The 111,421-nt window shown below is 65.2% G+C and carries 109 protein-coding genes, 1 tRNA gene and 3 pseudogenes (2 of these 113 only partly in view); 51 read left to right on the top strand and 62 right to left on the bottom strand.

All coding sequences use genetic code 11. The features are described 5' to 3' along the window. The 3 genes from V5279_RS10980 to V5279_RS10990 form a co-directional block, all read left to right on the top strand. A protein-coding gene (locus V5279_RS10980) for an NUDIX domain-containing protein (RefSeq protein ID WP_338697217.1) crosses the window boundary here: on the top strand, positions 1-402 show its 3' portion. 87 nt of this gene lie to the left of the window's left edge; 402 of the gene's 489 nt are visible here — the last part of the coding sequence; its start codon lies off the left edge, out of view; it ends in the stop codon at positions 400-402. Positions 403-441: 39 nt separating this feature from the next. Further along, positions 442-954 (top strand): N-acetyltransferase, encoded by a 513-nt coding sequence (locus V5279_RS10985; protein ID WP_338697219.1) that lies wholly within the window; start codon positions 442-444, stop codon positions 952-954. A 113-nt stretch (positions 955-1,067) separates the two neighbouring features. Beyond that, positions 1,068-1,385, top strand: a complete 318-nt coding sequence (locus V5279_RS10990) for an EthD family reductase (RefSeq protein WP_029083699.1) — start codon at positions 1,068-1,070, stop codon at positions 1,383-1,385. A 59-nt stretch (positions 1,386-1,444) separates the two neighbouring features. On the opposite strand, the gene V5279_RS10995 is transcribed toward V5279_RS10990, so the two are convergent. From V5279_RS10995 to V5279_RS11020, 6 genes are all read right to left on the bottom strand, one after another. Continuing rightward, the gene (locus V5279_RS10995) at positions 1,445-3,817 is read right to left on the bottom strand and encodes a TonB-dependent receptor (RefSeq protein ID WP_338697223.1); all 2,373 of its coding nucleotides are present in this window, start codon (positions 3,815-3,817) and stop codon (positions 1,445-1,447) included. A gap of 111 nt (positions 3,818-3,928) precedes the next feature. Continuing rightward, positions 3,929-4,351, bottom strand: a complete 423-nt coding sequence (locus V5279_RS11000; RefSeq protein ID WP_338697225.1) for a DUF2946 family protein — start codon at positions 4,349-4,351, stop codon at positions 3,929-3,931. A 160-nt stretch (positions 4,352-4,511) separates the two neighbouring features. Further along, positions 4,512-6,575, bottom strand: coding sequence for a hypothetical protein (locus V5279_RS11005; protein ID WP_338697226.1), 2,064 nt, complete (start codon positions 6,573-6,575; stop codon positions 4,512-4,514). 145 nt (positions 6,576-6,720) lie between these two features. Beyond that, positions 6,721-9,522, bottom strand: a complete 2,802-nt coding sequence (locus tag V5279_RS11010; protein WP_166307351.1) for a DUF4159 domain-containing protein — start codon at positions 9,520-9,522, stop codon at positions 6,721-6,723. Next, positions 9,522-10,463, bottom strand: coding sequence for a DUF58 domain-containing protein (locus V5279_RS11015; RefSeq protein WP_338697227.1), 942 nt, complete (start codon positions 10,461-10,463; stop codon positions 9,522-9,524). Before V5279_RS11015 ends, V5279_RS11010 begins: the two co-directional genes overlap by 1 nt. Next, positions 10,463-11,467 carry an AAA family ATPase gene (locus tag V5279_RS11020; protein ID WP_166298731.1) on the bottom strand — a complete coding sequence of 335 codons (1,005 nt, stop codon included), beginning with the start codon at positions 11,465-11,467 and terminating at the stop codon, positions 10,463-10,465. The genes V5279_RS11015 and V5279_RS11020 overlap by 1 nt, the downstream gene beginning before the upstream one ends. 239 nt (positions 11,468-11,706) lie before the next feature. Between V5279_RS11020 and V5279_RS11025 the strand changes: the two genes are divergently transcribed. Genes V5279_RS11025 through V5279_RS11045 form a run of 5 tightly spaced genes read left to right on the top strand, consistent with a single transcriptional unit; the run spans position 11,707 to position 15,290 of the window. Then, positions 11,707-12,348 (top strand): DUF1285 domain-containing protein, encoded by a 642-nt coding sequence (locus tag V5279_RS11025; RefSeq protein WP_338697229.1) that lies wholly within the window; start codon positions 11,707-11,709, stop codon positions 12,346-12,348. Between the two features lie 32 nt (positions 12,349-12,380). After that, positions 12,381-13,016 carry a CoA pyrophosphatase gene (locus V5279_RS11030; RefSeq protein ID WP_371261233.1) on the top strand — a complete coding sequence of 212 codons (636 nt, stop codon included), beginning with the start codon at positions 12,381-12,383 and terminating at the stop codon, positions 13,014-13,016. Next, positions 13,013-13,276 (top strand): DUF6111 family protein, encoded by a 264-nt coding sequence (locus tag V5279_RS11035; RefSeq protein WP_338697231.1) that lies wholly within the window; start codon positions 13,013-13,015, stop codon positions 13,274-13,276. The genes V5279_RS11030 and V5279_RS11035 overlap by 4 nt, the downstream gene beginning before the upstream one ends. Beyond that, entirely contained in the window at positions 13,273-14,529 is a 1,257-nt protein-coding gene (locus tag V5279_RS11040) for a CCA tRNA nucleotidyltransferase (RefSeq protein ID WP_338697233.1), read from the top strand. The genes V5279_RS11035 and V5279_RS11040 overlap by 4 nt, the downstream gene beginning before the upstream one ends. After that, a complete protein-coding gene (locus tag V5279_RS11045; protein WP_338697235.1) occupies positions 14,526-15,290 on the top strand; it encodes a sulfite exporter TauE/SafE family protein in 765 nt (254 codons plus the stop codon). Before V5279_RS11040 ends, V5279_RS11045 begins: the two co-directional genes overlap by 4 nt. 71 nt (positions 15,291-15,361) lie before the next feature. On the opposite strand, the gene V5279_RS11050 is transcribed toward V5279_RS11045, so the two are convergent. From V5279_RS11050 to V5279_RS11075, 6 genes are all read right to left on the bottom strand, one after another. Then, positions 15,362-15,604 (bottom strand): DUF2158 domain-containing protein, encoded by a 243-nt coding sequence (locus V5279_RS11050; protein WP_414645916.1) that lies wholly within the window; start codon positions 15,602-15,604, stop codon positions 15,362-15,364. A gap of 142 nt (positions 15,605-15,746) precedes the next feature. Then, positions 15,747-16,484 carry an HAD family hydrolase gene (locus tag V5279_RS11055; protein WP_338697239.1) on the bottom strand — a complete coding sequence of 246 codons (738 nt, stop codon included), beginning with the start codon at positions 16,482-16,484 and terminating at the stop codon, positions 15,747-15,749. Then, positions 16,475-17,371 (bottom strand): oxygen-dependent coproporphyrinogen oxidase, encoded by an 897-nt coding sequence (hemF, locus tag V5279_RS11060; RefSeq protein ID WP_338697241.1) that lies wholly within the window; start codon positions 17,369-17,371, stop codon positions 16,475-16,477. The genes V5279_RS11055 and hemF overlap by 10 nt, the downstream gene beginning before the upstream one ends. A gap of 2 nt (positions 17,372-17,373) precedes the next feature. Continuing rightward, positions 17,374-17,739 (bottom strand): 6-pyruvoyl trahydropterin synthase family protein, encoded by a 366-nt coding sequence (locus tag V5279_RS11065; RefSeq protein WP_166216830.1) that lies wholly within the window; start codon positions 17,737-17,739, stop codon positions 17,374-17,376. A gap of 31 nt (positions 17,740-17,770) precedes the next feature. Further along, entirely contained in the window at positions 17,771-18,403 is a 633-nt protein-coding gene (gene queE / locus V5279_RS11070) for a 7-carboxy-7-deazaguanine synthase (protein ID WP_338697247.1), read from the bottom strand. A 10-nt stretch (positions 18,404-18,413) separates the two neighbouring features. Beyond that, on the bottom strand, positions 18,414-18,884 hold the full coding sequence (locus V5279_RS11075; protein WP_338697249.1) for a tRNA (cytidine(34)-2'-O)-methyltransferase: 471 nt from the start codon (positions 18,882-18,884) through the stop codon (positions 18,414-18,416). Positions 18,885-19,161: 277 nt separating this feature from the next. Between V5279_RS11075 and petA the strand changes: the two genes are divergently transcribed. From petA to V5279_RS11090, 3 genes are all read left to right on the top strand, one after another. Continuing rightward, positions 19,162-19,692 carry a ubiquinol-cytochrome c reductase iron-sulfur subunit gene (petA, locus tag V5279_RS11080; RefSeq protein WP_029083716.1) on the top strand — a complete coding sequence of 177 codons (531 nt, stop codon included), beginning with the start codon at positions 19,162-19,164 and terminating at the stop codon, positions 19,690-19,692. A 72-nt stretch (positions 19,693-19,764) separates the two neighbouring features. Beyond that, complete coding sequence (locus tag V5279_RS11085; protein ID WP_338697251.1) at positions 19,765-21,837, top strand: cytochrome c1; 2,073 nt, start codon at positions 19,765-19,767, stop codon at positions 21,835-21,837. A gap of 180 nt (positions 21,838-22,017) precedes the next feature. After that, on the top strand, positions 22,018-22,692 hold the full coding sequence (locus tag V5279_RS11090) for a dienelactone hydrolase family protein (RefSeq protein WP_166298722.1): 675 nt from the start codon (positions 22,018-22,020) through the stop codon (positions 22,690-22,692). A 170-nt stretch (positions 22,693-22,862) separates the two neighbouring features. Here the strand turns inward: V5279_RS11090 and V5279_RS11095 are convergent, their stop codons facing one another. Next, positions 22,863-23,861, bottom strand: a complete 999-nt coding sequence (locus V5279_RS11095) for a VOC family protein (RefSeq protein WP_338697254.1) — start codon at positions 23,859-23,861, stop codon at positions 22,863-22,865. Positions 23,862-24,201: 340 nt separating this feature from the next. On the opposite strand from V5279_RS11095, the gene V5279_RS11100 reads away from it, so the two are divergent. Both V5279_RS11100 and V5279_RS11105 read left to right on the top strand, forming a co-directional pair. Continuing rightward, the gene (locus V5279_RS11100; RefSeq protein WP_338697256.1) at positions 24,202-26,367 is read left to right on the top strand and encodes an anthranilate synthase component I; all 2,166 of its coding nucleotides are present in this window, start codon (positions 24,202-24,204) and stop codon (positions 26,365-26,367) included. A 14-nt stretch (positions 26,368-26,381) separates the two neighbouring features. Beyond that, positions 26,382-26,921 (top strand): adenine phosphoribosyltransferase, encoded by a 540-nt coding sequence (locus V5279_RS11105; protein ID WP_029083721.1) that lies wholly within the window; start codon positions 26,382-26,384, stop codon positions 26,919-26,921. A 147-nt stretch (positions 26,922-27,068) separates the two neighbouring features. On the opposite strand, the gene V5279_RS11110 is transcribed toward V5279_RS11105, so the two are convergent. The 8 genes from V5279_RS11110 to V5279_RS11145 form a co-directional block, all read right to left on the bottom strand. Then, complete coding sequence (locus V5279_RS11110; RefSeq protein WP_338697258.1) at positions 27,069-27,737, bottom strand: hypothetical protein; 669 nt, start codon at positions 27,735-27,737, stop codon at positions 27,069-27,071. Positions 27,738-27,887: 150 nt separating this feature from the next. Then, positions 27,888-28,631 carry a hypothetical protein gene (locus tag V5279_RS11115; RefSeq protein ID WP_029083723.1) on the bottom strand — a complete coding sequence of 248 codons (744 nt, stop codon included), beginning with the start codon at positions 28,629-28,631 and terminating at the stop codon, positions 27,888-27,890. A gap of 225 nt (positions 28,632-28,856) precedes the next feature. Then, positions 28,857-30,101 carry a M48 family metallopeptidase gene (locus tag V5279_RS11120; RefSeq protein WP_338697261.1) on the bottom strand — a complete coding sequence of 415 codons (1,245 nt, stop codon included), beginning with the start codon at positions 30,099-30,101 and terminating at the stop codon, positions 28,857-28,859. Positions 30,102-30,129: 28 nt separating this feature from the next. Further along, the gene (locus tag V5279_RS11125) at positions 30,130-30,690 is read right to left on the bottom strand and encodes a LemA family protein (RefSeq protein ID WP_166214396.1); all 561 of its coding nucleotides are present in this window, start codon (positions 30,688-30,690) and stop codon (positions 30,130-30,132) included. Between the two features lie 251 nt (positions 30,691-30,941). Further along, positions 30,942-31,952 carry a small ribosomal subunit Rsm22 family protein gene (locus V5279_RS11130; RefSeq protein ID WP_338697265.1) on the bottom strand — a complete coding sequence of 337 codons (1,011 nt, stop codon included), beginning with the start codon at positions 31,950-31,952 and terminating at the stop codon, positions 30,942-30,944. 122 nt (positions 31,953-32,074) lie between these two features. Further along, a complete protein-coding gene (gene smc / locus V5279_RS11135) occupies positions 32,075-35,539 on the bottom strand; it encodes a chromosome segregation protein SMC (protein ID WP_338697267.1) in 3,465 nt (1,154 codons plus the stop codon). A 334-nt stretch (positions 35,540-35,873) separates the two neighbouring features. Then, positions 35,874-36,530, bottom strand: a complete 657-nt coding sequence (locus V5279_RS11140) for a DsbA family protein (RefSeq protein ID WP_166298714.1) — start codon at positions 36,528-36,530, stop codon at positions 35,874-35,876. Between the two features lie 121 nt (positions 36,531-36,651). Further along, positions 36,652-37,131 carry a DUF721 domain-containing protein gene (locus V5279_RS11145; RefSeq protein ID WP_338701120.1) on the bottom strand — a complete coding sequence of 160 codons (480 nt, stop codon included), beginning with the start codon at positions 37,129-37,131 and terminating at the stop codon, positions 36,652-36,654. Between the two features lie 142 nt (positions 37,132-37,273). Here V5279_RS11145 and mutY point away from each other — a divergent pair, with 142 nt between their 5' ends. Further along, positions 37,274-38,365 (top strand): A/G-specific adenine glycosylase, encoded by a 1,092-nt coding sequence (gene mutY / locus V5279_RS11150; RefSeq protein WP_338697270.1) that lies wholly within the window; start codon positions 37,274-37,276, stop codon positions 38,363-38,365. A 70-nt stretch (positions 38,366-38,435) separates the two neighbouring features. Beyond that, a complete protein-coding gene (locus tag V5279_RS11155) occupies positions 38,436-38,855 on the top strand; it encodes a PaaI family thioesterase (RefSeq protein ID WP_166298710.1) in 420 nt (139 codons plus the stop codon). A 142-nt stretch (positions 38,856-38,997) separates the two neighbouring features. On the opposite strand, the gene V5279_RS11160 is transcribed toward V5279_RS11155, so the two are convergent. Next, positions 38,998-40,263 carry a flavin-dependent oxidoreductase gene (locus V5279_RS11160; protein WP_338697273.1) on the bottom strand — a complete coding sequence of 422 codons (1,266 nt, stop codon included), beginning with the start codon at positions 40,261-40,263 and terminating at the stop codon, positions 38,998-39,000. Between the two features lie 167 nt (positions 40,264-40,430). Between V5279_RS11160 and V5279_RS11165 the strand changes: the two genes are divergently transcribed. Next, positions 40,431-41,051, top strand: a complete 621-nt coding sequence (locus V5279_RS11165) for a glutathione S-transferase family protein (protein WP_338697275.1) — start codon at positions 40,431-40,433, stop codon at positions 41,049-41,051. Positions 41,052-41,111: 60 nt separating this feature from the next. Here V5279_RS11165 and V5279_RS11170 read toward each other — a convergent pair whose 3' ends face one another. Further along, a complete protein-coding gene (locus V5279_RS11170; protein WP_166307345.1) occupies positions 41,112-42,029 on the bottom strand; it encodes a LysR family transcriptional regulator in 918 nt (305 codons plus the stop codon). A gap of 149 nt (positions 42,030-42,178) precedes the next feature. Between V5279_RS11170 and V5279_RS11175 the strand changes: the two genes are divergently transcribed. Next, the gene (locus V5279_RS11175; RefSeq protein ID WP_338697277.1) at positions 42,179-42,601 is read left to right on the top strand and encodes a nuclear transport factor 2 family protein; all 423 of its coding nucleotides are present in this window, start codon (positions 42,179-42,181) and stop codon (positions 42,599-42,601) included. 166 nt (positions 42,602-42,767) lie between these two features. Here V5279_RS11175 and V5279_RS11180 read toward each other — a convergent pair whose 3' ends face one another. From V5279_RS11180 to V5279_RS11190, 3 genes are all read right to left on the bottom strand, one after another. Beyond that, complete coding sequence (locus V5279_RS11180) at positions 42,768-43,448, bottom strand: glutathione S-transferase family protein (RefSeq protein ID WP_338697279.1); 681 nt, start codon at positions 43,446-43,448, stop codon at positions 42,768-42,770. A 127-nt stretch (positions 43,449-43,575) separates the two neighbouring features. Beyond that, positions 43,576-43,902, bottom strand: a complete 327-nt coding sequence (locus V5279_RS11185) for a hypothetical protein (RefSeq protein WP_166298706.1) — start codon at positions 43,900-43,902, stop codon at positions 43,576-43,578. 367 nt (positions 43,903-44,269) lie between these two features. After that, entirely contained in the window at positions 44,270-45,403 is a 1,134-nt protein-coding gene (locus V5279_RS11190) for a site-specific DNA-methyltransferase (RefSeq protein WP_338697282.1), read from the bottom strand. Positions 45,404-45,782: 379 nt separating this feature from the next. Between V5279_RS11190 and ypfJ the strand changes: the two genes are divergently transcribed. Further along, the gene (ypfJ, locus tag V5279_RS11195) at positions 45,783-46,715 is read left to right on the top strand and encodes a KPN_02809 family neutral zinc metallopeptidase (protein ID WP_166298704.1); all 933 of its coding nucleotides are present in this window, start codon (positions 45,783-45,785) and stop codon (positions 46,713-46,715) included. 142 nt (positions 46,716-46,857) lie between these two features. Continuing rightward, positions 46,858-47,421 carry a molybdenum cofactor biosynthesis protein B gene (moaB, locus tag V5279_RS11200; protein ID WP_338697283.1) on the top strand — a complete coding sequence of 188 codons (564 nt, stop codon included), beginning with the start codon at positions 46,858-46,860 and terminating at the stop codon, positions 47,419-47,421. A gap of 107 nt (positions 47,422-47,528) precedes the next feature. Here the strand turns inward: moaB and V5279_RS11205 are convergent, their stop codons facing one another. Both V5279_RS11205 and V5279_RS11210 read right to left on the bottom strand, forming a co-directional pair. Further along, the gene (locus V5279_RS11205) at positions 47,529-48,470 is read right to left on the bottom strand and encodes a helix-turn-helix domain-containing GNAT family N-acetyltransferase (RefSeq protein ID WP_338697284.1); all 942 of its coding nucleotides are present in this window, start codon (positions 48,468-48,470) and stop codon (positions 47,529-47,531) included. 93 nt (positions 48,471-48,563) lie between these two features. Continuing rightward, a complete protein-coding gene (locus V5279_RS11210; protein WP_338697285.1) occupies positions 48,564-49,133 on the bottom strand; it encodes a glycosyl transferase in 570 nt (189 codons plus the stop codon). A 163-nt stretch (positions 49,134-49,296) separates the two neighbouring features. Here V5279_RS11210 and V5279_RS11215 point away from each other — a divergent pair, with 163 nt between their 5' ends. From V5279_RS11215 to V5279_RS11235, 5 genes are all read left to right on the top strand, one after another. Then, positions 49,297-50,463 carry a PA0069 family radical SAM protein gene (locus tag V5279_RS11215; protein WP_338697286.1) on the top strand — a complete coding sequence of 389 codons (1,167 nt, stop codon included), beginning with the start codon at positions 49,297-49,299 and terminating at the stop codon, positions 50,461-50,463. 123 nt (positions 50,464-50,586) lie between these two features. After that, on the top strand, positions 50,587-51,033 hold the full coding sequence (locus V5279_RS11220) for a VOC family protein (protein ID WP_338697287.1): 447 nt from the start codon (positions 50,587-50,589) through the stop codon (positions 51,031-51,033). 78 nt (positions 51,034-51,111) lie between these two features. Continuing rightward, positions 51,112-51,867 (top strand): ribonuclease HII, encoded by a 756-nt coding sequence (locus tag V5279_RS11225; RefSeq protein WP_338697289.1) that lies wholly within the window; start codon positions 51,112-51,114, stop codon positions 51,865-51,867. Positions 51,868-52,123: 256 nt separating this feature from the next. Continuing rightward, positions 52,124-53,626 carry a glycosyltransferase family 39 protein gene (locus tag V5279_RS11230; RefSeq protein ID WP_338697291.1) on the top strand — a complete coding sequence of 501 codons (1,503 nt, stop codon included), beginning with the start codon at positions 52,124-52,126 and terminating at the stop codon, positions 53,624-53,626. 302 nt (positions 53,627-53,928) lie between these two features. Further along, complete coding sequence (locus V5279_RS11235) at positions 53,929-54,894, top strand: IS110 family transposase (RefSeq protein ID WP_338692355.1); 966 nt, start codon at positions 53,929-53,931, stop codon at positions 54,892-54,894. Between the two features lie 237 nt (positions 54,895-55,131). Here the strand turns inward: V5279_RS11235 and V5279_RS11240 are convergent. After that, positions 55,132-55,958 (bottom strand): annotated as a pseudogene (locus tag V5279_RS11240) (uracil-DNA glycosylase). Positions 55,959-56,151: 193 nt separating this feature from the next. On the opposite strand from V5279_RS11240, the gene V5279_RS11245 reads away from it, so the two are divergent. From V5279_RS11245 to V5279_RS11270, 6 genes are all read left to right on the top strand, one after another. Continuing rightward, the gene (locus V5279_RS11245; protein WP_338697293.1) at positions 56,152-57,810 is read left to right on the top strand and encodes an electron transfer flavoprotein-ubiquinone oxidoreductase; all 1,659 of its coding nucleotides are present in this window, start codon (positions 56,152-56,154) and stop codon (positions 57,808-57,810) included. A gap of 432 nt (positions 57,811-58,242) precedes the next feature. Then, positions 58,243-60,030 carry a tetratricopeptide repeat protein gene (locus V5279_RS11250; RefSeq protein ID WP_338697295.1) on the top strand — a complete coding sequence of 596 codons (1,788 nt, stop codon included), beginning with the start codon at positions 58,243-58,245 and terminating at the stop codon, positions 60,028-60,030. 277 nt (positions 60,031-60,307) lie between these two features. After that, a complete protein-coding gene (locus tag V5279_RS11255) occupies positions 60,308-61,192 on the top strand; it encodes a 4-(cytidine 5'-diphospho)-2-C-methyl-D-erythritol kinase (RefSeq protein ID WP_338697296.1) in 885 nt (294 codons plus the stop codon). Positions 61,193-62,281: 1,089 nt separating this feature from the next. Then, positions 62,282-63,208, top strand: coding sequence for an SMP-30/gluconolactonase/LRE family protein (locus V5279_RS11260; protein WP_338697297.1), 927 nt, complete (start codon positions 62,282-62,284; stop codon positions 63,206-63,208). A 142-nt stretch (positions 63,209-63,350) separates the two neighbouring features. Continuing rightward, positions 63,351-63,944 (top strand): GNAT family protein, encoded by a 594-nt coding sequence (locus V5279_RS11265; protein WP_338697298.1) that lies wholly within the window; start codon positions 63,351-63,353, stop codon positions 63,942-63,944. Between the two features lie 28 nt (positions 63,945-63,972). Continuing rightward, the gene (locus tag V5279_RS11270) at positions 63,973-65,616 is read left to right on the top strand and encodes a GMC family oxidoreductase (protein WP_338697299.1); all 1,644 of its coding nucleotides are present in this window, start codon (positions 63,973-63,975) and stop codon (positions 65,614-65,616) included. A 170-nt stretch (positions 65,617-65,786) separates the two neighbouring features. Here the strand turns inward: V5279_RS11270 and V5279_RS11275 are convergent, their stop codons facing one another. From V5279_RS11275 to V5279_RS11285, 3 genes are all read right to left on the bottom strand, one after another. Next, positions 65,787-67,289, bottom strand: a complete 1,503-nt coding sequence (locus V5279_RS11275) for an NAD(P)/FAD-dependent oxidoreductase (RefSeq protein WP_338697300.1) — start codon at positions 67,287-67,289, stop codon at positions 65,787-65,789. Positions 67,290-67,367: 78 nt separating this feature from the next. Next, positions 67,368-68,210, bottom strand: a complete 843-nt coding sequence (locus tag V5279_RS11280) for an AAA family ATPase (RefSeq protein WP_029084031.1) — start codon at positions 68,208-68,210, stop codon at positions 67,368-67,370. 105 nt (positions 68,211-68,315) lie between these two features. Beyond that, on the bottom strand, positions 68,316-68,561 hold the full coding sequence (locus V5279_RS11285) for a GlsB/YeaQ/YmgE family stress response membrane protein (protein ID WP_338697301.1): 246 nt from the start codon (positions 68,559-68,561) through the stop codon (positions 68,316-68,318). A gap of 288 nt (positions 68,562-68,849) precedes the next feature. Here V5279_RS11285 and V5279_RS11290 point away from each other — a divergent pair, with 288 nt between their 5' ends. From V5279_RS11290 to sseA, 3 genes are all read left to right on the top strand, one after another. Continuing rightward, positions 68,850-70,025 carry a VWA domain-containing protein gene (locus tag V5279_RS11290; protein WP_338697303.1) on the top strand — a complete coding sequence of 392 codons (1,176 nt, stop codon included), beginning with the start codon at positions 68,850-68,852 and terminating at the stop codon, positions 70,023-70,025. Positions 70,026-70,079: 54 nt separating this feature from the next. Then, positions 70,080-70,493, top strand: coding sequence for a rhodanese-like domain-containing protein (locus V5279_RS11295; protein WP_016847778.1), 414 nt, complete (start codon positions 70,080-70,082; stop codon positions 70,491-70,493). Positions 70,494-70,621: 128 nt separating this feature from the next. Beyond that, positions 70,622-71,479: a 3-mercaptopyruvate sulfurtransferase gene (gene sseA / locus V5279_RS11300; RefSeq protein WP_338697313.1), complete on the top strand. Its 858-nt coding sequence runs from the start codon at positions 70,622-70,624 to the stop codon at positions 71,477-71,479. Positions 71,480-71,489: 10 nt separating this feature from the next. On the opposite strand, the gene V5279_RS11305 is transcribed toward sseA, so the two are convergent. Continuing rightward, complete coding sequence (locus V5279_RS11305; RefSeq protein WP_166298688.1) at positions 71,490-72,308, bottom strand: hypothetical protein; 819 nt, start codon at positions 72,306-72,308, stop codon at positions 71,490-71,492. Positions 72,309-72,641: 333 nt separating this feature from the next. On the opposite strand from V5279_RS11305, the gene V5279_RS11310 reads away from it, so the two are divergent. Then, positions 72,642-73,904: a L,D-transpeptidase family protein gene (locus tag V5279_RS11310; RefSeq protein ID WP_338697315.1), complete on the top strand. Its 1,263-nt coding sequence runs from the start codon at positions 72,642-72,644 to the stop codon at positions 73,902-73,904. A gap of 72 nt (positions 73,905-73,976) precedes the next feature. On the opposite strand, the gene V5279_RS11315 is transcribed toward V5279_RS11310, so the two are convergent. Together V5279_RS11315 and V5279_RS11320 are read right to left on the bottom strand one after the other, a co-directional pair. Further along, a complete protein-coding gene (locus V5279_RS11315) occupies positions 73,977-74,939 on the bottom strand; it encodes a D-2-hydroxyacid dehydrogenase family protein (protein ID WP_338697317.1) in 963 nt (320 codons plus the stop codon). Between the two features lie 117 nt (positions 74,940-75,056). Beyond that, the gene (locus V5279_RS11320; RefSeq protein WP_338697319.1) at positions 75,057-75,308 is read right to left on the bottom strand and encodes a hypothetical protein; all 252 of its coding nucleotides are present in this window, start codon (positions 75,306-75,308) and stop codon (positions 75,057-75,059) included. A 273-nt stretch (positions 75,309-75,581) separates the two neighbouring features. On the opposite strand from V5279_RS11320, the gene ettA reads away from it, so the two are divergent. Both ettA and V5279_RS11330 read left to right on the top strand, forming a co-directional pair. After that, the gene (gene ettA / locus V5279_RS11325) at positions 75,582-77,231 is read left to right on the top strand and encodes an energy-dependent translational throttle protein EttA (protein ID WP_166214427.1); all 1,650 of its coding nucleotides are present in this window, start codon (positions 75,582-75,584) and stop codon (positions 77,229-77,231) included. A 165-nt stretch (positions 77,232-77,396) separates the two neighbouring features. Next, on the top strand, positions 77,397-77,981 hold the full coding sequence (locus tag V5279_RS11330; RefSeq protein ID WP_166298683.1) for a TIGR00645 family protein: 585 nt from the start codon (positions 77,397-77,399) through the stop codon (positions 77,979-77,981). A 17-nt stretch (positions 77,982-77,998) separates the two neighbouring features. Here the strand turns inward: V5279_RS11330 and V5279_RS11335 are convergent, their stop codons facing one another. Next, positions 77,999-79,090 carry a toll/interleukin-1 receptor domain-containing protein gene (locus tag V5279_RS11335; RefSeq protein WP_338697323.1) on the bottom strand — a complete coding sequence of 364 codons (1,092 nt, stop codon included), beginning with the start codon at positions 79,088-79,090 and terminating at the stop codon, positions 77,999-78,001. Positions 79,091-79,173: 83 nt separating this feature from the next. Between V5279_RS11335 and V5279_RS11340 the strand changes: the two are divergent. Then, a pseudogene (locus V5279_RS11340) lies at positions 79,174-80,407 on the top strand (lytic murein transglycosylase). Between the two features lie 156 nt (positions 80,408-80,563). Here the strand turns inward: V5279_RS11340 and V5279_RS11345 are convergent. Both V5279_RS11345 and V5279_RS11350 read right to left on the bottom strand, forming a co-directional pair. Then, on the bottom strand, positions 80,564-80,848 hold the full coding sequence (locus V5279_RS11345) for a hypothetical protein (RefSeq protein WP_029084043.1): 285 nt from the start codon (positions 80,846-80,848) through the stop codon (positions 80,564-80,566). A gap of 237 nt (positions 80,849-81,085) precedes the next feature. Next, positions 81,086-81,409: a hypothetical protein gene (locus tag V5279_RS11350; RefSeq protein ID WP_166298681.1), complete on the bottom strand. Its 324-nt coding sequence runs from the start codon at positions 81,407-81,409 to the stop codon at positions 81,086-81,088. A gap of 351 nt (positions 81,410-81,760) precedes the next feature. Here V5279_RS11350 and V5279_RS11355 point away from each other — a divergent pair, with 351 nt between their 5' ends. Both V5279_RS11355 and bfr read left to right on the top strand, forming a co-directional pair. After that, positions 81,761-82,036 (top strand): (2Fe-2S)-binding protein, encoded by a 276-nt coding sequence (locus tag V5279_RS11355; RefSeq protein WP_029084045.1) that lies wholly within the window; start codon positions 81,761-81,763, stop codon positions 82,034-82,036. A 190-nt stretch (positions 82,037-82,226) separates the two neighbouring features. Next, on the top strand, positions 82,227-82,715 hold the full coding sequence (gene bfr / locus V5279_RS11360) for a bacterioferritin (RefSeq protein ID WP_029084046.1): 489 nt from the start codon (positions 82,227-82,229) through the stop codon (positions 82,713-82,715). 97 nt (positions 82,716-82,812) lie between these two features. Here the strand turns inward: bfr and V5279_RS11365 are convergent, their stop codons facing one another. The 5 genes from V5279_RS11365 to V5279_RS11385 form a co-directional block, all read right to left on the bottom strand. After that, on the bottom strand, positions 82,813-83,238 hold the full coding sequence (locus tag V5279_RS11365) for a hypothetical protein (RefSeq protein ID WP_224741401.1): 426 nt from the start codon (positions 83,236-83,238) through the stop codon (positions 82,813-82,815). Between the two features lie 168 nt (positions 83,239-83,406). Next, a complete protein-coding gene (locus tag V5279_RS11370; protein WP_338697327.1) occupies positions 83,407-83,760 on the bottom strand; it encodes a hypothetical protein in 354 nt (117 codons plus the stop codon). Between the two features lie 153 nt (positions 83,761-83,913). Then, positions 83,914-84,261 carry an MmcQ/YjbR family DNA-binding protein gene (locus V5279_RS11375; protein WP_166298679.1) on the bottom strand — a complete coding sequence of 116 codons (348 nt, stop codon included), beginning with the start codon at positions 84,259-84,261 and terminating at the stop codon, positions 83,914-83,916. A gap of 16 nt (positions 84,262-84,277) precedes the next feature. Beyond that, positions 84,278-85,282 (bottom strand): alpha/beta fold hydrolase, encoded by a 1,005-nt coding sequence (locus V5279_RS11380; RefSeq protein WP_414645917.1) that lies wholly within the window; start codon positions 85,280-85,282, stop codon positions 84,278-84,280. A gap of 170 nt (positions 85,283-85,452) precedes the next feature. Then, a complete protein-coding gene (locus tag V5279_RS11385; RefSeq protein WP_175619353.1) occupies positions 85,453-85,854 on the bottom strand; it encodes a nuclear transport factor 2 family protein in 402 nt (133 codons plus the stop codon). Positions 85,855-85,993: 139 nt separating this feature from the next. On the opposite strand from V5279_RS11385, the gene V5279_RS11390 reads away from it, so the two are divergent. Continuing rightward, positions 85,994-86,695 (top strand): metalloregulator ArsR/SmtB family transcription factor, encoded by a 702-nt coding sequence (locus tag V5279_RS11390; protein WP_338697331.1) that lies wholly within the window; start codon positions 85,994-85,996, stop codon positions 86,693-86,695. A 14-nt stretch (positions 86,696-86,709) separates the two neighbouring features. Here V5279_RS11390 and V5279_RS11395 read toward each other — a convergent pair whose 3' ends face one another. Then, positions 86,710-86,955 carry a DUF2188 domain-containing protein gene (locus tag V5279_RS11395; protein ID WP_029084053.1) on the bottom strand — a complete coding sequence of 82 codons (246 nt, stop codon included), beginning with the start codon at positions 86,953-86,955 and terminating at the stop codon, positions 86,710-86,712. A 120-nt stretch (positions 86,956-87,075) separates the two neighbouring features. Between V5279_RS11395 and V5279_RS11400 the strand changes: the two genes are divergently transcribed. From V5279_RS11400 to V5279_RS11410, 3 genes are all read left to right on the top strand, one after another. Beyond that, positions 87,076-87,342 (top strand): DUF2277 domain-containing protein, encoded by a 267-nt coding sequence (locus V5279_RS11400; RefSeq protein WP_166298675.1) that lies wholly within the window; start codon positions 87,076-87,078, stop codon positions 87,340-87,342. Between the two features lie 88 nt (positions 87,343-87,430). Continuing rightward, positions 87,431-87,658, top strand: a complete 228-nt coding sequence (locus V5279_RS11405) for a hypothetical protein (protein WP_338697334.1) — start codon at positions 87,431-87,433, stop codon at positions 87,656-87,658. A 76-nt stretch (positions 87,659-87,734) separates the two neighbouring features. Then, positions 87,735-88,148 (top strand): hypothetical protein, encoded by a 414-nt coding sequence (locus V5279_RS11410; RefSeq protein ID WP_338697336.1) that lies wholly within the window; start codon positions 87,735-87,737, stop codon positions 88,146-88,148. 15 nt (positions 88,149-88,163) lie between these two features. Here the strand turns inward: V5279_RS11410 and V5279_RS11415 are convergent, their stop codons facing one another. Next, a complete protein-coding gene (locus V5279_RS11415; RefSeq protein ID WP_338697338.1) occupies positions 88,164-88,691 on the bottom strand; it encodes a collagen-like protein in 528 nt (175 codons plus the stop codon). A gap of 129 nt (positions 88,692-88,820) precedes the next feature. On the opposite strand from V5279_RS11415, the gene V5279_RS11420 reads away from it, so the two are divergent. After that, on the top strand, positions 88,821-89,804 hold the full coding sequence (locus V5279_RS11420; RefSeq protein WP_338697340.1) for a hypothetical protein: 984 nt from the start codon (positions 88,821-88,823) through the stop codon (positions 89,802-89,804). 7 nt (positions 89,805-89,811) lie between these two features. On the opposite strand, the gene V5279_RS11425 is transcribed toward V5279_RS11420, so the two are convergent. Next, on the bottom strand, positions 89,812-90,072 hold the full coding sequence (locus V5279_RS11425) for a helix-turn-helix domain-containing protein (RefSeq protein WP_166298672.1): 261 nt from the start codon (positions 90,070-90,072) through the stop codon (positions 89,812-89,814). A 169-nt stretch (positions 90,073-90,241) separates the two neighbouring features. After that, complete coding sequence (locus tag V5279_RS11430) at positions 90,242-91,009, bottom strand: 3-oxoacyl-ACP reductase FabG (RefSeq protein ID WP_338697342.1); 768 nt, start codon at positions 91,007-91,009, stop codon at positions 90,242-90,244. A 126-nt stretch (positions 91,010-91,135) separates the two neighbouring features. On the opposite strand from V5279_RS11430, the gene V5279_RS11435 reads away from it, so the two are divergent. Then, complete coding sequence (locus tag V5279_RS11435) at positions 91,136-91,609, top strand: hypothetical protein (RefSeq protein WP_338697344.1); 474 nt, start codon at positions 91,136-91,138, stop codon at positions 91,607-91,609. A gap of 15 nt (positions 91,610-91,624) precedes the next feature. Here the strand turns inward: V5279_RS11435 and V5279_RS11440 are convergent, their stop codons facing one another. Together V5279_RS11440 and V5279_RS11445 are read right to left on the bottom strand one after the other, a co-directional pair. Then, positions 91,625-92,317, bottom strand: a complete 693-nt coding sequence (locus V5279_RS11440) for a glutathione S-transferase family protein (protein ID WP_338697346.1) — start codon at positions 92,315-92,317, stop codon at positions 91,625-91,627. Positions 92,318-92,467: 150 nt separating this feature from the next. Beyond that, the gene (locus V5279_RS11445) at positions 92,468-92,716 is read right to left on the bottom strand and encodes a hypothetical protein (protein ID WP_166298668.1); all 249 of its coding nucleotides are present in this window, start codon (positions 92,714-92,716) and stop codon (positions 92,468-92,470) included. Between the two features lie 275 nt (positions 92,717-92,991). Between V5279_RS11445 and V5279_RS11450 the strand changes: the two genes are divergently transcribed. Continuing rightward, entirely contained in the window at positions 92,992-93,432 is a 441-nt protein-coding gene (locus tag V5279_RS11450; RefSeq protein ID WP_338697348.1) for a hypothetical protein, read from the top strand. Between the two features lie 53 nt (positions 93,433-93,485). On the opposite strand, the gene V5279_RS11455 is transcribed toward V5279_RS11450, so the two are convergent. The 4 genes from V5279_RS11455 to V5279_RS11470 are packed head-to-tail and all read right to left on the bottom strand — an operon-like array spanning position 93,486 to position 96,983. Continuing rightward, positions 93,486-94,067: an NUDIX domain-containing protein gene (locus V5279_RS11455; RefSeq protein ID WP_338697350.1), complete on the bottom strand. Its 582-nt coding sequence runs from the start codon at positions 94,065-94,067 to the stop codon at positions 93,486-93,488. A 19-nt stretch (positions 94,068-94,086) separates the two neighbouring features. Beyond that, positions 94,087-94,524 (bottom strand): GNAT family acetyltransferase, encoded by a 438-nt coding sequence (locus V5279_RS11460; RefSeq protein WP_338697352.1) that lies wholly within the window; start codon positions 94,522-94,524, stop codon positions 94,087-94,089. A gap of 14 nt (positions 94,525-94,538) precedes the next feature. Continuing rightward, positions 94,539-95,966, bottom strand: coding sequence for an FAD-binding oxidoreductase (locus tag V5279_RS11465; protein WP_338697354.1), 1,428 nt, complete (start codon positions 95,964-95,966; stop codon positions 94,539-94,541). 30 nt (positions 95,967-95,996) lie between these two features. Continuing rightward, positions 95,997-96,983 carry an L-threonylcarbamoyladenylate synthase gene (locus V5279_RS11470; protein WP_338697356.1) on the bottom strand — a complete coding sequence of 329 codons (987 nt, stop codon included), beginning with the start codon at positions 96,981-96,983 and terminating at the stop codon, positions 95,997-95,999. A 79-nt stretch (positions 96,984-97,062) separates the two neighbouring features. Between V5279_RS11470 and V5279_RS11475 the strand changes: the two genes are divergently transcribed. Beyond that, positions 97,063-97,139, top strand: a tRNA-Pro gene (locus tag V5279_RS11475). A gap of 396 nt (positions 97,140-97,535) precedes the next feature. Here V5279_RS11475 and V5279_RS11480 read toward each other — a convergent pair. Further along, positions 97,536-97,697: a hypothetical protein gene (locus V5279_RS11480; RefSeq protein WP_338701126.1), complete on the bottom strand. Its 162-nt coding sequence runs from the start codon at positions 97,695-97,697 to the stop codon at positions 97,536-97,538. On the opposite strand from V5279_RS11480, the gene V5279_RS11485 reads away from it, so the two are divergent. Both V5279_RS11485 and V5279_RS11490 read left to right on the top strand, forming a co-directional pair. Then, the gene (locus V5279_RS11485; RefSeq protein ID WP_338697358.1) at positions 97,621-97,881 is read left to right on the top strand and encodes a BA14K family protein; all 261 of its coding nucleotides are present in this window, start codon (positions 97,621-97,623) and stop codon (positions 97,879-97,881) included. The two genes, V5279_RS11480 and V5279_RS11485, sit on opposite strands and share 77 nt — an antisense overlap. A gap of 290 nt (positions 97,882-98,171) precedes the next feature. Beyond that, positions 98,172-100,433 carry a calcium-binding protein gene (locus V5279_RS11490; protein WP_338697360.1) on the top strand — a complete coding sequence of 754 codons (2,262 nt, stop codon included), beginning with the start codon at positions 98,172-98,174 and terminating at the stop codon, positions 100,431-100,433. A gap of 26 nt (positions 100,434-100,459) precedes the next feature. On the opposite strand, the gene V5279_RS11495 is transcribed toward V5279_RS11490, so the two are convergent. Next, entirely contained in the window at positions 100,460-101,899 is a 1,440-nt protein-coding gene (locus V5279_RS11495; protein WP_029081491.1) for a helix-turn-helix domain-containing protein, read from the bottom strand. 140 nt (positions 101,900-102,039) lie between these two features. Here V5279_RS11495 and V5279_RS11500 point away from each other — a divergent pair, with 140 nt between their 5' ends. Together V5279_RS11500 and V5279_RS11505 are read left to right on the top strand one after the other, a co-directional pair. After that, positions 102,040-103,677: an isocitrate lyase gene (locus V5279_RS11500; RefSeq protein ID WP_338697363.1), complete on the top strand. Its 1,638-nt coding sequence runs from the start codon at positions 102,040-102,042 to the stop codon at positions 103,675-103,677. A gap of 211 nt (positions 103,678-103,888) precedes the next feature. Then, positions 103,889-104,416, top strand: a complete 528-nt coding sequence (locus V5279_RS11505) for a DUF4269 domain-containing protein (RefSeq protein ID WP_338697365.1) — start codon at positions 103,889-103,891, stop codon at positions 104,414-104,416. Between the two features lie 7 nt (positions 104,417-104,423). Here V5279_RS11505 and V5279_RS11510 read toward each other — a convergent pair whose 3' ends face one another. The 7 genes and pseudogenes from V5279_RS11510 to V5279_RS11540 all read right to left on the bottom strand — a co-directional run. Further along, complete coding sequence (locus V5279_RS11510) at positions 104,424-105,623, bottom strand: PepSY-associated TM helix domain-containing protein (RefSeq protein ID WP_338697367.1); 1,200 nt, start codon at positions 105,621-105,623, stop codon at positions 104,424-104,426. Continuing rightward, positions 105,623-107,937: pseudogene (locus V5279_RS11515) on the bottom strand (TonB-dependent siderophore receptor). The gene V5279_RS11510 and the pseudogene V5279_RS11515 overlap by 1 nt, the downstream one beginning before the upstream one ends. Before the next feature lie 269 nt (positions 107,938-108,206). Beyond that, positions 108,207-108,440 carry a hypothetical protein gene (locus V5279_RS11520; RefSeq protein ID WP_338697369.1) on the bottom strand — a complete coding sequence of 78 codons (234 nt, stop codon included), beginning with the start codon at positions 108,438-108,440 and terminating at the stop codon, positions 108,207-108,209. A gap of 211 nt (positions 108,441-108,651) precedes the next feature. Further along, a complete protein-coding gene (locus tag V5279_RS11525) occupies positions 108,652-109,578 on the bottom strand; it encodes an acyl-CoA thioesterase (protein WP_338697371.1) in 927 nt (308 codons plus the stop codon). 12 nt (positions 109,579-109,590) lie between these two features. Continuing rightward, on the bottom strand, positions 109,591-110,706 hold the full coding sequence (locus V5279_RS11530) for a hypothetical protein (protein WP_338697373.1): 1,116 nt from the start codon (positions 110,704-110,706) through the stop codon (positions 109,591-109,593). Between the two features lie 57 nt (positions 110,707-110,763). Beyond that, a complete protein-coding gene (locus V5279_RS11535; protein WP_338697375.1) occupies positions 110,764-111,180 on the bottom strand; it encodes a hypothetical protein in 417 nt (138 codons plus the stop codon). Continuing rightward, positions 111,138-111,421 carry the 3' portion of an ABC transporter substrate-binding protein gene (locus V5279_RS11540; protein ID WP_338697377.1) on the bottom strand. It continues 565 nt past the right edge of the window, so the window shows 284 of its 849 coding nt (coding positions 566-849); the start codon falls outside the window, past its right edge; the stop codon is at positions 111,138-111,140. The genes V5279_RS11535 and V5279_RS11540 overlap by 43 nt, the downstream gene beginning before the upstream one ends.

Raw genomic sequence — 111,421 nt, forward strand, 5'->3', positions numbered from 1 at the left:
ACGCTCGGCGTCCGCGCCGTCGTGCTCAATGCCGACAACAAGGTGTTCCTGGTCAAGCACAGCTACGTCCATGGTTGGTATCTGCCGGGCGGCGGGGTCGAGGTCGGCGAGAGCTTTCTCGAGGCGCTGCGGCGCGAGCTGGAGGAGGAGGGCCGGATCGAGCTCGCGGGCGAGCCGGTGCTGCACGGCATCTTCCACAACAGCCACGTCTCGCCGCGCGATCATGTCGCGGTCTATGTGGTGAGGAACTACCGCCAGGACCGGCTGCCGGAGCCGAATCGCGAGATCGTCGCCTGCGGCTTCTTCGATCCGGCTGATCTGCCCGAGGAGGCTACCCCCGGGACGCGGCTGCGCATCGCGGAGGTGCTCGACGGCAAGCCGCCGACGGCCACATGGCGGTGATGGACCGCGCCCGCGCCAGATGCTATCCCGCGCCCCACAATGACTGAACTGTCCCTGACCATCCTGCCCGAGACCCCGAAAGACGCCCAGGCGATCGAGCGCCTGCACGAGCGCACCTTCGGGCCCGGCCGCTTCGTGCTCAGCGCCTACCGGCTGCGCGAGCATGTCGATCATCTGCTCGACGTCTCCTTCACGGCGCGGATCGGCACGCTGCTGGTCGGTTCGGTGCGCCAGTTACCGGTCACTATCGGCGATACCCCGGCCCTGATGCTCGGGCCGTTGACCGTCGAGCCGCCGTTCCGCAGCCGCGGCGTCGGCCGCGCGCTGCTCGAGCGTGCGATCAACGATGCTCGCGCCAAGGGCCACCGGCTCATCGTGCTGGTCGGTGACGAACCGTACTACGCGCGCGTCGGCTTCAAGCCGGTCCCGAAGGGTCGGATGACGATGCCCGGACCGGTCGACTACAGTCGCGTGCTTGTCATGGAACTGGTCGAAGGCGCGTTCGAGGGCGTGTCGGGGCCGATCCAGCCGGATTGGAGCAAGGCGATCTGACATTCCCGCGAGCAACGCCGGAACGGTTGCGCACCTTCGGAAACTGAAGCACAGTTGAGCCAAGCGCCGGGACAAGACCGGCGCATGTCATATCAACAGGGAGAGTGCGCGCGATGATCAAGGTCAGTGTGATGTATCCGAACAATCCAGGCGCGCGCTTTGATCACGATTACTATCGCGACAAGCACATGCCGCTGGTGAAGGCGCGGCTGGGCGACGCCTGCAAATATTACACCGTCGACAAGGGCCTCGCCGGCGGCGCACCGGGGACGCCGGCAACCTATGTCGGGATGTGCCACATCTTCTGCGACTCGGTTGAGGCCTTCGCGGCCGGCATGGGGAAGCACGCTCAGGAGATCATGGGCGACATTCCGAATTACACCGATCTGCAGCCGGTGATCCAGATCAGCGAAGTCGTCGTCGGCCACTGACGACGCGGGTTCTCGAGGCATGATCCCTCTGCCGCGTGCGGCAGAGGGATACGCTTGTCTCAGAACTTCAAATTGGCGAACGCCCGCACACCGATGCCCGGCATCAGCACCTCGTCCTTGGTGTAGGAGACGGAGTTGCGGATGTTCTGGTTGAGCAGATTGTTGCCGACCAGACCAAGCGTCATCTCGCGCGCGCCGATCCATGATTGCGTGAGCTTGGTGTTGTAGGTGATCTCCGCGTTCAAGAGATTGTAGCCCGCAGTCGGGGTCTCGCCGACCACAGCGATGTCGTTCTGCGCGAAGGCGTGCACCAGATTGATGCGGGTGAACCAGTTGCTGTCGCGCCAGTACACGCCGCCGCCGAGCCGCACCGGCGGAATCCGCGGCACGTTGGTGCCGTCGGTGAAGGTGGCGCGCACCACATCGAACTGGTCCTCGATACCCCAGATGCCGCCGTTGAGCGGGCCGATGTCGAGCTGGCTCTGGAACTCGGCGCCGCGGAAGGTGGCGTCGCGCTGCGCGTATCTCGCCTGGTTCAGCTCAAGCTGGTCCGGATTGGCTATGTCCACGCAAGCCGCACTGTCGCACGTGTTGCCAGTCAATTGGCGGTAGATAAAGCCGTTGAACTTCGTGTAGTAGCCGGTGAGTTCGAATCGCAACGGCCCCGTTGCCCGCCTTAATCCCACCTCGATCGATTTTGCCGTCTCGATGCCGAGATTGGGATTGCCGATGTCGAAGGTGGCGGTCGCATCATGGGCGCCGCGCGAAAACAGCTCTGCCGGTTTCGGCGCGCGTTCGACGTATTGACCGGTAATGCTCGCAACCAGATCCCACGGCAGGTTCTGGATCAGGCCAATGCTCGCACTTTTCGGCGTGAAGTGCAGATTGCGCGGCGTGGCGGGACCAATACTGGCAGGGTTGATGTTGACGTCGAACACGTCAGGTATGAATGCCGGCGTTGTCCCGGAGAGGTTGATGTGTTCGATGCGTCCGGCGATCTGCGCCTTGGTGGTCTCGCTGAATTTCAGCTCGTTGAAGACGTAACCGGCGACCCTGTTGTTGTTGTTAGGGTCCCACAATCCGTTGAGCGGGCTGCCTGGATCGTCCGGACTTGGGGCCGTCAATTCCTGATGGCCGGCCTGCAGCCCGAACGCCGTCGTCACGGCCGCGAAGCGCGCGTTGAACGGCATCATTTGCACTTCGAGCCGGGCTTCCTGCTCCTTGTTGGTAAAAGTCTGCCGCACGCCGTCGCTTGAGAGATCAACCGGATCGGCAAGACCGATTTCGTTGTGGCGATAGTCGGTCGCGCCGACCCAGAACCGCACCGCGTCGATCGCCGCAGCATCGGGCCGGTACTCGCCCTTGACGGCGATCTTGGTCTGGTGCGCGTCGATCCGGGTCTGATGATCGGCACCGTCGATGCCGGGAATATGATAGAGCGAGTCGTTCTGGGTGATCGACGCGCCGATATAGCCGCCCTGGAAGAAATACGAGCCGCCGACCGAGGCGCCGTCCGACTGCGTCGCGGAGTTCGGCTGGCGGCTGCCCACCGGCCGCGTCTGGTCGAACAGATAAGGATAGCTCGGGATGCTGTAGTCGCTGGTGGTGCGGCCATAGACGTCGGCATGCACGGCGACATTGTTGCCGCCGGCGTCCAGCAGCATGCCGCCCTCGACGCCGCGATTGACCGAACTGACCGATGTGCGGGTCTCGACGTTGAGGCAGCCCGGCGAACCGGCATCGGCCAGCGGCGCCTTCACCGGCAAACCGTAGGTCTGGAACGGCGCTGCCGCGCAGGTCGGCATCGCGTCGGGAATTCGATTGTTGCTGGCGCTGACGACGCCACCGATCGAGGTCGAGCCGTAGCGCAGCGCGGCAGGTCCCCGCACCACCTCGATCTGGTTGGTCGAAAGCGGATCGATCGGCACGAAATGATCCTCGCCGAGATCCGACACGCCGCCGCCGCCGAGACCGTTCTCGACGATGCCGACGCGGTTGACGTCGAGGCCGCGGATGATCGGCCGGCTCGATGCGCCGGGCGCGAAGCTCGAACCGGTGATGCCGGGCTTCGAGAACAAGAGATCGCCAAGCGTGGCGCCGCCGGAGCGCCGCAGCTCCTCGTTCGGTATCACGGTGACGGTCGCGAACTGGTCGGTGACGACGGGCAGCACGCCTTGCTGCAGTGCCGGCGCCGCGGGCGCCGGCTGCACTGCTGTGGCGCGTTCGCGGTTCCGGCTCGGCGCAGCCCGGACAACGTGTGTCGGGGTGCGTGCTGGCGCTGTGCGGTGCCGCTGGATCGGGCTTGGTGCCGTCACGGTGATGTCAGGGAGTTGCGTCGGCGTGTCATCGGCGAGCGCGCCGCTATTCATTGCGCCCAGCAACAGCCAGCTCGCGCCCCCGATGTGGAGTGCTCGTTTCTTCTGAAGTGTCATTGTCCCGATCCAGCCCCGTCGAAAATGACGGATCGATTCCGATTTGCCCCGCTGGCGCAGCCGCAAATGTGACGCGGCTGTCCGCTCAGGGCGTGCGGCAATCAGTCGATGTCAGGACAGGGGAGGTGCGCGGGAGTGAAACGCGGCAGGCGCCGACTTCAGATGGACGAATTCGGCGTTGGTGGTGCGGAACAGAAGCTCGACGGCTTCCGGCAGCAACAGCACCGGCGGGGCCGTGAACAGCATGCTGCTCGCGAGCGAGATGACGGCGCAGATCGCGCAATTATCGGCCGGATGCCGGTCGTTGTCGTGCCTGGCGGGCGGCTCGGTCCCGGTCACCTGGACCGCGAGGTCCGGGGTTGCGGAGGTCCCGATATAGGCGAGATCGACCAGCGACAGGCCGGTCTGGGACGCGGGCGCGGCTTGCGCGGCCGCTATCGGATGGAAGTGCCCGAACGACAGCACGAACTGGACGGCGAGCGCGAACAGCGCCAGCCGCGAGCCAGTCTTGATGTGTCTCCGGAACCACTTCATGCGATAACGCCCACCCCATCGGGAGCGCGCCATCACCCCAGCGGCCCGATGTTACATTATAACATCGGACGGCAATCGCGGTGTCAACCACAGTTGGGGCGAACTGTGTCGATCCGTTGCCGGTGTGTGTTTGAAGCAACGGAGCGCCGAGCCACCAGGCTCAGCGTCCCTCGCGCAGCCAGGTTGCCGCGAATGCGCCGAGCAGCAGCAGCAGGCCGACCAGGCCGGCGAACATCGGCAGCACGCCGACGCCCTTCACGACGCTGGCGTCGCGCATCTTGACGCCGAGCCAGCCGTCGCCGCGGAAGATCGAGGAGGCGCGTATCGGCACGATGCGCGGCATGTCGAGGCTCGATCCGTCGACGATGCGCCGCGCGTCGCCGCCGGTTGCCTGCGCCAGCGGCTTCAGCGTGTCGGTGGTCGAGGTGACCTCCGAGAATTCCTTCGGATTGGTCGGGCCGACATTGATCAGCGCCTTCAGCGTGCCGTCGGTGGCCTGCCACAGGCCGAGCTCGCTCGCGGGCAGCGTGGCGCGCCACTCGCCGGGATCGCCGGCGGCGAGCGTCAGTTCGCGCGTGGTGCCGCTCGGCGACGTCACGGTAACAGGCGCGACGGTATCGGCCATGGTCTGCCGCACCACGATCAGGTCCTTGCCCTGCACCTGCATGCGCAGCGCCTCTTCGTCGAGGTCGGGCTGCTTCATCAGCCAGTGCGACACCCGCCGCAACAAATCGAGATGCGGGCCGCCGCCTTCATAGCCGCGCGCCCAGAGCCAGATGTGGTCGGAGAGCAAGAGCGCGACGCGGCCTTCGCCGAAGCGCGACAGCAGCAGCAGCGGCTTGCCGTCGGCGCCGGTCATGACCGGCGGGTTGATCGCGTTGCGGGTATCGACGGTGCGGAAGAACCGGCTCCAATGCGGCGGCTCGGCATTCGAGCCCTCCAGTCCGCGCGTCACCGGGTGGCGCTTCCCGGCGTCGCTCAAATGCGCGTAGAACGGCTTCTCGGTGACGCCGACCGGCTCGGCCGGCAGCACCGAATCCAGCGGCGTGCGCCAGATGCTGGTGGTCGAGGCGTAGTCGGGACCGGCGGAGACCAGCACCGCGCCGCCGGAGCGGACGTAGCGCGCAATGTTGTCGAAATAGGCGATCGGCAGCACGCCCTGGCGGGCGTAGCGATCGAAGATGATCAGCTGGAATTCGTTGATCTTCTGCTGGAACAGCTCGCGGGTCGGAAACGCGATCAACGACAGCTCGTTGATCGGCGTGCCGTCCTGCTTCTCCGGCGGACGCAGGATGGTGAAGTGCACCAGATCGACGCTGGGGTCTGACTTCAACAGGTTGCGCCAGGTGCGCTCGCCGGCATGCGGCTCGCCCGACACCAGCAGCACGCGCAGCTTGTCGCGCACGCCGTCGATCGCGACCACGGCGCGGTTGTTGACCGGGGTCAGCTCGTTCTCGAGCGGCGAGGCCTCGATCTCGACGATGTTGGGCCCGGCATGCTTGATGTCGATGTCGACGCTGGAGGTCTGGCCGCTGCTCAGCATGCGCTCGTTGATCACCTCGCCGTCGCGGCGGATCGTGACCTTGGCGCGCTCGCCGGTGACGCCCTGGTCGTCGAGCCGGTAGGTGATGGTCTGGGTCTGGCCGACAATGCCGAAGCGCGGCGCGGCGGTGATCGCGATGCGGCGGTCGCGCTCGTCCTTGCGGCCGGTGATCAACGCATGCAGCGGCGCCTGGAAGCCGAGCGCCTGGGCGTTGGCGGGAATGTCGTGCACCCGGCCGTCGGTGATCATGAACGCGCCGGCGACGCGCTCGACCGGAACGTCCGACAGTGCCGATGTCAGCGCGCCGAACAGCTTTGTGCCGTCGGTTTCGCCGTCGGCCTGGCCGGCCTCGACGACGCGGACCTCGAGGCCCTTGACCTGCTTCAAGCTGTCGACCAGCGCCTGCCGCGCCTTGTCGGTCTCCTGGTTGCGCGTGCCAAAGTTCTGGCTCGGGCTCTTGTCGACCACGACGGCGGCGACCGAGGACAACGGCTCGCGGTCCTCGCGGGTGAAGGAGGGGTTGGCCAGCGCGAGCAGGATCAGCGCCAGCGCGGCGACGCGCACCGCGGCGCCGCGCGCGCGCGACAGCAACAACAGCGCGGCGATGACGACGATCGCGCCGAGCCCGATCCACAGCACGAGCGAAGGAACCAGCGGTGTGAACGCGATACCGTAGTTCATGGTGCAGACCTATCCGTGTCGTCATACCCGGCCTTGTGCCGGGCATCCACGTCTTTGGTGCCGGGCGTCAAGACGTGGATGGCCGGGCCAAGCCCGGCCATGACGGAGAGAATGGGCGCAACACTGGCGGACGCCATATTCATGCTCATTGTCCCAGCCGCTCGATCAAAGCAGGCGCGTGCACCTGGTCGGCCTTGTAGTTGCCGGTCAGGGTGTACATCACGATGTTGACGCCGGCGCGGAAGGCGAATTCGCGCTGCCGCGGCTCGCCGGGTGTCAGCGGCAGCATTGGCTGGCCGTCGGGGCGGATCGCCCAGGCGCCGGCAAGGTCGTTCGACGTGATGATGATCGGCGAGACGCCGTCGCCGCCGCGCGCCGGGCGCTGTGCGGTCTCCTCGTCGTCCTCGCGCGGCAACGTCTCGACCCAGGTCTGGCCGGAGTTGAAGCGGCCGGGGAAGTCGCGCAGCAGATAGAACGTCTTGGTCAGCACGTGCTCGCGCGGCACCGGCTCGAGCTCGGGCACGTCGAGGGTCGACAGCAATTCGCGCAGCGTCTGCATGCCCGGCGTCTGCGAGGCGCCATTGTCGCCCGGCGGCGCCTCGACGGCGTCGCGGGTGTCGAAAATCACGGTGCCGCCCTGCTTCATGTAGGCGTCGATCTTGTTGATGGCGTCCTGCGGCGGCTTCGGCGCGCCCGGCACGATCGGCCAGTAGATCAGCGGGAAGAACGCCAGCTCGTCGCGCGCAGGGTCGATGCCGACGGGATCGCCGGCTTCGAGCGCAGTGCGCTGCCCGAGGAACAGCGTCAGACCGGACATCCCGGCCTTGACGATGGAATCGACGTCGGCATTGCCGGTGACGACATAGGCCAGCCGCGTCTGCGACACCGACTTGATGGCGAAATCGTCGTTGCTTTCGGCGCGTGTCGATGACGGCGCGAACGTCAGGAGGATGAAGGCGAAGGCGAGCACGGCCGGCGCAGCGCGCCGCCGGATCAGCGCGGCGAGGCCGCCACCGAGCATCGCGACCACGATCGCATCGAGCAGGAACAGCGCCAGCGCCGTCGACAGCATGATGCCGCGCAGGTCACGCGGTTCGGTGTTGGTGAAGCTCGCATGCTTGGCGCGCAGGCCGGAAGTGTCGAGCGGCGCGATGCGGTCGGCGGAGGCAAGCGTGTTGACCGCGATCGGGCTCTCGGCGGTGCCGTAGAACCCGGGCGGATGATCCGCGGTGCCGCGGTCGCGATAGTCCGCCGACATCGGCTTGGCGGTCGCAGGCGGCGGGCCGAAGGCGCCGAAGCCGTCGAGCGTGCGCAGCGGCGCGACCGTCTCGGCGTTGGGATCGCTGGCAACGCCGGGGCCGGGCTTCGAGGTGTAGCCGGACATGTCGATCAGCCGGCGCAGCATCTCGACGAAGGTGCCGGACATCGGCAGGTCCGACCAGCGCATGTCGGCGCCGACATGGAACAGGCTGACCACGCCCTTGCCGCGATGCTCGCCGGTGACGAGCGGGGTGCCGTCTTCAAGAGATGCCCAGCTCTTGGTCGCGAGCACGGCGTCGGGCTCGGCCAGCACCTGGCGGCTGACGGTGATGTCCTTTGGCACGGTGAGGCTTGCGAACGGACCGTCGGCGGCGAACGAGGCCATGTGCTGCGGCTTCTCCCAGGTCAGGCTGCCGCCGAGCGTGCGGCCGCCGCGGCGCAGCTTGACCGGAACGAGGTCGTCGTCGGCCTGCGCGAGGCGCGGGCCGGCGAAGCGCACCAGCACGCCACCCTGCTCGATCCAGGCGTTGAGCCGATCGCGGATCTCCGGCGACAGCGTGCCGACATCGGCCATCACGATCATCGGCAGCCGCTGGTCGAGAAATTGCCCGATCACCTGCTGCGGCGCGCCGCGATCGCCGAGCCGGACATCGGCGAACGGCGACAGCGCGCGGGACAGATAGAAGGTCGATGCCAAGAGCGGCTGCGCGGTGTCGTTGCTCGCACCCGAGACCACACCGATGGCGCGGCGGCGCCAGCGCCGGTCGAGCAGTTGCACGGCGCCGGCCGAATGCTCGCCGGAGATTTCGAGCCGCGAGATGTCGTTGCGCAGTTCGACCGGAAGATCGAAGGCGGCTTCGGTCTCGCGCTCCTGCGGGCCGAACGTGTAGCGGGCCTCGCCGATCGGCGAGCCCTTGGCATCGACCGCGCGCACCGTGCCGGCCGCGAGGCCGCTTTCGGTGCGCAACACTTTCACGGTCATCTTGGCGGCGGCGTTCTCGGCCGCGACCAGCGCCTGCGCGGACTGCGCGCCGCCCGAATAGATCGTCAGATTGCGGCTCTCGATCACCTTGCCGAGACCTTCGGTGAACTCGCTGCCGCGGCCGGTGTCGACGCCGTCGGACAGCCAGGCGATGTCGCAGTCGCCGGTCGATTTGAGGAAACGTCCAAGCGAGGTCAGGGTTTCAACGCGATCGATCGAGTAGGGTTTTGGCGCGAGCTGGCGCAACGCGACGCGCGCGGTGCCGGCCGGCATCAGCGTGATGTCACGCGTGGGCTCGGACAGCGGCACCAGCGCGACGCCGCGGCGGTCGCTGTCGGCATCGGCGATCAATTCGTCCGCGGCCTTGACCCGCGCATCCCAGCTCGAGGCCGCGCTCCAGCCGTCGTCGAGCAGGATCACCAGCGGGAATTTGCCCGCGGCGACGCCGGTCTGCGGATTCCAGATCGGGCCGGCGGCGGCAAGGATGACGAGCGCGGCGGCAGCGAGCCGCAGCAGCGTCAGCCACCACGGCGTGCGCGCCGGCGTCTCTTCCTTGGGCGCAATGTCGAACAACAACCGCGTCGGCGGGAATTCGATGCGCCGCGGCCGCGGCGGCATCACGCGCAACAGCCACCACAGCACCGGCAGGCTGACCAGCCCCAGCAGCAGCAGCGGTTCGGCAAAGGAGAGCGGGAGGCCTGCGATCATGCGCTGCGTCCCGCCTTGACTGTTGAGCGGCCGCCGCCCTTGCTCACCATCATGCCGGCATGCAGGTACAGCAGCAGCTCGGCCGCGGAGCGGCTGGTGGTGTGGGTCGAGAACAGCCAGTCGAGCCGGTTGGTCTCGGCGCGGATCTGGTCGCGATGCAACGCGACGCGGGCGACGTAATCGGTGGCCCAGCTTTCGGCGCGGCCGGCGGTGATGACGCTGCCGGCCTCCGGCTCGACGAACTCGACGCGGCCGGAATAGGGGAAAGTCTCCTCGGCCGGATCGACGACCTGGATCATGGTGCCGTGCGCGCCCGACGAGGCGAGCCCGGCCAGCATGGTCGTGATCTCGGCCATTGGCGACCAGAAGTCCGACAGCACCACGATCTCGGCGAGCGACGACGGCACGAAGGAGGGCGGCAGGCTGGCGCGCGTCGCCTCGTCATGCAGCATCGCCTGCGCCATCTTGTCGATCACGGCGCGGCTGCCGGTCGGGTTCATCAGGCCGGGAACGCCGACGCGCTCGCCGCCGGCAACCAGCAGCTCGGCCAGCGCAAAGGCAACGATCAGTCCGCGCTCGAGCTTAGAGTCGCGCGCCTCGCGTGAGGCAAAGGCCATCGACGGCGAGCGATCGGGCCATATCCACACGGTGTGCGCGGCCTCCCACTCCTGCTCGCGGACATAGAGATGGTCGTCGCGTCCCGAGCGGCGCCAGTCGACGCGCTGCGACGGTTCGCCCGACACGAAGCGGCGATATTGCCAGAAGCTCTCGCCGGTGCCGGCGCGACGGCGACCATGCATGCCATGGATGACGTTGGCAGCGATTCGGCGAGCCTCAAGCATCAGGCGCGGCAGCGATGCGGCGAGCGTTCGGCTTTCGCCATCTGCACGTCGAACCGCAAGGAGCTCCTCGTTCTGGTGCCTGTTGTCAGCCGCCATCAACCGATCCGGGTTTTCAGTTGCTTGATCACGTCGGGAATGGTGCGGCCCTCGGCGCGTGCCGAGAAGGTCAGCGCCATGCGGTGCTTGAGCACGGGCTCGGCGAGATCGAGCACGTCGTCGATCGACGGCGCCAGCCTTCCGTCGAGCAGCGCGCGGGCGCGGACCGCGAGCATCAGCGACTGGCTGGCGCGGGGACCCGGTCCCCAGGCGATCAGCTTGCCGGCCTCGCCACCCTCGGGGCCGGGACGCGCGGCGCGCACCAGCGTCAGGATCGCCTCGACCACGGAATCGCCGACCGGCAGCCGCCGCACCAGCCGTTGCGCGGTGATCAGCGTCTCTGCGTCCATCGACGCCTTGGCAAGCGTCTCTTCGGCACCGGTGGTTTCGAACAGGATGCGCCGCTCGGCGTCGCGATCGGGATAGTCGACGTCGATTTCCATCAGGAAGCGGTCGAGCTGCGCCTCGGGCAGCGGGTAGGTGCCTTCCTGCTCGAGCGGGTTCTGCGTCGCGAGCACGTGGAACGGCTTCGGCAGGTCATGCCGCGCGCCGGCAATGGTGATGTGCTGCTCCTGCATGGCTTGCAGCAGCGCCGACTGGGTGCGCGGGCTGGCGCGGTTGATCTCGTCGGCCATCAAGAGCTGCGCGAACACCGGACCCGAGATGAAGCGGAACGAGCGCTTGCCGGCCGAGCTCTCGTCGAGCACTTCGGCGCCGAGAATGTCCGACGGCATCAGATCGGGTGTGAACTGGATGCGCTTGGCGTCGAGCCCGAGCGTGACGCCGAGCGTTTCGACCAGCTTGGTCTTGGCGAGGCCGGGCACGCCGATCAACAGCGCGTGGCCGCCGGACAGGATCGTCACCAAAGTGTTTTCGATCACCTGGTCCTGGCCGAAAATGACAGTGGAGACCGCTTCCTTGGCGGCCTTGATCTGGCCCACGACCTGCTCGGCCGAGCGGACGATCACATCCTCCATTTTCTCGACGCTGTCTGCACCAGCCATTCGGTCCGCTCCTTCTCGACGATCCCGGTGATTCCCGCGTCGTCATCTGTCGTCAGCTCTTGGCCCTCATGCTAAACCTGCGCGAAAGCCATGTATTCGTTGAATTAAACTATCCCCACCTTATCGGTATTTCAGGGTATGAACGGCATCACGATGTGGCGAGAAAGACACCCCGACCACATCTCAGGATACGTGCACCAAATGTGCCAGATTGAGGGTCGGAAGCTTTAAGGTAAACAATGGCGAAGCAAGGGCAGAGCGAATCCGGCAGTGAAACTACGGGCCTAGGGAGCAAGGGCCTCGAAGGGCTGACCACCGCCGCCAATCGAGCTGCGACATCAGGGCCGGCCGGACGCAAGGGCCTGCCGCCGGTTCACCTCTGGAATCCGCCATTCTGCGGCGATCTCGACATGCGAATCGCGCCCGACGGCACCTGGTTCTACATGGGAACACCGATCGGGCGTCCCGCGCTGGTGCGGCTGTTCTCCACCATCCTGAAGCGCGAGGACGGCAAGCACTTTCTCGTGACACCGGTGGAGAAGGTCGGCATTCGCGTCGATGACGCGCCGTTCCTTGCCGTGGAAATGCAGACCGACGAAGACGCGCGCGGCCGCTTGCTCAGGTTCCGCACCAATGTCGACGATTGGGTCGATTGCGAGAAGGGCCACGGTCTCAGATTCGAGGCCGCCGAGGACGGCGGATTGACGCCCTATCTGCATGTCCGCGCCGACCTGTGGGCCAAGGTCACCCGCGCGCTCTACTACGATCTGGTTGACATGGGCGAGGCGCGGATGGTCGATGGTCAGGAGATGTTCGGCATCGAGTCCGGCGGCGAGTTCTTCGCGATGGCCGACGCCAGCCAGGTGAGGGACGCACTTTGAACGAGCCGTTGCTGAAGGTGAGGCCGGCGACGATCAGTTCGACGGAATTCTTCGCGCGGGCCCGCACGCGGCTCGATTTCGAAGTGCCGCCAGGGCTGGTCGATCCGCATATCATTCCGCGCACCGGAGACTCCGGCAACGATCGCATGCTGGAGATCGTGGCGCAGGAGCAGCCGGTGCGGCCGGCCGCGGTGCTGATCCCGGTGGTCGATCATCCCGAGCCGACCGTGCTCTTGACGCAGCGTTCGCCCAATCTGTCGAGCCACGCCGGTCAGATCTCGTTCCCCGGCGGCAAGATCGACGCCACCGATGCCTCGCCGCTCGATGCCGCATTGCGCGAGGCCTGCGAAGAAGTCGGGCTGAAGCGGGAATTCATCGACCCGGTCGGCTATCTCGACCTCTATGGCACCGCATTCGGCTTCCGTATCCTGCCGACGGTCGCCAAGGTGAAGCCGGGATTCACACTTGAGATCAATGAAGCCGAGGTCGTCGATGCGTTCGAAGTGCCGCTCGCTTTCCTGATGAATCCCGAGAATCATCAGATCCACGTCAAGGAATTCCGCGGCATCGACCGGCACTATTATGCGATGCCGTTCGCCGAGCGCTACATCTGGGGCGCGACCGCGGGCATCCTGCGTGTGCTGTATGAGCGGATCTATCTGTCATGATCCGCACGGTGTTGACCGAGATCGGAATCTTTCTTGTTCCTTTCGCGGTCTATGCCATCTTCCTCATCGCGACGCGGTCCGGCGTGACGCTGCCGGCGTCATGGCCGCTCGACATGCTCGCGAAGCTGACGCTGGTGGCGCTGGTGCTGGTCATCGTGAGCTTCGTGCTGCTCGCCGAACTGACCGGCGCGCCGCCGAACTCGACCTACGTTCCCGCCCATATCGAGGACGGCAGGCTGGTGCCGGGAGTTGAGAGATGAGCGAGGTGCGCCTGTTGTCCGACGCGCCATGGCTCACTGAGGGGCCAGCGGCACGGGTGCTCGGCCTGCTCAATGCCGATGGCGAGGAAGCGCGGGCGATCGGCGGCGCGGTGCGCAACGCGCTGATGAAAATTCCGCTCGCCGACATCGACATCGCGACGACGGCATTGCCGGACGAGGTGGTACGGCGCGCCAGGCGCGCGGGCATCAAGAGCGTGCCGACCGGCATCGAACACGGCACCGTAACCCTGGTCGTCGACAGCCAGCCCATCGAGGTGACGACGCTGCGCGAGGACACCGAGACCTATGGCCGCAAGGCCAAGGTCGCGTTCGGGCGCGACTGGGTGCGCGACGCCGAGCGGCGCGACTTCACCATCAACGGCCTGTCGGTCGATGCCGACGGCATCGTGCATGATCACGTCGGCGGCCTCGCCGATATCGCGGCGCGGCGGGTGCGCTTCATCGGCGATCCGGCGCAGCGGATTGCCGAGGATTATTTGCGCATCCTGCGCTTCTTCCGTTTCCACGCCGCCTACGCCGCAGGCGAGGTCGATCGCGCCGGCTATCTCGCTTGCATCTCCGGACGCGCCGGACTTGCCGGCCTGTCGGCCGAGCGGATCCGCATGGAGATGCTTAAACTCGTGGTCGCGAACGGCGCCGCGGGCGCGGTGGTCGCGATGGGGGAGGGCGGACTGCTGCTGCCGTTGTTCGGCGGCGTCGCCTATACCGGACCGTTCGCGGCGATGATCGAGATCGAGAGGCTGATGGAGCTTAAGGCGAGCGCGACGCGCCGGCTCGCCGCGTTGACGGTTGCCGTGACCGAGGATGCGCGGCGCATCGCGAGCCGGCTGCGGCTCTCCAATGCCGAGGCCAAGGCGCTCGACTCGATGGGCCATCGCTGGTGGCGCTTGCCCGGCATGGACGAGGCTCGTGCCAAGCGCAGGCTCTACCGGCTCGATGAGGAGCCCTATCGCGACCGGCTGCTGCTGGCCTGGGCGCGAACCGGCGCGAACCGTGATGTCGATCAGTGGCGCGCACTCGCCACGCTGCCGCAACGCTGGCGCGCGCCTCACTTTCCCTTGAGGGCGTCGGATTTCATCGCGCGCGGGATTGCCGAGGGACCGGCGTTGGGGCATGTCCTGACCCTGGCCGAGGATGCTTGGCTTGCCGCGGATTTTCCGCTCGATCCGCAGGTGTTGTCTGGCATCGCCGACCAGACCGTTTCCCGTTTCACCCGCGACCATCGGCTGTGAGTTTTCTCTCCGGCTTCTCCGACATCTCGCTCCTTCAAATTTGTCTCGTCGTCGGCGTTGCCCTGTTTGCGTCCGTGATCGGCGGCCTTGCCGGCTATGGCACCGGCGCCTTGATGCCGCTGGTGCTGGTGCCGATGGTCGGCGCCGAGCCGGTCGTGCCGATCATCGCGATCTCGTCGATCTTCACCAATTCCAGCCGCTTCATCGCCTTTGTCAGGTTTGCCGACCGCCGCAAGGCGATCATCGTGATCGCGGCGGCGCTGCTCTCCACCGCGCTCGGCGCCTACGGCTACACGCGGCTGACCAGCGCCGGCGCCTCGCTGGTGATCGGAAGCATGCTGATCCTGAGCGTGCCGCTCAGGCGGCTGTTGCGCAAGCGCAGCGTCAGGATCGGTGAACGCGGGCTCGCGGCAGGCGCTGTCGGCTATGGCGTGCTGGTCGGCGGCACCGCGGGCTCCGGCGTCATCCTGCTCTCGCTGTTGATGGCGGCGGGGCTCGAAGGCGCTGCGGTGGTCGCAACCGATGCGGTGATTTCGCTCACGAGTGCCGCGGTCAAGATTTCGGTGTTCGGTCTCGCCGGGGTCATCACCGCGCAGGTGCTGGCCCTTGCGCTCTTGATCGGCCCGATCGCCATTCCCGGCGCGTTCCTGGCCAAGGCCTTTGTCGAGCGGATGCCGGTGCATATCCACACCGCGATCCTCGATGCCGCCGTGATCGTCGGCGGCGCGGTCATGATCGTCACCGCGTTGCGCGCATTCTGACGGGACGCGGAGGCGATGCTGCCGGCGACTCGCCGGGCAGCATCGCCTGAGAAAACTTATGCAGCCTCTTCTTACGCAGCCGTGCGCTTCTTGCGGCTGCCGTGCTCCTTGTCGTCGTCCTCTTCTTCTTCCTCGTCATCCTCTTCTTCGTCGTCGTCTTCCTCGTCATCTTCCGGATCGATTTCGGTCGATTCGAGCGCGACGAGCGGCAAGGTTTCGCGAAACAAATCGCCGTCCGTGCCCATCCACAGGCACTCGACCTTGTCCTCGTCGACTTCAACGACCGTGATCGGATGGCCGCCGGATTTCAGCATGACGACATCGCCTGGCTTCAGTTCCATGATTCTCCCTCCGCGCTTGATGACGCGGACGGCAGGCTAGCGACCTGTGATGACAGTCAAATCACGGCCGACGCTCGGTGCTGTGGATTTGCTGTGAAAACAGCCGTTGCGGCTATTAGCGCGCTGCAGGAATCAGTTCGGTCAGCGAACGGATGATGCGGTCGGGCTTGATTGTCGATCCCGGCGGCAGTCCGACACCATGCACGTCCATCCAGATCGCATAGATGCCAAGCCGCTGTGGCGCCACGACTTCCCACTCGAGATTGTCGCCGATCATCCAGGTGTCAGGTGCGCTGACGCCGAGCGCTTCCATCGCGTGCAGATAGGCGCGCTCCTCTGGTTTGCCGAAGCCGTGCTCGCCCTCGATCTGGATGTGATCGAAGCGATGGCCCAGCGCGAAGCGCTCGACCTTGGCGCGTTGCATCTCGGCGGCGCCGTTGGTGACCAGCGCGAGCTTGATGCCGAGCGCCTTGAACGCATCGATCGCCTCATGCGCGCCGGGGAAGACGAACATCTCCTCTTCGCGATAGGCGGTGAAACGATCTGCGATGCGGTCCGCGAGATCGTCCGGCAGCGCGCGGTGGCCGGCCGCCGCGAGCGCCGCGAAGCCGCCCTTCACGGTCAGCCGCCGCGCCTCGCCGAGCTTGATCCGCCAGATCGGCTCGGCGGTCGACCAGAATTGCCGTGCATAGGCCAACAGCGCGGTCGCGACCATGTCCGAGGGCAGGGGAGCCAGCTCCTCGGCGAATTCGGCGGTGATCGTGTTCCAGGCGATCTCGGGGCGGCCATAGGCCGACAGGATGGTGTCATCCATGTCGATCAGCATTGCACGCGGCAGTTTGGTCACGGCCATTTCACCTCCGGCGGCAGCGACGACAGGATCGAATCCACATTGCCGCCGGTCTTCAGGCCGAAGATGGTGCCGCGATCGTAGAGCAGGTTGAACTCGACATAGCGTCCGCGGCGGATCAGCTGCTCATCGCGATCCTCGGCGCTCCAGGCGGCCGCGAAATTACGCCGCACCAGGTCGGGATAGATTTTCAGGAAGCTGCGCCCGACGTCCTGGGTGAAGGCGAGGTCGGCATCCCAGTCGCCGCTGTCGTGCCAGTCGTAGAAGATGCCGCCGATGCCGCGGGCTTCCTTGCGGTGTGGCAGATAGAAATAGTCGTCGCACCATTTCTTGTACTTGTCGTAGTCGGCGACGCCGTTCGGCCCGCTGCACGCCTCTTTCATCGCGGTATGGAAGGCGACCGTGTCGGGGTCCTCCTGGGTGCGCCGCCGGTTCAGCACCGGCGTCAAATCGGCGCCGCCGCCGAACCAGGCCTTGGTGGTGACGACGAAGCGGGTGTTCATATGCACCGCGGGCACGTTCGGATTGCGCAAATGTGCGATCAGCGAAATGCCCGAAGCCCAAAACCTGGGATCATCGGCGGCACCGGGAATCTGCGCGCGGAATTCGGGGGCGAACTCACCATGCACGGTCGAGCAGTGCACGCCGACCTTCTCGAACAGTCGGCCCTTCATGATCGACATCACGCCTCCGCCGCCGGGATTGCCGGTGTGGTCGGTGCGGTCCCAGGGGGTGCGCACGAACCGGCCGGCGTCGCCGGGATAGAGCGCTGCGGGGGCATCGTCCTCGAGCGTCTCGAAGGACGCGCAGATGTCGTTGCGCAGCGCCTCGAACCAGCCGCGCGCACGCGCCTTGCGATCCTCGATGATGGCGGGGTCTGTGGGCAGCATGACTATCCCTGCGGTCCGAAATAGGTGCAGCTCTCGTTGCAGCTGTCGCGATGGACGGCGACGCGCGTCAGCTTGCCGGTGTGTTGCAGCCGCTCCCAGATGAAGCGCGAGAGATTCTCCAGCGTCGGCACGCCGATGGCCTCGATCTTGTTCAGGAACTTGTGGTCGAGCGTTTTCTGCACCTCGGCCATGGCGCGCTCCAGCAGGCCGAGATCGATCACCATCCCGGTTTTCGGGTCGGGCGTGCCGCGCACCGTGACTTCGGCGCGGAAGGAGTGACCGTGAATCTCCTCGCTGTTTACACCAAACGTCGTTCCGGAAAGCGCATGCGCAGCCTCGAACCGAAACGCTTTCGTCAATTCCCACATCTCGTTCAACAATCCAGTTCTGCCAGAGTAGTTATCTGATACCGAGCGTCTTGTGCGTCTGCACGCTGAGGCGCCATTGCGGGTGCTTCAGGCAGTAGTCGATCGCCCGCTCGGTATTCGCGATCACGTCGGGGCCGTCCATCGGCTGCAGCGAGAAGCGCTCGAAGGCGAGCCCGGCAAAATCCTCCGGTGCGTTCTCCACCTGCGGATAGACCAGCTTGAGCTCGTGCCCCCTGCGCACCACGAGCTCGGCCGCGGCCTTCGGGCTGACGCAGATCCAGTCGAGCCCGTCGGGCGGGGCGATGGTGCCGTTGGTCTCGATCGCGATCGCAAAGCCGTGCCCGTGCAGGGCCTCGATCAGGGCGGTGTCGACCTGCAGCAGCGGCTCGCCGCCGGTCAGCACCACGTAGCGGTCGGCCGCGCCGGCGGTCCATTGCGCGGCGATGGCGCCGGCGAGCTCGGCCGCGTCGGCATAGCGGCCGCCGAGCGTGCCGTCGGTACCGACGAAATCGGTGTCGCAGAATTGGCAGACGGCGCCGGCGCGGTCCTGTTCGCGGCCGCTCCAGAGGTTGCAGCCGGCGAAGCGGCAGAACACGGAGGCGCGGCCTGCATGGGCGCCTTCGCCCTGCAGGGTGAGAAATATCTCCTTGACCGCGTAGCTCACCAAAAATCCCTTAAGTTACCGAACCGGCAGTGACAAAACCGGTCTGCCGCAGCGCCTCGCCGAGGGCCATGGCCGCCGTGACGGCCACATTGAGCGAGCGCAGGGTCGGCTTGATCGGAATCACCAGCCGCGCGTCCGCGGCGGCCACCACCGCGTCGGTCACCCCCGCCGTCTCGCGCCCGAACAGCAGGACATCGGAGGCCGTATACTCGAAATCAATATAGGATTTCGCTGCCCTGGTCGTGAACAGGACCAGCCGGCAGGCGGCCTCGGCCCGCCATTCCTCGAATTTCGACCATGAGTCGTGACGCTTCAACCGCACATGGTCGAGATAGTCCATACCCGCCCGGCGGAAATTCCGGTCCGAGGCGTCGAATCCCGCCGGTTCGATGATATGGGCTGCCACGTCCAGGCAGGCGCAGAGGCGCAGAATCGTTCCCGTGTTCTGGGGAATGTCGGGCTGGAACAGCGCGATCTGCATGGTGCTGACGACCTGTGAAAACCGGATGAAATTGTCTCAATAAAACATCGCCCGGCGCGGATTTCGTGCATTGCACGTTTGCGAGCCGATAGCGGGCTTGCGCTCGTCCGGCAAGGGTGCCAATAGAACGATTCTGGACTGCTGTTCCGCCATTTGGGGTGGGGAATAGCGGTTTTCTGCCGCCGCGGGGGCCGCGGGCGCCGGCAGCCTTTCTCGGGACGCGTTCCGCGTCTTTGGGGCGGTTCCACCGGCTGCAGAAAAGAAAGGGCTAGGAATCGTGACGACAGCGTCTTCGGCGGACCATCCGACACGCCGTGATTTTCTCTTCGTTGCAACCGGAGCTGCCGCCGTGGTCGGCGCAGCCGCCACCGTGTGGCCGATGGTTGCCCAGATGAACCCGGATGCCGCGACGATCGCGGCCGGCGCGCCGATCCAGGTCGACCTGGCGCCGATCGCCGAGGGCCAGGACATCAAGGTGTTCTGGCGCGGCAAGCCGATCTACATCAGCCACCGCACCAAGAAGCAGATTCAGGAGGCCCAGAGCGTGCCGCTCTCGAGCCTGCCCGATCCGCAGCCCGACTCGGCCCGCGTCAAGGCTGGCCACGACCAGTGGCTGGTTGTGATCGGCATCTGCACCCATCTCGGCTGTATCCCGATCGCCCATGAGGGCAATTACGATGGCTTCTTCTGCCCCTGCCACGGCTCGCAGTACGACTCCTCCGGTCGTATCCGTCAGGGGCCGGCGCCCGCCAACCTGGCGGTGCCGCCCTACGCCTTCCTTTCCGACACCAAAATCCAGATCGGCTAAGTCCCGGACCCTCCGGGACTTCGGCTTCCCCTTGGACCCATCGCGTCGTTTTTCTTCTTCAGGATCGCATCAATGAGCGGACCATCTGATTTTCAACCGAGCAACCCCGCCTTGAAGTGGATCGAACGGCGCCTTCCGATCTTCGGCCTGGTCCACTCTTCCTTCGTGGCCTACCCGACGCCGCGCAACCTGAACTACTGGTGGACCTTCGGCGCCATCCTTTCGCTGATGCTGGGTCTGCAGATCCTGACCGGCGTGATCCTGGCGATGCACTACACGCCGCACGCCGACCTCGCCTTCAAATCGGTTGAACTGATCGTCCGCGACGTCAACTACGGCTGGCTGCTGCGCAACATGCATGCCTGCGGCGCGTCGATGTTCTTCTTCGCGGTCTACATCCACATGTTCCGCGGTCTCTATTACGGGTCGTACAAGGAGCCGCGCGAGGTGCTGTGGATCCTCGGCGTCATCATCTACCTCTTGATGATGGCGACCGGCTTCATGGGCTACGTGCTGCCGTGGGGCCAGATGAGCTTCTGGGGCGCCACCGTCATCACCAATTTGTTCTCGGCCGTGCCCTATTTCGGCGAGAGCATCGTGACCCTGCTGTGGGGCGGCTATTCGGTCGGCAACCCGACGCTGAACCGCTTCTTCTCGCTGCACTATCTGCTGCCGTTCGTGATCGCCGGCGTGGTCGTGCTGCACGTCTGGGCGTTGCACGTCGCGGGCCAGAACAACCCGGCCGGCGTCGAGGCCAAGACCGAGAAGGACACCGTCCCGTTCACGCCCTATGCGACGATCAAGGACGCGTTCGGCGTGTCCTGCTTCCTGATCTTCTTCGCCTGGTTCATCTTCTACATGCCGAACTATCTCGGCGACGCCGACAACTACATTCCGGCGAACCCCGGCGTGACCCCGGCGCACATCGTGCCTGAATGGTACTACCTGCCGTTCTACGCGATCCTGCGTTCGATCCCGAACAAGCTCGCCGGCGTGGTGGCAATGTTCGGTGCGATCGTCATCCTGGCGTTCCTGCCCTGGCTCGACAACGCGCGGACCCGTTCGTCGAAGTATCGTCCGCTGGCCAAGCAGTTCTTCTGGATCTTCGTGGTGGTCTGCATCCTGCTCGGCTATCTCGGTTCGCAGCCGCCGGAAGGCATCTATGTGATCGCCGGCCGCATCCTGACGGTTTGCTACTTCGCCTACTTCCTGATCGTGCTGCCGCTGCTCTCCCGCATCGAGACGCCGCGTCCGGTGCCGAACTCGATCGCCGACGACGTGCTGGCAAAGAGCAAGGGCAGGGTCGTGACCGCAGCCTCCGTGATGCTCGCGCTGGTGGTGGCTGGCGGCCTGTTCGCCGGCAGCACCCAGAACGCCAGGGCCGAGGAGGGTGGCAATGCGCCGCCGGCACAGAGCTGGTCGTTCTCCGGCCCTTTCGGCAAGTATGACCGCGGCTCGCTGCAGCGTGGCCTCAAGGTCTACAAGGAAGTCTGCTCGGCCTGCCACGGCCTGTCCTATGTCGCGTTCCGCAACCTCGCCGATGCCGGCGGCCCCGGCTATTCGGTGGCGCAGGCGGCGGCGTTCGCGTCGGAGTACAAGATCAAGGACGGCCCGAACGATCAGGGCGAGATGTTCGAACGTCCGGGCCGCCCGGCGGATTACTTCCCGTCGCCGTTCCCGAACGAGCAGGCCGCTCGCGTGGCCAATGGCGGCGCGGCGCCGCCCGATCTCTCGCTGATCACCAAGGCGCGGTCCTACAAGCGCGGCTTCCCGCAGTTCGTGATCGACTTCTTCAGCCAGTACCAGGAGCAGGGCCCCGACTACGTCGATGCCATCCTGCAGGGCTTCGAGGACAAGGCCCCGGCCGGCGTCACGATCCCGGAAGGCTCGTACTACAACAAGTATTTCCCGGGCCACTCGATCAAGATGCCGAAGCCGCTGTCCGACGGTCAGGTGACCTTCGATGACGGTTCGCCGGCGACGGTGAAGCAGTATGCGCACGACGTCACCACGTTCCTGATGTGGGCCGCCGAGCCGCACATGGAGGAGCGCAAGCGGATCGGCATGCAGGTGTTCTTCTTCCTGATCGTGTTCGCGATCCTGATGTACTTCACCAAGCGCAAGGTCTGGGCCGACGCCCACTGATCGCGGCTACGGCAGCGAGTTTGAAGAAGCCCCTTCGGGGGCTTTTTTGTTGTGCGGGACGCACGCGGCGCCAATGCGCGGAGATGACGAGTGCGCGAGCCCGCCGCAGGGCGATTGCGTCCGTCACCGAGTGCGGACAAGATGCCGGTCAATCAGCCGGCAAACATTGCGGAGGAACTCATGGGTACCAGCGTCAGCTTCAAGCGTCCGGACGGCAAGGAAGCGTCGGGCTATCTCGCCAATGCCGCGCGCGGCAACGCGCCGGGCGTCGTCGTGATCCAGGAATGGTGGGGCCTTCAGGACCAGATCAAGGGCATGTGCGACCGCTTCGCGCTGGCCGGCTTCGATGCGCTGGCGCCCGATCTCTACAAGGGCAAGGTGGTGCCGTATCACGACACCGACGCGGCCGGCAAAGAGATGAACTCGCTCGACTTCATGGATGCCACCACGCAGACCGTGCGCGGCGCCGCGCAATACCTTGCCAAGAGCGGCACCAAGGTCGGCCTGACCGGCTTCTGCCTCGGCGGCGCGGTGACCATCATCGGCGCCACCAAGATCCCGGAGCTGACGGCCGGTGTGGTGTTCTACGGCATTCCGCCGGAGCAGGCGGCCAAGCCGGCGGACGTCAAGATTCCGCTGCAGGGGCACTTTGCGACCAAGGACGACTGGTGCACGCCGGCGCTGGTCGATGGTTTTGAGAAAGCGATGAAGGCCGCCGGCAAATCGCTGGAGCTGTTCCGCTATGACGCCGAGCACGGTTTCGGCAACGAGCAGCGTTTGTCGGTGCACGACCGGCAGTGTGCAGAACTGGCCTGGGGCCGGGCGACGGAGTTTTTCAGGAAGCATTTGGGGTAAGAGGCTGCCTGCCGCGGCCACCGCTGTCGTCCCGGCGAAGGCCGGGACCCATACGCCGCGGCCGAGGGAAGAGGTACGCTGGCGGACATCTCACCAGACAACTGCATTCTGTGGTTATGGGTCCCGGCCCCCGTGCGCAATTGCGCACTAGGCCGGGACGACGGCGAGCCTTAACTCTCCGCCTTCACTCCGTCCCACCACGGGCAGGTCCCCGACATCAGCTTGAAATTGCCTTCCAGCACCTGCACCGGTGCGCGCTTGCCCTCGGCGGCGGCGCGCATGCGCATCTCGCGCGCAACGGCGCGGTCCTCGGCTGACAGCCAGACGCGCTCGTGGCCCCACAAGCTCGGACCATCAACCATCTCGAACGGCGTCCAGTTTGCTGGGTCGATCTCGCGGCCGCCCCAGCCGCACTCGACCATGAAGGCCGACGGCGACTTGGCGTAGAACGACGTCATCAAATCGTTGGTGTGACGGCCGAGCGTGACGTTGACGCGGTCTTCCTTCATCGCGACGTCGTAGGCCTGGCCGACATCGTCGAGCGAGAACAGCTCGACCATCAGATGGTGCATGCCGTTCGTCCCGGTCTCGATCAGCGCGAGCGAGTGGTGGCGAGCATTGACGTGGAAGAAATACGCGCGGAACGGTTTTTCGATGTAGTCGCTCAGGGCGAAGCCGAGCACGTCGACATAGAAGCTCATGACCGGCGCGATGTTCTCGACGGTCAGCACCGCGTGGCCGAGGCCGAGCGCGCCGGTGCGGAAGCCGGAGATCGAGCGCCCCGGCTTGAACGGCGTGTCGTCGATCTCCGGGCCGTGGAACGCTTCGAGCCGGTTGCCGGCCGGGTCCTGGAACGAGATCAGGCCGCGCACCCGCCTGGCATCGGCGAGCGCCTGCGGCTCGGCGGTCACGGCAACGCCGGCATGCTCGAGCCGCGCCGCCAGCGCGTCGAGCGTTGCGGCGTCCGCCACCTCCCAGCCGAAGAACCTGGTGCCTTCGCCCTGCGCGCGGTCGATCACAATGCGTTGCTTGCGGTCGTCCATCCGGAACGCGAGCAGCGAATTGCCGCGCTCGATTGCCTGCAGCCCGACCAGGCCGGTGCCGAATTGCCGCCAGTCGTCGAGCGCGTTGGAGCCGAAGCCGGCATATCCGAGACCCAAAATCGCCATCTGCGCCTCCGCCATCTGTCTGTTTTTTGGGCGGCCGATCGGCCGCCATTTCCACAAATCCTACGCGGATTCCCCGCCGTGCGAACTGGAAAAAGGCCGTCCCGCCTTGGGGCAGGGGCAGGAGCAAGGGGACCGGCCATCCCTTGACACGGCCCGCGCCGGGTGGTGTGTAACGGCCATGCGCACCGTTGCCAGCCCATCCCGTCGTTGGTGGCCCACCTTCTCATAGGTGGCCGGTGCGATTTCATTTCCAAAAGTCGTCGAAGGTCGCCATCGCAGTGCGACGGCCCTTCGTTTGTCCTGTGTGGCGCTCTCTTCCCAAGTCTCGTAAGAGGATCACATGAACAGGACAGTCTTCTCCCTGCCGGCCAAGAGCGAATACCTGACCAATGGCGGCCTTGCCGTCGCACGCGTGGTCGAGCAGTTCACCGGCGGCGCCAACCGTCTCGACGATCTGATCGCGCTGTTGGACCGCCGCCGCGGCGTGGTGCTGTCCTCGGGCACAACCGTGCCGGGCCGCTACGAGAGCTTTGACCTCGGCTTCGCCGACCCGCCGCTGGTGCTGGAAACGTCGGGCACCGATTTCTCATTGCAGGCGCTGAACCCGCGCGGTCAGGTCTTGATCGCCTTCCTCGGCGACGTGCTGCGCGAGCCCTGCGTCGTGATCTCCGAGCGCAGCGCGACGAAGCTCGCCGGCCATATCATCCGCGGCGCCGCGCCGGTCGAGGAAGACCAGCGCACCCGCCGCGCCAGCGTGATGTCGCTGGTGCGCGACATGGTGGCGGCGTTCACCTCCAATGCCGATCCGCTGCTCGGTCTGTTCGGCGCCTTCGCCTACGACCTCGTGTTCCAGATCGAGGACATCGTGCAGAAGCGCACCCGCGAAGCCGACCAGCGCGACATCGTGCTCTACGTGCCGGACCGGCTGCTGGCCTACGACCGCGCCACCGGCCGCGGCGTGGCGCTGAATTACGAATTCTCTTGGAAGGGCAAATCCACCGCCGGCCAGTCGCACGAGACCGCGCCGAGCCTTTACGCCAAGGCCGGGCGGCAGGGCTTTGCCGATCACGCCCCGGGCGAATACCAGGCCACGGTCGAAGTCGCGCGTGCTGCGTTCGCCCGCGGTGACCTGTTCGAGGCGGTGCCCGGGCAATTGTTCGCCGAGCCCTGCGAGCGTTCGCCGGCGGAGGTGTTCCAGCGGCTCTGCCGCATCAACCCGTCGCCCTATGGCGCGCTGATGAATCTCGGCGACGGCGAATTCCTGGTCTCCGCCTCGCCCGAGATGTTCGTGCGCTCCGACGGCCGCCGGGTCGAGACCTGCCCGATCTCGGGTACCATCGCGCGCGGCTCGGACTCGATCGGCGATGCCGAGCAGATCCGCAAGCTCCTGAACTCGGAGAAGGACGAGTTCGAGCTCAACATGTGCACCGACGTCGACCGCAACGACAAGGCGCGCGTCTGCGTGCCCGGCACCATCAAGGTGCTGGCGCGGCGTCAGATCGAGACCTACTCAAAGCTGTTCCACACCGTCGATCACGTCGAGGGCATGCTGCGGCCTGGCTTTGACTCGCTCGACGCCTTCCTGACCCACGCCTGGGCCGTCACGGTGACCGGCGCGCCGAAATTGTGGGCGATGCAGTTCGTCGAGGACCACGAGCGCTCGCCGCGGCGCTGGTATGCCGGCGCGATCGGCTGCGTCAATTTCGACGGCAGCATCAACACCGGGCTGACGATCCGCACCATCCGCATGAAGGATGGTCTCGCCGAGGTGCGGGTCGGTGCGACCTGCCTGTTCGACTCGGACCCGGCCGCCGAGGACCGCGAGTGCCAGGTCAAGGCGGCGGCGCTGTTCCAGGCGCTGCGCGGCGATCCGCCGAAGCCGCTGTCCGACTTCGCGCCTGATGCCACCGGCTCCGGCAAGAACGTGCTGCTGATCGATCACGACGACAGCTTCGTGCACATGCTGGCCGATTATTTCCGCCAGGTCGGCGCCAACGTCACCGTGGTCAGGCACATCCATGCCCAGGACATGCTGAAGCAGCGGGGCTGGGACCTGCTGGTGCTGTCGCCCGGGCCGGGTCGCCCTGAGGATTTCGGCATCGCGAAAACCATCGACACTGCGCTCGAGAAGAAGCTGCCGATCTTCGGCGTCTGCCTCGGCGTGCAGGCGATCGGCGAATATTTCGGCGGCCAGCTCGGTCAGCTCGGTCAGCCTGCGCACGGCCGTCCCTCGCGCGTCCAGGTGCGCGGCGGCCGGCTGATGCACAACCTGCCCAATGAGATCGTGATCGGCCGCTATCACTCGCTCTATGTCGAGCGCGACAGCGTGCCCGAGGTGCTGGCGGTGACCGCGACCACCGAGGACGGCGTCGCGATGGTGATCGAGCACAAGACCCTGCCGGTCGGCGGCGTGCAATTCCATCCGGAGTCGCTGATGTCGCTCGGCAATGAGGTGGGCCTGCGCATCGTCGAGAATGCATTCCGGCTTAATCCGCCGGCCAAATGAGGATTGCGAGACCAATGACCTTCGACCACGACATCAAGGCGACCGTTCGCAACATCCCGGACTACCCGAAGAAGGGCATCCTGTTTCACGACATCACGACGCTGCTCGCGGATGCCCGTGCCTTCCGCCGGGCGGTCGATGAACTGGTGCATCCCTGGGCGGGGGCGAAGGTCGACAAGGTCGCAGGCATCGAGGCCCGCGGCTTCATCCTCGGCGGCGCGGTGGCGCACCAGCTCTCGGCCGGCTTCGTGCCGATCCGCAAGAAGGGCAAGCTGCCGCACACCACGGTGCGGATCGCCTATTCGCTGGAATACGGCATCGACGAGATGGAGATGCATGCCGACGCCGTGCTGCCCGGCGAGCGCGTGATCCTGGTCGACGATCTGATCGCGACCGGCGGCACCGCGGAGGGCGCGGTGAAGCTGCTGCGCCAGATCGGCGCCAATGTGGTCGCCGCCTGCTTCATCATCGACCTGCCCGATCTCGGCGGCGCCGCAAAACTGCGCGCGATGGACGTCCCGGTGCGCACGCTGATGGCGTTCGAGGGGCATTAAGAGTCACCTCGCCCCGCTCTTCGCGGGGAGAGGTCGGCGCGAAGCGCCGGGTGAGGGGAGTCTCCGCGCACTCCAATCCCGATTGAATTTGCGGAGAAAGCCCCTCACCCCAACCCTCTCCCCGTAAGAACGGGGAGAGGGGGGCAGCTACATCCGCTGCAGCAGCATGCTCAGTTCGAGATCGCGGAAGGTGGTGTAGTTCTTCCGGATCCACTGATGCAGCTCGGTCGATGAGTCCCTCTCCTGGCGCAGATAGCCGGTGAAAGAGAAATTCAGCCGGTCGATATAGGTCTTCAGGAACACCGGCAGCGCACGGAAGCGCAGCACCCGGCTGGCGGTCATCACAGGCGGCAGCTCGCCACGCACCACGAACTCATTGTCGATGACGACGAGCCCGTTCGGCGGGATCTGGCCCTGGAGCATCTGGTAGCCGCGCACCGAGGCGCGGTCGGTATCCGCCACGTAGAGGATGACGGGCGCGACGCGGCGGCGCAGCGCCTCCTTCATCAGCCCGATCTGGTCGGCCATTTTGAAGAATTCGTCGAAGGCGTGGTAGCCGAGGTCGATCACCTTGGCGATGCCGTCATTGACGATGACGCGGTCCATCAGCTGCATCTTGCCGTAGGTGTCGATCACGTCGGCGGTTTCCGTGATCCGCGGCAGATAATCGAGCAGTGACGGCTCCTTCAGATTGATGTCGAAGCAGACCACGTCGCCGTTCTTGAGCAGCAGGAATTCGCCGAGCAGCCGTGCGATCAGCGTCTTGCCGACCTGCGGGCGGGGCGAGCAGATGATGTAAACGGGCGTGGACGACATCGCCCGCTATATCAGGCCAAATTTTCGCCTAATCCAGCCCCATCGCCGCCCCCAGGCGCGATTTTTTCGCTGCCGGGCGCGACTTTTTTCGCTGCCCCGGGCGCGATCTTTCGCTGCCCCTGGCGCGACCTTTCGCTGCCTTGGACGCGACTATTTTTCGCCCTTGCCCGACTTGGCGCCGACCAGGTCGGTCAGCTTGATCCGGTCGAACTCGCTCCAGACATTGGCCAGCCAATGCCGGACATAGCCGCGCAGCACGAAGGAGTAGTTCGCGGCGTCGTCGTTGATGCCCTTGTTGGCGACGAATTTCAGGAACGGAACCGAGGAGACCTCGACCTGCTCATAGGCCATTTCGTTGAGCTTCGGGATGGTGAGGTCGACGGCATCCTTGATGCGGTGGAAGTAGGAATTGTAGGTCGCCTGGTCCCACTGGAAGAACTGGGTGTCGTTGATGAAGTTCTTCACCAGGAAATATTTCGCGCCGCTCATGAAGTTGGCGGTCTCGGCGATCTCGTCCAGCGAGGCGATCGAGGGGCCGAGGATATGGAACACGGCGAAGGTGATCTGGCCGGAGCGCGCCGCGTCGAGGAAGCCGATGTCGCGCAGCGAGGCCAGCGCGGGCGACAGCAGGCCGGCGCGGACGTCGATCACGGTGACCGAGGAACCGGCGTTGAGCGTATCGAAGATCTTCATCTGGTCCGCGGTCGTCGTCATGTCGACGATCTCGGTGATGTCGGGGTGGAAGCGCTTCAGCGTGCCGCGCGGCGACTCGGTGTCGAACGCCCGGGTCTGCACATTGTTGGCGCTGAAATAGTCCAGGAGCGTCCGCGAGACGGTGGTCTTGCCGACCCCGCCCTTGTCGGCGCCCACCACGATCACAACCGGCTTTGCCATGGAAATCCCTTGAAGCGCGCTCCCGACCGCGATGGCGATCGGCAAGTCCCCACACTGCTTTGGGCGCGAACATGGCAGAAACGAGGGAGAATTCAATTCCTTAAGGTGCCCGCGACCGGTTTGGTGGGGATTTCCTTAATGGACTGAGTAAGCTAGGGGCATGATCCGGAAAAGTGCGAAGCGGTTTTCCGAAGAGATCATGCCCAAATCAAAGAGCTGGCGGGATCAGCGGTGACGGCCCCAAGGTCCCTGAAGAGGTCCCTGGAGCGGGCCCAGCGGTCCCTGTGCGGGGCTGGTGCCCGGCAGCGCCGGCGGGTTGTTCGCCGGTGCAGGCGGCGTATCACCCCACGGGCCGTGGGTGACCGGCGGCGGCTGGTCGCCCGCCAGAGGCGCCTCATCCTGCGTCTCCGTCTGGTCCGATGTCTCGTCCGGCAGCGCCAGCGGTCCGGGGTCGTGGCCGCCGGCATATTTCACCAGCGCATCGACCCGGGACTTCACCGACGGGTGGGTGGCGAACAGGTCGGCAAAGCCCTCGCGCGGATTGTCGATGCAGAGCTCCATCACCGCCGAGGTGGCATCCGGCAGCTCGCCGCGGTTCTCGATCTTGCGCAGCGCGGTGATCATCGCATCGGGATTCTTGGTCAGCTCGACCGATCCGGCATCGGCCAAGAATTCGCGCGAGCGCGACAGCGCGAGCTTGACCACCTGCGACAGCAGCCAGGCCAGCACGATCAGCGCGACCGCAATGATGATCACGACGATCGCGCCGCCGCCCGAGCCCTTGCTGTCGCGGTCCGAGGAGGATGACGAAGATCGAGAGGATGACGAGGACGACCAGCCGCCTCCGCCGCCGCTCGAGTTCCACGACAGGTTCGTGAACAGGCGGAAGAACAGCTCGCCGAAGAAGCCGACCGCGCCGGCGATGATCACGGCGACCACCATCAGCTGCACGTCGCCGTTCTTGATATGGGTGAGCTCGTGGCCGAGCACGGCCTCGATCTCCTGGTCATCAAGCGCGTTCAGCAGACCCGTGGTGACGGTGATGGCGTATTGGCGCGGGTTCAATCCGGTCGCAAACGCATTCAGCGCCGGGCTGTCCATCACCTTCAGCTTCGGCATCGGGATGCCGCGCGAGATGCAGAGATTTTCCAAGAGATTGTAGAGCCGCGGCTGTTGCTGCCGCGTGACGCTTTCGCCGCCGGTGACGGCGTCGATCATCTTCTGGTGGAAGAAATAGGCGATCACGATCCAGGCCACTGCAGCGATCGTCGCCCATGGGAAGGCGGAGACGAGATCGCGCGAGGCGTGGGTCAGGTAATAGTCGACCGAGCGGCCGCTATCGATCATCACTTCCGCAACCAGCGCGCCGGCATAGACCAGCACGTAGATCAGCAGGAACAGCCCGCCAAGCAGCAGCATCGAACGAAACTTGTTCGATGCGATGTGCGTGTAGAGACCGTAGGCGGCCATGAGGGCTCTCGCCGGCGCTCGTCGCGCCTCAGAACTTCACGCTCGGTGCCGCCTCGACCTCCGTGCGGCTCGCGCCGAGGTCGAAGAAATCCTTGCGGGTGAAGCCGAACATGCCGGCGAACAAGGCGGCCGGCATCTGCTGGATGCCGGTGTTGTATTCCTGGACCGCGTTGTTGAAGAAGCGGCGGCTGGCGGCGATCTTGTTCTCGAGATCGGAAAGCTCGGAGGCGAGCTGCTGGAAATTGGCGTTGGCCTTGAGGTCCGGATAGGCCTCCGACAGCGCGATCAGCCGGCCGAGCGCGCCGGAAAGCTGGTTCTCGGCCGCCGACACCTGGGACGGTCCCTGCGCCGACATCGCCGAATTGCGCGCCTTGATGACGTCATCGAGCGTGCCGCGCTCGTGGGAGGCGTAGCCCTTCACGGTCTCGACCAGGTTCGGGATCAGGTCGTGGCGCTGCTTGAGCTGCACGTCGATGTCGGCAAAGGCCTGGCCGACCCGCTGGCTGAGCGCAACGAGGCGGTTGTAGGCGCCGAATGCAAACAGCACGAGAAGAACGATGACGCCGATAACGATCCAGCTGGTCGACATGACGAGGCGGCTCCTGATGGGACGAAACGGCGGCACCGTAGCCCAAGATCGGGGCGCAGGGCAGCCCGCCGCGGAAAGGTGGGCAAGCGTTGGTCGGTGGCGGACGCGAATTGGTTCAACATCGTCCCGTTAGTTCGACGCCGTCGTCCCGGCCTAGTGCGCAATTGCGCACGGGAGCCGGGACCCATACGCCGCGGCCCGCGCAAGGGGCACAAGCGGCGTCGGCTTCGCTTTACAACTGAGATCGGTGGTTATGAGTCCCGGCTTTCGCCGGGACGACGTGGGCTGTTGGTGACGACGCCATCGCCCCAGCGCCAGCGCCTGGCGCGGGCGTAATCGGCCTTGGCGCGGCGGGGGACTTTTGCGACCACGACGCCATCGGGCGTGCAGAGCTTGGCCGCAATCTCGACCTTGCCGACGTCAGGCTGCGCCAGCACACGGGGCGGGCGCGCCGCCAGCGGCGTGCGGCTCAGTGCGACATAGGCGAAGCGCTCATCCTCGAACGGCAACTCGGCGCCCTTGACCTGCTTGTGCGCGCGCGAGCGCTGCAGGCGCTGCGAGAAGTGGCACCAGTCCGGCGCCACTAGCGGGCAGCCGCCGTCATGCGGGCAGGGGGCCGCGACATGGGCACCAGCTGCGATCAGTCGTGCGCGCAGTGCGATGATCCGCGCGTAGCCCGCGGGCGTGCCGGGCTCGACGACCAGCAGCGTATCCCTGGTCTTGGCCCACATTGCATCGGTGAGCGCGGCGCGCTCGGTCTCGCCGATCTCATTGATCACGTAGCTTGCGATCACGAGGTCGGCTGTATCGGCATGTGTGACGTAGGTGCGCGCCTGTCCAAGCTCGTATCTGACGCCGCGCAGCCGGCTGCTCTTGCGCGTGAGGTCCAGTGCCAGTGTACGCAGGGCTTCATTGGCATCCAGCAGGGTGAAATCCTGGAGCGACGGGAAAGCCTCCGCCGCGGCCCAGCTTGCCGTACCCGGCCCGGCGCCGACATCGAGCAGGCTTGTGGGCGCGAAGTCCGGTCGGATCTCGGTCAGCGCGTTGAGGCTCGCGACCACGGCCGCATAGGTCGCCGGCATCCGCGCCAGCGCGTAGGCCAGCGCATCGGTCTCGGATCGGATTGTGCCGCCGGAGCCGCCGCCGGCGCGATAGGTCTCGGAGATTGCCGCGGCGCGGCCGGCCGCCTCGTTGCGCGACAGGCCTTCGAGTTTGGCGTTGAGTGCCGTTCTGAGCTCGGCGGGGAGGTCGTGCGAGGTCATCGTCTGCCGTCATCCTGAGGTGCGAGCGTTTGCGAGCCTCGAAGGATGACGATCGCATATTGTGGCCCATCCTTCGAGACGCCGCGCGAACGCGCGGCTCCTCAGGATGACGCCAAGATACCCTACGCCACGTTCTGGTCGAGAATATCCACCGCGCCCTGCAGGTCGACCGAGACCAGCTGCGAGACGCCGCGCTCGGCCATGGTGACGCCGAACAGCCGGTTCATCCGCGCCATCGTGATCGGGTTGTGCGTGATGATGATGAAGCGCGTCTCGGTCGAAGCGGTCATCTCGTTCAGCAGGGTGCAGAACCGTTCGACGTTGTGGTCGTCGAGCGGCGCGTCGACTTCGTCCAGCACGCAGATCGGCGACGGGTTGGTGAGGAATACAGCGAAGATCAGCGCGAGCGCCGTCAGCGCCTGCTCGCCGCCCGACAGCAGCGACAGCGTCTGCGGCTTCTTGCCGGGCGGCTTGGCGATGATCTCGAGACCGGCTTCGAGCGGATCGTCGCTCTCGATCAGATGCAGCGCCGCCTCGCCGCCGCCGAACAGCTCGGTGAACAGCCGCTTGAAGTGAGCGTTGACGGTCTCGAACGAGGTCAGCAGGCGCTCGCGGGCTTCGCGGTTGAGGCTCTGGATGCCCTGCCGCAGCCGCTTGATCGCCTCGACCAGGTCGTCGCGCTCGGTGGTCAGCGCGGTGTGCTGGGTCTCGACTTCCTTCAGCTCTTCCTCGGCGCGCAAATTGACGGCGCCGAGCCGCTCGCGGTCGCGGCGCAGCTTTTCGAGCTCCTCCTCGACCTGGGCGACCGGCGGCAGCTCCGCGCCGGGCTCGATCTCGGCCATGCCGACGACCGCGCTCGGCTCGACCTCGAGCATGTCGTGGATCTCGCGCTCGATGTCGGCGAGGCGGCGGCGGGTGCCTTCCATGCGCTCTTCGGCGCGCGCGGTGGCTTCACGGGATGACGACAGCGCTTCGAGCGAGGCCTTGGCGAGGCGATCGGTTTCCGCCATCGCGGCCTCCGCGGTCGCCAGCGCATCGGCGGCGATCCGGCGGTCACCCTCGGCGTGCTCGATCTCCGTGATCAGCGCGCTGCGCTTCTCGGCGAAGACTTCCGGCGCGTTGGCCAGTTCCTCACGCTCGATCGACACTTCGGCGATGCGCGCCTCGATGGTCTCGACCTGCGAAGAGGCGCTGGTCTTGCGGTTCTGCCACTCGTTGCGCTCGGCAAGGATCGCCTGCACGCGGCGGTCGGCGAGCTCGGCCTCACGGGCGAGCGCCTGCGCCTCGGCGCGAACCTGTGCAGCGGCACGGCGCTGATTGTCGATCTCGGAACGAACCGCAGCGAGCTGGGCCTCGGTCTCGACGCCCGGCGGAAGTTCGGCGAGCGCAGCAGCAGCGCTCTCATGCGCGGCTTCGGCCTCAGCGCGGTCGGCGGCGACGCGGCTGTGCGCCTCGGTCAGCGCCGATTTGCGGGCGGCATGGCGGTTGATCTCGCGCTCGGTCGCGGCATGGCGTTCGCGCGCGGCATCAGTCTCGCGGCGGGCGGCACGCACGGCTTCACGGGAGGCACCCTCGGCGGCGGACGCCGACCGCAGTTCCTCTTCGGCAGTCTCCAGCGCCTGGCGCTTGGCGGCGGCATCGATGCGGGCCTGTTCCAGCTCGTGCTCGATATCGACCAAGCGGGCGCGTTCGGCGAGACGGCGCGCCGCGCCGGTCGGGGCATGCGCGTCGGCGACGAAGCCGTCCCAGCGCCAGACGTCGCCTTCGAGCGACACCAGCCGCTGGCCGGTCTTGAGCTGCGACACCAGTGCGGCGCCGCGGTCCTTCGCCACCACGCCGATCTGGGCGAGACGGCGCGCCAGTTCCGGCGGCGCCTGCACGTGATCGGCCAGCCGCTCGACGCCGTCGGGCAGGGCAGGGTCGCCGGCGGCTTCACCGACATTGGTCCAGCGCATCGGCGCGGACGAATCCACGGGCGCGTCGAGGTCGTCGCCAAGCACGGCGCCGATCGCCTTCTCATAGCCCTTGGCGACCGTGATGCCGTCGATGATCGGCGGCCACAGATTCTTGGTCTCGCTGGTGACGAGCTTGGAGATGGTGCGGGCTTCGGTCTCAAGCCGCTGCACGCGCTTCTCGGCCTCGGCAAGCGGATTGCGGGAGGCTTCCAGCGTTTGCCGCGCGGCAGCGTGATGCGCCTCGCTGGATTGCACGGCGGCCTCGGATTCGGCGAGCGTCTGCTGCGCCATCTCCATGGCGGCGGTGAGCGCGTCGATATCGCCGAGATTGCCGGTCTCCTGCGCGAGCTTGGTTTCCTCGGCCTGAACGTTGGCGATTTCCTGATCGAGCCGCGCCAGCCGGTCGCGATGCGTGCGCACGCCGGCCTCGAGCTGGTTGCGCTTCGCGGTCAGGTCCGCGAGCTGCGTGGTCAGCTCGGAGAACTGGCGCTCGGTCGCGGCCAGGATCTCCTCGGCCTCGGAGACGCGCTCGTCGACGCCAGAGCGCTTCTCGACCCGCGACTTGATCTCTTCCTTCAGCTCGGCGTCTTCGGTGTCGAGCCGCTGCAGCGCGACGTCGGCATCCGAGGTCTGCTGCTGCTCGCGCGCGATGTCCTGGGCGAACTGGGTGAGGCGGCGATCGAGCTCGCCGACGCGCTCCTTGGCGCGCTGCTCCTCGCGGTCGAGCATCTCGCGCGCATTGGTCAGGCGCTGCAGGCCGGCGGCGGCGCGAGCCTCGGCATCGCGCAGCGCCGGCAATTCGGCGGCGCGGATCGCCTGGATGCGGGCGGATTCGGCCTGCTCGCGGGTGCGCTCGGCCATCTCGCGCACGGACAGATCATGGTTATGCGCGGCGTCGTTGACGTCGGCATTGGCCTCGATCCAGCGCAGATGGAACAGCATGGCCTCGGACTTGCGCACCTTGGCCGCGACCTCGCGGTAGCGGATCGCCTGGCGCGCCTGCTTCTTCAGGCCTTCCATCTGGCCGCTGAGCTGGCCGATCACGTCCTCGACGCGGGTGAGGTTGGTTTCGGCCGCCTTGAGCCGCAGTTCCGCCTCGTGACGGCGGGCATGCAGGCCGGCAACGCCCGCGGCGTCTTCCAGCACGCGGCGGCGCTGCTCGGGCTTGGCCTGGATGATCTCGCCGATCTTGCCCTGGTGGACCAGCGCCGGCGAACGCGCGCCGGTGGCGGCGTCGGCGAACAGGATCTGCACGTCGCGGGCACGCACGTCGCGGCCGTTGATGCGGTAGACCGAGCCGGCCTCGCGCTCGATGCGGCGGGAGATTTCGAGCAGCTGGCTGTCGTTCACCGCGGCCGGCGCCGAGCGATCGGAATTGTCGATCGTCATCACGACTTCGGCGTGATTGCGCGCCGGACGGTTGCCGGAACCGGCGAAGATCACCGCATCCATGTCGGCCGCGCGCAGCGACTTGTGCGAGGTCTCGCCCATCGCCCAGCGCAGCGCTTCGACGAGATTGGATTTGCCGCAGCCGTTCGGTCCGACGACGCCGGTCAGGCCCGGCTCGATCATGAAATCGGTGGGTTCAACGAACGACTTGAAACCGTGCAGGCGGAGGCGCGTGAGCTTCATGTACACAAATCTCGTTTGGCCGGGCGCGAATCTCCCTGCCGTGACAGTACCATGGAAGGCAATGTCGTGTTTGGGGCGAATAGCTGCGTGCAGCTCTCATGAGCGGCGACAATGGCGATGCCCGCGCGTCAGGGCAACCGCTTGACCTAGCTTTTCCCAAGGGATTTGCAGGGTTTTATGACCTCTGCATGTCCTGGAAGATTCGCATCACGCGAATCAGGTTTTCAACAAGCAAATATTGCGACGGCTGCGCGCCGTGATCGCAAATCATCCACAATTATCGTGCCCGGCGCGTGATGCGGGCACGAACGACGTCAGGTTTGTCGACTCGCGATCAGCTCTTCAGCAGCGGATCGATGCGCTTGCTGAACTCCTCGAACGAGGTCTCGCCCTTCACCATCTCGCCATTGACGAAGAAGGTCGGCGTCGAGTTCACCTTCAGCACTTCGTTGGCGTATTTCTGGTCGGCGGCGATCTTGTCGAGCAGCTTCTGATCCTTCAGGCAGTCCTCGACCTGCTGCTGGCTGAGGCCGGCCTGCTTGCCGATCCGCGTCAGCGTCTCGGTGGTGTTCTTGACCACCCAGTCGTTCTGTTGGCGGAACAGCAGGTCGATCACGGCGAAGAACTTCGGCGCGTCATCCTTGGCGATGCAGCGCGCCAGCATCGAGCCGGCGGCGGCCTTGATGTCGAGCGGGAATTCGCGGAACACGTAGCGGACTTTGCCGGAGTCGATGTAGGTCGACTTGATCTTCGGGAACACGGTCTCGTTGAAATTGGCGCAATGCGGGCAGGTCATCGAGGCGTATTCGACGATCGTGACCTTGGCGTCCTGCGGGCCCAGCCCCATGTCCGGCAGCGACTGCGGCTTGGCGACCTCGGCAGCGGACTGCGCGAACGCCTCCGTGATCAGGCGCAGCGGCGACAGGCCGGCGAGGGCGGCGAGCCCGGTCAGCGAGAGAGCGGTGGTGAAAGCGCGGCGCGTGATGATCAAGGTCAGCTCCCGGATTGGCGCATTCACGCCAGCATGAAGGGGTCCCGAAAAGAAGCCTTCGCTAGCTTGAAACGACCATTGTGGCAATGCCGGGGTCTCGCGGCCGACCCCGCGAAAAGCGTCAATTTCGCTTGATCGTGGCACCCAGCCGGGCCAGCGCCGCGCGCAGATCATCGTCCTCGACGGCGGCGAGGTTTGCCGCCTCTCGGGCCACGGTTTTGGGGTCGGGCGGGCGCAGCCGCGCCGGGCGGCTGCGACGCGAGAGGGGCGCCTGCCGGATGGTCAGGCGGCCGACCGCATGCCAGCCGAAGAAGCGGTTCACCCGTTCCAGGATGACATCGGAGGAATGCTGGATCTCCAGCGCCATCGGCCCTTCGACCCGCAGCACCAGCGTCGCCGGCTCCTGCGGCTGCCCCTCCACCGGCCGCGGCCACTGCATCTTCAGCGGCTCGCAATAGGCCGCGATCCGCTCGCCCGCGATTTCGGTCCAGCGCGTCACCAGTTCGCGCGCGGCGAAGCCCTGCTTGGCATAGGCGTCGTTGAAGACGTCGCTGAGCAGGATCGACAGGGGTTTTGCGCTGATCGGACCGGGTTTTGCCATGGGAGGGGTTATAGCAGTGGAGCCGATGCGGCTGAAACCGTGTTCATCATTATGGCGGCGTTTCCGTCCCGGAGGAAGAAAGACGTGGATGCCCGGGTCAAGCCCGGGCATGACTTGGAGATATCTGTCTTAAAGTAACGCCATGAGCTCTCGCGCGGCCGCCAAGACCAAATTGACCGACCAGCAGGCCGACCGCCCGGCACGGCTGCTGGCCTGGTATGACCGGCATCGCCGCAAGCTGCCGTGGCGCGCGGCGGCAGGGGAGCAGGCTGATCCATACCGTGTGTGGCTGTCGGAGATCATGCTGCAGCAGACCACGGTGCGGGCGGTCGGACCTTATTTCGAAAAGTTCCTGTCGCGCTGGCCTGATGTGACGGCGCTCGGCCGCGCCTCGCTCGACGACGTCCTGAGGATGTGGGCCGGGCTCGGCTATTATTCGCGCGCGCGCAACCTGCATGCCTGCGCGGTCGCGGTGCTCAATGACCATGGTGGGGTGTTTCCGGACACCGAGGACGGCCTGCGCGCGCTGCCCGGCGTCGGGCCCTACACCGCCGCGGCGATCGCCGCGATCGCGTTCGACCGCCGCACCATGCCGGTGGACGGCAATATCGAGCGGGTGGTGTCGCGGCTCTACGCCGTCGAGGCGGCGCTGCCGCAGGCCAAGCCGCTGATCCAGCAAATGGCCGCGACGTTGCTCGGCCCGTCTCGCGCCGGCGACAGCGCGCAGGCCCTGATGGACCTCGGTGCCACGATCTGTACGCCGAAGAAGCCGGCCTGTGCGCTGTGTCCCCTGAACGACGATTGCGCGGCCCGCGTCCGCGGCGACCAGGAAAGCTTCCCGCGCAAGGCGCCGAAGAAGAGCGGCACCTTGCGCCGCGGCGCCGCCTTCGTGGTGACGCGGGGCGGCGAACTCCTGGTGCGCTCGCGCCCGGAGAAGGGCCTGCTCGGCGGCATGACCGAAGTGCCGGGGTCGCAATGGCTTGCCGGGCAGGAGGATGCGGCCGCGCTCACGCAGGCGCCGGAACTCAAGGGCGTCACGCGCTGGCACCGCAAGGCCGGTGTCGTCACCCACGTCTTCACGCACTTTCCGCTCGAGCTCGTGGTCTATACCGCCAGCGTTCCGCCGCGGACCCGCGCGCCGGAGGGCATGCGCTGGGTGCCGGTCGCGACCCTGGATGGCGAGGCGTTCCCCAATGTGATGCGCAAGGTCATCACGCACGGGCTGGATCTCTAGAAGATGACGGCCTGCTGACACCATGCTGGCAGCAGGGCTTCGCTATCACCTCCGGCACACGGAGGCCGCCATGATCGCAACCGCACTCGACCGCATCCCGATGCCGCCAGTCGCAAAGCTGCTGGGGTGGCGCGTGGTTGACGCGCGTCCGCAGGAGGGCTGGATCAGGATCGTGTTCGACGGCAAGCAGGAGTTCTGCAATCCGGCCGGCTTCATCCAGGGCGGTATGCTCTCGGCGATGCTCGACGACACGATGGGACCTGCGGTGTTCGTGATGACCGAGGGCAGGCTGTTCACCACCACCATCACGATGAATGTGAATTTCCTGGCGCCCGCAAAGCCCGGGCCGATCACCGGCGAGGCCACCGTGACGCAGCTCGGCAAAACCATCGCCTTCGTCGAGGGCCGGCTGACTGCCGCCGACGGCACGCTGCTCGCTACGGCGACGAGCAGCATCCGCCTGGTGGAGGCGGCGCGGGCGCTGCGGTAGCGCCGCGCGCACCACTGTTGGAGCCGTCACCCTGAGGTGCGAGCAGAGCGAGCCTCGAAGGGTCGACGGCCACTGGCGTTCCGCGCTCTCCAGCGACAACGGCAAAGCCGTTGCGCGGGCATGACGGGGATAGGCCTCGCGTTCAGCCCGTCCGCTGCACGATCGGCAGCTTGGCGTTCAGCCCTTCGACCTGGAAGCCGGCGACGCGCTTGTAGTTGGCGGCGATGTCTTCCAGCTCCTGCTGCGACAGCACGTCGGTGACGACCTTGAAGCCATCGGGCGCGCGCTCCTCGACCAGCTGCATCACCTGCTCCGGCCCGTTGCGGCGGTTCAGCATTACGAGATCCGTTGTCGCCGGCCGCCGCTCGGCCTCATAGGCACTGAGCGCAGCCTGCGTCGCGCCATGCGCCAAAATCTCGCGCGTCAGCACGCGCGCATCCAAAATCGCCTGCGACGCGCCATTGGAGCCGATCGGGTACATCGGATGCGCGGCGTCGCCCATCAGCGTGACGCGGCCGAAGGTCCATTGCGCGATCGGATCGCGGTCGACCAGCGGATATTCATAGGCGTGCGGGCAGTTGCGGATCAGGCCCGGCACGTCGAGCCAGTCGAAATTCCAGCTCTCGAACCACGGCAGGAACTCATCGAGCTTGGCGGTGCGGTTATAATCCTCGCGGCGCCACTGATAGGTCGGCGGCATGTGCCGCTCGGCGACCCAGTTGATGTCGAACTTGCCGTCGGCGCCGGCCTGCTTCGAGATCGGGTAGCAGACGAATTTCAGGATCTCGTGGCCGGCCATGATCATGGTACGGCCGGTCAGGAAAGCGTCGCCGCGGGTGATGCCGCGCCACAGGATGCGGCCGTTCCAGATCGGCGGTCCTTCCTGCGGATAGAGCTTTTCGCGCACCGCCGAATGGATGCCGTCGGCGGCGATCAGCACCGCGCCGTCGAAGCTGCCGGCGGGCTTGCCGGTGGCGCGGTCGATGAAATCGGCGCGCACGCCATCCGCGGTCTCGGTCCAGCCGGTGAGGTGATGGCTGGTCAGGATGTTTTCACGTCCCAGCCGTTCGGTCGCGGCGTCGAGCAGCAACTGTTGCAGCCGGCCGCGATGGATCGAGAATTGCGGCCATTTGTAGCCGGCCTCGAGCCCGCGCGGCTCGCTCCAGATCGGCTTGCCGTGCTTGGAGAAATAGGCGAGCTCGCGGGTCCGCACCGCCGATGCGTCGAGCACGTCGTGCAGGCCGAGCTCGATCAATTCGCGCACCGCATGCGGCAGCACGTTGATGCCGACGCCGAGCGGCCGCAGTTCGGGCACGCTCTCGAACACGCGACAGGGAACGCCGATCTGGTGCAGGCTGAGCGCCAAGGTCAGCCCGCCAATTCCGCCACCTGCAATGAGGACAGTCATGAAAATCCCCTCTCGATCGGCATGGTCATCGCACGGCGGCCCCGCTGCGGGCAAGCTCCGCGGTACCGCGGGGTGGACGGCAGGGGGAGGTGCCGCTAACGTCCGCCGCATCTGATAAAAAGGGCCGGGTTCAGAGCGAACCGACAAGGCCCGGAGAGGACATCGACATGCTCAAGCTCTATTTCGCGCCCGGCACCTGCGCGCTCGCCTCCCACATCGCCCTGGCCGAGGCCGGCGCGCCCTACACGACCGAGAAGCTCGACTTCAAGATCAACCAGCAGAACAGCCCGGAGTATCTCAAGATCAATCCGAAGGGCCGGGTGCCGACGCTCGTCACCGAGCGCGGCGTGTTGACCGAGACGCCGGCGATGCTCGCCTACATCGCGCAGACTTATCCGCAGGCGAAGCTCGCGCCGCTCGACGACGCCTTCGAGTTCGCGAAGCTGCAGTCCTTCAATTCCTATCTCTGCTCGACGGTGCATATCTGCCACGCCCACAAGATGCGCGGTGCGCGCTGGGCGACGCAGGAGACTTCGTTCACCGACATGAAGGCGATGATCCCGAAGACCATGGGCGCCTGCTTCAATTTGATCGAGCGCGACATGCTGAAGGGCCCGTGGGTGATGGGCGAGAACTACAGTGTCGGCGACGCCTATCTCTACACGCTGACCCTCTGGCTCGATGGCGACGGCGTCGACATCGCGACCCTGCCCAAGGTGAAGGCGCATCGCGCCGCAATGGAGAGCCGCCCGGCGGTGCAGAAGGTGCTCGCCGAGCAGAAGGCATAGGGCCAAAAATTCGGTGTCGTCCCGGCTTCCGCCGGGACGACGCGGGGAAACAGCGGGCGCTTACCCCGCCCTCCCTTTCTCCAACTCCCGTCCCGTCTCCAGCATCAGCCTCCGCAGCCACAGCGAGCCCGGGTCCATTTGGGCCCGCGTCGGATAGAACATGTGCTGCTCGTCGATCCCGGGATCGAGCGGCGGCGTCACCGTCACCAGCGACAATTGTTTCGACAGCGCGGCGATCAGCCGGCGCGGAACGAAGGCGACGAGGTCGGTGCGCGCGGTGACGTGCAGCGCCTCGATATAGCCCGGCACCACCAGTGCGATCCGCCGCTCGATGCCCTTGGCGCGCAGCCAGGTGTCGATCAGATCCTCATTCTGGCCGCGGATGATCACGGCGACATGCCGCGCGGCGAGAAACGTCTCGCGCTTATTCAATTTGGTGCCGGCGGGATGGCCGCGCCGCACCGCGAGCGCATCGCTGTCGGTGTAGAGCCGCTGGCGGTGAAAGCCTTTGAAGGCGTCGCCGATCGAGATCACGAGATCGATGGTGCGGGCGAACTCCGGCGTGAAGATCGCAGGTCCCCGCCACGGCACCACATCGATCGTGACGTTCGGCGCCAGCCGGGTCACCTTCTCCATCAGCGGCGGCATCAAGAGCTCGACCGCGAGGTCGGGCATCATCAGGCGGAAATGCCGTTCGCTGCGCGCCGCGTCGAAATCGTCGGAGACGAACAGCGTGCGCACCTGGTCGAGCGCCTGTGCCAGCGGCGAACGCAGCGCCTGCGCCCGCGGCGTGAGCTCCATCCGCGCGCCGTTGCGCACCAGGAGCGGATCGCCGATCAGGTCGCGCAGCCGCTGCAGCGCGTGGCTGGTCGCCGGCTGCGACAAATTGAGCCGCATCGCTGCACGGCTGACATTGGCTTCGCGCAGCAGCGCGTCGAGCGCGACCAGGAGATTGAGGTCCAGCGAATTCAAATTCATCAGGTGAATATACATCATAGCAGCTATCGATTGGAAGAATGCGCGCCGGTGCCGCAGGATGGAAAGCAAGCGTTTTCGAGCGAAGTGGGTACCGGTTCGCGTGAAGAAAACGCGTCAAATCAGAGCAACCCATCGCAAGGAGACGCGCCATGAGCGCAGCCGACAACAAGAAACTGGTGCAGGAGATGTTCGTGATCGCGGGCAGTCCAGATCCGGCGGTGCGCGAGAATTCGCTGTTCATGGCGACGCTCGCCGACGACGCGATCTGGACCGTGACCGGGCAATATTCCTGGTCGCGCACCTTCACCGGCAAGCCATCGATCATGAATGACCTGCACGGCCATGTCCGCTCGAAACTGGTCGAGCGCGGCCGCACCGTCGCCCATCGCATCATCGCCGACGGCGACATCGTCGTGGTCGAGGCCAAGGGCAACAACCTCACCAAGCAAGGGCAGCGCTACGACAATGACTATTGCCTGGTGTTCCGCTTCGACGACGGCCGCATCAAGGAGATCCGGGAGTATTGCGACTCGGTTCTGACCGAGAAGGCGCTCGGCGCGTTTCCGACATAGAGCGTTTTCGAGCGAAGTGGACGCCGGTTCGCGTGAAGAAAACGCGTCAAAACAAAAAGCTGGAGCTTCGGTTCTGATTCAATCAGAACCGAAGCTACAGCCACGGGCGGCATAAACGAGAACGGCGCCCGCGAGGGCGCCGTTCTGTTGTCGATGGCCGGTCGGCTCACGCCACCTTGGTCGTCATGTGCTTGAACATGTTGCGGCGGGCCTCGTCGTCCATCTCGGCCTTGAAGGTGAATTTGTCCTTCAGCGCGATCGCCCGGGCGGCGGCGGGACGCGCCGAGATCTCGTCGACCAGGCGCTTCACATGCGGGTACCGTGCATAGGCGTCGTCGCCGAGCTTGAACGGCACCATCCGCGCCCAGCCCCACAGCGCCATGTCGACGATCGAGTAGCTGTCGCCGGCCATGTAGCGGCGGCCTGCGAGATGGCCGTCGAGGATCTTGTAGTGGCGATCGGTCTCGTACTGGTAGCGGTTATGGGCGTAGTCGTGGTTCTGGTCCTTCGGCGCAAAATGCTTGAAGTGCACGGCCTGTCCCGAATACGGCCCGACACCGGTTGCGATGAACATCAGCCAGGACAGCAATTCGGCGCGGTTGGTCGGCAGGAATTTGCCGGTCTTCTCGGCGAGGTAGAGCAGGATGGCATTGGAATCGAACACCGTCGTGCCGTTGTCGTCGATCGCCGGCACCTTGGCGTTCGGGTTGATCTTCAGATAGTCCGGCGTGAACTGGTCGCCCTTGCGGGTGTCGACCGCGATCGGCTCGAACGGCAGTCCGGACTCCTCGAGAAAGAGCGCGACCTTGGTCGGGTTTGGCGAGCCGTTGAAATAGAATTTGAGCATGAAAGGGGTCTCCTTTGGGGTGTGACCGGCGCGCGGCCTGCGAGGGCCGCGGACGGCCCCTCATGCGCAAATTTCACCGCGCTTCGCAACCGACGAGTTTGTGAGGCAGCTGCGCGCGGCGCGCCGGTCAGCCGAACCAGCAGAAGCCGACGATGCCCGCTGCGACCAGGGCTGCGCCCGCGATCTCCAGCACGACGGCGGAGCGCATCGCGGCGTGCAGGTGAGAGAGCTGGGTCGCGCGCTCGGAGCCGCGAGCATGGCCGTGGACGATGATCTCCTGGTTGAACTCGCCATGCGCCTCGAGCCCGAGCGTCAGTCCGACCGAGACCAGCAGGATGCCGAAAATGATCAGGCCGAAAAATCCGAGCAGGCCGATCAGCAGCATCGGAAACATGCCGAGCAGGAAGACCGGCAGCAGCGGCACCAGCAGCAATGTCTCGGATTGTCTTCGCATCGGACGACCAATCGAAACGGCAAGTGACTCACACAAATGTAGGCCCGCCACTGCGGCGTCACAAGGTGGCCGCGTTCAAGACGACGTCATCTTTCTCCACTCGTCATTCCGGGGCGCCGCAACGCGGCGAGCCCAGAATCCATCAGGCCGCCGCTGATGCGGCCCGATGGATTCCGGGCTCTCGCTTCGCGAGCCCCGGAATGACGAAGGAGATAGGAACCGTAGGATGGGTGGAGCGACGCGATACCCATCATTCGTGCCGCGGATCCGAGGTGATGGGTTTCGCTTCCGCCTTCGCTCTTCGAGCTACGGCGGACAAGTCACTCTACGCATCCTACGACGCCGCAATCGCGGAAGGATCGCGCGCTCAGCCCGCCACCATCCCGGAGCGGATCTCGGCGCGCAGCTCGTCGATCAGCCGCAGCCCAGTCTTGGTCTCGACGTGCCAGAAGGTCCAGCCGTTGCAGGCGCCGGAGCCCTGCGCCACCGCGCCGATGCGGTGGATCGAGCCGACCTTGTCGCCGAGCATGATGGCGCCGTCGGCGCGCACCAGGGCGCCGTGGCGCTTCTTGGCATCGACGAGCCTGGCACCGGGCACGATCATGCCGCGCTCGATCAGTTCGGAGAACGCGACGCGGGGCGCCTCGCGCGCGGTCATGAACGGCGCCAGCGTTGCTTCCGGCAGCGGTTCGATCGCGGCGATGCGCGCTTCGGCCGCGGCCGCATAGGTCTTGTCGCGCTCGAAGCCGATATAGCTGCGGCCGAGCCGCTTGGCGACGGCGCCGGTGGTGCCGGTGCCGTTGAACGGATCGATCACGAGATCGCCAGGCTTCGACGACGACAGCAGCACGCGGGCGAGCAGCTGCTCGGGCTTCTGCGTCGGGTGAACCTTCTTGCCGTCATCGCCCTTGAGGCGCTCCTCGCCGGTGCACAGCGGGATCAGCCAGTCGGAGCGCGCCTGCACGTCCTCGTTGGACGCCTTCAGCGCTTCATAGTTGAAGGTGTAGCCCTTGGCCTTCTCGTCGCGCGCGGCCCAGATCATGGTCTCGTGCGCATTGGTGAAGCGGCGGCCGCGGAAGTTCGGCATCGGATTCGACTTGCGCCACACGATGTCGTTCAGCAGCCAGAAGCCGAGGTCCTGCATGATGGCGCCGACGCGGAAGATGTTGTGATAGGAGCCGATCACCCACAGCGTCGCGGACGGCTTCATCACGCGGCGGCAGGCCAGGAGCCAGGCGCGGGTGAAATCGTCATAGGCGGCGAACGACGAGAACTTGTCCCAGTCGTCGTTGACGGCATCGACATGCGACTCATCGGGGCGCTTGAGATCGCCCTTGAGCTGCAGATTGTAGGGAGGATCTGCGAACACCAGGTCGACCGAGCCGGACGGAAGCTTCGACAATTCGGCGACGCAATCGCCAATGACGATTCGACTCGACGGGGCATTCTCAAATTTAGTGCGGGGCGCCCTTGCAGACGCCCCGCGACGCGACACTACCATGACTCAAGAACTCTGACTCAGGCGACGCTGTCGGCGACGCGGGACTAAACAACCGACTGGCGCCACATTGACCCGGCAAAGTAAAAATCGACTTAATTGGAATTCTTCATGCAAAAGATTGCAGCATCTTTCGAACGCTGTGGCGCAATGTCATCAGCGTTGTGCTGCAACATCAGCGCGTTCTGCGAAAAATTTTGCGGATCATCAAACCGGCACGATTCGACCGGTAAATTGCCCGCTGCTTGCGGCCATTCGCACTGCAAACGATGTGCGTCTTGGACTAGGCAATTTTTGCCGGGCAGGATATTGATTAACAGAATGGAAATTTTAGGTTGGAGTGTCCCGCATTGGGGCGCCGACCGGAATAAAGGAAACCGCCATGCGCTACGATGATTTCCGCCGCAGCGATGACATCGAAGACCGTCGCGACGACAGCGGAGGAGGCGGCGGTGGTGGCGGCTTCGGGATTCCGATGGGCGGCGGCGGGCTCGGCATCGGCACTGTCATCGTGCTCGGCCTGCTCGGCTATGCCTTCGGCATCGATCCGCGCATCCTGATCGGCGGCGCCGAGATTCTCACCGGCGGCGGCCAGGCGCCGACCTATCAGACCGACCGGCAGTCGTCCGGCGCGCAGACCAAGCGCGGCGCGCCGACCGACGAGATGGGCAGCATGATCGCCGGCATCCTCGGTGAAATCGACGATCGCTGGAGCGAGATCTTCCAGGCCTCGGGCCAGACCTACACCGGGCCGAAGATCGTGCTGTTCCGCAACGCCACCAACGGCGGCCGCTGCGGCATGGCGCAGTCGGCGATGGGGCCGTTCTACTGCCCGCCGGACAAGACCATCTTCCTCGACACCGGCTTCTTCCGCGAGGTCGAGACCCGCTTCCGCGGCTGCTCGGGCAACGCCTGCAAGTTCACCGCGGCCTATATCATCGCGCATGAGGCCGGCCACCACATCCAGAACCTGCTCGGCATTATCCCGCGCGTGAACCGGCTGCAGCAGCAGGCCGGCAGCAAGGCCGAGGCCAACGCGTTGCAGGTCAAGGTCGAGTTGCAGGCCGATTGTCTCGCCGGCGTCTGGGTCAATCGCGAGGAGAAGAAGCGGCCGGGCTTCCTTGAAGCCGGCGACATCGACGCCGCGCTGACCACCGCGAATGCGATCGGCGACGACACGCTGCAACGGCAGGCGACGGGCAGGGTGGTGCCTGACTCCTTCACCCACGGCTCCGCCGCGCAGCGCAAGCAATGGTTCATGACCGGCTACCAGCAGGGCACCGTGCAGGCCTGCAACACGTTTGGCGGCGGGTAGCCTTGATGCTCTCGTGCCCCGGATGCTGTGCAGCATGAAATGCTGCGCTGCTGTTCTGGGGCCTGCCGCAAAGCAAGATGGGTTCCGGCTCTGCGGTGCAGCGCTGATGCTGCACCGCGTCCGGGACACGAAGGTGATCGACATGTCCTCAATCGACGAATCCAAATCATTCATCCCGCTCAACATCGCGGTGCTGACGATTTCCGACAGCCGCACGCTGGCGGATGACAAGTCGGGCACCACGCTCGCCGATCGGTTGACCGCGGCCGGCCACAAGCTCGCGGCACGCGAGATCGTCACCGACGATGTCGAAGCGATCAGGGCGGTGATCCGGCGCTGGATCGCGGATGACGGCGTCGATGCCGTCATCACCACCGGCGGCACCGGCTTCACCGGCCGCGACGTGACGCCTGAGGCGGTCGAGCCGCTGTTCGAGAAGCGGATGGACGGTTTTTCGATCGCCTTCCACATGCTGAGCCACGCCAAGATCGGCGCATCGACGATCCAGAGCCGCGCCACCGCCGGCGTGGCCGGCGCGACCTTCATCTTCTGCTTGCCCGGCTCGCCCGGCGCCTGCCGCGACGGCTGGGACGGCATTCTGTCCGCACAGCTCGACTACCGCACGCGGCCCTGCAATTTCGTCGAGATCATGCCGCGGCTGGACGAACATCTGCGCCGTCCGAAGGCGAAGGGGGCGAGCGCGTAGCGAATCTCCTCGTCATTCCAGGGCGCGCGAAGCGCGAACCCGGAATCTCGCGCCGCATCTTCGAGATTCCGGGTTCATCGCTGACGCGATGCCCCGGAATGACGGGGTCACAAATCCAGCTCCCAGGTCTCGCCGACCAGGTCGACGCCAAAGCTGTGGTGCTTCTCTTCCTTCACCCGCTGGAAGCCGGCGCGGACGTAGATGCTGCGCGCGGCGAGCAGGATGCTCTGGGTCCACAGCGTCATCCTTGTGTAGCCCATCTCGCGTGCAGAGCGGATGCATTGCTCGACCAGCGCGCGGCCGACGCCGAGCCCGCGCGCTTTCTCCTCCACCAGCAGCAGCCGCAGCTTGGCGAGGCCGTCGCCGCCGTTGACCAGGAAGACCGAGCCGACCGGCTCGCCGTCGACCTCCGCGATCCAGCAATGCTCGCGAGCCGGATCGAACGATCGCAGGAATTGCGCACAGATCTCTGCTACCAATGCCTCGTAGCTGATGTCCCAGCCATATTCCTCGGCGTAGGCGCGTCCCTGTCGCGAGATCACCCAGCCGATGTCGCCGACGCGATGGCTGCGCAGCAGGAAGCCGGCCGGCTTTTCGGCCGGCGGCTCCAGCGACTGCTCGATCGTGCCCATCGCGCGCACCACGGCGGCGCGGCGGTCGCTGTCGATCTGCTTCAGCAGCGCCCCGACCTCGTTGCGCGAGCGGCGGTCGAGGTCCGCGGCAGCAGTGCGGCCCTTGGCGGTCAGCGCCACCTCATTGACGCGCTTGTCGGCCTTCGACGGCTTGCGCGTCACGATCTGGCGGCGCTGCAGCGCAGCCAGCGTGCGGCTGACGAAGCCGGCATCGAGGTCGAGCTCGCGCACCAGATCGGTCGCGGTGCAGTTCTCGCGATGCGCGAGCTCGTAGATGATCCGCGCTTCCTGCAGCGTGAACGGGGAGTGCAGCAGCTTCGGCTCGATGATGCCGAGCTTGCGGGTGTAGAACCGGCTGAAGCCGCGGATCGCGGCGACCTGGCTTTCGAGGGTCGTGTCATGGGAATTTGATTTCATCAAACATATTATTTGATGGAATCAAATAAATGGCAAGGCCGATTTGCACGGCCGGTTTCAGGGCATCTCGAAGCTCACCGCGGGTCGGAAACCCTACGCCACCATGATCCGGCTGCGCAGCATGGTGCGGGAGGAGCGGCCGAGCCGGCGCAGCAACCGTGCCTCGGAGCGTCGGGCGTCGGGCCGGTAGCCGCCGATCCGCTCGTAATGGTCGCGCGCGATCAGAAGGCCCTGTTCGGCCGAAGGGCCGGCGATCATCCGGGCGACGAATTTGATGCCGTCGCGCAGGCCGGGGTCGGTGTAGGGCGCGCGGGCGTAGCGGAAGATGCCGGCGCGGTCCTTGCCGCTTGCCGCCACCATCTGGATGAATTGGGTGGTTTCCTCGATCCAGCCGGCGTCGAGCACCGCGCCCGGATGCAGGAACATCAGCCACGGCGAGCGCGCCTGCTTTGCACCGGCGGCAAGTGCCGCGGCGCGCGTGCCCTCGAAGCGCAGGAAACCGCAGCCGGCGACGTCGGCAACCCGCTCCATCACATCGCTGCTGGTGCGGTCGACCAGCAGCACCTCGCGGACGACGCCGGCGGCTGCGCCGGGCACCAGCGCCGCCAATGTCGCGACCGCGGTGCGCTCGACGCCGTCGGTTGGAATGATCACGCTCAGCATGATTTGAGGCTTCGGTGGCCCAAGCGGTTGAAAAACTCCGGCCGTGTTATCACCTTGTCATATTCAAAGCAGCCTTTTCGCCTGCAGAATTTTGCGCCATCACTTTGTGGATTTTCTCAAGTGATGTTCTTGATTTGTTCTAAGGTTGTGTTAGCTTCAGAGCATGAGCCGAGCATCCTCTCATGCCCTCAAGCACCCGCCGGTAACGGCGCCCTCCGATAACCCGGCGGGTGCACCCACCCCTTTTCCCGAGCTTGCGGTCGCGATCGAGCGCGAGCGGCGGCGCGGCCGCGGCGCACAGTCCAATGCGAGCGGTCGCTACGAGGCCGAGGCGCGGACAGCCTTCGACGACGGCTGGCAGAGCCTCGACGACCTGCCGCCGTTCCAGACCAGCGTGGCGCTCGACACCTCGCGCAAGGTGATCACCCGCAACGACTCGCCCGACATCGGCTTCGACCGCTCGATCAATCCCTATCGCGGCTGCGAGCATGGTTGTGTCTATTGCTTCGCGCGGCCGACCCACGCCTATCTCGGCCTCTCGCCGGGGCTGGACTTCGAATCCAAGCTGTTCGCCAAGCCGGACGCGCCCGCGCTGCTCGAGAAGGAGCTCGCGGCGCCCGACTACGAGGCGCGGATGATCGCGATCGGCACCAACACCGATCCGTACCAGCCGATCGAGCGCGAGCGGAAAATCATGCGCGGCATTCTCGAGGTGCTGGAACGCGCCGGCCATCCGGTCGGCATCGTCACCAAGTCGGCGCTGGTGACCCGCGACATCGATATCCTGGCGCGGATGGCTAAGCGCAATCTCGCCAAGGTCGCGCTATCGGTGACGACGCTCGACCCAAAACTCGCCCGCACCATGGAGCCGCGCGCGTCGACGCCGCCGAAGCGGCTCGAAGCGATCAAGCGGCTTGCCGACGCCGGCATCCCGACCACTGTGATGGTCGCGCCCGTGATCCCGGCGCTGAACGATTCCGAGATCGAGCGCATCCTCGATGCCGCCGTGCATGCCGGCGCCAAGGAGGCGAGCTACGTGTTGCTGCGGCTGCCGCTCGAGGTCCGCGATCTCTTTCGCGAATGGCTGATGGCGAACTATCCCGACCGCTACCGCCACGTCTTCACGCTGATCCGCGACATGCGCGGCGGCCGCGATTACGACTCGCAATGGGGAACGCGGATGAAGGGCACCGGCCCGATGGCCTGGATGATCGGCCGTCGCTTCGAGATCGCCTGCGAAAAGCTCGGCCTCAACAAGCGGCGCACCAAGCTGACCACCGATCATTTTGCCAAGCCGAAGCGTAGCGGCGAGCAGTTGAGCTTGTTCTAGGCAAGGAGCCGTAGCCCGGATGAAGCGTAGCGCAATCCGGGAAATCTTTGGCCGCGGATAGAGGTCCCGGATTACGCTTCGCTCAATCCGGGCTACGATGACGTCAAAACAGTGAGTGCAACAATGAGTAACGCCCCGACCGCACGCTTCACCGTCCTCACCCTCGGCGTCAGCGACATGCGCGCCAGCATCGCCTTTTACGAGAAGCTCGGCTTTACCAGGAAGATGCGCGTGACCGGCGAGGAGGTCGCCTTCTTCGACACCGGCGGCAGCGTGCTCGGGCTGTTCCCGTGGCATCTGCTCGCCGCCGATGCCGGGCTGCCGGATCAGCCGCGGCCGGAGGCGTTCCGCGGCGTTGCGATCGCCTGGAACTGCAACGACGATGCCGAGGTCGATCGTGTGATGGCGTTCGCGCTCTCGAAAGGCGCCAAACTGCTGAAGCCCGCCCAGCCCACCAGCTATGGCGGTTACTGCGGCTATTTCGGCGATCCCGATGGCCACGCCTGGGAAGTGGTCCGCGCGCCGGGGTTTGAGGTGCTCGATAACAGGCGGGTGTCGATACCCGATTAGAGGCGGCCTGATTGAATTGCGGGGAAGGGCGGCTGGTTCCCGGTTGCGCCGCGGGGCTGGCTTGATCACCATCCCCGCATGATTCGGGACAAGTCCAAGAACACACCGAAGAAGACGCCGGCCAAGTCAGCCAAGCCGGAGAAGCGTATCGTGACGCGGCCGAGCTTCCGGCGCGAGCGGGCGCTGATCAAGCGCGGTGTCTGGCCGGTCGCCGGCTGCGATGAGGCCGGGCGCGGGCCGCTGGCCGGGCCTGTGGTTGCCGCCGCTGTGGTGCTGAACCCGAATAAGATTCCCAAAGGCCTCGACGATTCGAAGCGGCTGACCGCCGAGCGGCGCGAGGAGCTGTTCGAGGAGATTTGCGCCACATCAGCGTTCTCGGTCGCTGTGGCGTCGCCGGCGCGAATCGACCGCGACAATATCCTGCGCGCCTCGCTGTGGGCGCTGGCGCGCGCGGTGCATGCGCTGCCGGAAATGCCAAAACACGTCTTCGTCGACGGCCGCGACAAGCTGGCCACGCCCTGCGACTGCGACGCCGTGATCGGCGGCGACGGCATCGTGGCCTCGATCGCGGCGGCCTCGATCATCGCCAAGGTGACGCGCGACCGCCTGATGTGCGCGTTGGCGCTGGATTGTCCCGGCTACGGGTTCGAGCAGCACAAGGGCTATGGCGTGCCCGAGCACCTCGAGGCCCTGGATCGTCTCGGGCCCACCACCCATCACCGCAGCTTCTTCGCCCCCGTCGTCGCCGCGCGGCTGAAGCATTTTCCGGTCCCGGCCGAGCCCGACCTGTTCACAGTGGACGCGACAAGCGAAGCCGCGTCAGCTGCTGCTTAGCGCGCGACTGCGCCAACCCACCCAACACTGTCATCGCCCGGCTCGACCGGGCGATCCAGTATTCCAGAGGCAGCTGTGCTTGAGCCCAACCGCCGCGGCGTACTGGATGCCCCGCCTTCGCGGGGCATGACACCTGAGTTTGACTTTGCAGCGCTGGCCCACCAACGCCGGTTGCCTCCACCGCCGCCGCCCGTTATCAAAACCACCGGGATCAGATGGCGCCGCTGAAGGGTGGCTGGGGCATTTCAGGCGTTTCATGCGGTTTACCTCCCTGGTTGTCGAACTGATCCGCGCCCGGCCGCGCCTCGTGGTCTGGGTGGTGGTGCTGGTGCAGGCCGCGATCTGGCTGTTGCTGCCGCTGATCTTCTACGGCAGCCCGCCCGGCAATCTCGCCGCCATCCTGGCCTTCGGCCGCGAATATCAGGTCGGCACCGACATGGGGCCGCCGCTGGCGTTCTGGCTCGCCGACATCGCCTTCCGTGCCGCCGGCAATCATGTGTTCGGCGTCTATCTCCTGGCGCAGGCCTGCGAGATCGCCACCTTCATCGCGTTCTACCAGCTGGCGCGTGCCATCGTCGGTGGCCCGCAGGGCGTGCTGGCGGTGCTGCTGTCGATGACGGTCGTGGTGTTCTCCTCGCCGAGCGTCGAGTTCGGCCCGCTGATCCTGGCGCGTCCGCTCTGGGCGCTGCTGCTGCTGCACTCCTGGCAGCTGATCGGCCAGAACCGGCGCGCCGCCTGGTTCGCCTGGTCGATCGATTGCGGCCTGTTGCTGCTGACGACGCCGGCGGCCCTCGGCATGATCCTGCTCGTGATCGGCTTCGCCCTTGCAACCGAGCGCGGGCGGCGCACGCTCAAGGCAGTCGATCCGCTCTATGCGGTGCTGGTCATCATCGTGCTGGCGCTGCCCTATCTGATCTGGCTGATCCGCGCCGACGTGCTGGCGCTGCCGGCCTTGCCCGCGCTCGCCGATCTCAAGGCGCGCGCGCTGCACTGGGGCGTCGTGCTCGGCGGGCTGATCGTGGCGACCGCCGCAATCGCACTGCTGGCGATCCTCAATTCGCGCTGGTTCGCTCGCGAGGCCGAGGACGCGCCGATCATCTATCGTCCGTCGGTCAGTCCGCTGGCGCAGCAGTTCGTCTATTTCTTCGCCTTCGCGCCGGCGATTGCGGGCAGCTTCGTCTCAGGCCTGTTCGATCTCGATCGCGCCTTCGGCGGCGCCGGCGTCGCGCTGCTGATGTCGGGGCTCGCCGTCGTCGTCGCGACCGGTGATCTCATTCCGCTCAGGCGGCAACGGCTGTTGCGCTCGGTCTGGGCGTTCGCGGTCGCGGCGCCGGCGGCCGTGGCGCTGGCGGCGGCGCTGTTCCTGCCCTGGACCAGCACCACCGAGGTGCCGACCTCGCTGCCGGCAGCCGCGATGGGCCGCTTCTTCGACGACAGCTATGAGCGCCGCACCAACCAGCGCCTGCGCGCGGTGGCCGGCGACCCTGAAATCGCCAGCCTGGTTGCGATGAACGGCCGCCGTCCGCATCTACTGCTTGACGCCGCGCCGCAGCGGACGCCGTGGCTGTCGATCCCGAAGTTCAACGAGACCGGCGGCGTCGTGGTCTGGCGCGCGCAGGACACCGCCGGCACGCCGCCGCCCGAACTCGCGCAGCGCTTTCCCGGCCTGGTGCCGGAAGTGCCGCGCTCGTTCGACCGGCTGGTCAATGGGCGGCAGCCGGTGCTGCGGATCGGCTGGGCGATCGTGCGGCCGAAGTAGTGTGAGATCTGTAAGGTGGGTAGAGCGAAGCGAAACCCACCATTCTCTCCGCGGCGGGAGAAGCGATGGGTTTGGCTGCGCTCCACCCATCCTTGTATTAGCGCGCTGGGTTAGACTGGCCTCGTTCCGTGAGGAATGGCCCAGCTCGGGTGGCCGCCCGGGCTGGGCCGCTGATCGATCGGATCGTTACCCATCGAAGCCTTGAGGGCTGTTATTCGTAGCAAGATCGCGATCGGCACTTCATCGGGACCCGCATGGTTGAACGAACTTTAGGTTCGCATCACAAGGGAGGGTCGAGGAAGATGGCCAAGCGTACCACAATCTGTGCCGGGATCGATACCGGCAAACGGAAGCTCGACGTGGCGCTCGATGACGGCTCGGAGCAGCTGCAGGTGGAGAACACGGCGGAAGGTTACAAGACGCTGTTGGAGTGGCTTGGGCGCCATAAGGTCAGGCGAATTGGGATCGAGGCGAGCGGTGGCTATGAGCAGCCGGTCGTCGTCGAGCTGCGGCGCAAGCGGTTTGTCGTCGTGGTGTTCCAGCCGGCGCAGGTGCGTGCCTATGCCAAATACCGCGGGCAGCGTGCCAAGAACGATCGGATCGATGCCGCGCTGATCGCCGCATGCACCGCTGCGGTCAAGAAGATCCACCCGGCACCCGATGCAAGATTGCCGCCCTTGGCCGGGCATCTGACGCTGATCGATCAGATCGGAGAAGATATCGCGCGGTTCAAGAACCGGCTCGAGAGCTGCCGCGACGCGCGTATCCAAAAGCTCTGGAAGGACGACATCGCCCGTCTGGCCAAGCGCGAACGCGTCGAGTTCAAGGCTCTGGTGGCAGCGATCCGCAAGCAGCACGATCTCGCCGCTCGGCTCGACCTGATCTACAGCGTCGGTGGGGCCGGGCTGCCGACTGCGGTCTCCGTCCTGGTCCGGATGCCCGAGATCGGCCAGGTCAGCCGCGAGCAGGCCGCAGCACTTGCGGGCCTTGCGCCTTATGACGACGACAGCGGCGAACACATCGGCGCTCGTCACATCGACGGTGGACGCAAACGTCTGCGCCATGCGCTCTATGCTGCGGCGCTGGCGGCGTCTTTCCGCTGGAATCCGCAGCTCATGGCCCTGTACAAACGATTGATCGCCGCCGGCAAAGGCCACAAGCGTGCCCTGATCGCCTGCGCCAGGAAGTTGCTCATCTTCATCAACACCGTGGTGGCCCGAGCGACCCCTTGGCAAGCTCACTTGCCAGTCGTCGCCCCGGCGACCTGAAGCGTTTCTTTGTTCGATCGGGGCACCGTTTCTTCGTCCCGACCTGCCGTCACAAGGACGCCGCGCACAGCGGCCGTCAAGGATGGCCGTCGCTCAAATGCTGCCACATCCCACCCTCGACAGGCCACGCCTTGATGGCCGCGAGCACGGCGTCAGTCTCAACGGCGATCGGGCAATTCAATCGCACACAACCGAAAGAGCTAATGGTTGCTACGAAGCTACGAAGTTGCGAAGCCGCTACGCCGTCGCTGGCTGCAACACCTTCGCGATCGCGCGCAATCCTGCCAGGACAGCCTTTTGTAGGACGGCGAGCGCAGCAGATAGGCCGGATGGAACGTGGCGACGGCGCGGATCGTGCGGGTGCCGGTGTCGTAGTCGATCCATTTGCCGCGCGTGCGCATGATGCCCTCGCGCGTGCCGAGCAGCGCCTGGGTCGAGGGATTGCCGAGCGTCACCAGCACGTCCGGATTCACCAGCTCGATATGGCGCTGGATGAAGGGCAGGCACACCTGGGTCTCCTGCGGCGTCGGCGTGCGGTTGCCCGGCGGCCGCCACGGAATGACGTTGGCGATATAGGCCTTGCTGCGATCGAGCCCGATCGCCGCGATCATGCGGTCGAGCAGTTTTCCCGAGCGGCCGACGAACGGCAGGCCCTCGATGTCCTCGTCGCGGCCCGGTGCCTCGCCGACGAACATCACCCGTGCCTCTGGATTGCCGTCGGCAAACACCAGCCGGGTCGCGGTGTGTTTCAGCGCGCAGCCGTCGAATGTCTCCATCAGCGCGCGCAAGGCTTCCAGCGTCGGCGCGGTGCGCGCGGCCTCGCGCGCCGATGCAATCGCGGCGTCCGGCGCGACGGTGATTTCGCTGCGCGGAACTGAAGGCATCGCCAGCGGCGGGGGACGTAGCGGATTGAGCGCAGCAAGCGGCCGCGGCGCGGCGGGCGCGGGAACTGGCTCGGGCTCCTCCAGCCGGTTGATCGGCGCATCGCCAAGCGCGCAATCGACCCCGGCCTCGAGGTAAAAGGCAAGCAATTGCTGCAGTGTAGGGGCGGGCTCGGGCGTCAGGGCCATGATGGCTGCAATCTAGAGCATGATCGGGAAAAGTGGAGGCCGGTTTTTGGAAAAGATTATTCTCTTAAGGTATCCGGGCCGTGCAACCCCATGGAAGTGCGATTCCATGGTTGTTCTTCGGTCAAAAATCGGAAACAACGACTTTTGAAAAGCTTAGAAGCGTTCTCAATGGGCTGAGACCAGGATCATGAGTGCTGAAGACCTTCCTCCGCGCGAGTCTATGGAATTCGATGTCGTCATCGTCGGCGCCGGCCCCTCGGGCCTGTCGGCCGCGATCCGGCTGAAGCAGCTCAATCCGGAGCTCTCGATCGTCGTGGTGGAGAAGGGCTCCGAGGTCGGCGCGCACATCCTGTCCGGTGCGGTGATCGATCCGGTGTCGCTCGACAAGCTCGTGCCGGACTGGCGCGACGACGCCGATTGTCCGCTGAAGACGCAGGTCAAGGAGGACCGCTTCTACTGGACGACGTCGCAGGGCTGGTTCCGCCTGCCGAACTTCATCATGCCGCCGTTGATGTACAATCATCATTGCTACATCGGCTCGCTCGGCAATGTCTGCCGCTGGCTGGCGCCGAAGGCGGAAGCGCTCGGCGTCGAGATCTATCCGGGCTTTGCCGCCACTGAGGTGCTCTATGACGACAAGGGCGCGGTGCGGGGCATCGCGACCGGCGACATGGGCATCGCCAGGGACGGCAGCCACAAGGATTCCTACACCCGCGGCATGGAGCTGCTCGGCAAGTACACGCTGTTCGCCGAAGGCGCGCGTGGCTCGTTGTCGAAGCAGCTGATCGCGAAGTTCAAGCTCGACGCCAACAGTGAGCCGCCGAAATTCGGCATCGGGCTGAAGGAGGTCTGGCAGATCGATCCGGCGAAGCACCGCAAGGGACGCGTTCAGCATACGCTGGGATGGCCGCTGAACGACAAGACCGGCGGCGGCTCGTTCCTCTATCACTACGACGACAACCGCGTCGCGGTCGGCTTCGTCGTGCATCTGAACTACACCGACCCGTATCTGTCGCCGTTCGACGAATTCCAGCGCTTCAAGACTCATCCTGATGTCCGCGAGCTGTTCGAGGGCGGCAAGCGGCTGGCCTATGGTGCACGCGCCATCACCGAGGGCGGCTATCAGTCGGTGCCGCGGCTGTCTTTCCCGGGCGGCGCGCTGATCGGCTGCGCGGCAGGCTTCGTCAACGTCCCGCGCATCAAGGGCGTCCACAATGCGATGGGCTCCGGCATGCTCGCCGCCGAGCACGTCGCGGCCGCGCTCGGCGCCGGACGCGCCAATGACGAACTCGTCGACTACGAGAATGCCTGGCGTTCGTCTGCGATCGGCAAGGACCTGTTCAAGGTCCGCAACGCCAAGCCGTTGTTGTCGAAGTTCGGCAACATGCTCGGAATGGTGCTGTCCGGCTTTGACATGTGGTGCAATACGCTCGGCTTCTCGCTGTTCGGCACCCAATCGCATGCCAAGCCGGACCGCAAGACGCTCGATCCGTCCAAGCAGCACCAGCCGATCGCCTATCCGAAGCCGGACGGCAAGATCTCGTTCGACAAGCTGTCCTCGGTGTTCCTGTCCAACACCAACCATGAGGAGGACCAGCCGGTCCATCTCAGGGTCGCCGACATGAACCTGCAGAAGACGTCGGAGCACGATGTGTTCGCCGGTCCCTCCAACCGCTATTGCCCGGCCGGCGTCTATGAATGGGTCGAGGAGGGCGCCACACCGCGCTACCAGATCAACGCCCAGAACTGCGTCCACTGCAAAACCTGCGACGTGAAGGACCCCAACGGCAACATCACCTGGGTTCCTCCGGAGGGCGGCGGCGGTCCGAACTACGAAGCCATGTAACTACGAGGCGACGCAGGGGGAGACGGCCGGCCACATTTGCGTGAGGTCGCCTCAACCTGCGCCTAGCCTGTCCTGTGGTGGGGGCGGCCGGATTGCATCGTCAGCTCCGGCGAGAGCCGCGAAACGGGGGCCTGCGGCGTCCGGACCCGCGGCTTTTTGCGTCTGCACGCGAATGTGCCCGGCCCGGTCACGATACCGCCATAGTGGGAGGCTTTTGCGGTGGTGCTGGCTGGATCGGCGGGCGTAAAGGCCTAATCTGCCAATTGATTCGTCATGGGCTATCCTTGCGGTAGAGCGCCAAAAGCGGCATTGTCCGCTCGCCGTGATGCCGCCGCTTGGGTTCGCATTTTGAGACTGATCGCAAGATCTTGTCGCGAGGATCTTGGCCGTAAATCCTTCGTGGCCTTAAACCGCTGGAGCAAGGCGACCGTGATGCTGTCCACCCGTTTCAACCGCCTGACGATTGCCCTTCTTGCTGCGGCGGCGCTTGCCGTTCCTGCGCAGCTGTCGGCGCAAACGCCGGACCATCCGACCGACAATACCGCGCAATTCCCGAGCAAGACCGACCTGAAGTCGCTGACCACCGCCGGCAGCTATTTGGCGGCCCGCCACGCCAGCGTCGAACGCGATGCGACCTCGGCTGCGGCGTTCTACCGCTCGGCGCTGCGCACCGATCCGAAGAACTCCGAGCTGCTCGACCGCGCCTTCATCTCCTCGCTCGCCGACGGCGACATCGAGGAGGCGGTCAAGCTCGCCGACCGCATCCTGACCCAGGACAAGGCCAACCGCGTCGCCCGCCTCGTGGTCGGCGTGCGCGACCTCAAGCAGAAGAAATACGCCGCCGCGCAGTCCAACATCAACCAGTCGGTCCGCGGCCCGATCACCGACCTGGTCGCAACGCTGCTGTCGGCCTGGGCCGCCCAAGGCGGCGGCGACAGCAAGGGTGCGGTCGCCTCGATCGACAAGCTGACCGGCCCCGAATGGTATCCGATCTTCAAGGACCTGCATGCCGGCATGATTTACGAGCTCGCCGGCAAGGACAAGGATGCCGGCGCCCGCTTCGAGCGCGTCTACAAGCTCGACGATTCGATGCTGCGCACGGTCGACGAATATGCGCGCTGGACCTCGCGCAACAAGGATGCGGCCGCTGCGACTGCGATGTACGAGGCCTTCGACAAAAAGCTGCCGCGCCATCCGCTGGTGCTGGAAGGCATCAAGGAGACCAAGGCCGGCAAGAAGCTGCCGCCGCTGGTCGATTCACCGCAGGCCGGCGCCGCCGAAGCGCTGTACGGCATCGGCGCCACGCTGACCCGCCGCGGCGGCGAGGACCTCGCGCTGGTCTATCTGCAGCTCGCGCTCTATCTGCAGCCGAACCATCCGCTGGCACTGCTGTCGCTCGCCGATCTCTATGAATCGGTGAAGAAGCCGCAGATGGCGATCAAGGTCTATGAGCGGATGCCGGCGTCCTCGCCGCTGAAGCGCAACGCCCAGATTCAGCTCGCGACCAATCTCGACGCCGCCGACCGCAGCGACGAGGCGATCAAGATCCTGAAGGAAGTCACCGCTGAGCAGCCGAAGGACATCGAGGCCATCCTGGCGCTCGGCAATATCGAGCGTGGCCGCAAGAAGTTCGGCGACTGCGCCACCACCTATTCGCAGGCGATCGACGCGCTGCCGGCCGGCGGCGACAAGAATGCCTGGGTCACCTATTACTACCGTGGCATCTGCGAGGAGCGTTCCAAGCAGTGGAACAAGGCCGAGGCCGACATGCGCAAGGCGCTCGAGCTGCAGCCCGAGCAGCCGCATGTGCTGAACTATCTCGGCTATTCCTGGATCGACCAGGGCATCAACCTCGACGAAGGCATGAAGATGATCAAGCGTGCCGTCGATCAGCGCCCCGACGACGGCTACATCGTCGACTCCCTCGGCTGGGCCTATTACCGGATCGGCAATTTCGAGGAGGCGGTGAAGAACCTCGAGCGCGCGATCGATCTGAAGCCGGAAGATCCGACCATCAACGACCATCTCGGCGACGCCTATTGGCGCGTCGGCCGCACGCTGGAAGCCAAGTTCCAGTGGGCGCATGCGCGTGACCTCAAGCCCGAGCCGGACGAGCTGCCGAAGATCCAGGCCAAGATCGACAACGGCCTGCCGGACGATGCCAACTCCTCCGCCGCTTCGGCCGACAAGAAGAAGGACGACGACGGCAAGGGCGGCTAGGCGCATAAGTCGCCAGCGTTGCATTTTCAGTTGAAGCGTCATGCCCGGGCTTGTCCCGGGCATTTTCGCCTCTTCACTCCGTCATTCCGGGGCGCCCGAAGGGCGAGCCCGGAATCTCGAGATTCCGGGTTCGATGCTGCGCATCGCCCCGGAATGACGGTAAGAGTGTCTCAGGCGTGTCCCAGACCCGGAATTTCCGTGCCAACAAAGGGATAGGATCATGATGCGATTTACGCTAATCGCATCAAGATGTTTGTTCCTTTAGGGGTTTATCGCCGTGCCGGCGCTGATTGAAGAAGGGCGTGCCAAGGTCAACCTGACGCTGAAGGTTGTCGGGCGGCGCGTCGATGGGTTTCACGACCTGGAGAGCGTCGTCGCATTTGCCGATTGCGCCGATCGTCTCACGCTCGAGCCGGGCTCGGCGCTGTCGCTGGCGATGTCAGGACCGCTCGCCGATGCCTGCGGCGATACGTCAGACAATCTGGTGCTCAAGGCGGCGCGCCTGCTCGGCGAGCAGGTCGTCGACCTCAAGGTCGGCCACTTCACGCTGGAAAAGGTGTTGCCGGTGGCGGCCGGCATCGGCGGCGGTTCGGCGGACGCCGCGGCCGCGCTGCGGCTCTTGGCGCGGCTCAACGAGCTCTCGCTCGACGATAGCAGGATCATGGCGGTCGCGCTGCAGACCGGCGCCGACGTGCCGGTCTGCGTCGCCTCGCGCGCCTGCGACATGACCGGCGTCGGCGAAGGGCTGCTGCCGCTCGACCTGCCGAAAATGCCCTGCGTGCTGGTCAATCCGCGCGTGCCGGTTGCGACCAAGAACGTTTTCAAGGCGCTCGGCCTGCGTCACGGCGAACTCCTGATCGGCGCCACCGACGTCATGATGCAGGCGCCGTCCTGGCCGGAGGGCCACGCCGTCGACGACTGGATCGCGGCGCTCAAGCGCGGCACCAACGATCTCGAAGCCCCCGCCGCGCGGATCGAGCCCGTCATCAGCGAGGTGCTGTCCGCCTTGCGCGCGGCGAAGGCCGTTCGTCTCGCCCGCATGTCGGGCTCCGGCGCGACCTGCTTTGCGATCTTCGAAACCGACGCCGACGCCGAGGCCGCCGGCGAAAAGCTCCGCGCCGATCACCCCCGCTGGTGGATGCACGCGGGCACGCTGAGCTAGCGCGCGCCGTCTCTCCATCGTCATTCCGGGGCGCGCCTCTTGGCGCGAGCCCGGAATCCATTTTGCCACCCGTGATGTTGCCTGATGGATTCCGGGCTCTCGCTTCGCGAGCCCCGGAATGACGGCTGGGGTGCGACAAAACAACCCGACGGGCAACTCAGTAAAACCTGTCAATCCTCGCGCGCGAAAATATTTCGCTTTATCAGAAATTTAACTCCATGTATGAATTGCCCGTCTCACCCGATCAAGGGGCGCTTCGCGATCGTCACGAACGCGGTGTGAGATGCGGTGGACGCTGACGTCACGACTGACGAGTGTGACGGATGCGGACGGCGAAGTCGCGTGGTCCTGACGCCCTAGCGGCCGGTGTCCCCTCCTAAAGAAGCTAGCGCTTCTCAGGGAAGGCGGTGACAAACAAGCCCAGTCTCGCCGGGGAGAGCGCGAAGTAAGCCGTAACCCATCGCGCAGGGAAAGCCGGGATGTTTCCGGTTACACCTGTGGTCCTACCTCCCGTGCTTTTTGTTGCACGGGACCCATGGGTGCAATCGGCACCCGGCTTTCCCTGCGCCCTCTGATCGAGAGAGGGTGGAACGAAAGAGCAAAGCTCGGGCAAATCATGTCGCGAGAATATGAAGCTGCGTCCCCATCCGCCCCTGTCATCGCCCGGCTCGACCGGGCGATCCAGTACGCCGCGGCCTCTCGGCTCAAGCACTGGCGTCTCTGGAATACTGGATCACCCGCATGCGCGGGTGATGACGCCGAACAAGCTGTTTGGCAGGATGAATCGAGAACCATCTTCATCGTCGTCCTGGCGAAAGCCAGGACCCATTGCCCCAAATGAGAATTGCTGCGCGATGCCGGGGCAACGATCCCGTTCATCATCAAATTCGGTTGGTATGGGTCCTGGCTTTCGCCAGGACGACGCCGTTGGTGTGGTTATGATGGAGCCCGCCACCTCAACGCCGGGCAGCGTTGCGCCGCTGATTGCTTGGCAAGCCAAACCCACTTTGCCATAACAGGATGAACAACAACGTTGCGCGTGCGGGGCCGTTCGGAGTCCGCCTGCAGCCCAAGAGCCGGGAGGATGCCATGGCCAATATCCGAGTTCTCGCCACCGATCTGGAGTTTCCCGAAGGTCCGGTCGTCATGCCGGACGGTTCGGTCGTGCTGGTCGAAATCCGCGGCCAGCGGCTGACGCGAGTCTATCCCGACGGGCGCAAGGAGATCGTCGCCAAGGTGCCGGGCGGCCCGAACGGTGCCGCGCTCGGTCCCGACGGCAAGATGTACATCTGCAACAATGGCGGCTTCTCCTGGATCCCGACAAAGAACATGATCATGCCGGGTCCGCAGCCCGAGGATTATCTCGGCGGCTCGATCCAGCGCGTCGATCTGCAATCCGGCAAGGTCGAGACCGTGGTGACGAAATGCGGCGAGCATGAGCTGCGCGGGCCGAACGATCTGGTGTTCGACAGGCAGGGCGGCCTGTGGTTCTCCGATCTCGGCAAGCGCCGCGCCCGCGACATGGATGTCGGCGCGTTCTACTATCTGAAGCCGGGCATGAACGAGATCGTCGAGGCCGTGCACGGCATCCTGCCGGCCAACGGCATCGGCCTGTCGCCGGACGAGAAGACCGTCTACATCGCGGAGACGCCGACCGCGCGGCTGTGGGCCTATGAGGTGTCCGAGCCCGGCACCGTCAAGCCGCGCGACATCATCTATCGCGGCGAGCGCGGCAAGCCGATCGCGGGCCTCGGCGGCTATCAGATGTTCGACTCGCTCGCGGTGGAAGCATCAGGCAATGTCTGTGTCGCGACGCTGGTCTCGGGCTGCATCTCGGTGATCGCGCCCGATGGCACCGTGGTCGAGCAGGTGCCGACCGGCGATCGCGTCACCACCAACATCGCCTTCGGCGGCCCCGATCTGAAAACCGCGTACATCACGCTGTCGGGCAAGGGCGAGCTGATCGCGATGGACTGGCCGCGGCCGGGATTGCCGCTGAATTTTCTGAACAAGTGATGATTGCGCAAAAGCGCAATCGTCATCCCGGGGCATCGCGCAGCGATGAACCACAGATGCGCAATTGCGCATCGGGGGATCTCGAGATTCCGGGTTCGATGCTGCGCATCGCCCCGGAATGACAAAGGATGGAGTTGCTAATATGCCCTGGCTTGAACCTGTCACCCTTCGCGGCACGCATGCGCGGCTTGAACCGCTGTCGCACGCTCACGTCGATGGACTGACGGAAGCCGTGAAAGACGGCGGTCTCTCGAACCTCTGGTACACCGCGATTCCGCAGCCGGAGAACATGACGAAGGAGATCGACCGCCGGCTCGGCCTGCAGACCGCGGGCACCATGCTGCCGTTCACGGTGTTCGACGCCGACGGCAAGATTTCCGGCATGACGACCTACATGAACGTCGATACGCCGAACCGCCGCGTCGAGATCGGCTCGACCTGGTACGCCAAGCGTGTGCAGCGCAGCGCGGTCAACACGCAGTGCAAACTGCTGCTGCTCCAGCATGCCTTCGAGAAGCTCGATTGCATCGCGGTCGAGTTCCGCACGCACTTCTTCAATCACCAGAGCCGGCGCGGCATCGAGCGTCTCGGCGCCAAGCAGGACGGCATCCTGCGCAGCCATCAGATCGCGCCCAACGGCACGTTGCGCGATACCGTGGTTTACAGCATCATCGCCAGCGAATGGCCGACGGTGAAGGCCCATCTCAACTATCAACTCAACGAAAAGCCGCGCTGACAGTTTGGTCGGCGCCAGAAACGAGACGATGGAAACGTTCGATTATGTGATCATCGGCGCAGGCTCCGCCGGGAGCGTGCTGACCAATAGGCTGAGTGAAGATGCGGGCACGAGGGTTTGCGTGCTCGAGGCGGGGCCGAGCGACTGGCATCCCTACATCCATCTGCCGGCCGGCTTCATCAAGACCTTCCACATGAAGAGCGTGAACTGGGCCTATCAGCAGGAGGTGGGTCCCTACACCGGCGGCCGCAGCATCTATGCGCCGCGCGGCAAGACGCTCGGCGGCTCGTCCTCGATCAACGGCCACATCTACAACCGCGGCCAGCGCCAGGATTTCGACACCTGGGCGCAACTCGGCAATCGCGGCTGGGGCTATCCCGACGTGCTGCCCTATTTCCGGCGCATGGAGCGGCGGATCGGCGAGGGCGACGACACCTATCGCGGTCGCGACGGCAACCTCACCGTCACCACGATGGACTGGCAGGATCCGCTCTGCGAGGCCTTCATGGCGGGCGCGGTCAGCCTCGGCATTCCGCGCAACCCTGATTACAACGGCCAGATCCAGGAGGGCGTGTCGTACTGCCAGCGCACCATCCTGAACGGCCTGCGCGTCAGTGCGGCGACCGCCTATCTGCATCCGGCGCGCAAGCGGCCGAATGTCGACGTGCGCACCCATGCCCATGTCACCGGCATCATCTTCGAGGGCAAGCGCGCGGTCGGCGTGCGCTACAACCGCGGCGGCAAACACGGCGATCCGCTCGAGATCCGCGCCACCAAGGAGGTCATCCTCTCCGGCGGCGCCTACAACTCGCCGCAACTGCTGCAGCTCTCCGGTGTCGGCTCGCCCGAGCTGTTGCAGGCGCACGGCATCGAGGTGCGTCACGCGCTGCCCGGTGTCGGTGAAGGCCTGCAGGATCACTACGCGCCGCGCTCGGTGGCGCGGGTCAAGAACATCCGGACCATCAACGAAATGCGCCGCGGCCTCCGCCTGTGGGGCGAAGCAATCAAATGGGCAACGACGCGGCGCGGTCTGCTGTCGCTGTCGCCGACCATGGTCTACTGCTTCTGGCATTCCGGCGAGACCACCGAGAGCTCCGATTTGCAGCTCACCTTCACGCCGGCGAGCTACAAGGAAGGCGTGCAAGGCCAGCTCGAGGACGAGCCCGGCATGACGGTGGCGTCATGGCAGCAGCGGCCGGAGAGCCGCGGCTATGTCCGGATCCGCTCGGCCGATCCGTTCGCGCCGCCGATCATCCAGACCAACTATCTCGCCGAGGAGATCGACCGCCGCGTCGTCGTCGCCGGCATGAAGCTGGCGCGCCGGCTGCTCGCCTCCGAGCCGCTCAAGCCGTACTACGCCTACGAGGATTTTCCGGGTCCGAAGGTGACGAGCGACGAGGAGCTGCTCGCCGCCGCGACCCAGCGCGGCACCACCACCTTCCATCCCGGCTGCACCTGCCGGATGGGACCGGCCGACGCGCCATGGGCCGTGGTCGACGACCAGCTCCGGGTCCATGGCATGCAGGGTCTGCGCGTGATCGACGCCTCGATCATGCCGCGGATGATCTCCGCCAACCTCAACGCCTCGACCTTGATGATCGCCGACAAGGCCTCCGACATGATCCGCGGCAACACGCCCGAGGTGGCGGCGAAACTGCCGGAGTATGCGTGAGAAAGGAGAGGTGCGATGATCTTTCTTGATCAGCGCGCTCCTTCTCACATCGTCACCCTGAGGAGCCGCGAAGCGGCATCTCGAAGGGTCGACGGCCCCGCTGGTGGCCGTGCATCCTTCGAGGCCCGCTTCGCGGGCACCTCAGGATGACGGAACAAGCAGGAGGGAGCTCAGCCGTAGACGAACGCCTTGTCCTTGAGATCGATCGCCGGGAATTCGTCCTTCTCGGCCCAGTAGTCCTGGTTGTGCTGCCATTCCGGCTTGTCGCCGCGCTTCGGTAACAGGTGCATGCCGCGCATCATGTAGCCGGGGTTGAAGTTCTCCGGATCGATCCACGGCTGCAGCGGCATGTTGTGGTCTTCGGGGCGCAGCGCCGGCGTCACCTTGTTCGCGCCGGTTGCCTTCATGTGCTGCAGCAGGCGGCACACGAAGTCGGCGACCAGATCGACGCGCAAGGTCCAGCTGGCGCGGAAATAGCCGAACACCCAGACCAGGTTCGGCACGCCGGTGAACATCATGCCGCGATAGGTCACGGTGTCCTTGAACTCGAGCGGCTTGCCGTCGATCTCGAAGTCGATGCCGCCATTGGCGGAGAGGTGGAAGCCGGTCGCGGTGATGATGATGTCGGCCTCGAGCTCCTTGCCGGACTTGAGCAGGATGCCCCTCTCGGTGAAGCGGTCGATCTCGTCGGTGACGACGGAGGCCTTGCCGCCCTTGATAGCCTGGAACAGGTCGCCGTCCGGAATGAAGGCGATGCGCTGCCGCCACGGACGGTAGCGCGGCGTGAAGTGGGTGGCGATGTCGTAGTCTTTGCCGAGATAGGCTTCGACCGCCGACAGCAGATCCTTCTTGGCAGCCTCGGGCTCCGCAAAGGTCTTGCGGGTAAAGGTGTCCTGGTCGAGCAGGATCTTGCGGCGGGTGATCTCGTGGATCCAGCTCTCGTCGACCTGCAGCTTGCGCAGTTCCTCGGCGATCTCGATCGCGTTGCGGCCGGTGCGGAAATAGGTCGGCGAACGCTGCAGCATGGTGACGTGGCCGGCATCCTTGGCCATCGCCGGGATCAGGGTCGCAGCCGTAGCGCCAGAGCCGATCACGACCACGCGCTTGCCCTTGTAGTCGAGGTCATCGGGCCAGGTCTGCGGATGGATGATCGGACCCTTGAACTTCGCCATGTCGGTCCACTCGGGGGTGTAGCCCTCGGTGTGGCTGTAATAGCCCTGGCACATCCAGAAGAAGTTGGTGGTGAAGCGCAGCCTCTCGCCGGTGTCGATGCGGACCGCATCCACGGTCCACAGATTGGTCTCGTTCGACCACTTCGCCGCCGTGATGGTGTGGCGATAGCGGATGTGGCGGGCGAGATCGTTCTCCTCGATCACCTCGCCCATGTATTTCAGGATCTCGGCCGCGCTGGCGATCGGTGCGCTGGTCCACGGCTTGAAGCGATAGCCGAAAGTGTGCAGATCGCTGTCGGAGCGGATGCCGGGATAACGGTGGGTCGACCAGGTGCCGCCGAAGGTCTTCTGCGTCTCCAGCACCACGAAGCTGGTGCCCCTGCATTGCGTGGTGAGGTGGTAGGCGGCGCCGACGCCGGAGATGCCGGCGCCTGCGATCAGGACGTCGAAATGCTCGGTCGTGACAGGCTCGGCAGCGCGGATTTGGGTCTGGACGTTCATCTTCCCTGGTCTTCTTTTTGTTTGAGCTGTGGAAGCAAAACGCCGGAGCGAATGCCCCGGCGGCTGCCGATATCGGAACTAGACTTCGCGGCGGCTGAGGAACGCCAGCCGCTCGAACAAATGGACGTCCTGCTCGTTCTTGAGCAGCGCGCCGTGCAGCGGCGGGATCAGCTTGCGCGGGTCGCGCTCCCTCAGCATCTCCGGCGTGATGTCCTCGTTCAGCAGCAGCTTGAGCCAGTCGAGCAGCTCGGAGGTCGAGGGCTTCTTCTTCAGGCCGGGCACCTCGCGCACCTCGAAGAAGATCCGCAGCGCCTCTTCCACCAGCCGCTTCTTGATGTTGGGGAAGTGCACGTCGACGATCCTGCCCATGGTGTCGGCGTCGGGGAACTTGATGTAGTGGAAGAAGCAGCGGCGCAGGAAGGCGTCCGGCAGTTCCTTCTCGTTGTTCGACGTGATCATCACGATCGGGCGCAGCTTCGCCTTGATGGTCTCGCCGGTCTCATAGACGTGGAATTCCATCCGGTCGAGCTCGAGCAAGAGGTCGTTGGGGAATTCGATGTCGGCCTTGTCGATCTCGTCGATCAGGAGCACCGGGCGCTTCCCGTGGGTGAAGGCCTCCCACAATTTGCCGCGCTTGATGTAGTTCTTGATGTCGGACACGCGGGCGTCGCCGAGCTGGCTGTCGCGCAGGCGCGAGACTGCATCATATTCGTAGAGGCCCTGCTGCGCCTTGGTGGTCGACTTGATGTGCCAGGTCAAAAGCGGCGCGTCGATCGCCTTGGCGACTTCCTCGGCCAGCACGGTCTTGCCGGTGCCGGGCTCGCCCTTCACCAGCAGCGGGCGCTCGAGCACGATGGCGGCATTGACGGCGACCTTGAGGTCATCGGTGGCGACGTAGTCCTTGGTACCCGTGAATTTCATCGATCTCTTTGCCTTGCTTGGTTCGTTGGCCGCTTGGGCCGCCACTTGGGCCTCAACATGAAACGACCGCTCTCGCAGCGGTCGTTGGGAATGCAAATCTTCTGGTCACGCGCGTCTGATCAGCGACACGATCACCAGCACGACCACCGCGCCGATCGTCGCGTTCACGATGTCGCGGATCGCGCCGCCGCCGAGGCTGATGCCGAGTTGCGGCAACAGCCAGCTCGCCACCAGCGCGCCGACGATGCCGACGACGATGTTGCCGATCAGCCCGAAGCCCGCGCCGCGCACGATCAGCCCAGCGAGCCAGCCGGCAATCGCACCGATCACCAGTGCCGCAATGATGCCCATTCAAACGTCCTGCCCAATGTCTTGTCAGGCGCAATTGTAATTGAAAAAGCCGGACGGTCTAGGGCGGATTCCGCAGCGCAGCGGTACCCTGAACGGCACCGGGCGCATGGAATGTCGGGCATCATGTTTCCGCCCTGCGGAATGACTGCGGCACAGATGCGCGGCGGCGACGTCGTTGGGGTGCCGCCGGCAAGATATGGCTGCAGGCGGCCAGATCAAAGCGGATCGCCGGTCCCGGCATGGCTGTGCCCCTTGACGTCACCGGTCCAGCGGGCGATCTAGGTAAGTATGTTCCTGCAGTTCTTCACATCGCTGCGCGACGCCCAGGTCCCCGTGACGCTACGGGAATATCTGACCTTGATGGAAGCGCTCGACGCCGATCTCGCCGAACAGACGGTCGAGAACTTCTACTATTTGTCGCGCGCCGCCCTGGTGAAGGACGAGCGCAATCTCGACAAGTTCGACCGCGTGTTCGGCACCGTGTTCGCGGGGCTCGAGAGCCTGCTCGACGCCATGGGCAAGGCGGAGATCCCCGAGGAGTGGCTGAAGAAGCTCGCGGAGAAATATCTCACCGAGGAAGAGAAGAAGCAGATCGAGGCCATGGGCTGGGACAAGCTCATGGAGACCTTGAAGAAGCGGCTCGAGGAACAGAAGGGCCGCCACCAGGGCGGCAGCAAGTGGATCGGCACCGCCGGCACCTCGCCGTTCGGTGCCCATGGCTACAATCCCGAAGGCGTCCGCATCGGGCAGGAGAAGAACCGCAACAACCGCGCCGTGAAGGTGTGGGACAAGCGCGAGTTCAAGGATCTCGACGGCAATGTCGAGCTCGGCATCCGCAACATCAAGGTCGCGCTGCGGCGCTTACGCAAGTTCGCCCGCACCGGCGCGCCCGACGAGCTCGACCTCGACACCACGATCAAGGAGACCGCCAACCACGGCTACCTCGACGTGCACATGCGGCCCGAGCGGCGCAACGCGGTCAAGGTGCTGGTGTTCTTCGATATCGGCGGCTCGATGGATTCGCATATCGAGCAGGTCGAGGAACTGTTCTCGGCCGCCAAGAGCGAATTCAAGCACATGGAATATTTCTACTTCCACAACTGCCTCTATGAAGGCGTCTGGAAGCAGAACAAGCGGCGCTTCACCGATCGCACGCCGACCTGGGACGTGCTGCATAAATATCCGCACGACTATAAGGTGGTGTTCGTCGGCGACGCCTCGATGTCGCCGTACGAGATCATGGTTCCCGGCGGTTCGGTCGAGCATGTCAACGAGGAGGCCGGTTCGGTCTGGCTCGACCGCATCACCCGCACCTATCCGCACGCGGTGTGGCTCAATCCGGTGGCGCAGAAGCACTGGGACTATTCGGAATCGACCACCATCATCCGCCGCCTGTTCTCCGAGCGCATGTATCCGATCACGATCGAGGGTCTGGAGCATGCGATGCGGGAGCTGGTGCGGTAAACGCGCAATGCGTCGCGCGCCTGTGGGCGCGCCAATAACGTCAGGGAGAGCGCCATGCCCCAGAACATCCACCGCGGCATCAAGGTGATGATCGACGAGGCCAATGCCGAGATCGAGACCATCAGCGCGGCCGATGCGATCACGCTGATCGGCAAGAACGACGTCGTGATTGTCGACATCCGCGATCCCCGCGAGATCGAACGCGACGGCAAGATCCCCGGCGCGTTCTCCTGCACCCGCGGCATGCTGGAATTCTGGATCGATCCGAACAGCCCCTACGCCAAACCGATCTTCCAGGAAGACAAGAAGTTCATCTTCCATTGCGCCGGCGGCCTGCGCTCGGCGCTCGCCGCCAAGACCGCGAAAGACATGGGTCTGAAGCCGGTCGCGCATATGGGCGGCGGCTTCGCCGCCTGGCGCGAAGCCGGCGGGCCGATCGAGGCGTGGGAACCGAAGAAGAAGGGGTGAGCGGCGCTGGCCTTCTCTCAGCCGTCATTCCGGGGCGCGACGAAGTCGCGAACCCGGAATCCAGAAGTTGTCTTGCGAGATTCCGGGTTCTCGCTCCGCGAGCCCCGGAATGACAAAGGAAATGCAGCATGACCACCACCGACGATCCGCTCGTTTCGACCGAATGGCTGGCTGCGCATCTTGGCGACACCAACGTCAAGGTGCTCGACGCGAGCTTCAAGCTGCCCGGCGTGCTGCCGCTGCCGAAGGACGATTACCTCGCCGCGCATCTGCCGGGCGCGGTGTTCTTCGACGTCGACGCGGTGTCCGACCATTCGAATCCGCTGCCGCATATGTTTCCGAGCGCCGAGCAGTTCGGCCGCGACATCGGCGGGCTCGGCATCGGCAATGCCGACACCGTCGTGATCTACGACGCCGGCGGCTGGGTCGCGGCGCCGCGCGCCTGGTGGATGTTCCTGTCCTATGGCCATCGCAACGTGCGTATCCTCAACGGCGGTCTGAAGAAGTGGCGCGCCGAGGGCAGGGCGGTCGAGAGCGGCGAGGTGAAGCCGAAGGCTGCGGCGTTCAAAGCAAGCTATGATCCAAAGCGCGTGCGCGGTATCGAGCAGATGATCGCCAATGTCGAAAGCCGCAAGGAGCAGGTGATCGATGCGCGCGCTGCAGATCGGTTCGAGGGCCGCGCGCCGGAGCCGCGGCCGGGCATCCGCGCCGGCCACATCCCGGGCGCGCGCAACGTGCCCTACAACAACCTGTTCGATGCCGCGACCGGCGAGATGAAGCCGCTCGACGATCTGCGCAAGTCGTTCACCGGCGCCGGCGTGAAGCTCGACGCGCCGATCGTAACGAGCTGCGGCTCGGGCGTCTCGGCCGGCGTGCTGACGCTCGCGCTCTACCGGATCGGCGTCACCGACACCGCGCTCTATGACGGCTCGTGGTCGGAATGGGGACAGGCCAGCGGCCCGCCGATCGCGACCGGACCTGCCTGATTGCCAATCCCTAACGCCGGGTGAGCGGCACCGGCTGGCCGAACGGATCGAGCTGCTGAACGACCTGCCGGGCGGGAGGCGTGCGGACAATCCGGCGTCGCTGCTTCCGGTGCTCCGGCTTGCTGGCCGCGCTGCGCTCCGGCTTCTTCGCCTCAATGGCCTTCGGCGCCGCCGGCTGTGCGACGACGACCTCCGGTCCACCCAGCGTTGCGATCTTGGTCGCGGCCGCGATCGCCTCGGGTGAGGGCGGCGGTGCCGGCTCGGGCTGAGCCATCGCCGGGGTCGGTGTCGCAGGCGCGGGCTCGCTGGTTGCAGCGGGCGGATCGGCCACTGCGGCGACCTTGGTCTCGGTGCTGGCCGGCGCCGCTTCGGTGGGTGCCGGCTGGGATGTCGGCGAAGGATCCGCGGCAGGGGCTTGCGAGGCCGTCTCGGCGGATTGCGCTGGCGCTGACGTCTCCACCGCCGCCGCTTCCGGCTTGGGCGGGGCGGGCGGGGACGGATCGTCCGCTTTCACGGCGGCGAGCTTCTCCGGCTCGGCCGGAGGCGCGGTCTCGGCGGGAGTGGCAGGTTCGGACGCGGCCGGGGTCGCGGGGGGCGCAATATCGGCCGTCACCTTCTCGGCGGCGGGCGGCTCGACGCGCACCATGGCGAGCACCGGTGATGGTTCCGGCTGCTGCGCGAACTGCGGCTCGGGCGGCGCCCGGCGGGCCGGAATGCTGGCGAATTCCTCATGTGCGGCGCGCAGCAGCGCGGCCGCACCTAACCCGAACACCAGAAGCGACGTCGCCAGCACGATCGCAGCGAACAGGAAACGAAGGCCGGGGAGCATGGGCGCGGGTTCCCCCTTCTGCGGGAGGGTCTTTGATGTCGAGGGAACGCGGTGACCACACGAGAAAGCCGGCGTCGCGGGCGCGAATCAGGCCGATTCGAGGATATCGCAACGCCCGGAGACTGTTTGTTACAAAATGCGGGTGATTGATGACTTTGGGCACGTGGACAAACATTCCCGACCCATGAGACATCTTTGCCGCAACGATAACGCGACATCACAAAAGGCCCGAAACAGCCCGGGGTTTCGCGGATTTGTCTTGAATGCGCCGCTATCTTCCTGCATTGGGCCGTTAACGGTCCGGTGTGGCTTGGGGACTATACAAGAGCAATGATGATCAACCGCATTCTGACGATTTGCGCTGCCGCGGCTCTCGGCGTGGCAGGAACTTCGCTTGCGCATGCGCAGCAGGGTTATCCGGCGCCCCAGGGCCCGGCCTATTCGGCCGCGCCGCAACCCTACTCGCAGGGCAGCATGCCGGACTTCGATGGGCTCGACGATGAAGACGCGCCGCGCAATTCGGCTGGGCTGCCGCCGCCCGGCCCGGTGATCTCGCCGGACGACCCGCGCTATGGCCGCCCGATGAACGCTCCGCCGGTTTATTCCGACCGTGGCGCACCGACCGGTCCGGTGATGTCGCCTGACGATCCGCGCTACGGCCGTCCGATGAACGCTCCGGTCTATTCCGACCGTGGTGCGCCGACTGGCCCGGTGATGTCGCCCGATGATCCGCGCTATGGCCGGCCGATGGGACCGCCCCCGGTGATCTATGGCGATCGCTCGCCAAACGCGCCGCCGCAGGGCTATCGCGACAACGGCGTTCCGGCCGCCGGCGTTGCCTATGGCGACGACCGCAACGGCATGCGTCCGCCCGAGGCGGTTGGTGCCGCCGGTGTCACCGGAACGGTGCCGCAGCAGCAGGCGCCGGTCGATGCCAATGGCAAGCCGCTGCGGATCGCGTCGCTGCCGGCGGACGAGCAGCCGGAAGACGGGCCGGCGCAACTGGCGCCGAACCTGCGTCGGCAGGAAGTGGCGTTCGCGACCAAGGAGCCGGCTGGCACCATCGTCGTCGATACGCCGAACACCTACCTCTATTACATCCTCGGCAATGGCCGGGCGATCCGTTATGGCGTCCGCGTCGGCCGCGACGGTTTCACCTGGACCGGCGTGCAGAAGATCACCCGCAAGGCCGAATGGCCGGATTGGCATCCGCCGACGGAGATGATCGAGCGTCAGCCCTATCTGCCGCGCTTCATGGCCGGTGGACCCGGCAATCCGCTCGGCGCTCGCGCGATGTATCTCGGCTCGACGGTGTATCGCATCCACGGCACCAACCAACCGTCGACCATTGGCAAGTTCGTCTCGTCGGGCTGCATCGGCATGCTGAACGAGGACGTCTCGGACCTGTTCGAGCGCACCAAGGTCGGCACCCGCGTGGTTGTGCTGCCTGGCGGTGCCGCCCCGGGAACAGCGACGGCCTCCGCCGCGCCGATGCCCGCCAACCCGATGGCGCCGACCCAGGCCCAGGCCGCGCCGCTGCCCGGCACGCAGCCGACTTCGGTGCAGCCGCTGCCCGCGCCGGTGACGGTGCGCTAGGCCCATCTGCAATTCATCATGAAAAAGGCGCGCGAACAGCGCGCCTTTTTTGTTGCTGATAAACGCCTGGTCTCAGCCCAGTCGCCGCGGCGGCTCGGCGCCCTTGGTGAAGGCGTCGATGTATTCGACCATCTGCTGATAGTGCGTCTGCAGGCTCTCGCGCGTCGCGTAGCCGAGATGCGGCGTGATCACGACGTTGTCGAGCTTGCGAAGCGGGTGATCTGACGGCAGCGGCTCGACCGAGAACACGTCGATGCCGGCGCCGGCGATCTTCTTGTCACGGAGAGCGACAAGGAGTGCGTCTTCGTCGACGATTGGCCCGCGCGCGGTGTTGACGAGATAGGCCTGTGGCTTCATGCGCGCGAGATCGGCGGCGCCGACCAGTCCGCGCGAGCGCGGGCTCAGCACGACATGGATGGTGATGATGTCGGCGGTCGCGAACAGATCGTCCTTGCTCGCGTAGCCGACGCCGGCCTCCTTGCACTTCTCCGGCGTGAGGTTGGGGCTCCAGGCGATGACGTTCATGCCGAACGCCTTGGCCATGCCGGCGACCTTGCTGCCGAGCTTGCCGAGGCCGATGACGCCAAGCGTCTTGCCCTCGATCTCGGTGCCGGCAAAGGTCTGCCAGGGCTCGCCGGCGTGCATGCGCGCATTCTCGCGACCGATGCCGCGGGTCAATTCCAGGATCAGGCCCATGGTCAGCGGCGCGGTGGGATCGCGGCTATATTGGGTGCCGCACAGCACCACCTTGCGGTCCTTGGCGGCCTCCATGTCGATTGCGGCGTTGCGCATGCCCGAGGTGATCAGGAGCTTGAGCTTGGGCAGCGCGTCGAGCAGGCTGCGCGGGAACGCCGTGCGCTCGCGCATCGCGCAGACGATCTCGAAATCCTTCAGCTTCGCTGCCGCATCCGCCTCGCTCGTGAACGGCTTGTCGAACACTGTCACGTCGACCCGGTCCTTGACCGCCGGCCAGTCGGCCAACGAAAGCGCGATGTCAAAATAGTCGTCGAGGATTGCACAGCGCAGCCGCGTCATCGGGAAGATCCATTCAGGGTGAGGGCGACGGCAAGGACATTAACCGCCGGGGATCCCTGATGGTCGCGCGCAATCGGCAGGCGCGCAAGCGGGTGCGGTTTCAAAAAGCGGCGATTGTCACACCGGCCGAGACGGCCTCTCGGCCTTGGTGGAGCGGATGTCGGCCAGCATCGTCCGGACCACCGGCGACAATGCCATCTGCTTGGCGCGGCAGGCCGGACCCGGACCACGCATATAGTGCAGTTCCGGCCGGTAGGGGTTGAAGGCCCTGGCGACGAAGGCGCGCAAAAAGGCGCGGAATTCGGCGAACGGCGTCGCCTCGCCCTTGATCGCCGGACGCGAAAGAGGTGCTGAAATGATGGTAGCCATGACGCGGCCTCTGCTGTCTTGCTCGCGGTTCTGCCCCGAAAAACGCCATTTTTCGGCGTTGAGAACGAGTTTTCGCCTGATTTATTAAAAGATGGTTTCAATTGTCATGATCGGGCGCACACATGGTGGCGAACCCGTAGTCACCCGTGGTGAACAGACGAAACGTGGTGAACGGACGGAAAACAGAGGACCCGCGGTTGCGCTTTCGGGGACCGGCCGCTACATCGGCGGCAGCAAAATTTCCACAAATCGGATCAATTCCAGGGACAGCGGATGGCTCGCCAGTTCATCTATTTCATGCAGGGTCTGACCAAGGCATATCCGACCCGAAAAGTGCTCGATAACGTCCATCTGTCGTTCTACCCGGACGCCAAGATCGGCGTGCTCGGCGTCAACGGCTCGGGCAAGTCGACGCTGCTCAAGATCATGGCCGGCCTCGACAAGGAATATAACGGCGAGGCCTGGGTCGCCGAGGGCGCCCGCGTCGGCTATCTCGAGCAGGAGCCGCACCTCGATCCCGCGCTCAACGTCCGTGAGAACGTCATGCTCGGCGTTGCCAAGCAGAAGGCGATCCTCGACCGCTACAACGAGCTCGCGGTCAATTATTCGGACGAGACCGCCGATGAGATGACCAAACTGCAGGACGAGATCGAGGCGCAGGGCCTGTGGGATCTCGACAGCAAGGTCGACCAAGCGATGGACGCGCTGCGCTGCCCGCCCGACGATGCCGACGTCACCAAGCTCTCGGGCGGCGAGCGCCGCCGCGTCGCGCTGTGCCGCCTGCTGCTCGACCAGCCGGAATTGCTGCTGCTCGACGAACCGACCAACCATCTCGACGCCGAGTCGGTGTCGTGGCTGGAAGGCCATCTACGGAATTATCCGGGCGCGATTCTGATCGTGACCCACGATCGCTACTTCCTCGACAACGTCACGGGCTGGATTCTCGAACTCGACCGCGGCCGCGGCATCCCCTACGAGGGCAACTATTCGTCCTGGCTGCAGCAGAAGCAGAAGCGGCTCGAGCAGGAAGGCCGCGAAGACGCCGCCCACCAGAAGACGCTGGCCCGCGAGCAGGAGTGGATCGCGTCCTCGCCAAAGGCGCGTCAGGCCAAGTCGAAGGCGCGCTACCAGCGCTACGAAGAGCTGCTGAAACAGGCCAGTGAAAAGCAGACCCAGACCGCGCAGATCACGATCCCGGTCGCCGAACGGCTGGGCCAGAACGTCGTCGACTTCGAAGGCCTCAGCAAGGGTTTTGGCGACCGCATGCTGATCGACGACCTTACCTTCAAGCTGCCGCCGGGCGGCATCGTCGGTGTGATCGGTGCCAACGGCGCCGGCAAGACCACGCTGTTCAGGATGATCACCAAGCAGGAAGAGCCGGACAAGGGCTCCATCACGGTCGGCGAAAGCGTTCATCTCGGCTATGTCGACCAGTCGCGCGACGCGCTCGACGGCAAGAAGACGGTGTGGGAAGAGATTTCAGGCAACAACGAGCTGATCCTGCTCGGCAAGAAGGAAGTCAACTCGCGCGGCTATTGCTCGTCGTTCAACTTCAAGGGCGCCGACCAGCAGAAGAAGGTCGGCGCGCTGTCCGGCGGTGAGCGCAACCGCGTGCATCTTGCCAAGATGCTGAAGTCGGGCGCCAACGTGCTGCTGCTCGACGAACCGACCAACGACCTCGACGTCGACACGCTGCGCGCGCTGGAAGAGGCGCTGGAGGATTTTGCCGGCTGCGCCGTCATCATCAGCCATGATCGCTGGTTCCTCGACCGCATCGCGACCCACATCCTGGCCTTCGAAGGCGACAGCCATGTCGAATGGTTCGAAGGCAATTTCCAGGATTACGAAAAGGACAAGATGCGCCGGCTCGGCCAGGACAGCATCATTCCGCATCGCGTGAAATACAAGAAGCTGACGCGCTGATCGGTTCGAGCGGTCGAGCGCGGCGATCGCGCCGCGTTCGACCGCTCTTCGTTTGCAGGATCGTGACGGCATCGCGGCGCAATCTGCGGCCAGTTGTCGCTTTTCAACGGCGCGGGATTGCGTAGATAAAGCGTTCCGCAAATCGAATCCCGCGAGCAATCCAACATGTCCGCCATTTCAGACGCGCGCGCGCCCGCGAAGGGCCGGTCGCTGCGTCCCGTTCCCATGCTGATCTTCGGATCGCGCTGGCTGCAATTGCCGCTCTATGTCGGCCTGATCATCGCCCAGGGCGTCTATGTCGTGCTGTTCCTGAAGGAACTCTGGCACCTGTTCGCCCATGCCTTCGATTTCAGCGAACAGCAGATCATGCTGGCCGTGCTCGGCCTGATCGACGTCGTCATGATCTCGAACCTGTTGGTGATGGTGATTGTCGGCGGCTACGAGACCTTCGTGTCGCGGCTCAATCTGCAGGGACATCCCGACGAGCCGGAATGGCTCAGCCACGTCAACGCCAGCGTGCTGAAGATCAAGCTGGCGATGGCGATCATCGGCATCTCCTCGATCCATCTGCTGCGCACCTTCATCGAGGCCGGCGCGTTGTCGTCGGGCAAGGGCAACTACACCGAGACCGGCGTGATGTGGCAGACCATCATCCACTGCGTCTTCATCCTGTCGGCCATCGGCATCGCAATCGTCGACAAGCTGTCGAACGACTCGATCGAAGGTGCCAAGCAGCAGGTCACGCTCTAGCTAACGGCGGCGCGGCGTCACCGCGCCGCGCGTGAGCCGAACAATGCCGGCGCGGATCTGCCGAGCCATTCGGGGATCTGCGCCGCGCCGCGCGGAAATCCGCGGGCCATCGCGAGGATGAACGCGGTCTGCCAGACGCCGAACAGCACCAGCCAACCCAGCAAGGTCGGCAGCCTGACGATCGCGCCGTAGATGATTCCTGCCGCGATGGCCGCGATCCAGGTCACCACGACGCTGTCGATCCGCCTGAACGCCGGGTTGGTCAGCAGCACGCCGAGAATGGTGATGGCTCCGCCGACGGCGCCACCGATGCCGCCGATCAGATAACCCATGTAGGGATTGTTGCCGAGCGTCTCGGTGATCTGCGCCGAATTCGCGGCATTGCCGTCGATCGGGACGGTCCTCGCATATTGGCCGAGCGCCTGAAGCGTGACGGCGCTGGCATCGTAAGCCGCGATCCATGCCGTCGTCGTGATTGCGACCACCAGCGCCAGCTGAAACCGGTCCCTGGCGCCAAACATGACGTTGCACGTTGCAACCGCCATGCCGAAGACCACGCCGGGCAGGATCGTGATCCCGCCGGCGTCGGAAACCACGAACGAATATTGCATGACGTTGAGCGCATAGGTTGCGATCAGGCTGCACATGACGGCGGATGCAAGCGCCAGCACGACGAAGGGCAGACTGGGCCGGCCGCGCGACTGCGCGCTTTCGGCCGCCAGCATCCGGTCCACCGCGGCCCGCGTCTCGGCGGCGGCGCTCCCCTGTGGTTCGAGGATCGTGACCGCCTTGAGATAGGTTGGAACCTGGTCGAGCGGGGTCGGCGCCATCATCACCGGCAGCACGCGGTTGCTGGGATTCGGCCATTTGGTCCGGGCAAAGGCGAGTTCGCTCAGCGTGTAGCGCCCCTTGGTCACCGATTCCGGACTGATCAGGAACACCATAAAATCGCTGCTTTCGATGGCTTTCTCGACGCGCGCATCGAAACTGTCGCCCGGCGGAAGATCGTCGTGCGAAAAGAAAACGTCATGATCGCAATTGCGCAGCGACTGGGCGATGCTGTCAGCCTGCGATTCCAATTCGGAGGGAAACGACAGAAATATGCGCATGGCAAAACTTACCACCCAGAATTGAATTCTAACAATTGCCGAGTTCACATTGCAATGCCTGTTTCCGCGGGATGAGATCGATCATGAAATGGCCAGCAACCATTGCCGCATTCGCGCTGCTGCTGTGTGCGCCGCTGCAGCGGCCCGCACACGCGGCCGACGCTGCTTTCACGCAGTTCATCGCCTCACTGTGGCCGGAAGCCAGGGAGGCCGGCGTGTCGCGCGAAACCTTTGATCGCGAGACGCGCGCGCTGGAGCCCGACTACAAGCTGCCCGATCTGATCCTGCCCGGACGTCCGAAGACCGGCGCGCCGGCGCAGGCCGAGTTCGTCCAGGTGCCGGCCGACTACATCAAGGAGGCCTCGATCGCGCGGCTCGCGGCGGAGGGGCAGAGGCTGTTGCAGAAGTATCGTCCGTCGCTCGATGCGATCGAGAAGCGGTTCGGCGTTCCCTCCACCATCGTGCTGGCGATCTGGGGCCGCGAGACCGACTACGGCCGCTATTCGCTGCCCTACGACACGCTGCGCGTGGTGGCGACGCAGGCCTATGTCGGCCGCCGCAAGGATCAGTACCGCACCGAGTTCATCCTCGCGCTGAAGATCCTCGGCGAGGGGCGCGGCGACGCGCAAGGAGCTGCGCTCGTCCTGGGCGGGTGCGACCGGCTACACCCAGTTCCTGCCGTCGGAGTATTACGAGCACGGCGTCGATCTCGACGGCGACGGCCGGGTCGACATCTGGCACTCAGTGCCGGATGCGCTCGCCTCGGCCGCGCAGCAGCTCGTCAACAAGGGTTGGCAACCGGGCGTGCGCTGGGCCTATGAGGTGACCCCGCCTGCCAGTGCCGATTGCACGATGGGCGTGCCTGAGGTGACCAAGCCCATCAGCCAGTGGCTGCGGGCAGGCTTCGTGCCGGTGCGCGGACAGAAGCTCAACGCTACCGAGCAGGCGCAATCGGCCTCGCTGCTGCAGCCCGAGGGTATCTACGGTCCGGCCTTCCTGACCACGCCGAACTACTTCGTGATTAAGGAGTACAATTTCTCCGATCTCTACGTGCTGTTCGTCGGTCATCTCGCCGACCGCATGACGAGCCCGCAGCCCTTCGCGACGCCATGGGCGGCCTCGAAGCAGCTGCGCTCGGCCGATGTCGAGGCGATGCAGCAGCAGCTGACGCGGATCGGCCTCTACAAGGACAAGCTCGACGGCAAAGCCGGGATGCAGACCCGCGCGGCGCTCGGCGCCTATCAGAAGCAGGCCGGGCTGAAGGTCGATTGCTGGCCGAGCGAGGCGGTGCTGCGCGCGATGAACGGAGCGCGCTGAGGCTCTAGCTTTTTGTTTTGACGCGTTTTCTTCGCGCGAACCGGTGTCCATCCCGCATCAAGTGCGGGACAGGCTTCGCTCGAAAACGCTCCAGAAAACAAAAACCCGGCCGTGAGGCCGGGTTTCCGAGGATGATGCAGATAGCCCGTCGATCGATCAGTCGCAAACCTGGATGCGACGGAAGCGCCAGCCGTAGCCGTCCCAGAACCGCTCGCGAACCCAGCGGCACGGAGCTTCTTCGACGTAAGTCGGCGCCGGCGCAACATAGACCGGGGCCGGACGGGCGCCTGCAATCGCGCCGCCCAGCAGGGCGCCGCCGATCAGGCCGCCGGCAACGCCGGCCGCGACGGCGCCGCCGTCACCAGCCTTGGCAGCCGGAGCAACCGCCAGCGAACCGGCAATCGTGGTAACGGCAACAAGGGCAGCTAAAGTCTTCTTCATGTCTTTGGCTCTCCTGGAAAGGTGGTGGCGTCTTGGTTCGACGCCGGGCTTGGGTGACTCAGCACGCTGATCTCGAACTGCTGTCTTGCTAAACAGCGCAGAACAGTCAACCGAAAGTAAACGTCCGCAGGCTCATCGCGCAGAAAAGCGGTTTTTTCTGGCCTTCAACAGCAGGCGTCCCGGAGAACAGTCGGTTTTCCGGGACATCTGGTTCGATTTAATCGAGATGAACGGCGATCAGTCGCAAACGCGGACCCTGCGCACGCGCCAGCTGTAGCCGTCCCAGAATCGCTGGCGCTGCCAGACACAATCGGGACCGTAGCCGGGCTCGGCGACATAGGCCGGACCGGGCGCGTAACCGGGCGCGTAGTAGCCGGGCGCATATCCCGGACCGTAGTAGCCGTTCTGCGATGCGATCGCGCCGCCGACGATGGCGCCACCGATCAATCCCGCGGCGACGCCGGCGGCGACACCGCGTTGTGCCTGGGCCGGGGCGGGCATCGCCACAGCCGAAATCGCCAGGGTGGCGGCGGCGCCGAGCGCCAGCAATGTCTTCTTCATGGCATGACCTTTCTCACGGGAGCCGAGGACAGCGTATGCAAGCAATCTGTCGAGCTCAAGGGTTCCACATTCCGCTTGAATGATCAATGAACGAGGCCGCCGCAATCGCGACCGAATCCCTGCAGTCATTTGAATTTCTTGCAGCGCACAAACCGAGCCAGGCGCTGGAGCGGGAATTGGGCCACAAACCGCCCCGATTCCGCTGCGGACCCCAGTTTCGATTTAGACTCGTTCCAATATGAATCCCGCATCAGTTTGGAATTGCTACAAGAACTGCTTTTTCCTTTTGCATCCCGCCGGGGGCGACAATATCCATATTGCCAAGCATCACCGATGGACCCGCCTTCTCCGATGATTGTCTGTTCCTGTAACGTCCTCAGCGACCACGATGTCCGCAATGCCGTGAGCGCCGGCGGGCCCGTGACACGAAATGCCAAGCAGGTCTATGGCTGCCTCGGCTGCAGTGCCGAATGCGGCCGCTGCGCGCGCACCATCAAGGCGATCATCGACGAGGCGCTCGGTCCCTGCGCCAAGGCCTGCTGCGCCGGCTGCCCCCACGCCGGCCATCCGCATGCTGCCAACGAGGACGACGCCGAGCCGGCCGAATTCGCGCTCGCGGCCTGCTAAAGCTGCCTTTTTTCGACGCGTTTTCTTCGCGCGAGCCGGCTTCCGCTTCGCGCGAATGCGCACGGCAATTCCACCCGAATCCGGTTATCCACGCGCCGCTTCTGCGCAGGGTTGCTCTTGCCGGCGATCTGATTTAGAAACATTCTAAATTCATACCGGCCAGCGTTGGCCGCGACAGGTGGAGTGGATCATGCAAGGCGACCCGAAGGTCATTGATTATCTGAACAAGGGGCTGCGCAGCGAACTGACCGCCATCAATCAGTACTGGCTGCACTACCGGATGCTCAACAATTGGGGCCTCCTGGAGATGGCCAAGGTCTGGCGCAAGGAGTCCATCGAGGAGATGGAGCACGCCGACAAGTTCGTCGATCGCATCCTGTTCCTCGACGGCTTCCCGAACCTGCAGGTGCTCGATCCCCTGAAGATCGGCCAGGACGTCAAGGAGATCATCGAGTGCGATCTGGCCGCCGAGATCGGCGCCCGTACGCTCTATCAGGAGGCGGCGACCTACTGCCACGGCGTCAAGGATTACGTCAGCCGCGACCTGTTCGAGAAGCTGATGAAGGACGAGGAAGACCACATCGACTTCCTCGAGACCCAGCTCGACCTGATCAAGCGCATCGGTCTTGAGCTCTACACCCAGAAGCACGTCGGTCATCTGAAGGGCGAGGAGTCCTGATCGCCTCCGTCGCTCGGAGAGCGGCTCCTAAACTGCGAGAGGCCGTCCTTGCGGGCGGCGTCTTTTGCTTTCGCGCTTCCGATTGCAGCGGCGCCGGTCAGTAGCACCTGATGATGTTGATGGTACGGTCGCCACCGCGCCCGGGCACCGTGACGCTCTCCGTCGGGCAGCTCGACACATAGGGGCGATCCGACGGCACCACGGCGGGCGGATATCGATGCGCCCAATCCCAGGGCACGTCCTGGGTGTAGGTGTAGCGAACGTCGTTCGAGACCGGAGGGGGGACCTCGGCGGCGAAGGGCACGCCGGCGGCGCCATCATAATATCCGCCCGCATCCGGCAGGACGATGCCGGGCACGCGCAGGTGATGGCGGAAGGCCGGATGGTGCGAGCTAAACGTGCCGCGCGGCGCCGTCCCGGATCTCGCATAGGTCTCGGTTGAGGAAGCAAGCAGCAGCGCTGCAACGCCAAAGGACGCAATCAGCGCCCCATAAGTTCGATACGCCATTGTTCGATAAGCCATGGCACGCACCAATCGGTTACGGAGCATTGTGCGGACGCTAGGACGGGCCGCATTGCGCCGGCAAACTCATCCTTAATTATTGGTTAAAAAGTAAGGTTAACAGGAGGTAAATGTTTCAAATTGGCGCGATCTGATCGCGCCGTCGCGCGGCGCAGCCGGCGGGGGCTGTCAGACCGCATCGGCAGGAACCAAGCAGCTGATGATGATGCCGCCGCGGTGATGCACGTACCACACCACGGCTTCGCCGACCGGATTGCCGCGATCGCGGATCACGGCGCGTTCCGGCACCATCATCCATTCGCCCTCGATCGGCACCCAATAGGCGCCGCCCCGAACGTCGTAACTAGTGCGATGGCCGTCGGAGATGTCGCAGCACGGCACGCCATTCGGTGCGATCACGCTCTTGAACCAGGCGCGGATATCCGGCGGCACGTTCTCGTATTGACCGTTGTCGAAAGCCAGCGCAGCGCCCGCCATCATGGCGAGCCACCCAAGCACCGCGATATGCGTGAGCCTTCGCATTGCCTTCCTCCGGCGAAAACTTCTGCGTCACCCGCGCGGGTCGTGCGCGAATCCGATGCTTGCGCGATTAGGCACGAACCGCACGCGAGATGCATGCTCAAAGAATGAGCGAAGCAACGCGGCACGGCTTGATGCGGTGCGAGGTCGCTGCGCTCAGGATGCTGTCTTCGCGCGCGCCTTCTTCGCGGGCTTCACCGCGATATTGTCCCGGGCCATGCTGAGCGCGCTGCGCAGCGTGACCTGATCGGCTTTCGCCAGACGGACGTTGGTGCTGCCGCTTTTGCCCCAGCCGCCCGGCACCGGCCGGAAGATCTCCGGCTCGGCCTCGACCACCATCGCTTGTTGCTCCGGCGTCAGCTTCACCATGCCCCAATCCTGGTCGGGATAGCCGAGCGTTGCGAAGATGCGTTTGCCGACACGGAAATCGGCGTGGCCGTGATGCGCGCCTTCGACCACCTCGGGCAGGCTCAGCGCAACGCGACGGAAGCCATTTGCCGACATCGCCTGACCTCGATCGCTACGTCGCGTGTTGCGGCGCGGTCTGCAGCAATTCCTGCAATTGCCTGGAATAGAATTTGGCGTCGCCGGTCGTGAGGTGGCCGCGCGTCTCGGTGCTCGCCGGGATCAGATAGATCTTGCCGTTCCCGATCCGCTTCACCGCGGCCTCGGTGACGCCGGTCTCCGGTGGATTGCGTTCATCGTCGGCAGCGTTGATCGCGAGCAGGGTGGCATCGATCTTCTCCATCCCGGTGGACGGATCATAATCGTGCGAGGCCTCCCACTGGTAGATGTAGTCGTTGGCGTCAGCGGTGACCGGCAGGGCCAACTGGTCATCGACCATCTTGTCGGCCTGCGGTGCCGATGGCGCCAGCGTCTGATAGCCGAGCGTGCCGCCGGCGCTCGCGAAGCGATAGGCCGCGATGGCGTATTTCATCATCCGCGGCTGGCTGGTGTAGTTGCCGCCATTGTAGTCGGGATCGCTGCGGATTGTTTCCAGCATGGTCCGCCGCAGGATCCAGTTGCGCGCGGCCATCGCTGATGGCTGCGAGGCCATCGGTACCAGAATGTCCATCATCTGCGGATAGCGCACGCCCCAGATCCAGGTGTGCATGCCGCCCATCGAGTTGCCGATCACGAGCCGCAGATGCTTGATGCCGAGCCCCTCGGTGACGAGCCGGTACTGCGCATCGACCATGTCGTTGTAGTCGTATTTCGGAAAGCTGGTCCGCATCGCATCCGACGGCTTCGAGGATTTGCCGTGCCCGATGCCGTCCGGAATGATGATGTAGTATTTCGACGCATCGAGCGGCTGGCCCGGGCCGAACAGCTGGCCGGCAAAGGTCGGCGTCAGCATGCTGGCGGCCGAGCCGCCGGAACCGTGCAGCACCAGCACCGGCTGTCCGGTCGGTGCGCCGAGCGTGGTGTAGTGCAGCCGCAGTTCCGGCATCACTTCGCCGCTGTGAAACCTGAAGTCCTTCGCGATCCACTCGCCATCCTGCGGGGCGGGATAATCTGCAGCCATGGCCATTGCCGACATCGAGACGAAAGCGGCCACAAGCGCCGCGCACCAACGGAACATCATGCTTCTTCCCACGCGCGGCACGTTTGTCCAGCCGCTTGGCCGCAAGCCTAGCATGACGGAAAGCGATGTCCGAGAGCTGCGCGGCGCGGAACTGGCGAAGATGTGTCCGGCTAACTCGCCTTCAGCACGTTCAGCGCATACCATCCCCAATACACACGATGGCGCTGGATCAAGCCATTCTCGATTTCCATGATCTCGACGAGATCCATCTGATCGCCGTCGGGCGATTGCCGCGGATATTCCCAGGTGAGGATCCGGCCGTCGCTGAAGAAGCCCTGCTTGAAGCGGCGGCGCTGCGGCGGGTTGGTGCGGAACACGCGGGTGATGAACTCGCGCAGCGCGTCACGGCCGCGGACGGTCCCATCCCTGGTCTGCATCAGGTGCTGAACCAAGGGGCTCTCGATCGAGGCGTCGGATGCGTAAAGCGCCAGTGCCGCCTCGAGGTCCTTGTTGCCGAGGGCTTCATCCCAGAGCCTGTAGATGCGTTCCGCGTCGGTGCTGTTGGCCGTCATGATTGTTCCCTTGCGCTTCGTTGAACGGCACCGATCTGACCGGATCAGGCGGCCGCGACGTTTCAGGAAAATCTGAAATGAGTTTCGCGGCCTTGCGAATGCTTGTAGGACGTTCCGGTCCGATACGGAGGACGACGCGGTGGGATCATCCCAATCGGTGCAGACGGGATTTTCGCGGATCGCCGAGGCACTGGGCGATCCGGTGCGGGAGGCGATGGTCAGCGCGCTGGCCGACGGCAAGGCGCTGCCGGCGGGCGAGCTTGCTGCGGTCGCCGGCATTTCGCCGCAAGGCGCCAGCGCGCATCTGCAGAAGCTGGTGGACGCGCGCGTGCTCTCGGTGTGGGCACAGGGCAGGTTCAGATATTACCGGATCAGGGACGACGATGTCGCGGCGCTGATTGAGAGCCTGGTCGATCTCGCCGCCAAGAGCGCTGCCAAGACCTCCGCCGGGCGCCGGCGTGCGATGCCGGCCGAGCAGCTCAGGCAATCGCGCACCTGCTACCATCACCTTGCGGGCCAGCTCGGGGTGCTGCTGTCCAATGCGCTGATCCGCCGCCGGCTTGTCGTCATCGACGGCCGCGATGGTCGCGTGACGGAGCAGGGGCTGGCCTGGTGTCGGGCCGAAGAGATCGATTTCGATCCTGCGCGGCGGCCGCATTTGCGGCTCTGCAACGACTGGACCGAGCGCGTGCCGCATCTCGCCGGTCCCTTCGCCAATGCCGTGCTGACGCGGCTGGTCGAGATGCGCGGCGTTGCGTTGCATCGCATTCCGCGCGCGTTGCGGATCACCGACCGGGGACGGGCGTTCTTCGATCGGCTTGGCGTGCAGGTTCCGTTCTGAGCCGCGGAAGCAAATTAGCGTCCGTCTTCAACCTCGGTCTCCGGGCGGTCGTTGCCGGCGGCGGTTTCGGTCAGCCATTTGCCGTCCGACGTCTCATACTGAATCGCCTCGGTGCGCCCGGGAACACGTTGCTCATTGGCGGCGCGCCGGGCGGCGGCAAGCGCCGCGGCATGGGTTGGAAACGGTTCCGAGAACACCCCGTTGACGGTATAGGCCCAGCCGCCATCGTGCTGGACGACCTTGTAGATCACGTGGCTCATCCGGAACCTCGCTGCGCCGTGGGACGATGAGGGTGCCAGAATAGCCCACGATGTCGTATTTTGCAGCAGCCGATCGTCTTTGAGAGAGCCGCCCCGCTGCTGCGGGCGAGGGAGACCGACATGTGCCGCAATATCAAGACGCTGTTCAACTTCGAGCCGCCCGCCACCGAGGACGAGATCCGCGCTTCCGCGCTGCAGTTCGTGCGCAAGCTGTCCGGCTTTAACAGGCCGTCGCAGTCCAATGAAGCCGCCTTCAATCTTGCGGTGACCGAGGTCTCGGACGCCGCGCGCAAGCTCCTGATCTCGTTGCAGACCGCGGCGCCCACCCGCGATCGCGAGGTGGAGGCGGAGAAGGCGAGGGAGCGTTCGCGCCTGCGGTTCGGCTGAGGCCACAGCCAGTCCGTGATGCAGGTCACGGTACGGCGTCCTACCCCGGGGCATGATTTGCCGTTCATCCCGGCCCCGGAGCAACACGATGAAGCCTGCCGTCCTGCTCGCCCTCTGCTCGATCGCGTTCGCCGTCCTGTGGACGAGCGGCATGCTGTGGTCGAGCGGGACGATCGACCTTGCCAACGTCATCATCCTGTCGGTCTGCGGGGCGTTCGCCGGCGTTGCCTGGTACTACGCGATGCGCTGGGTTTTCCAGCTCGTGCACCTCGTCCGGCCCACCGATCCTCCGGCCAATCCGGACCCGGAGCGATAAACAGGACGTCACACAGGGCGTCACCCTTGCAAACCGGCTGCAACGGGCGTTGTTTGTTGCGACCTGAGGGGGCACCATGCGCATCATCATCGCGCTCGTCGTCGCGCTGACGTCGTCAGCTGCTTTTGCCGGCACGTCCGAAGGCTACGGCATGGGCGGCTGGATCGCGAAATTCCAGCCCGAGATCGATCGCGCCAACGCCTCCGGCGAGCTATTCCGCATCAAGGGGCATTGCCAGTCGAACTGCACGCTGTTCCTGGGGCTGCGCAGCGTCTGCGTCGAGCGCAGCGCGACGCTGTTGTTTCATGCCGGCCATGACCGTCAGCGCAACATCAATGCGATGTCGACCCAGCGGATGCTGGACGCCTACAAGCCTGCGCTGCGGCAATACGTCCTCGCGCACCACTACATGGACACGCTGGAATTCCACGCGATCCCGGGCGCGATGATCATCGACCGCTTCGGTTACAAGGAGTGCCCGCGCGGATAAGAGAGACAGGAACGATTACTTCTTGTCCTTCTTGCGGTGCTTCTTCTTTTTCTTGTGATCGTCGTCTTCGTCGTCATCTTCCGCGAAGTCGATCGCATCGACATCGAGCGCGATCGCCTCCGCGGCGGCGCGCTCGGCGGCATCGCGCTCGGCGAGCTCAGCGGCTTCGTGCTCCCTGGTGCGCTTGTAGTCTTCCCAGGCGTCGAAGATCATGTGCAGCCACGGCATCACCTGCTCGATCGACGGCAATTGTCCGGGCGGGCCGGCTTCACCACGCGGGCCGGCCGGACCCTGCGACCCCTGCGGACCGGCTTCGCCACGCGGACCCTGCACGCCCGCCTTGCCCTGCGCCCCCGGCTTGCCCTGGGGGCCTGGCTTTCCGACCGCTCCGGCCTTGCCCTGCGGACCGGGCTTGCCGCGCACACCTTCCGGCCCCGGCCGGCCCGGATGTCCTTGCGGACCGGGCCGTCCCGGCTCGCCCTGACGACCCTGCGGCCCCTGCGCTCCTCGTGACCCCTGGCGGGAAGTTGTTTCGTCAGCCACTGATATGCTCCGTCGCGATGTGAAGCCGCTTGTAACAGAGGTTGGACGACGGCTTCAATTCTGCCCGTCCGCACGGATGCGAGCGATCAACAGTCATAATTCCATGTGCATATGACAATGGAGAGCGGGTTGCGGTTTCCGAACGACAGGCACGGCGAGGCCGCGGGCGAAGGACCGCAACCGCTCGACATTGTCGTAACGCGACGCGATGTGCTTGACGAAGCGAGCTTTCGCAGCACGGGCGTGCTCGATCTCTATGAGGAGCTGTTTCCCGCAAGTGAGCGCGACAGCGCTGACGACATCGTGCGCTGGCTGCTGTCGGATGATGTCGGCGAGCGGCGGCATTTCAGCGTCGGCGGCCGCAAGATGTCCTATCGGCTCGACTCGCGCTGCTTCATCCTCCGCGCCGCCGGGCGTGCGATCGGGCTCGGCTTCTTCACTTATGATCATGCAAGCGATTTGATCTATTGCAACCATGTCGGCATCGGGACGGCGTGGCGCGGCGGCGGCCTGGCGCACGCGTTCTATCGCCAGATGGTCGGCATGCTCGATGCGCTGTTTCCGCGCAACATCGGCGTGGTGCTCGAAGTCGAGCCGTTCGATCGTGACCGCCTGCAAACGATCATCGCCGATCTCGAACGAGCGGGCAGGCGGCAACTCGAGGCGGATGAACAGGCCGAGCTCCGCAGATTGCTACGCGTCAGCTGGTATGACAGGCTCGGCTATTCCGTGTTCTGCGACGCGCGCACGATGCGGCCGCTTGCATGCTGCTCGCCGTGCCTCTATCCGTCCCTGCCGTCATCGGATTGGGCAGCAGGAGAGGAGAGCTACTGGCTGATGTGGCAGGCACGGACCGGCGCGCCCTCTGCGGAGATGCGCGCAGGTCTGCTGTGGCACCAGGCCACGACCGCGATCTATGTCGAGATCCTCGCAAAATCCCTGGTCGCGGCGGACCCGATCGGCCGCCGCTTCTATTGGGACTATGCGACCGCACTGGTCGCCCGGACGCTGCAACTGACAGCGACGACCGACGTGCATCTCGCACGCTGTCTCGGTGACGATGACCGCCAGCTGTTGTCGCGCTGGCGGCGCCTTGTGATCGACCTGATCTAAAGTCCACTCAGGCTGCGGCGTGCTCGCTCAACGGCACGTCGATGCCTTCGGCGGAATATTCGCGGATCTTGTTCCGCAAGGTCCGGACCGATAGCCCGAGCACGCGGGCGGCGCGGGTGCGGTTGCCGTCGCAGCGCGCGAGCGTCTGCAGCACGAGTTCCCGCTCGACTTCATCGACGGTCGCGCCGATCAGAAGTGGAACGATTTCATTTGGAGCCAGCGACGGCAGCATAACTTCCGGCGACGGCACGGTGGACGCGTAGGACATGTACTCCTCCCGATCAACGCCCGCTTCGTCGGTGAAGCGAAGACATCGAGAAACAACTACCCCGTATATCCACGGTGTGCCGGTTTGGTTAACAAGTCCTTAATATCCACCTAACTCCCTGCTCTGTAAGCAAAATACCTAGAAATCGCCACGATTGCGGTTCCATCCGTCACAATGTCCGGTAACCGCCATCGACCATCACGATCGATCCCGAGACGTAGGCCGACAGGTCCGAGGCGAGGAAGATCGCTGGGCCGACGATGTCCTCCGGCTTGCCGGCGCGGCCGAGCGGGGTGTGGTCCATGAAGACCTTGACCAGGTCGGGATTGGTGGCGCGCACCTTCTCGTTGAGCGGCGTCTCGATGAAGCCGGGGCCGATCGCATTGACGCGCACGCCATCCTTGCCGAGCTCGGCGGCCAGCGCCTTGGTGAAGCCGAGCACGCCATGCTTGGAGGCGGTATAGGCCGGCGAGCTCGGCGTGCGCAGATGCACGAAGGACTGGATCGAACCGATATTGACGATGCGTCCCTTGTTCTTGCGCAGCGGCGCAAGGAACGAATGCGTCACGTTGAAGACGCCGGTGAGATTGATCGAGATGATGTCTTCCCAATCCTTGATCACGGCCTCCTCAGTGCCGAGCATGCCGTTGCGGCGCGCGATGCCGGCATTGTTGACCAGGATCGAGACGGCTCCGACCTTGTCGGCCACCTGCTTCGCCATCGCGATGCAGGCGTCGCGATCGGTCACGTCGAGCACAAAGCTCTCCGCCTTACCGCCGGCGCTGCGGATCTCCCTGGCCGCCTCCGCCGCCGCATCGCCGTTCATGTCGAGCAGCACGACCCGCGCACCCTCGCGGCCGTAGCCCAGCGCGATGGCGCGTCCGATGCCCGAGCCTGCACCGGTGATGACGGCGATGTGATTGTCGAGAAGGGCCATGGCGTTTCCTCGTTCTGATTTTTGAGCGTTGTCGACAACACTATTCAAAACTGCGCCAAGCGAAACGCCAGGCCGCGTTTGCGCGTTGCTGTTATCCGGATTCGGATGACAGGACGGACGGCGGAGATGGACCCGCATATCAGACACTGGAAAGTTGCGATCGAGCGCTTCTGCGCGGCGCCGGACCCCGACTATCGCGAGATGGCCAGGATGATCGCCGAGATCGCCGCGACCGACATCGACGAGACGCTGCGGCATGCGGCCGCACAGGTGCTGCCGATCCTGCGCCAGGCGGCGCTGAAATCGGCCGACCGCCGCACCAGGTCGATGGCGCTGCGCCGTCTCGGCATCGTCAGCGATGCGCTGCACACGCTGTCCGCGCCGCGGTTCGGCCGGCGTGGCCTGACACCGAAGGTGCTGACTCAGGAAGAGCGGTACCGGCAATTGCTCGGCCTGCCGTTTGGCCGCCACCTTGCAGCGAACGAAATCCATCAGGCTTTCAAGCGCGCCGCCAAGACGGTGCATCCCGACGGTGGCGGCAACGGTCCGGCATTCCTCGAACTCGCCGCCGCCCGCGACGCCTTGATCAAGCATCACTAGAGAATGCTCTGGCCGTCAGGCGCTCACGGCGGAATGGATGGCGCGGCAATGCTGCACGATGTTGTCGTGGGCGACGACGAACTGCTTCAGCGGCGTCTCGATATCGTAGAAATAGATGTTAGCGATGAAACCATAGAGTCCGGCATCGATCGCGGTCGGCGTGTCGCCGTGCACATAGCCTTGCTGCGGGATCAGCGCAGCGATCGCGGCAAGATCTGCAAGGCCGCGCGCCATCGCCGCATCGGGATCGAAGCGGCCGATGCCCTGGTAGTAGTAGCGCTGGGCATTGTATTCTTTCGCCTTGAGCAGACCCTCGTCCGTCAGCGCCGGGTGCTCTTGCTTCAACGCATCGCGGAACAAGTGCCAGTAGCGCTCGTCCTTCCAGCGCGAATACGACATCACCCAATAGAGGTCGTCGAGCATCCGTGTGATCAGCAAGTTCTGCGTTCGCTGTTGCGGCGTCAGCGAGGCATCAATCGAAAGGCGATATTTCCGGGTGAGCCAGGCGAGGATGGTCTCGCTGTCGCCGACCGTGTCAGTGCCGTCGACGATATAGGGCAGCTGGCCGCGCGGCGCCTTCGAGGCGTCGAAGATGTGCTCGTGGCGGAACGGCACGCCGGCGAGCCTTAGGAAGGCAAACACCTTCAAGCCGTAGCCGTTGTTGTCGGCGACGCCGAACAGCGGCGGGTAGGAATAGAGTGTGAGCATGTCGCACCGTCCCAAAGGTTGAACAGGGGGCTCTACGACAGGATAACGCAGTGTGGGCAAATCGCCAGCGTGCCTACCATCTCACGTTCGAACGGGAATGGTGGGCACGGCGCGAGCGCGCCTTTGCCCACCCCGCAGTTCGAATACGGCTCAGAACGCGCAGGTGCCGTTGTTCAGGAGGCCGGTCTTGTAGACGAACGCGGCATCGAAGGTCGGCAATTCCTCGCTGACGACCGAGAAGTTCGCCGGCCACGGCGTGGTCGGGATGCTCTGGTCCCAGATCTGGCAGAACCCGGTGTCCTGCCAGCGGATCAGGTGATAGGGGTTGGCGCTGGCCGGGCTTGCCGCGGCAAGCACGGTGGCGGCAATGGCGGCACAGGCAATCGCGAGACGACGCATGGGGAAATCTCCGGTTTGAAAAAATGCACGCTCCGCAAGGCAATTGTGGAGCTCTGGGGCCGATCGCCCCGGACATGCAGTGAGTGTTACAATCCCGGGAACAGGTTCAACGTCGATTGCGCCGAAATATCCGTCAGCAAACGGCCGGCGCTGTGCCAAAAATTGCGCCGGGTGATGCGCTTGCTACAGTCGGCGCGTTGCGATTCGCGCCGTCGTCGCGACGCGTGCAAATCGATGTGAGCAAATCGACTGAGTAACTCCTGGGGAGACCGCACATGAAACTTTCATCCACCCTTCGCGCCGCGCTGGTCGCGCTGATGGCGTTCATCGGCCTTGCCTTCTCTTCGGCGGCCCGTGCCGACAGCGGCTTCGTGACGCTGACGATCTACAAGGCGGGATGGATCATCGGCGGCTCCGGCGGCAGTGGTGTCCTGACCTTCCGCGGCCGCTCCTATGCGCTCTCGACCGGCGGTCTCGACTACGGTCTGGTGTTCGGCGGCTCCAAGACCGTGCTGCGCGGCCGCGTCAGCAACATCAACCGTCCGTCCGACGTTGCCGGCGTCTACGGCGCAGCGGGCGCGGGGCTTGCGGTCGGCCGCGGCGCCCGCGCGATCGTGCTGACCAATCAGAAAGGCGCGGTGCTCGAATTGACCGGCCACCAGGTCGGTCTGATGGCCAATGCCGATCTGAGCGGCCTTGCGATCACGATGCGGTAGAGCATTGAGTGCGCGTGCGATGCTGTCCCGGCACCGGCCGGGACGGAGGGCGTTTACCTGAACAGATGCAGCGCCGCGTATTGCAGCAGCATGATGGTCTTGGCATCGACGATGCGGCCGTCGCCGATCATGGCGAGCGCCTCGTCGATCGAGAGTTCGAGCACCTCGATGTCCTCGCCCTCGTCGGCGAGCCCGCCGCCTTCGCCTGTGCGCATCGCAGCGTCGTATTCGGCGACGAAGAAATGCAGCTTCTCGGTCACTGCGCCCGGCGTCATGAAGGCTTCTAACACCTTCCGCACGTGGTCGAGCCGGTAGCCGATCTCTTCCTCCGCCTCGGCGCGAATGCGCGCCTCCGGCGCGGCGTCGTCGAGCATGCCGGCGGCGGCCTCGATCAGGAGATCGTCATAGCCGTTGGCGAAGGCGGGGTAGCGGAACTGCCGCACCAGCACGACGCTGCGGGTCTTCAGATTGAAGGGCAATAGCACCGCGCCGTTGCCGCGGTCATAGCTTTCGCGGACCTGGGTCTGCCACTCGCCATTGCCGCGGCGATAGTCGAACGTGGTGCTGGTGAGCAGGTAACGGGCTTTGGAGAGGACGCGGACGTCCTTGACGCGAACGCGGTCGGCGATGCTCATGCGTAACCCTTCAACTCCCTCACGGCGTCGCTTCGCGGCCGTCGAGCCATTTCGCCAGCATGACCGAGGTCGACTCCTCGTAGCCGAGCGTCTGGTAGAATGCGCTGGCTTTGGCGTTCTCGCGGCGGATCAGCAATTGCAACTTCGGCACGCCGGCCTGGCGTAGCCAGTCCTCGACCGCCTGCATCATGGTGCGGCCAAGCCCCTTGCCCTGGCGGCGAGGGTCGACCGCGACGTAATAGACCCAGCCGCGATGGCCGTCATGGCCGACCATCGCGGTTGCGACGATCGCGCCGGCGTCGCGGCCGACCAGCACGGCCGAACTCGGTCCGCGGCGCGCCAGCGCGATGTCGGCTGAGGGATCGTTCCACGGCCGCGTCAGGCCGCACGCCTGCCACAGTGCGACGACATCGGCGACGTCGGCATCGGCAATCGGAGCAATGGTGAGGGAGGGCATCGTCGCCTGCGCGGTCACAGCACCTTGCCCGGATTCATGATGCCGAGAGGATCGAGCATCGCCTTGACCTGCCGCATCAGCTCGATCGCGACCTTGTCCTTGACGTCGGGCAGTTCGTCGCGCTTGAGCACGCCGATGCCGTGCTCGGCCGAGATCGAGCCGCCCATCCGCAGCACGATCTCGAACACCACGGCGTTGACGTCGTGCCAGCGCGCCAGGAAGTCGGCCGTATTGGCGCCGACCGGCTGGCTGACATTGTAGTGGATGTTGCCGTCGCCGAGATGGCCGAACGGCACCGGCCGCGCGCCCGGGATCAGCTTCACCACCGCCGCATTGGCCTCCTCGATGAAGGCGGGCACGGCTGCGACCGGCACCGAGATGTCGTGCTTGATCGAGCCGCCCTCCGGCTTCTGCGCCGCCGACATCTCGTCGCGCAGTTTCCAGAACGCCTGGCGCTGGCTCAAATTGGCCGCGATGACGGCGTCATCGACGATGCCGTCCTCCATGCCCTGGGCGAGGATCGCCTCCAGCGTGTCGCGCGCGTCGTCGCGCGACGACGACAATTCCATCAGCACGTACCAGGGGTGCTTGCTCTCGAGCGGATCGCGGATATCGATGCCGTGGCGGATCGAGAAATCGACCGCGACGTCGGCGAGCAGTTCGAAGCTCGTCAGGCTGCCTGCCGCCTCGTTGCGCGAGATCGACAGCAATTTGAGCGCCGCCGCCGGCGACTTCAGGCCGACATAGGCGGTCTCGATCGCGCGCGGCCGCGGAAACAGTTTCAGCGTCGCCGCGGTGATGATGCCGAGCGTGCCCTCGGCGCCGATGAACAGGTTGCGCAAATCGTAGCCGGTGTTGTCCTTCTTCAGCTTCGACAGAGCGTTCAGCACGCGGCCGTCGGCCAGCACGACTTCGAGCCCGAGCGCCATTTCGCGGGCCACGCCATAGGCGAGCGCCGTGGTGCCGCCGGCATTGGTCGAGAGGTTGCCGCCGATCGTGCAGCTGCCTTCGGCGCCGAGCGACAGCGGAAACAGCCGATCGACTTCGCTGGCTTTCTGCTGCGCGATTTGCAGCACCACGCCGGCCTCGCAGGTCATGGTGTTGGATTCGACGTCGATGTCGCGGATCTTGTCGAGGCGCCGCAGCGACACCACGACCTCGCCATTATGCGGTGTCTGGCCGCCGACCAGGCCGGTGTTGCCGCCCTGCGGCACCAGCGCGATCTTGTGTTCGGTCGCAAGCTTGCAGATCGCAGCGACCTCGGCGGTCGAGCCGGGGCGCAGAACCAGCGGTGAGCGGCCCTGGAACAGGTCGCGCTCCTCGGTGACGTAAGGCTTGATGTCGGCGGCGTCGGTCACCGCATATTTCTCACCGACGATGGCGCGGAATTTTGCAAGCAATTCGGGCGGAAGCGGCGGCACCGCGGATTGGACGATGTTCATTTTTTCTTGGTCTTTCACGTGTGTCGGGATTTACCGCCCAACCGCTGCACGGCGCAGCCGGTCATTGATGGCTTCGCCCAGCCCGTCCTCTGGAATGGGCATCACCGCGATTGCGTCCGCGTTTCTCTTGTCGAGGGTGCGGAGGTAACCGAACAGATTGGCGGCGGCCTCGGCGAGATCGCCGCGCTCGGACAGGTTCATCTCCACCGAGGCGCATTCGCGCCGCGCGACCTTGGCCGGCCCGAACGCCAGCAGGGCTTCGCCGACATGAACGTCGCTGGCATTGAGCCGGACCGGCGTCCGCGGCGCGTAGTGCGAGGCGAGCATGCCGGGGGCGATCGGCTGAGCGTCGGTCTCGGCGTCCGGCGGCGGCGACTGCAACGGGTGGCCGAGCACGCGCTCAATCTCGGCGCGGGTCAGCCCGCCCGGCCGCAGCAGCACCGGATCGGAGAAGCAGCCGACGATGGTGGATTCGACGCCGACCTCGACCGGCCCGCCGTCGACGATCAGGTCGATGCGGCCTGCGAGATCGCCGCTCACATGGTCGGCGGTGGTTGGCGAGACATGGCCGGAGAGATTGGCCGACGGCGCTACCACGGCACCGCCGAACGCCTTGATGATGTCGCGCGCCACCTTGTGGGCCGGGATGCGAATCGCGACCGTATCGAGCCCGGCGGTCGCGAGTTCCGCGACCGGGCAGGAGAGGGCCTTCGGCAGCACCAGGGTCAGCGGACCGGGCCAGAACGCTTCCGCGAGCCGCAGGGCCTGGCCATCGAACAGGGCGATCCGGCGGGCGGCGCCGAGATCGGCGACATGGGCAATCAGCGGATTGAAGGCCGGCCGGCCCTTGGCCTCATACAGCCGGGCGATCGCGGCGGCGTTGCCGGCATCGGCGCCAAGGCCATAAACCGTCTCGGTCGGAAAGGCCACCAGACCGCCCTCGGCCAAAACCCCGGCAGCGGTTGCCGTGGCGGCTGCGCCGGCCGGCAGAACGTGTGTTTTCAGGCCTGTTTCCACTGTGACTAGATTCCTCAATTCGGTGCCTTGTCGTCCCTTGCGGTCCCTGAAGCCCGACGCTATAAGCCGGCCTCTTAGTCGGAGTGTGGCTCAGCCCGGTAGAGCACTGCGTTCGGGACGCAGGGGTCGCAGGTTCGAATCCTGCCACTCCGACCATTCTTCCAAGCACTTATAGTTTCTGTGTTTTTCGCGCGCAACGAAATGCGCGAGGATTTCGGGCGCGGCAGCCATGTCCGCCGATTTCCGAACCCAAGTCCTGGAGGTCGGCGAGTCGCAAGACAGAGCCGTTACGATCTTGCGCCGCTCGGAACCGGAGACGGGACGATTGGGGAGCGCGAGGGAAACGGCCCCTGGCGCGACGTTGCGCGGGACATCGCCAAGCACCACACGTCCTCCCTTGGACCTTGAGCTGATTTTCGGCCGGCATCAAAGCACGAATACCTCGCGGCGAGTAGTGCTCAACTTCAAGCGTTTGTCCCCGCCCGGCGAGCAAGTCCATTTTTAGCGTCGGCCGCACCGCCACCGGAACTGCCGGGCGCAACCGAAGCGCTTCTAGCCGCAGAACCCTCGTGCTCGCCGGACCGTATCGGATGGATACTGGCCAAATGCGGACCGGTACGACGCTGCAAAGCGGCCCATGTGGGTAAAGCCCCACTTCAGTGCGACCTCGCTGATCGGAAGCAGGTTCTCCGGTCGCGACAGCTCATCATGGATCGCTTCAAGCCGAACTGGCCTCATCGGCGGCGTCATCGCGGCCGGTGCAGCCAACGCCGCCGCGCAGCAGGAAGCCGCCGCCGCGCAGCAGCACGCGGCGTCTTGCGCACAGCGCTATCGCTCGTACGATCCGGCGTCGAACACGTTCGCGGCAAAGGACGGCCGGCGGTATCCCTGCCAGTAAGTGTTTCGGATATAGCCGCGGCTGTATCCGCTGTGGGGCTGCGGTGTGACAACCGCAGCCCTTTTGATTGCCAGGGGGATTGCCAAGGCTCGCGCGCACTTTACGTTGGTCGATCGGCCCTTGCCATGGGCGTCAATCCCCGTCGGACAAGTCACGAAATCAACCAGACACTGACAGTCACGCCGAGTTCGCCTGCGGGGTCGCCCTAGATGTAAAGATCGTAATGAATCGAACCGCTCGCGTGCCGATGCCAACACACCTGCATCGGCAACTGCTCCGAGCGTACGACAATGACAAACTACAACTTCTACAAGATCGATATTCCCGGCGGGTACGGCAGCAACGGCTTTGTCTATATCAGCATCGATGGTGTCGATGCCTCAGGGCTTGCGGTCGGTAACGTCGGCGATATGGACGGCGATTGGCACGGCATTACCGCCGCCCATAACGGTTCGGTCACCCTCTACGATCCCCCGGCATCGAGCAACCAGACGGATGTTGTCGGTGTCACGTCGTCCGGCGAGCTTTATGGCGATTTCACCGACTGGTCGAACATACAACACGGCTTTATCGAGAGTGGCGGCGTCACGACGACGATCGACTTTCCCTTTGCCGCCACCACCGTTATCTCGGGCATCACCGCAGCTGGCGAGCTATTCGGCAGCTATGTCGGCACGTTCACCGGCGTTCACGGATTCCTCGACGACAACGGCTCGTTCGAGACGATCGACGATCCCCTGGCAACGTCAACGTCGGTATTCGGCGTCAATGCATCAGGCGTCATCGTCGGAACGATCACGGATTCCAGCGGGACGCATGCCTTCTTCAACAACAACGGCACCTTCACCGCGCTCTATCCGCCCGGATCCTATTCGAGCAGCGCAGTCGGCGTCACCGCCTCCGGCGAGGTGGTGGGCACCTATGAGACCAGCTCCAACGCCCAATACGGGTTCGTCTACAATAACGGTGCTTACACAACGATAGCCGGCCCCGGCTCGACCTATACTTCCATTTCCTATGTCGGCGACAACGGCGAGATCGCCGGCTATTACGCCGAAGCCAGCGGCCATCTGGATGGTTTCCTGGATCAGGGCGGGGTGTTCACGACCGTCGATGTCCCGGGCGCCACCGACACCGAAATCCTCGGGGTCAACGCCGCCGGCGAGATCTATGGCGACTACAATGATTCCACCGGTCAGCACGGCTTCGTCGGCATTCCAGGACCGCAAGTCGTCGCCTCCAATGTGACCGCGACCCACGGCGAGACGTTTGCGATGTCGAGCCTGTTGAGCGCCAGCGATCCGACCGGCGCGGGGATCACGGAATATGTGGTGTACGACACTGGCAGCGGCGGCGCGCAGATTCTCGTGAACGGAATTGCGCAGCCGAGCCAGACCGATCTCTATCTGACACCGGCGCAACTCGCGCAGACCACGTACCGATCCGGCTCCGGCCCCGATGTGATCTGGGTCGAGGCTTCTAATGGCTCGGAGTGGAGCCCTTGGACGATCTTTCAGGTCTCGGCTCCAGTCGATACCGGGCCGGTGGTGACGGTCTCGAACCTGGCCTGGACGTCCGGCGAGACCTTCGCCGCAACATCGCTGTTCTCCTACAGCGACCCGTTCGGCAGCCCGTCCACCGAGTATGAGGTATGGAACGCGGCGACCAATGACGGGGAGTTCGAGCTCAATGGCACACCACTGCCTGCGAACCAGGACAACATCGTCACGCCGGCGCAGCTTTCGCAACTGAGCTATGTCGCGGACTCATCCAGCGACATCGTGTGGGTGCGCGCCAATGACGGCACCGTCTGGGGGCCGTGGACGCAGGCCGGCGGCAACGCCAACGACGTCTTCTACGCAGGATCGGCCAGCGACCTCATCGAGGCCGGCAACGGCAACGACACGTTCTATGGCGGCTCCGGCAATTCGACGATGTATGGCGGGACGGGCAACGACGTCTATGTCGGTGGCACCGGCGAGAGTCTCGAGGTCGGCCGCGGGACCGCAACATCGCTGGACTATTTCTATCTTTCCAGCGCCGCGGGTTCGGAGGCCTTCGGCGGGCCTGCCGGCGAAGACGTCTTCGTCGCGGGCCCGAACGGCTCGGTGATGATCGGCGAAGGCGCCACCAACTTCATGTACGGCGCCGCGGGCGGCAACAACTACTTCTACGGCGGTTCCGGCGATAGCGAGTTCTTCGGCGGCAGCGGCGTCGACGTCATGATCGGCGATTCCGGCCGGGACTATTTCGATGGCGGCATCGGCGTGAACTATTACTTCGGCGGCGCCGGCGGTGGTCCCGGCACTGGCATCGGCGTCGACACGTTCAACATCAGCCAGGGCGGCATCGACGTCGTGCAGGACTGGACCGAAGGCAAGGACACCGTGCAGTTGAACGGCTCGGGCTTTCACTCCTTCTCCGACGTCCTGTCGCATTCGTACCAGAACGGCGCCTATTTCGTGGTTCAGGTCGATGCCGACACGGCGGTGTGGCTGAACGGAGCGACCGCCGCGACCGTGACGGCAAGCGATTTCAGGATCGGGAGCTAGCGCGTTTCCGAGCGACGTGGGTATCGTCAATCCGCCGAGAACCCGAACGGGACGCTCGAGGTCCTGAAATCGTCGGGAAGAATCTCGCGTCCGATCGGCGGCGCCGACCGTGCCGCGCATCGCGGCCGATGGCAGACACGGCATGCGACGCCGATCGGCGTCGGCTCATCCGCATTCGGCCCCTGTCCGTCGCGCGTGTAGATCAGCTGGCCCGCATATTCGGCCGCGCAGCCGATCGCGATGGCGCGCTCGACGCGGATTGCGCCGAACGCGCCGCCGCCGGCGGTCACCGTGCGGGCGATCGAAAAGAACCGCTGTCCATCGGGCAATTCCAGCCATTGCGTGACGATCTGGCGTGGCGTCTTGAAGATGCCGTGGACCGACCACAGCGGACACGCGCCGCCGTGCTTTGCGAACGGGAAGCCCGCGCCATCGAGCAGCTTGGAAATGTTGCCGGCCGGATCGACGCGGATCAGGAAGAACGGAACCTTCTCGAGCCCCGGCCGCTGCAAGGTCGTGGCGCGGTGCGCGGTCTGCTCGAAGCTGGTGCCGAACTGACGCGCCAGCGCCTCCAGATCGTAGCGGCGCGTTTCGACCGCCTTCGCAAACACCGAGTAGGGCATGATGAGGGCGGCGGCAGCGTAGGCTCCAAGCGCGCGGCGGGCCAGCAGCTCGGCGCTCTTGGAGGTAAACTTGCCGGCTTCCACCGCGGCGCTGATCTCGTCTTCCAGTTCGAGATAGGCCAGTTGCTTGGCCAGCTGAAAATTGAGGCCGGCGGTATCGAGCGAGTCCTCGATCAGCAATTGCCGGCGATGCAGGTCCAGCCGCCTGACCGAGCCGAGCATGACATTGGGCGGCAGATAGCGGACCTGGAGGTTATGGCGCTGGCGGAGGCGCTCGATAAATCCGGCAGGTCCGGCCGGTTCATGGACGAGGCGCTCGGCTGCGTCGTCGAGGCTGGCGAAATTGTTGCGGCGTGCAGCGAGAAAGCGCCTGACCTCTGCGACCGGATCGTTGGCGTCGAAGTTCTCCTGACCCGGAAATGACGCGGCGCCTGCCAGGTCCGGCGCGCTGCGTTCCGCCAACGCCAGCTGCTCCTCGCGATAGGCGGTGTAGAGACGCAGGAACGCTTCCGTCATTCCGGGATAACTGACCGCGAGGTCGCTGACTTCGAGCGTGGGGATGTCGATGTCGGCGAACATCGGCTCCTTCAGGACGGACTGCATGCGCGCGGTGTGGTCGGCGCCGCCGTCGCCGGCCAGATCGGCCAGATCGATCTTGTAGGTGCGGGCCAGGCGAAGCAGCATGTCCGCCGTCACCGGCCGCTGATTGCGCTCCAAAAGCGCGACATAGGGGGCGGAGATTTCGAGATCGGCCGCCATGTCGGCCTGGGTCAGCCCCAGGTCGCGCCGGAGCCGACGCAGTCGTGGTCCCATGAAAACGGAACGGGCGCTCGACGTTGCCATCGCCTAATCCATTGTAAGATTCTTACAACAATACATTGGTTTCTTGTAAGTTATGACAAGTTTTCCGCGCCAGGTCTAGCTCCCGGTGACGCCAGGCTTACAAAGAGACCAGTTATTTCGTCACCGAAGGGATCACGGACATGAACTTCCAACCGCGCGGGATCAGCGACCGGGCCACCCAGGGACCGGCTTCGTATCAGAGCGAGATCGAGGCGGCCGAAGCGCTGCTCAAGGACAAGGACACCTGGAACGGCGTGACCGCCGAAGCCGTGGCGCGCATGCGCTTGCAGAACCGCTTCAAGACTGGTCTGGACGTCGCCCGCTACACGGCTGCGCTGATGCGCGCCGACATGGCCGCCTATGACGCCGACAGCACCAAGTACACCCAGTCGCTCGGCTGCTGGCACGGCTTCATCGCCCAGCAGAAGCTGATCTCGGTCAAGAAGCACTTCGGCAATACCGATCGCCGCTATCTGTACCTCTCCGGCTGGATGATCGCGGCGCTGCGCTCCGAGTTCGGACCGCTGCCCGACCAGTCGATGCACGAGAAGACCTCGGTGCCGGCCCTGATCGAGGAGCTCTACACCTTCCTGCGTCAGGCCGACTCCCGTGAGCTGAACGACATTTTCCGCAGCCTCGATGCCGCCCGCAAGGAAGGCGACAAGGCGAAGGAAAAGGCGCTGATCGAGAAGATCGACAACTTCCAGACCCACGTCGTGCCTGTGATCGCCGACATCGACGCCGGCTTCGGCAATGCCGAGGCGACCTATCTGCTCGCCAAGAAGATGATCGAGGCGGGTGCCTCCGCCCTGCAGATCGAGAACCAGGTTTCCGACGAGAAGCAGTGCGGTCACCAGGACGGCAAGGTGACCGTGCCGCACGAGGTGTTCATCGCGAAGATCCGCGCCTGCCGCCACGCGTTCCTCGAACTCGGCGTCGAGGATGGCGTCATCGTGACCCGCACCGACTCGCTCGGCGCCGGCCTGACGCAGCAGATCGCCGTTAGCCACAAGCCCGGCGACCTCGGCGACCAGTACAACAGCTTCCTTGATTGCGAGGAAGTGACGGCGGCCAATGCGCGCAACGGCGACGTCATCATCAACCAGAACGGCAAGATGATGCGTCCGAAGCGGTTGCCCAGCAATCTCTACCAGTTCCGTCCCGGTACTGGTGCGGATCGCTGCGTGCTCGACAGCATCACCTCGCTGCAGAACGGCGCCGATCTGCTGTGGATCGAGACCGAGAAGCCGCATATCGAGCAGATCGCCAGCATGGTCGATCGCATTCGCAAGGTCATTCCGAACGCGAAGCTGGCGTACAACAACTCGCCGTCCTTCAACTGGACCCTCAACTTCCGCTGGCAGGTTTACGACGCCATGAAGGAAGCCGGCAAGGATGTCAGCAAGTACAATCGCGCCGAACTGATGAAGGCGGAATACGACGGCACGCCGCTGGGGATCGAAGCGGACGAACGTATCCGCACCTTCCAGGCCGATTCAGCCAAGCGCGCCGGCATTTTCCACCATCTGATCACACTGCCGACCTATCACACGGCTGCGCTGTCGACCGACAATCTCGCGAGGGAGTATTTCGGCGAGCAGGGTATGCTTGGATACGTCAAGAACGTGCAGCGTGCGGAAATCCGTCAGGGCATCGCCTGCGCGAAGCATCAGAACATGGCGGGCTCCGACATCGGCGACGATCACAAGGAGTACTTCGCCGGTGAGGCTGCCCTCAAGGCGGGCGGCGCCCACAACACGATGAACCAGTTCGGCTAATCGATCGAACGGATCATTCAAAATATCGGCTGGACGGGCTGGCTTGCGAGCAGCCTCCCTGTCCGCCGGCGGCGGGGCGATTTTCGACCACGGTGACGCGGTCGAGATCGCCCCGCAACGTTTTGCAAAGACGTTTCCCGCCAGGCGGAGCTCCCGCATTCCACGCGAGCGTGGTATTTGCATTGCCGCGATCTCGAGGGCATGCCACGCGATGAGTGTCGGGCACTACGCATCCGCCGTCACCAACTCTGCTGTGATGGAACTGCTCAGGCCGTTCGATCCGCGCATCGTCGGAACGCTGCCGCTCGGGCTTGCCGTGCCGGGCAGCGACATCGATATCGTTTGCCATGTGCCCGATCCGAACGCTTTCGCGGAAATCGTCTGGACCCACTATCAATTGGCCGATGATTTCGTGGTCTACCGATGGACCGCGAGACCACGGCCGGTGATCGCCCGCTTTGTGTGGGACGGCTGGCCGTTCGAACTGTTCGGTGAGCAGCGTCCGGTGGAGCAGCAGCCGGGCTGGATTCATTTCGAGGTCGAACGACGGCTGCTTGCGCTCGATGATGGACGGCTGCGGCGCGCCGTCGGCAGGTTGAGGGCACATGGCCTCAAGACTGAGCCTGCCTTTGCCGCCGTGCTCGGGATCTCGGGCGATCCCTATCGCGGATTGCTCGAGCTCGCGGCCGAGACGGACGCCGAATTGCGCGTCCGGCTCGCGACGTGCGGCCTCGGCTGATCGCGGTTCATTCGCCCGGAACGAGGTGACCGACCGGCTGCCGCGCGAGGCGGCGGTGCCTGCGACGCGACAGATAGAGCAGGAGACCGGTCACGGTGAATAGCGGCATCATGGTGGCGGCCAGCATGAAGGCGAGCCTGCCGGGCCATCCCAGGATGGCGCCGCGGTGGATGTCGAGCACGCTGGCGAGGATGCGCTCGCCGAACGTCTTGTCGGCGTAGCGATCCGACGAGATCATGCGTCCGGTGACGGCATCGATGCGGAATTCGTCACGCACGCTCTCGAGCGACGAATCCCGCAGCCATGACCGTACGCGCACCGCCGTGCCCGCGCCGGCGGGCATCGTGAGCAGGGCCCTGCCGTACTGGGCGCCCTCCTGCACCAGAAATGTCGTCCAGACATGATCGAAGGTGAGCGGCTTCGCGTCGGCGTTTGCGTCCGCCTTGCCGTCGGCTGCGGCCCCGCGCAGCGGCTTGGGCTGCATCACGGCCGTCGTCGTTGCGGTGCGCGCCAGCAGCCAGTTGGCGCCGGCCTTGTACCATTCGAACGAGTACCACAGGCCGGTCAGCGTCATCACCAGGTAGACCGGCAGCACCCAGGTGCCGATCACGGCGTGCAGCGAGCGGTGCAGGCCGCGTCCGCGCAGTCCGAGGTTTGGCTTCAGCCACAGCTTCACGCTGCGCGCACGATGCGGCCAGCGCAGCACGAGGCCTGATATCAGCATCACGATCAGGCAGATCGCGGCGGACCCGGTGATCTTGCGGCCAATGCCATTGCCGTCGCCCGGCAACAGCAGCCAGCGATGCAGCTTGCGGACGGTGGCGAAGAAGTCCTCGCCGCGCGGCGAGCCGAGCAAATGTCCGTCATAGGGGTCGACATACACCGAGGACGGCCGTGAGCCGCCTTCGCTGCGCGCGAAGCGGATGCGTACGGCCGCTGACGGGGCGCTCGCCATCGTCACGGCGGAAGCCCGGCCGAAGTCGCCGGCCGCCTGCAGCCGTGCGACCAGCTCATCCGGCGTCAGCCGCCGCGTCGCACTGGCGTTGACGCGCATGATGTGGCCGTTCAGGCTGGCCTCGATCTCGTCCTCGAAAGCCATCGTCGCGCCGGTGATGCCGACCACGGCCCAGAGCAGCGCCAGCGCGAGGCCGGCGAGGGAATGGACCTGCAACAGCGCGGCCTTGATCGGGCGTCGGACATCACTCATCAGAACTTCACCGTCGCCGAGAGCGAGAAGCGCCGCGCGTCGCCCATCGCCACCGTGAGAATGCTGTTGGCGGAGGGATAATAGACGGTGTCGAACAGGTTCTTGACGTTGAACTGGTAGATCACCGGGAACGTGTCGACCTTGGTCTCGTAGGTCGCAAAGATGTCCGCCACCGTGTAGGCCGGCAGCACGAGCTGTTGGCGGCGTCGCCCGGCCGGTCGCCGACATAACGCGCACCGCCGCCGAGACGAAGCCGGCCGGGCAGCGCCGTGCCGAAATCGTAGACGAGGTAGAGCGAGGCGGTGTTGAGCGCAACGTTCTGCAGAGCCTTGCCGGCGAGTGTCGGATCTTCGGTCACGCGCGCATCGGTGTAGCCGTAGCTGCCGATCATGCTCCAGTTGTCGGTGAGCCGGCCGGTGACGTCGAGCTCGACGCCGCGCGAGCGGACCTTGCCGGCCGTGCGGTACTCGACGATGCCAGTCGCGGGATTGAGCTGCGAGACCAGCACGTTCTTCTTGTCGATGTCGTAGAGCGCGAGCGTGCCGGAGATCCGCTTGTTGTAGTCGAACTTGACGCCGGTCTCCCACTGGGTGCCCTCTTCGGGGGCGATGTTGGAGCCGATCACGACGCCGCCGATGAGCGGCGCGATGGTCGAGGTCGGCTTCAGCGATTGGGTGTAGCTCGCGTAGAGCGAGACCTCGTCGGTGAGTTTGAGAATGGCGCCGCCGAGCGGCAGTGCCTTGTCCTGCGAGACGTTGGTGTTGGTGATGAAGGGCCGGCCCTTGCCCGCGAGCTGGTCGTAATCCATGTAGCGCACGCCGCCGACCAGCGCGAAGCGCTCTGTCAGGTGCAGCGTGTCCTGGAAGAACAGCGACCACTGGCCGAGCTTGTCGGTTTGCGCGCTGTCGACGGCGGACACCGCGGTGCCCGGCGTGATCAGCCCGTAGACAGGATTGTAGAAGTTGAAGCTCGGCGTCGCCTGCCGGATCAGATTGTCGCGGTAGATTGTGCGGTACTGGCCGTCGCCGCCGAACAATATCTCGTTGCGGAAATTGCCGAGCCAGACATTGCCCTGCAAATAGGAGGTGCCGTAGCTCGCATTGCTGAGCGAGCCCTGCGTGCCGTCATTGCTGCGGGTCTCGACGCCGGTCGTGGCATTGACGCCGGTGATGCGGAGCTGGTTGGCGCTGAAGGTCTCGGTGTTGTAGCTGTAGGCGGCGAACAGCTTCCAGTCCCGGTTCAGGCGGTGCTCGACCGACGCCTGCATCAGGTCGGAGGTTCCCCACATGTTGTTGAAGGGCTCGTCGAGCCGGCGCGTCGCGGGGATCGCCAGCGGGGCGTTGTTGACGAACGCCGTGCCTCGGTCGAACGGCGTGATGAATTCGCGGTGCTCGTAATTGAGCTGGACCGTGGTGTTCTCGCCGTACCAGGCCAGCGACGGTGCGACCAGCATCTCGCGGTGGCGGCCGAAATTGCGCCAATAGTCCTCGCTCACGCCATAGCCGATGAAGCGATAGGCGAGGCCGCCATTACCGATCGGGCCGGTGACGTCGATGGTGCCGTCGGCGCCGGTCTTCGAGTTGACATAGGTCGAGCCGAGCAGGGTCACCGAGCCGTGCTGATAGAGCTCGGGGCGCTTGCTGATCGTGTTGACGATGCCGCCGGGATCCATGATGCCGTAAAGCAGCGACGCCGGGCCCTTCAGCACCTCGACGCTCTCGACCGACGCGTTGAGGCTGCGGCCCTGCACCAGCGGCATGCCGTTGCGCATGATCGAGCCGTCGCGATTGTCGCCGAAGCCGCGGCGCATCACCGCGTCCTGGGTGCCGGCCAGTGTGTTGGCCTGGGTGACGCCGCTGACATTGGCAAGCGCCTCATCGAGGTTGCGCGGCAGCTGGTCCTTCAGCACCTGCTCCGGCACGACGTTGACGGTCTGCGAGGTGTCGAGCGGCGAGGCGCCGCTGCGGAGCGTGGTCGCGCTCGGCATCGCGCGATAGTGCAGCTTGGCTTCGTTGAGCACTGCGGCGGCAGCCGCTGCCCGCTCCGACGGCGTCGGTGGCGCTGGCTGGGCATTCCGCATGCGCTGGCGTGCCGCGGCGGCTGCCTGCGTCCGCTGCGCCGATCTCGCAGGTTTGCGCTTCAGCGTCGGCTGGTCGACCGTAACAGGCGGCAACGGGACGCTCGATTGTGCGTTTGCCGGCGTCACCACGGCGGAGATATCGGTGAGCAGGAATGCCGCCCCAATCAACAGATGGGTGCGGCCCTTGTCGGCGGCATTTCGACGGTCGTCGACAACGCGGCCATCAGCATTCACAGGCACTCTGGTACTTCCGATTCACGCGAGCATATTCACGCCGCGCCTCTAGCAGTCGCCGCGCGCGAAAAGAACCGGAGCAGACTTGAATCTCTCTAACTGGATTGGATTTGAATCGTTCTAAGAAACAGCAAGGCTCGCGTGTCTGCGCGAGCCTTGCACCTCATGTCTTGATTGTCGCGTCCGCGCGTTAAATGGTTGCGCGAGCTGAGGCCGCGGTCGTTGTCCTGTCACACCTCAAGCGTAAGCGATGGAGCGCGCGATGCGCCTCACGACATCGCCAGGCTGACGGGCGCCGAGCCGACCACTCCCGTGCTCACGCCGTCGCGCGCCATCGATTCGATTGCGCTCCAGTTCTCGCGAAAGATCCGCGCCGCCTCGTTGGCGCTTTCCGCCTGGATCGTCAGACTGCACGCGCGTCTGGTGCCGTTGCTGGCAAGCTGGAAGTAGAGAACATATCCAGACGAATCCGCGCTCCGTGCGCCCGACGGTGCCTGCTGCATGTCAGTTTTCCCCGATAGTGTTTTTGTTGCGCCACCCGCAGGCAGGATTTGACAGAGATGCGGCACAGTCGTGATTCAAGACGTGCAATCTGCACGATCGCGCATTTTGTTTGCGTGTGTTGCCGGGATTCAACAGACGATGGAACCGATGACGCGCGGCGGCTGCAACCCGGCCGCGATCACGGCGTGCGCTCAACTGTCCCGGCGCGACCTACGCATCGCCGTCCGGATACACCATCAGGGTTTCCTGGATCGAGGTCGCGAGCATCGATCCATCGCGGTCATGGACGCGCGCAATCGACAGTCCACGGCCGCCATCGGCGCAGGGGCTCTCGGTTTCGACATGCATCCAGGCGTCGGGTGAAAATGCACGATGAAACCAGATGCAATGGTTGAGGCTCGACAAATAGAGCGGGGCGCGCGACTGCAAATCGCGGAGATGTCCGCCGACGCTGGAGAAGTTGAGCCACCAGTCCGAGAGATAGGCGAACACCGCGGCCTGGGCGCGGGAACCTGCCGTGAGTGGCTGCCTGCATCTGATCCAGAAGCGCAGGCGCGGCTCAGCCGTCGCAGCCGAGAGCTGACGTTCGATCTCGGGGATCCGGAAATCCATGCTGGGCTTGATGTGCGGAGAGTAGGGACCGAGCGGCCGCAGCTGCTCCATCAGCGCGTCGGGGATCATGGTCAGATCGGGCAGGCTCTCCGGATCCTCCGATGGTGCGAACGGCATCGCGTGCCGCGGACCCGGCTGCGGTGCACAGAATGTGGCCTGTGCGCTCAGCACCGTCCGTCCGTCGCCCTGGCTGCCGACGATATGGCGCGAGGAGAACCGCTTGCCGTCCTGCAGCACTTCGGCGTCAAAGGTGATGCGCCTGATAGGATCGGCGCCGCGCAGGAACACCAGCTGCAGCATCGCCGCCGGGCGATCCTCCGGCGCGCTGAGGGTCGCTGCCATCATCGCCTGCCCGAGGATCTGGCCGCCATAGGAGCGGCCGTTGAGATTGCCGTCGCCGAAGCGGCTGCGATAGCGCAGCGGTGCAACGGTCTCGAGCGAGACCAGCGCCTCGGCCGCCTTGCCGTCCCACGGATCGCACGCGGCTTCACTCTCCTCCGCGGCGCGGATGCCTTGTCCGTCCATCTTGCCCGTCCATCACATGGCCGGAAATTTCTGCGGTCCCGGATAGAGCGGATAGCCGGCGGCGACGCCGTATTCGCTGATGCCGTAGCCGGTCTCGTTGCCGCTTTCGAGCCGGACGACATGGTCCGACAGCGTCCGCGCGACGGCGCGGGTTGCGGCATCGTCGAGATTCCAGACGTCATGGGCGGCATGGGTCTCGCCGCGGTCATCGCCATGGGTCCAGCCCTGTAGCCCGCCATACATGCCGGCCTTGAGATAGAATCGCGTCGGCAGTCCGTGCATCCTGACGCGGCGCGGCTCGCCGCGCTCGAAGGCGAAGGTAAGGTCTGCTACCGCGATGGTCTGGCCGAGCGGATCGTCGGCCCATTCGATCCTGTGCTCGACCGAGGTGACCTCGCGATGCGACACCGATCCGTCGGTCTCGCGGCGGAACTCGGTGCCCGAGAGGTAATGCGGCTTGCCCGGCGTGCGCTCCTTGATGAAGATCGACAGCGCGGACTGCTCGAACTGGAACATCGACCAGGTCCAGAAGAAATTGCGATGGGTCGCAACCGGTGGCCGGGTCTCGTCGGTGCGCATCTCGGAGCGCAGGCCCCAGGAGCGGTCGCGCTGTCCCCACCACAGTTCCGGTTCGATGTCATAGCGCTTGCCATCGACCACGATCCAGCCGCGCCAGCGGCCGAATTGCGAGACGCGCGCGAGATCCTCCTCGACGACGCCGTTGCGCTCGCGAAAATTCTGCTTCTCCTGCGCCGCCGGAAAGCTCGCCTTGAATTCGAGCGCGAAGCTGATCCCGGACGGATTTTCGGCAAGCGAGATCCTGTGCAGACCCATGCCCTCGACGATCTCGATTCTGAGCCCGCCGACCTCCGTCTCCAGCGGGCGCGTCGCAAGCCGGCGCGAGGCGCGGAAATTGTGCTGGCGGCGGCCGACGGTGATGCCGGCAAAGCCGTCCATCACGTTGCGGTTCGGATAATAGCCGAGCCCGATATCGATCAGCAGCTCAGAGCCGTCGATCGGGTGCGCGGTGTACCAGTAGCGCTCGGTGAACCTGGCATCGCCGCCGCCTGCCTTGGCAAACGGCTGAGGCGTCTGGTGGCCGATGAGATCGTCCTGGGCTGTCAGCATTGTTCTTGTCCTTGGTGTTTGAGCCGGTTCGGTCAGTCGGATGCGCAGGCCGCGGGGTCAGTCCTTGGCCGGGCTCGCGCCCACGATGTCGCCGAACAGCACCCAGGTCTTGCCGTCGAACCGGGCGAAGCGGCGTTCGGTGATCGCCGCGTAATCCTGCGGCGTGGTCTGGATGGTGATGCCCGGCAGCAGCATCGGCAGCTCGATGCCGCTCAGATTGGTAGCCTGCTTCAACACGTCCTCCCGCGTGAGGTTGTCGCCGCAGCGCTGCAGGATGATCGCGCCGAGTTGCGCCGTGGTGTAGCCGGTCACCGCGATCACGTCGTTGGGATCGATGCCTGGCATATATTTCGCGGCGAAGGCGAGATAGTCGATCATGCCCTTGTCGCTGGCCCAGGCCGGATCGTTCGGCGTCTTGTAGGAGGTCGTGGTCAGGATGCCGGTCGATGCCTCGATCCCGGCGGGCACCAGCACGCCGGCGATCGAATTCGCGGTCGAGCGAGGAAGATCAGCGGCTTCCAGCCGAGCTCGTGGATCTTGCGGATCGCCATCGAGGCGAACTTGTTCTGCGCGGCGATCAGGATGGTATCGGCGCCGGAGGCCTTCAGGTTGACGATCTGCGAGTCGATCGTCGGCTCGGTCGATTGATACATCGCCTCCTTGACGATCATCGTGTCAGCTTTCGCGCCGAGCCCCTCCTTGAGGCCGAGCACAA

Source organism: Bradyrhizobium sp. 26S5, from assembly GCF_036923295.1.
In the GTDB taxonomy this organism is placed as follows: Bacteria; Pseudomonadota; Alphaproteobacteria; order Rhizobiales; family Xanthobacteraceae; genus Bradyrhizobium; species Bradyrhizobium septentrionale.

What these genes read in the sequence shown, in the direction of transcription:
- V5279_RS10985 (WP_338697219.1), top strand. Translation starts at nt 442, where the DNA reads ATGACTGAACTGTCCCTGACCATCCTGCCCGAGACCCCGAAAGACGCC.
- V5279_RS10990 (WP_029083699.1), top strand. Translation starts at nt 1,068, where the DNA reads ATGATCAAGGTCAGTGTGATGTATCCGAACAATCCAGGCGCGCGCTTT.
- V5279_RS10995 (WP_338697223.1), bottom strand. Translation starts at nt 3,817, where the DNA reads ATGACACTTCAGAAGAAACGAGCACTCCACATCGGGGGCGCGAGCTGG.
- V5279_RS11000 (WP_338697225.1), bottom strand. Translation starts at nt 4,351, where the DNA reads ATGAAGTGGTTCCGGAGACACATCAAGACTGGCTCGCGGCTGGCGCTG.
- V5279_RS11005 (WP_338697226.1), bottom strand. Translation starts at nt 6,575, where the DNA reads ATGAACTACGGTATCGCGTTCACACCGCTGGTTCCTTCGCTCGTGCTG.
- V5279_RS11015 (WP_338697227.1), bottom strand. Translation starts at nt 10,463, where the DNA reads ATGGCGGCTGACAACAGGCACCAGAACGAGGAGCTCCTTGCGGTTCGA.
- V5279_RS11020 (WP_166298731.1), bottom strand. Translation starts at nt 11,467, where the DNA reads ATGGCTGGTGCAGACAGCGTCGAGAAAATGGAGGATGTGATCGTCCGC.
- V5279_RS11025 (WP_338697229.1), top strand. Translation starts at nt 11,707, where the DNA reads ATGGCGAAGCAAGGGCAGAGCGAATCCGGCAGTGAAACTACGGGCCTA.
- V5279_RS11035 (WP_338697231.1), top strand. Translation starts at nt 13,013, where the DNA reads ATGATCCGCACGGTGTTGACCGAGATCGGAATCTTTCTTGTTCCTTTC.
- V5279_RS11040 (WP_338697233.1), top strand. Translation starts at nt 13,273, where the DNA reads ATGAGCGAGGTGCGCCTGTTGTCCGACGCGCCATGGCTCACTGAGGGG.
- V5279_RS11050 (WP_414645916.1), bottom strand. Translation starts at nt 15,604, where the DNA reads ATGCTGAAATCCGGCGGCCATCCGATCACGGTCGTTGAAGTCGACGAG.
- V5279_RS11055 (WP_338697239.1), bottom strand. Translation starts at nt 16,484, where the DNA reads ATGGCCGTGACCAAACTGCCGCGTGCAATGCTGATCGACATGGATGAC.
- hemF (WP_338697241.1), bottom strand. Translation starts at nt 17,371, where the DNA reads ATGCTGCCCACAGACCCCGCCATCATCGAGGATCGCAAGGCGCGTGCG.
- V5279_RS11065 (WP_166216830.1), bottom strand. Translation starts at nt 17,739, where the DNA reads ATGTGGGAATTGACGAAAGCGTTTCGGTTCGAGGCTGCGCATGCGCTT.
- V5279_RS11075 (WP_338697249.1), bottom strand. Translation starts at nt 18,884, where the DNA reads ATGCAGATCGCGCTGTTCCAGCCCGACATTCCCCAGAACACGGGAACG.
- V5279_RS11085 (WP_338697251.1), top strand. Translation starts at nt 19,765, where the DNA reads ATGAGCGGACCATCTGATTTTCAACCGAGCAACCCCGCCTTGAAGTGG.
- V5279_RS11090 (WP_166298722.1), top strand. Translation starts at nt 22,018, where the DNA reads ATGGGTACCAGCGTCAGCTTCAAGCGTCCGGACGGCAAGGAAGCGTCG.
- V5279_RS11095 (WP_338697254.1), bottom strand. Translation starts at nt 23,861, where the DNA reads ATGGCGATTTTGGGTCTCGGATATGCCGGCTTCGGCTCCAACGCGCTC.
- V5279_RS11100 (WP_338697256.1), top strand. Translation starts at nt 24,202, where the DNA reads ATGAACAGGACAGTCTTCTCCCTGCCGGCCAAGAGCGAATACCTGACC.
- V5279_RS11105 (WP_029083721.1), top strand. Translation starts at nt 26,382, where the DNA reads ATGACCTTCGACCACGACATCAAGGCGACCGTTCGCAACATCCCGGAC.
- V5279_RS11110 (WP_338697258.1), bottom strand. Translation starts at nt 27,737, where the DNA reads ATGTCGTCCACGCCCGTTTACATCATCTGCTCGCCCCGCCCGCAGGTC.
- V5279_RS11115 (WP_029083723.1), bottom strand. Translation starts at nt 28,631, where the DNA reads ATGGCAAAGCCGGTTGTGATCGTGGTGGGCGCCGACAAGGGCGGGGTC.
- V5279_RS11120 (WP_338697261.1), bottom strand. Translation starts at nt 30,101, where the DNA reads ATGGCCGCCTACGGTCTCTACACGCACATCGCATCGAACAAGTTTCGT.
- V5279_RS11125 (WP_166214396.1), bottom strand. Translation starts at nt 30,690, where the DNA reads ATGTCGACCAGCTGGATCGTTATCGGCGTCATCGTTCTTCTCGTGCTG.
- V5279_RS11130 (WP_338697265.1), bottom strand. Translation starts at nt 31,952, where the DNA reads ATGACCTCGCACGACCTCCCCGCCGAGCTCAGAACGGCACTCAACGCC.
- smc (WP_338697267.1), bottom strand. Translation starts at nt 35,539, where the DNA reads ATGAAGCTCACGCGCCTCCGCCTGCACGGTTTCAAGTCGTTCGTTGAA.
- V5279_RS11145 (WP_338701120.1), bottom strand. Translation starts at nt 37,131, where the DNA reads ATGGCAAAACCCGGTCCGATCAGCGCAAAACCCCTGTCGATCCTGCTC.
- mutY (WP_338697270.1), top strand. Translation starts at nt 37,274, where the DNA reads ATGAGCTCTCGCGCGGCCGCCAAGACCAAATTGACCGACCAGCAGGCC.
- V5279_RS11155 (WP_166298710.1), top strand. Translation starts at nt 38,436, where the DNA reads ATGATCGCAACCGCACTCGACCGCATCCCGATGCCGCCAGTCGCAAAG.
- V5279_RS11160 (WP_338697273.1), bottom strand. Translation starts at nt 40,263, where the DNA reads ATGACTGTCCTCATTGCAGGTGGCGGAATTGGCGGGCTGACCTTGGCG.
- V5279_RS11165 (WP_338697275.1), top strand. Translation starts at nt 40,431, where the DNA reads ATGCTCAAGCTCTATTTCGCGCCCGGCACCTGCGCGCTCGCCTCCCAC.
- V5279_RS11170 (WP_166307345.1), bottom strand. Translation starts at nt 42,029, where the DNA reads ATGAATTTGAATTCGCTGGACCTCAATCTCCTGGTCGCGCTCGACGCG.
- V5279_RS11175 (WP_338697277.1), top strand. Translation starts at nt 42,179, where the DNA reads ATGAGCGCAGCCGACAACAAGAAACTGGTGCAGGAGATGTTCGTGATC.
- V5279_RS11180 (WP_338697279.1), bottom strand. Translation starts at nt 43,448, where the DNA reads ATGCTCAAATTCTATTTCAACGGCTCGCCAAACCCGACCAAGGTCGCG.
- V5279_RS11185 (WP_166298706.1), bottom strand. Translation starts at nt 43,902, where the DNA reads ATGCGAAGACAATCCGAGACATTGCTGCTGGTGCCGCTGCTGCCGGTC.
- V5279_RS11190 (WP_338697282.1), bottom strand. Translation starts at nt 45,403, where the DNA reads ATGGTAGTGTCGCGTCGCGGGGCGTCTGCAAGGGCGCCCCGCACTAAA.
- ypfJ (WP_166298704.1), top strand. Translation starts at nt 45,783, where the DNA reads ATGCGCTACGATGATTTCCGCCGCAGCGATGACATCGAAGACCGTCGC.
- moaB (WP_338697283.1), top strand. Translation starts at nt 46,858, where the DNA reads ATGTCCTCAATCGACGAATCCAAATCATTCATCCCGCTCAACATCGCG.
- V5279_RS11205 (WP_338697284.1), bottom strand. Translation starts at nt 48,470, where the DNA reads ATGAAATCAAATTCCCATGACACGACCCTCGAAAGCCAGGTCGCCGCG.
- V5279_RS11210 (WP_338697285.1), bottom strand. Translation starts at nt 49,133, where the DNA reads ATGCTGAGCGTGATCATTCCAACCGACGGCGTCGAGCGCACCGCGGTC.
- V5279_RS11215 (WP_338697286.1), top strand. Translation starts at nt 49,297, where the DNA reads ATGAGCCGAGCATCCTCTCATGCCCTCAAGCACCCGCCGGTAACGGCG.
- V5279_RS11220 (WP_338697287.1), top strand. Translation starts at nt 50,587, where the DNA reads ATGAGTAACGCCCCGACCGCACGCTTCACCGTCCTCACCCTCGGCGTC.
- V5279_RS11225 (WP_338697289.1), top strand. Translation starts at nt 51,112, where the DNA reads ATGATTCGGGACAAGTCCAAGAACACACCGAAGAAGACGCCGGCCAAG.
- V5279_RS11230 (WP_338697291.1), top strand. Translation starts at nt 52,124, where the DNA reads ATGCGGTTTACCTCCCTGGTTGTCGAACTGATCCGCGCCCGGCCGCGC.
- V5279_RS11235 (WP_338692355.1), top strand. Translation starts at nt 53,929, where the DNA reads ATGGCCAAGCGTACCACAATCTGTGCCGGGATCGATACCGGCAAACGG.
- V5279_RS11245 (WP_338697293.1), top strand. Translation starts at nt 56,152, where the DNA reads ATGAGTGCTGAAGACCTTCCTCCGCGCGAGTCTATGGAATTCGATGTC.
- V5279_RS11250 (WP_338697295.1), top strand. Translation starts at nt 58,243, where the DNA reads ATGCTGTCCACCCGTTTCAACCGCCTGACGATTGCCCTTCTTGCTGCG.
- V5279_RS11260 (WP_338697297.1), top strand. Translation starts at nt 62,282, where the DNA reads ATGGCCAATATCCGAGTTCTCGCCACCGATCTGGAGTTTCCCGAAGGT.
- V5279_RS11265 (WP_338697298.1), top strand. Translation starts at nt 63,351, where the DNA reads ATGCCCTGGCTTGAACCTGTCACCCTTCGCGGCACGCATGCGCGGCTT.
- V5279_RS11270 (WP_338697299.1), top strand. Translation starts at nt 63,973, where the DNA reads ATGGAAACGTTCGATTATGTGATCATCGGCGCAGGCTCCGCCGGGAGC.
- V5279_RS11275 (WP_338697300.1), bottom strand. Translation starts at nt 67,289, where the DNA reads ATGAACGTCCAGACCCAAATCCGCGCTGCCGAGCCTGTCACGACCGAG.
- V5279_RS11280 (WP_029084031.1), bottom strand. Translation starts at nt 68,210, where the DNA reads ATGAAATTCACGGGTACCAAGGACTACGTCGCCACCGATGACCTCAAG.
- V5279_RS11285 (WP_338697301.1), bottom strand. Translation starts at nt 68,561, where the DNA reads ATGGGCATCATTGCGGCACTGGTGATCGGTGCGATTGCCGGCTGGCTC.
- V5279_RS11290 (WP_338697303.1), top strand. Translation starts at nt 68,850, where the DNA reads ATGTTCCTGCAGTTCTTCACATCGCTGCGCGACGCCCAGGTCCCCGTG.
- V5279_RS11295 (WP_016847778.1), top strand. Translation starts at nt 70,080, where the DNA reads ATGCCCCAGAACATCCACCGCGGCATCAAGGTGATGATCGACGAGGCC.
- sseA (WP_338697313.1), top strand. Translation starts at nt 70,622, where the DNA reads ATGACCACCACCGACGATCCGCTCGTTTCGACCGAATGGCTGGCTGCG.
- V5279_RS11305 (WP_166298688.1), bottom strand. Translation starts at nt 72,308, where the DNA reads ATGCTCCCCGGCCTTCGTTTCCTGTTCGCTGCGATCGTGCTGGCGACG.
- V5279_RS11310 (WP_338697315.1), top strand. Translation starts at nt 72,642, where the DNA reads ATGATCAACCGCATTCTGACGATTTGCGCTGCCGCGGCTCTCGGCGTG.
- V5279_RS11315 (WP_338697317.1), bottom strand. Translation starts at nt 74,939, where the DNA reads ATGACGCGGCTGCGCTGTGCAATCCTCGACGACTATTTTGACATCGCG.
- V5279_RS11320 (WP_338697319.1), bottom strand. Translation starts at nt 75,308, where the DNA reads ATGGCTACCATCATTTCAGCACCTCTTTCGCGTCCGGCGATCAAGGGC.
- ettA (WP_166214427.1), top strand. Translation starts at nt 75,582, where the DNA reads ATGGCTCGCCAGTTCATCTATTTCATGCAGGGTCTGACCAAGGCATAT.
- V5279_RS11330 (WP_166298683.1), top strand. Translation starts at nt 77,397, where the DNA reads ATGTCCGCCATTTCAGACGCGCGCGCGCCCGCGAAGGGCCGGTCGCTG.
- V5279_RS11335 (WP_338697323.1), bottom strand. Translation starts at nt 79,090, where the DNA reads ATGCGCATATTTCTGTCGTTTCCCTCCGAATTGGAATCGCAGGCTGAC.
- V5279_RS11345 (WP_029084043.1), bottom strand. Translation starts at nt 80,848, where the DNA reads ATGAAGAAGACTTTAGCTGCCCTTGTTGCCGTTACCACGATTGCCGGT.
- V5279_RS11350 (WP_166298681.1), bottom strand. Translation starts at nt 81,409, where the DNA reads ATGAAGAAGACATTGCTGGCGCTCGGCGCCGCCGCCACCCTGGCGATT.
- V5279_RS11355 (WP_029084045.1), top strand. Translation starts at nt 81,761, where the DNA reads ATGATTGTCTGTTCCTGTAACGTCCTCAGCGACCACGATGTCCGCAAT.
- bfr (WP_029084046.1), top strand. Translation starts at nt 82,227, where the DNA reads ATGCAAGGCGACCCGAAGGTCATTGATTATCTGAACAAGGGGCTGCGC.
- V5279_RS11365 (WP_224741401.1), bottom strand. Translation starts at nt 83,238, where the DNA reads ATGGCTTATCGAACAATGGCGTATCGAACTTATGGGGCGCTGATTGCG.
- V5279_RS11370 (WP_338697327.1), bottom strand. Translation starts at nt 83,760, where the DNA reads ATGCGAAGGCTCACGCATATCGCGGTGCTTGGGTGGCTCGCCATGATG.
- V5279_RS11375 (WP_166298679.1), bottom strand. Translation starts at nt 84,261, where the DNA reads ATGTCGGCAAATGGCTTCCGTCGCGTTGCGCTGAGCCTGCCCGAGGTG.
- V5279_RS11380 (WP_414645917.1), bottom strand. Translation starts at nt 85,282, where the DNA reads ATGGCTGCAGATTATCCCGCCCCGCAGGATGGCGAGTGGATCGCGAAG.
- V5279_RS11385 (WP_175619353.1), bottom strand. Translation starts at nt 85,854, where the DNA reads ATGACGGCCAACAGCACCGACGCGGAACGCATCTACAGGCTCTGGGAT.
- V5279_RS11395 (WP_029084053.1), bottom strand. Translation starts at nt 86,955, where the DNA reads ATGAGCCACGTGATCTACAAGGTCGTCCAGCACGATGGCGGCTGGGCC.
- V5279_RS11400 (WP_166298675.1), top strand. Translation starts at nt 87,076, where the DNA reads ATGTGCCGCAATATCAAGACGCTGTTCAACTTCGAGCCGCCCGCCACC.
- V5279_RS11405 (WP_338697334.1), top strand. Translation starts at nt 87,431, where the DNA reads ATGAAGCCTGCCGTCCTGCTCGCCCTCTGCTCGATCGCGTTCGCCGTC.
- V5279_RS11410 (WP_338697336.1), top strand. Translation starts at nt 87,735, where the DNA reads ATGCGCATCATCATCGCGCTCGTCGTCGCGCTGACGTCGTCAGCTGCT.
- V5279_RS11425 (WP_166298672.1), bottom strand. Translation starts at nt 90,072, where the DNA reads ATGTCCTACGCGTCCACCGTGCCGTCGCCGGAAGTTATGCTGCCGTCG.
- V5279_RS11430 (WP_338697342.1), bottom strand. Translation starts at nt 91,009, where the DNA reads ATGGCCCTTCTCGACAATCACATCGCCGTCATCACCGGTGCAGGCTCG.
- V5279_RS11435 (WP_338697344.1), top strand. Translation starts at nt 91,136, where the DNA reads ATGGACCCGCATATCAGACACTGGAAAGTTGCGATCGAGCGCTTCTGC.
- V5279_RS11440 (WP_338697346.1), bottom strand. Translation starts at nt 92,317, where the DNA reads ATGCTCACACTCTATTCCTACCCGCCGCTGTTCGGCGTCGCCGACAAC.
- V5279_RS11445 (WP_166298668.1), bottom strand. Translation starts at nt 92,716, where the DNA reads ATGCGTCGTCTCGCGATTGCCTGTGCCGCCATTGCCGCCACCGTGCTT.
- V5279_RS11450 (WP_338697348.1), top strand. Translation starts at nt 92,992, where the DNA reads ATGAAACTTTCATCCACCCTTCGCGCCGCGCTGGTCGCGCTGATGGCG.
- V5279_RS11455 (WP_338697350.1), bottom strand. Translation starts at nt 94,067, where the DNA reads ATGAGCATCGCCGACCGCGTTCGCGTCAAGGACGTCCGCGTCCTCTCC.
- V5279_RS11460 (WP_338697352.1), bottom strand. Translation starts at nt 94,524, where the DNA reads ATGCCCTCCCTCACCATTGCTCCGATTGCCGATGCCGACGTCGCCGAT.
- V5279_RS11465 (WP_338697354.1), bottom strand. Translation starts at nt 95,966, where the DNA reads ATGAACATCGTCCAATCCGCGGTGCCGCCGCTTCCGCCCGAATTGCTT.
- V5279_RS11485 (WP_338697358.1), top strand. Translation starts at nt 97,621, where the DNA reads ATGTGGGTAAAGCCCCACTTCAGTGCGACCTCGCTGATCGGAAGCAGG.
- V5279_RS11490 (WP_338697360.1), top strand. Translation starts at nt 98,172, where the DNA reads ATGACAAACTACAACTTCTACAAGATCGATATTCCCGGCGGGTACGGC.
- V5279_RS11495 (WP_029081491.1), bottom strand. Translation starts at nt 101,899, where the DNA reads ATGGCAACGTCGAGCGCCCGTTCCGTTTTCATGGGACCACGACTGCGT.
- V5279_RS11500 (WP_338697363.1), top strand. Translation starts at nt 102,040, where the DNA reads ATGAACTTCCAACCGCGCGGGATCAGCGACCGGGCCACCCAGGGACCG.
- V5279_RS11505 (WP_338697365.1), top strand. Translation starts at nt 103,889, where the DNA reads ATGAGTGTCGGGCACTACGCATCCGCCGTCACCAACTCTGCTGTGATG.
- V5279_RS11510 (WP_338697367.1), bottom strand. Translation starts at nt 105,623, where the DNA reads ATGAGTGATGTCCGACGCCCGATCAAGGCCGCGCTGTTGCAGGTCCAT.
- V5279_RS11520 (WP_338697369.1), bottom strand. Translation starts at nt 108,440, where the DNA reads ATGCAGCAGGCACCGTCGGGCGCACGGAGCGCGGATTCGTCTGGATAT.
- V5279_RS11525 (WP_338697371.1), bottom strand. Translation starts at nt 109,578, where the DNA reads ATGGACGGACAAGGCATCCGCGCCGCGGAGGAGAGTGAAGCCGCGTGC.
- V5279_RS11530 (WP_338697373.1), bottom strand. Translation starts at nt 110,706, where the DNA reads ATGCTGACAGCCCAGGACGATCTCATCGGCCACCAGACGCCTCAGCCG.